Origin of the sequence: Amycolatopsis sp. CA-126428 (genome assembly GCF_002904335.1) — a bacterium.
GTDB lineage: Bacteria > Actinomycetota > Actinomycetes > Mycobacteriales > Pseudonocardiaceae > Amycolatopsis.
On sequence record NZ_PPHF01000037.1, the window covers coordinates 1 to 113,862 of the forward strand.

Here is a 113,862-nt window from a genome sequence, read left to right on the forward strand (position 1 = left end):
CGGGTCGCGGCCGGAGGTGCTGGCGCACAACGTGGAGACCGTGCCGCGGATCTTCAAGCGCATCCGTCCCGGGTTCCGGTACGCGCGTTCCCTGGAGGTCATCACCAAGGCACGTGAGTTCGGCCTGGTGACGAAGTCCAATCTGATCCTGGGCATGGGCGAGACGCCGGACGAGGTCGCGCCCGCGATGCAGGACCTGGTCGACGCGGGCTGCGAGATCCTGACGATCACGCAGTACCTGCGTCCCTCGGCCCGGCACCACCCGGTGGACCGGTGGGTCAAGCCGGAGGAGTTCGTCGAGCACTCGAAGGCCGCCGAGGCGATGGGCTTCGCCGGGGTGATGGCGGGGCCGCTGGTGCGGTCGTCCTACCGCTCGGGACGGCTCTACGCGCAGACCAAGGGCTACCGTGGGGAGGAGCTGCCGGAGAACCTGCGGCACCTCGCCGACCAGGGCCCGGCCGCGCAAGAAGCCAGCTCCCTGCTGGCCCGATAGGAAGGGGCGGATCAATGGCGATCAGCGTCTTCGACCTGTTTTCCATCGGCATCGGCCCGTCGAGCTCGCACACCGTCGGGCCGATGCGGGCGGCACTGACCTTTGTGGACGGACTCGGCGCCGACCTGGACCGCACGGCGCGCGTCCAAGTCGAGCTGTTCGGCTCGCTCGGCGCGACCGGCTTCGGCCACGGCAGTGACAAAGCCGTCCTGCTCGGGCTCTCGGGCGAGCGGCCCGAAGAGATCGACACCGACACCGTGCCGGTGCGCGTCACGGAGATCCGCGAGTCCGGCCGGCTGCTTTTGGCCGGGACGCACGAGATCGCGTTCGACGAGGACACCGACCTCACGATGCACCGGCGCAAGTCGTTGCCGGCGCACCCGAACGGCATGGTCTTCCGCGCGTTCGACGCGGCCGGCGAGCTGCTGCGCGAGCGGACGTACTACTCGGTCGGCGGCGGGTTCGTCCGCGACGAGTCCTACGAGACGGACGCGGTGTTCGTCGAGGACTCGACACCGGTGCCGTACCCGTTCCGCACGGGCGCGGACCTGCTCGGGCACTGCGCGTCGACCGGCCTGCCGATCAGCGAGATCATGCTGGCGAACGAACTGTCCTGGCGCACGCGCGAGAAGGTGCGGGACGGGCTGCTGGCGATCTGGGCGGTCATGGCGGAGTGCGTCCGCAACGGCTGCACGCACGAAGGCGTCCTGCCGGGCGGCTTGAAGGTGCCGCGCCGCGCGAAGGCGCTGCACGAAAAGCTGCTGGCCGAGGACGGCTTGGACGACCCGCTGTACGCGATGGACTGGGTCAGCCTCTACGCCCTCGCGGTCAACGAAGAGAACGCCGCGGGCGGCCGCGTGGTCACCGCGCCGACCAACGGCGCCGCCGGGATCATCCCGGCCGTGCTGCACTACTACCAGCGCTTCATCCGGCACTCGACCGACGACGGCATCGTCAAGTTCATGCTCACCGCGGGCGCGATCGGCTCGATCCTCAAGCAGACGGGCTCGATCTCCGGCGCCGAGGTCGGCTGCCAGGGCGAAGTCGGTTCGGCCTCGGCGATGGCGGCGGCGGGTCTCACGGAGGTGCTGGGCGGAAGCCCGGCCCAGGTGGAAAACGCGGCCGAGATCGGCGTGGAGCACCACCTCGGCCTGACCTGCGACCCGGTGGGCGGCCTGGTCCAGATCCCGTGCATCGAGCGCAACGCGGTGGGCGCCTCGAAGGCGATCCACGCGGCCCGCATGGCCATGCGCGGCGACGGCAGTCACGTGGTGACGCTGGACAAGGCGATCAAGACCATGCGCGAGACCGGCGCGGACATGAGCGTGAAGTACAAGGAGACGGCCCGCGGCGGCCTGGCGGTGAACGTCATCGAGTGCTGACCGCTCGCGGCGGCCGGCGGGCCCTCACTCCGGCCGGTCCTCCGGCTCCACCGCCAGCTTCAGCCCGACCTCCACGAGCGTCCAGCCGAACTGCTGTCTCCTCGTGCCCGTGCGGCGTCTCGGCGTCGCACGGCCGGGTGGGCGGTTGCGCGCACCGTGGCGCAACTCGTTCTCCCGTTCGTGGACCAGGTCCTCGGCCATCAGAAAGTGCACCGGATCGCCCCCTGCGTCGATGTTCGGTGTCGGTCGCTCCATCGTCGCTCACCGTGGCCGCCCGGATCCACCGGTTTTCCGCCCGGCGAACACCGGTGAGAACAGCCGGCAAGAACACAGTGTGACCGCCGCTTCCGCACGGCGCCTAGACTCGCGGGATGGAGTCGACCTCGGTGGTGAATGCCGGCGAAGCGCTGTTCCGGCCGGTCCGCACCGGCAACGCTTTCGAGGAGACCGTCGAGCGGCTGCTGCAGGCGATCCGGCTGGGCGTGGTCGGCGCGGGGGAGCGGCTCCCGTCCGAACGCGAACTCGCCGAACGGCTCGGCGTCAGCCGCGTCACGTTGCGCGAGGCCATCCGGGCGCTCTCCGACGCCGGTTACGTGGAGTCACGGCGGGGCCGCTACGGAGGCACGTTCGTGCACGACACGCTGCCCGCCCCGCCCGAGCCCGGCGGCAAGGTCGAGGCCGTCGCACTGGAAGACGCGCTGAGCCTCCGCTACGTCCTCGAGACCGGCGCCGCCGAGATGGCCGCCGCGCGGTCGCTGAGCCCGGCCGACCGGCAGCACCTCACCGGCACCCTCGCCGAGGCCGCCGGCGCGGAGCTCGGCGACTACCGCCGCAAGGACTCCCGGCTGCACCTGGCCATCGCCGAGGTGACCGCGTCCGGCTCGCTGACCACGGCGATGGCCGACGCCCGGACCCGTGTCAACCAGCTGCTCGACCGGATTCCGCTGCTCCCGCCCAACCTCGAGCACTCGAACGCCCAGCACGAAGCGATCGTGGACGCGATCCTGGCCGGCGACGCGCCCGCCGCGCGCCGGGCGATGGCGGAGCACATCGAAGGCACGGCCTCGCTGCTGCGCGCCTTCCTTTCCTGAGCTTCACAGGATTCGAACAACCTTGGCCGGGTTGTCCCCGAACTTTGTCACCCGTCCGGCCGTCATCCGTTCGTGACCTTGTCGACGGACGAAGAAGATGACGCAACCCCCGCGAAGCCGGCCGGCCGAAAGTGGCGCCGCGCCCGGCGGATCGCCGGCTGGACGTTCGGCGTCCTCGTCGGCGGCCCGCTGATCGCCTTCTGGGTCGTCTACCTCGTGCTCGACGTCCGCAGCCCCCAGGACGTCCTGGCCGGGCTCGGCAAGACCGTCGTCCTGAAGTACGCGGACGGGTCCGAGCTGCTCAAGGTGATCCCGGCCGACGGCGACCGGAGTTTCGTTCCCTACACGCAGGTGCCCGCGAAGCTGCGCGACGCCATCATCGCCACCGAGGACCCGACCTTCTGGGACAACCAGGGGTTCGACCCGACCGGCATCGGCCGCGCGTTCCTCACCGGCGTCGGCGGCGGTTCCGGGATCACCCAGCAGTACATCAAGAAGTCCACCGGCGAAGACGACGCGACGCTCGGGCGCAAGTTCGCCGAGCTCGTGCTGGCCACGAAGATCACCCAGGAGCAGGGCAAGGAACAGATCTTCGAGAGCTACGTCAACATCATCTCCTTCGGCCGCGGCACGTTCGGGCCCGCGGCGGCGATGAACGCCTACTTCGGCAAGAAGCTCGACGGCTCGATCACCTGGAGCGAAGCCGCCTTCCTCGCCGGGATGATCCAGTCGCCGTCGGTCCACGACCCCGCCGCCTCGGGCGACCTCCACGCCGCCCGGCGCTGGCAGTACGTGCGCGACAAGCTCGTGAGCCGGGGGTACGTCAAGGACGACGAACCGATGGCCTACCCCGGCGGCGAGATCCAGCCGCCGTCGGAGACCCGCGCCGGCCGCGTCACCTACGACGAGTTCCACGTCAAGCAGCAGGTCCTCGCCGAGCTGGAGCGGGACGGCTTCCCGCTCGGCCGGCTCCAGCAGGGGAACATGACCGTCGAGACGACGCTGGACCGCAGCCGGCAGGACGCGGCGAAGAAAGCCCTGCGGGAGCGGCTGGACGGCGAGCCGAAGGAGTTCCGCGGGGCCGTCGTCGCGATCGACCCGGCGAACGGGGCCGTGCGCGCCTACTACGGCGGCGACCAGGGTGTCCGCGACTACGCGGGCAGCCCGCACGCGCTCGGCACGGCGTTCCACCCGTTCACCTTCACCGCGGCGATGCTCCACGGCTTCGGCCCGGACCAGCCGATCCCGGCGTTTTCGAAGGTCGAATTCCTCGGCGAGAACTTCCAGTACCCGGAAGTCTGCGGCAAGAAGTGCACCCCGCGCCGGGCGGTGGAAACGCACGCCCACGGCACCGTCGTCGCGCTGGCCAAGAAACTCGGCCCGGAGGCGGTGAGCGAAGCCGCCCGGGAGGCCGGCGTCCCGGACGCCGTCGACGGTGTCCCGACGCTGCGCGAGAAGGACGGCTACCTGATCGGGGCGGGCATCGCCATCGGCCGGTACCCGCTGCGGCCGCTGGACGTGGCCGGCGCCTACGCCACCTTCGCCGCCGAAGGCCGGCGCAGCACCCCGCACCTGGTGGCGAAGGTCCGCGACGAAAGCGGCGCGGTCGTCTGGGAACACCAGGACACCTCGAGCCCGGCGTTCGGCGACGACGACACCAGCCGCCACGTCGCCGCGGAGGTCACCGCGACCCTGCGCGCCGACGGCGGCCCGGCGCTGTACACCGGCGAAGCCGAGCACGGCACCAGCGCCGATTACCAGGACGCCTGGGCCGTCGGCTACACCCCGCAGCTGGCCACGGCGGTCTGGATCGGCTCCGACGACGAACGGCGGCTCAAGGACGCGAGCGGCCGGAAACTGACCGGCGACGTCGTCCCGGCCGACGTCTGGCGCGCGTTCACCGCGGCGGCCGCGGGGCCGCCGCGGTGAATCAGCGGACCAGGGCGAGCACGAACCCGTCGTACCCCTTGCCGCCGACGGTCTGGACCGCGGTCGCGTCGATCCGGTCCTCGGTGGCCAGCAGGTCGAACATCTCGCGCGCGCCGCGGACGTTCGGGTCGTCGCTGCTCGCGTCGGCCACCCGGCCCTGCCGGACGACGTTGTCGACGACGATCGCGGTGCCCGGCCGCGCCAGCGCCAGCGAGGCGCGCACGTAGTTGGCGAGGTTGACCTTGTCGGCGTCGATGAACACGAAGTCGAACGGCCCGGTCAGCGTCGGCAGCGTGTCGAGCGCGGCGCCGACGCGGATGTCCACGACGTCCTCGCCGAAGCCCGCCCGCGCCAGGTTGGCCCGCGCGACCTCGGCGTGCTTCGGCTCGTACTCGCAGGTCACGAGCTTGCCGCCGGCCGGCAGCGCGCGGGCGAGCCAGACGGTGCTGTACCCGCCGAGCGTGCCGATCTCCAGGATCGTGCGCGCCCCGGCGAGCCGGGCCAGCAGGTGGAGCAGCTTTCCTTGGTTGGGCGCGACGGCGATGTGCGGCAGCCCGGCGGCGTCGGCGTCGGCCGAAGCGGCGTCGAGCACCGGGTCGGGGGCGAGCAGCGCGCCGGCGAGGTAGTCGTCGACTTCGGTCCAGATCTGGTCGGTCATGGCACCTCCACGGCCAATCTAGCCCGGGTGGGATCATGCTCGCCGACGGATTTCGGGCGGGAAGGTGACCATGGACGACTACCGCGTCGTCGCCGACGCCATCGCCGCCGACATCGAGGCCGGCCGCCTCCGGCCCGGCGACCGGCTCCCGCCCCAGCGCCGCTTCGCGCGGCAGCGGGGCATCGCCGGCTCGACCGCCGCGCGCGTCTACGGCGAGCTCGTCCGGCGCGGCCTGGCCATCGGCGAGGTCGGCCGCGGCACGTTCGTCCGCGCGGCGAAACCGCCGCCCGAACCCGCGCTCGCCGAGCCCGGCGGCGCCCGCGTCGACCTCGAACTCAACTTCGCCGTCCTGCCGGAGGAGTCGGCGAGGCTGGCCCGCGCACTGGAACCGTTGCTGCGCGCCGACGTCCTGACCGCGGCCCTGCACCCGATCGGCGCGGCCGGCACGCCGCCGGCCCGCGAGGCGGCAGCGAGGCTCCTCGCGCGCGGCGACTGGCGCCCGGACCCGGCGACGATCCTGTTCACCGGCAACGGCAGGCAGGCCCTGGCGGCCTCGATCGCCGGGTTCGTGCCGGTGGGGGAGCGGCTCGCCGTGGAGTCGCTGACGTACCCGGTGGTGAAGGCTCTCGCGTCGCGCCTCGGCGTGGAGCTCGTGCCGATCGAAAGCGACGAGTCCGGGCTGGTGCCGGCGGCACTCGCCGCGGCCGGGCCGGTGCGCGCGCTCTACGTCCAGCCGACACTGCACAACCCGCTCGGCACGACGATGCCGCCGCAGCGCCGCGCCGAGCTTGCCGACGTCGTGGGCCGCCTGGACCTGCCGGTGATCGAGGACGGCATCTACACGTTCCTGCGCAACGAGGTGCGCCCGTTCGCCGCGTACGCGCCGGAGCGCACGGTGTTCGTCGACAGCCTGTCCAAGCGGGTCGCGCCGGGCCTGACGGCGGGGTTCCTGGTGCCGCCCCCGGCCTGGGCGGCCCGGCTGGCGTCGTCGGTGCGCTCGGGGGCCTGGGCCGCTTCGCGCTTCGCCGTCGAGGCGGCGACGCAGTGGATCGTGACCGGCACCCTCGCGGAGATCGAGGCGGCGAAACGCCGTGACGCGGCCGCGCGCGCGTCCGTGGTGGCGGAGAAGCTGCCGGGCTTGCGCGGCGATCCGGCGTCGTACCACCGCTGGTGGGAGCTGCCGGACCGCTGGCGGGCGGAGACGTTCGCCGCGGCGGCGGCCCGCCGGGGGATCGCCCTGTCCCCGGCGGCGGCGTTCGCGGTCCTGCCGGGCCACGCGCCGAACGCGGTCCGGCTCGCGGTGTCGGCCCCGCCGGTGGCGACGCTCGCCTCGGCACTCGACGTCCTGGCGGAACTGGCGAGTGCCGGCCCGGACGACCTGCTGGCCGACTGACAGCGCCTGCCGGCGGGGGTCGCACCAACCCCGAAGGAGCACCCATGCACGTCACGACACCTGCGGCGGATGCTGCTCGACCCGCGCCCTCGGCGACGGCCGCCACGAGGTGACCTTCGCCGGCGGCCGCACCGCCGTGACGAGCCTGCTGGTGGGTGCGGAGGGCGCGTGGTCGCTCATCCGGCCGCTGGACTGGTTTGCCGCCATCGACTTCACCGACCCCGCCGCGGCCGCCGCGCGGATCGCGGCGTTCGGGGATGGCGAGATGCCCCGGGCGGTGTTCGACCTGCTGCGGGGCCGCGAGCGGGCTTCCTGAGTCAGGGGGCGTACTTGCCGACGAAGCTGCCGCAGGTCACGGCCCGGCCGGTGAGCCGGGCCTGGATCGCCTTTTCCAGGCCGAGGTAGTCGAACACCGGCGTGTCGGGCGGGATCGACTCCGGCACCGGGCCGCCCGTCGCGAGCATCCGGATCGAGTCCGTCTCGAACAGGACCAGGTAGCCGCCTTCGCGGTTCAGCTCGTCCGCCTTCGCGAGCATGCGCTCGGGCGCGGTGCCGACGACCTCCAGCGGCAGCGGCCATTCGAGGGGGAACGGGTTGCGCAGGCCGAACGCGGGGTAGGCGAACGGGCTGTCCGGCAGGATCGCCGTCCGCGCGGCCGGGAAGCGGTCCAGGCAGCCGCGGATCTGCCGGACGAAGGTGAACGTCGAGGGGTTGGTGCGGATGCCGGCCATGGCCGGGGTGACCGCCCCGAGGTCTTCGGTCAGCCGGTCGTGCCCGAGGTCGAGGTAGGCGGCCTGGTCGTGGCGGGCGACGACGACCCACCCGCAGACCGCCACCGCCACACACCCGGCGGTCGCCGTCACCGCCCGGGTCCAGCCCGGCCGCGGGCGCGGCGGGACCAGGTGGCCCAGCAGCAGCAACGCCGTCAGGGCCAGGGTGCCGGTGAGCAGCGTCGGGGTGTCGTTGCCCCAGGACAGGCTGGTCATGAACCCGGTGGCGAGCACGAGCAGGCCGGCCCAGGGCACCTTCCGCCGCACGGCCGCGTTCACCGGCACGCTGACCGCGACGATCCACCACAGGACGTCCGCCCAGCGCGAGGAACCGGTGAACCGGCCGTCGACGACGGTCCAGACCACCGCCGCGGCGCCCGCGAGCACCAGCACCCAGGACGCGATCCGCCCGGCCACGCCCAGCCGGTCACCCGGCAGCCGGACGGCCAGGAGCACGACGGCGATCGCGGCGAAGAAGGTCAGCTCCCGCACGGGTGCCCTGGTCAGCACCTCCGGGTCGTCGAGCCACAGCCCGAGCAGCCGCTCGCCGTAGGCGGGCACGCCGCCGGTGAGCTGCTCGACCATCTCCGCGAAGCCGCCGCCGAGGCTCACCCACGCCACGTACGCCAGCCCGGGCGCGCCGAGCGCGAGGAGGTCGAGGACCAGCCGGCGCCACCAGCTCGCCGTGCGCAGCGCGCCCGCCCGCGTGGCCGGGTGGAGCAGCAGCCACAGCACGCCGATCACGGCGGCCAGCGCGAAGCTCTGCTTGACGAACACCGCGCAGCCGAGCAGCACCAGCCCGCCGCGGCGGGCGAGCGCGCGGCCGCTGGTCAGTCCCGCGTCCAGGGCCCAGGCGCCGCACGCGGTGAGCGCGATGCCGTCCACGGTGTGCCACGCCATCAGCGGGAACGCGTTGAGGTTGATCAGCGACGCGGCCGCGACCAGCGCGGTCATCCCCGGGCCCCAGTCGAGCACCCGGCGCCGCGTGACCAGCGTGGCGAACGCGATCGTGGCCACGATGATCTCGATCATCGAAAGGAAGCTGGAGCCGAAGAACAGCGGCATCGGCAGCGCGAAATCGGCGACGTGCAGCACCGCGGACCCCAGCGGGCGGGCGGAGATGATGTCGGCGTGCGGGACTTCGCCGTGCAGCACGCGCCACGCCTGGGCGAGGATGAAGCCCTGGTCGGAGGGGTGGAAACCGAAGCGGCCGACGCGGAGTTCGGTGGCCAGCGCGAGCAGCACCACCCAGCCGGCGTGGACGCTCCAGCGCACCAGCGTTCGGCGCTGCCTGCCGGGCGCCGGCGTCGTGGCGATGTGCGCAGGACTCGCCACGGCCACGCCCCGCCCGCCTTCCGCTCCCGATCACACCCGGGAAGCGATGGTAGCGGCCGGTCCACCGCACCCGGCGGACCGCACCCGGATGCCCGCCGGAAGGCCGCGAATGACTCATTCGGGGCCTTCGCGTGCGGCGGAAACCGCCCGCGAAGGCCCCGAACCGGGGCCGGGCACGCGCCCGGCCCCGGCCGGACTCACCCGAGGGTGCGCCGCGCGGTGCCGATCACGGCCGTCTTGTCGGTCGCGGCGCTGCGTTGCCCTGAGCTGTCTACGCTGAATACCGGCATTTCGAACTCCCCAGTTGAAGCCCGCACGGGTGCACGGGACTCGCGCGAGGGTAGAAGTACCGTCGGTCGCGTGCCACCGTTTCGCCGGAATTCGCGGGAATCAGGCACGGCGGCGCCAGATGAGCCGGGTCACCGCGGCGGCGACCGACGCGGGTGCGGACCGCCGGGGGAGGTCGCGTGTCTCGGGCGCGGACTCCGGCATCGCCCGGTAGGCCAGGTGCGCGGCGAACCGGGCGAGCTTCGGCGCGGCGAGCGTCGCCAGTTCGGCGGCGCGGCCTTCGGGGAGGCTGAGGATCTCCGGCCGCTCCTCGCACGCCCGCACCACCAGCGCCGCGGCGCGTTCGGGGCTGCTGGACGGGATTCCGCGGTAGCCGGTCGGGGCGATCATCGGCGTCCGGACCAGCGGCATCCGCACCGACGTGAACGTGACGCCGTCCGAGAGCGTCTCGCGCCCGGCCGTCAGGCCGAACTCCTCCAGGGCCGCCTTCGACGCCAGGTAGGCCGAAAAGCGCGGGGTGTCGGTCTGCAGGCCCTGGGTCGTGACGTTGACGACGTGGCCGAACCGGCGCTCGGCCATCGACGGCAGGAAGCCGAGGATCAGCCGGACCGGGCCGAAGTAGTTGATCGCCATCGTGCGCTCGAAGTCGTGGAACCGCTGCGTGGACAGCGCGACCGAGCGCCGGATCGACCGGCCGGCGTTGTTCACCAGCACGTCCACCGCGCCGTGGTCGCCGAGCACGTCCTTGACCAGCGCGTCGACGGCGTCGCCGTCGGTGAGGTCGCACGGGTACGCCGCGGCCGTGCCGCCGGCCGCGAGGATTTCCGCGCGCACCTCTTCGAGCTCCGAAGCGCGGCGCGCCACGAGGATCACCTTCGCGCCCTTGCGGGCCACGGCGAGCGCGGACGCCCGACCGATCCCGGACGACGCGCCGGTGATCAGCACCGTCCGCCCGGCCAGTCCGGGGGTGCGGCGCGCGCGGTCGGGGTCGAGGTGGGCCTGCCAGTACCGGTAGAGCGGCGCCGCGTAGTCCCGCAGCTCGGGGAGCTCGAGGCCGCTGCCGAACAGCGCCGTCGTGGTACGCGCGGTGTCGAAGACGACGTCCATGGTCAGGTGCGGCAGCACGGCCAGGGGGACGCCGAGCTCTTCGAGGACGGCCGCGCGGGCGCCCCGGCCGCCGGGCACGCGGTCGAGCCCGGCCGCGGCCGCGTGCGCCAGGCGGCCGCCCGCGCGCCGCAGCGCGCCCGAGGGCCCGGCGGGCAGCACGGCCCGGATCACCGGGCCGCCCGCGGCGCGCGCGAAGGCGTTGTAGACGGAGTTGAGCGGCTGCGGGCGCGCGGCGGCGAGGTGGTAGGTCGTCCCCGAGGGGGCGTCCCGGTGCATCAGGAAGTCCATCGCCTCGACGACGTAGTCGACCGGCACCAGGTTCGTCGCGCCCAGGTCGGGGGCGGCCAGCGGGAGCCGCCGGGGCAGGGCGGCCAGCCGCGAAATCGCCGGGAGGAAGTAGTAGGGCCCGTCGACCTTGTCCATCTCGCCGGTGCGCGAGTCCCCGACGACGGCCGAGGGCCGGTAGACGCGGAAGGGCAGCGACTGCTCGCGGACGAGCTTTTCGGCCTGGAACTTCGTCGCGTGGTACGGGGAGCCGAAGCGCTGGCCGAGGTCGAAGTCGGTTTCGGTGAACCGCCCGGCGTGGTCGCCGGCGACGGCGATCGACGACACGTGGTGCACCAGCCCGTCCCGCGCCGCGGCGGCGAAGGCGAGCAGGTGGCGGGTGCCTTCGACGTTGGCGCGCCGGTTGGCGTCCTCGCCGGCGGTGAGGTCGTAGATCGCGCCGAGGTGGACGACGTGGTCGAGGTGGGGCAGCTCGGCGGGGTCGGCACCGAGCCGGGGTTCGGCGAGGTCGCCGAGCACCGGGTGCAGCTTGTCCGCGCCCGGCCAGTCGCGTGCCAAGGTGGCCAGGCGCTCGCGGGAGGTCTCCCGCACCAGCGCGTACACCGCGGACGTCTCCGGCCGCTTCAGCAGCCGCGCGACCAGGCGTTTTCCGATGAAGCCCGTCGCGCCCGTCACGAAGTAGGTCGTCATGGCCGGTCCCTTCAGTCGGGACGGACTCTAACCTACTGCAAAGTAGGAACGGTAGTTGTCAGTATTGCCGGGTCGAACCCCGGCTAGCTTTCTTCTTCGTCTGCCGTCGCGACGACGGCGTCCCGCAGGGCGGCCCGCAGCCGTCCGACGTCGAGCGGCCCGAGCACCGCCGCTTCGCCCGGCGGCGCGACCAGCACCACCTTGTCGTTGCTGACGAACACCGTCACATCCCTGCGCCGGCCGGCCAGATCCCGGCAGCCGATCGACCACTCGCCCCGACTCATGGTCGCCGCCCTCCGCTTCCCTTGTCGTGGTCGTGCTTCGTGCGAGGGTGGGAGCGGCCGCCGGCGGAGCTATGACGCGGGTTCACCCGATCTGCCTACTCGCGGGTTTTGTCTTGCGCTTCGCGGGTTTTCGGCGTAGCTCCGGTCGTGGCGCGGCCGGTTCGGGAGTAGCGTCCCGGGGCACGAGCCGTCCCCGGGAGGTCTGGATGTCGGAACCGCGGAAGATCGTCATCGTCGGTGCGGGCCTGGGTGGGGCGTCCGCGGCGGCCGCGGTGCGCGAACGCGGGTACACCGGCGAAATCCTGCTGATGGGCTCGGATCCGCACCGCCCGTACGAGCTGCCGCCGCTGTCGAAGGGCGTGCTGCTGGGCAACGCCGACGAGCCCGACTGGGTGCACGAAGAGAAGTTCTACGCCGAGAAGGACATCCGCTTCAGCGCCGGCGTCACGGCGACCCGGCTCGAGCTCGGCGCCCGGCTGGTGCTCGACGACGCGGGCGGCGAACACCGCTACGACCGGCTGGTGCTGGCGACCGGCTCCCGGCCGCGCCCGCTGCCGGTGCCCGGCGGCGACCTGCCCGGGCTGTCCACGCTGCGCACCCTCGACGACGCGCTCGAGCTGCGTTCGGCGTTCGCCGCGGCCGAGCGCGTGGTGATCGTCGGCGCCGGCTGGATCGGCTCCGAAGCGGCCGCGGCGGCCCGGAAGCACAACGCGGAGGTGACGGTCGTCGACCCGGCGCCGGTGCCCCTGGCGAACGTGGTCGGCGAGACGGTCGGCGGGGTGTTCCGCGACCTGCACGTCTCGAACGGCGTGCACTACCGCTTGGGTGAGCAGGTCGCGGAGATCACGGGCGGCCCGGACGGCGTCCGCGGCGTGCGCTTGAGCGGCGGCGAAGAGCTGACGGCGGACGTGGTCCTGATCGCGGTCGGCGCGGCCCCGAGGGTGGAGCTGGCCCACGCGGCGGGCTTGGAGCTGGCGGACGACGGCGGGGTGGCGGTGGACGCGGGCCTGCGCACGTCGGCACCGGACGTCTACGCGGTGGGCGACATCGCGGCCCACTTCCACCCGCGGTACGGGCGGCGCGTCCGCGTGGAGCACTGGGCGAACGCGAAGGACCAGGGCACGCACGTGGCGCGGAACCTGCTGGGCGAGAACGAGCCGTTCCTGGCCTCGCCGTACTTCTTCACCGACCAGTACGACCTGGGCTGCGAGTACCGCGGCCTGGCGGACCCGGCCTCGGACGAACTGGTGGTCCGCGGCGACCTGCCGTCCCGCGAGTTCACCGCGTTCTGGCTGCGCGAGGGCGAAGTGGCGGCGGCGATGAACGTGAACATGTGGGACGACGGGGATGCCTTGGGTGCATTGGTCGACGGCCACACGAAGGTGACGGCGGAACAGCTCAAGACGGCGGATCTGGCGTCGCTGACCTGAGACGTTCCCGCAGCAGCGCATCGAGCCGTCGCCAAGCGGGTGACGACGCGTTGACCGCACCCTGCACCAGCGCCGGGATCGCGGAACCCCGCTCGTACGCAGGCAGTTCCACGCCGTACCGGGCCCGGGTCGCGGCGACGAGCCGTGAAGCCAGCGCCTCGACGCGCGGGTCGTGCGGGTCGAGGTCGTGGATCCGGTCGTACTCGAGGACCAGGGAAAGCAACACCGGGTCGCCCAGCATCGCCGACTGGTCGCGGAAGTTCGTGCGGGCCGTCTCCGGGTGGGTGGCGAAGACCAGCAGCCACAAGTCGTTCTGCAGGGTCACCCAGCGCTCGCTGAACCCGAGGCCCGGCAGCCGCCCGAGGTAGGCCACCACCTCGTCCGGCAAGGGCGAAAGGTCGCCGCCGGCCAGGCGCCGCAGGCGGGAGCGGGTGGCCTGCAAGGCCTCGATGCGGGCGGCCAGGTCGTCGTCGATCTGCCGGAGCGCCGCGGCGAGCCCGTCGCCGGCGCGGAGTTCGCGGATGCGGGCCAGCGGGACGCCGGCCTCGGCGAGCGTGCGGACCTTGATCAGCTCGACCGCGTCGGACGCGCGGTACCGGCGGTACCCGGAACTGTCGCGCTCCGGCTCCGGGAGCAGGCCCTTCGCGTGGTAGACGCGGATCGTCTTGGCCGTCACCCCGACGTACCCGGCGAGCTGTCCGATCGTGAGCACCCGGCCATCCTCGCACTTGACCTTGCCCCAGGGGCAAGGTTGCATGCTGGCCGCATGACCGATCACGAAACCCTGCGCGCGCTGGCCGACGAGGGCAACGAGACCGCGCTCGACCGGCTGGCCGGCCTCGCCGACGCCCGCGGCGACGTCGAGGAGCTGAGCGAGCTGCTGGACGAAGGCTGCGAACACGCCGGCGAGCTGCTCACCCGCCGGGCGGTCGCCGCGAAAGACCTCTTGCAGCTGCAGCGGATCGCCGACGCCGGCCACGAACCGGCGGGCGACGAGCTCGAACGCCTCCTGTCCACCCCCTCGTGAGTGGTAAGGCGGGTTCTAACCCGCCTTACCACTCACGAGCACTGGAGCCGGGCGCGTCAAGGCCAGGTAGGCCACCAGGGCCAGCACCGCGAACCCGGCCATGGTCGCGGCCATCGGCACCGCCGTGCCCGGCCCGCCCAGGCCGACCAGCGGCGTCGCCACCGCGCCCACCACGAACTGCAGGACGCCCAGCAGCGCCGAAGCCGCCCCGGCCGTGCGTGCGTGCGAAGCCAGGGCCAGCGAACTCGCGTTCGGCATCACCAGGCCGATGCTCGACACCAGCAGGAACAGCGACACCAGGAGCAGCGCCAGCGGCGCCCGGAAGAGGACCGAAGCCAGCACCAGAGCGCCGCCGGTCACGCCGAGCAGCAGGCCGGACCGCAGCAGCGCCCGCTCCCGGATCCGGCCGACCAGGCGGCCGTTGAGCTGACCCGCCAGCACGATCCCGACGCCGTTCGCCCCGAACACCACGCTGTACGCCTGCGGGCTGAGCCCGTACACGCCCTGCAGCGCGAACGACGAGCCCGAGATGTAGGCGAACATCGACGCGAACAGCAGTCCCGACGCCAGCGCGTACCCGGCGAACGACCGGTCCAGCGCCAGCCGCCCGTACGTCCGCAGCACCGGGCCGAGCCGGAGCGGGGACCGCGCGGCCGACGGCTCCGGCAGGAAGAACACCACCACGGCCAGCAGCAGCGCGCCGAACGCGGTCAGCACGACGAACACCCCGCGCCACGACGTCCAGTTCAGCAGCTGGCCGCCGATCAGCGGCGCCAAGATCGGGGCCAGGCCGCTGACCAGCATCAACGTCGAGAAGAACTTCGTCATCGCGGTGCCTTCGAAGAGGTCCCGCACGGTGGCGCGGGCGATCACGATGCCCGCCGCGGCGCCGAGGGACTGCACGAACCGCGCCGCGACCAGCAGCCAGGCGTCCGGGCTCACCGCGCACAGCACCGAGCCCACGACGTACAGCGCCAGCCCCGCGAGCAGGGGGCGGCGGCGGCCCAGCGCGTCCGACAGCGGGCCGAGCACCAGCTGGCCCAGGGCGAGCCCGACGATGAACGCGCTGAGCGTCAGCTGCACCGTGCTGTCCGTCGCGTGCAGGTCGGCCGCCATCCGGGGCAGCGCGGGCAGGTACATGTCGATCGACAGGGGCCCGAACGCGGTGAGGCCACCCAGCACGAGGACGAACTTCAGCTGCGCCCGCCGGCTCGGCGCGGTACGTTCCGCCGTGGTGGCCATGCACGTCCCTTCGTTCCCTCTCCGGGACCAGCGGGGAGCGCGCCGGTGCTATTCCGGCTGTGACCGGTGACACCCCGTGCTCACCCGACCATGCCCCGACACTGATCCGATCAATTTTGCGACCGATTCGGCGACGGCTCTGGATTGACGGTCTCGACTGCGATATACATCGGATGTCTGGTCGGTGTGGGTGAAGGGAAACATCCGTGCAGCTGCTGCGTCTCGGGGAGCCGGGGAGTGAGCGTCCGTTCGTGCGCGCCGGCGACGGCACGACCTACGAACTGGGCGGCCTCACCGCCGACATCGACGGCGGCTTCCTCGCCGCGGACGGGATCGCGCGCGCCGCCGCCGCGCTCGCCGCGGGAGAGCTGCCGGCCGCTTCGGAGACCGGGCTGCGCGTCGGCTCGCCGATCGCCCAGCCCGGCAAGGTCGTCTGCATCGGCATGAACTACCGCCGCCACGCCGAGGAAACCGGCGCGACGCCGCCCACCGAGCCGGTCGTCTTCATGAAGGCGCCGGACGTCGTGGTCGGCCCCGGCGACGACGTCCTCATCCCGCGCGGGTCGGTCAGCACCGACTGGGAGGTCGAGCTCGGCGTCGTCATCGGCAAGACCGCGCGCTACCTCGAGAGCGTCGACGAAGCCCTCGAGCACGTCGCCGGTTATGTCGTCTCGAACGACGTCTCCGAGCGCGCGCTGCAGTTCCGCACCGCCCAGTGGGACAAGGGCAAGTCCTGCGAGAACTTCAACCCGCTCGGCCCGGCGCTGGTCCCCGCGAGCGAGGTGCCCGACCCGCAGGACCTCGGCCTGCGGCTGTGGGTCAACGGCGAGAAGAAGCAGGACTCGTCCACCAAGGACATGATCTTCAGCGTGGCCGAGATCGTCCACCACCTGAGCCAGGTGATGGTGCTGCGGCCGGGCGACCTGATCAACACCGGCACCCCGGAGGGCGTCGCGCTCGGGCAGCCCGACCCGAAGCCGTACCTGCGCGACGGCGACGTCGTCGAACTCGAGATCGACGGTCTCGGGCGGCAGCGCCAGACCGCGAGGCAGGCCTGACCATGGCGAAGATCATCGGCATGGAGGTCCTCGACGTCCGGTTCCCGACGTCGAAGGAGCTCGACGGCTCGGATGCGATGAACCCCGACCCGGACTACTCCGCCGCGTACGTCGTGCTGCACGCCGACGGCGGCCCGGACGGCTACGGCCTCGCGTTCACCATCGGCCGCGGCAACGACGTCCAGGCCGCCGCGATCCGCGCGCTCGCCCCGCACGTCGTCGGCCGGGACGTCCCGGAGGACGCGGCCGCGCTCGGCGACCTGTCCCGCACGCTCGTCGGCGACTCGCAGTTCCGCTGGCTGGGGCCGGAAAAGGGGGTCGCGCACATGGCCGTCGGGGCGGTGGTCAACGCCGCCTGGGACCTCGCCGCGCGCCGCGCCGGCTTGCCGGTCTGGCAGTTCGCCGCACGGATGACCGCCGAAGAACTCGTGTCCCTGGTGGACTTCCGGTACCTCACCGACGCGCTCACCGAAGCCGAGGCCCTGGACATCCTGCGCGCGGCCGAACCCGGCCGCGCCGACCGCACGAAGCAACTGGAGACCAGGGGCTACCGCGCCTACAGCACGTCCCCCGGCTGGCTCGGGTACGCCGACGCCAAGCTCGTGCGGCTGGCCGAGCAGGCCGTCGCCGACGGTTTCGAGATGATCAAGCTGAAGGTCGGCGGCAACCTCGAGGACGACGTCCGCCGGATGAAGCTGGCGCGCGAGACGGTCGGCGACGGCATCCGGATCGCCGTCGACGCCAACCAGCGCTGGGACGTCTCCGCCGCGGTCACCTGGATGACCGCGCTGGCGCCGTTCGACCCGTACTGGATCGAGGAGCCGACCTCGCCCGACGACGTCCTCGGGCACGCGGCGATCGCGAAGGCCCTCGCGCCGATCAAGGTCGCCACCGGCGAGCACGTCCAGAACCGCGTGGTGTTCAAGCAGCTGCTGCAGGCGGACGCCATTTCGGTGCTGCAGCTGGACGCCGCCCGCGTCGGCGGCTTCAACGAAAACCTCGCGATCCTGCTGCTGGCCGCCAAGTTCGGCGTCCCGGTGTGCCCGCACGCCGGTGGCGTCGGGCTCTGCGAGCTCGTGCGGCACCTGTCGATGTTCGACTTCGTGGCGGTGTCCGGCACCGACGCGGACCGCTCCATCGAGTGGGTCGACCACCTGCACGAGCACTTCACCGACCCGGCCGTCGTCGAGCGCGGCCACTACCTCGCCCCGACCGCCCCCGGGTTTTCCGCGCGCATGCACGACGCCACGCTGCGCCGGTTCCGCTTCCCGGACGGTCCCGAGTGGACGGAGACCGCAAGTGAGTGAATTCGAGGGCCTGGTGGCCGCCGTCACCGGAGGCGCCTCGGGCATCGGCAAGGCGGTCGCGACCTTGCTGGCCGACCGCGGTGCTCAGGTGGCGGCCCTCGACCTCAAACCGGGCGACGACGGCATCCGCTGCGACGTCTCCTCCGATGACGAAGTCCGCTCGGCGATCGACGCCGTCGTGGAACGCTTCGGGCGCCTCGACATCCTCGTCAACAACGCGGGCATCGGCGCGCAGGGCGACGTCACCGCCAACGACGACGACGAGTGGCACCGCGTGTTCGACGTCAACGTCGTCGGCATGGTCCGGCTCGCCCGGGCCGCGCTGCCGCACCTCAAGAACTCGCCGTCCGCGGCGATCGTCAACACCTGCTCCATCGCGGCCTGGGCCGGCCTGCCCAACCGCGCGCTCTACTCGGCCAGCAAGGGCGCGGTGCTCTCGCTGACCCTGGCCATGGCGACCGACCACCTGCCCGACCGGATCCGCGTCAACTGCGTGTGCCCCGGGACGGCGGACACCCCCTGGGTGGGCCGGCTGCTCGACGCCGCCGACGACCCGGCGGCCGAGCGCGCGGCCCTCGCGGCCCGCCAGCCGATGGGCCGGCTGGTCACCGCCGACGAGGTCGCGAACGCCGTCGTCTACCTCGCCAGTCCCCTCTCCGCCTCGACCACCGGCACCGCGCTCGCGGTCGACGGCGGCATGTACGGCCTGCGTCCTCGCGGTCCCGTTCACCACGACTAACAAGACTTGATTTCCGCTGTCATCAAGGAGGATGCGGTGCGCGCTGTGCTCTTTCACAACAGGGTGATCCAAGTGGCCGCCACGGCCGCCGTCTGCGGCCTGGTTCTGGCCGCTTGCGGGTCCACGAAGGACAATGCCGCGGCGCCCGCCCCGGGCGGCGGCGCCGGCGGCAAGGTCGGGGCCACGCTGCCCCTGCTGACCTCGCCGTTCTGGCAGGCCTACAACAACTACGTGCCCAAGATGGCCAAGGAAGAGGGCGTCGACGTCCTCCCGACGGTCAACGCCGACAGCGACCCCGCGAAGCTGATCACCGACATCGGCACCTTCCTCAACCAGGGCGTCAAGGGCCTGGTCGTGACGCCGCTGGACTCGGCCGCCATCGTCGCCGGGCTCAAGCAGGCGGAGAACAAGGGCGTGCCGGTCGTCGCGGTCGACGTCGCCCCCGAGAGCGGCAAGGTCGCCATGGTGGTGCGGGCCGACAACAAGGCCTACGGCACCAAGGCCTGCGAAGCGATCGGCGAGAAGGTCAAGTCCGGCAAGGTCGTGCAGATCATGGGCGACCTCGCGTCGGTCAACGGCCGCGACCGCTCGGAAGCCTTCCGCGACTGCATGAAGGCCAAGTACCCCGGCATCCAGGTGCTCGAAATCCCGGCCGAGTGGAAGGCCGACAAGGCGTCCTCCGGCCTGGACAGCCTGCTGACCGCGAACCCGGACATCAAGGGCGTCTACATGCAGGCCGGCGGCGTCTACCTGGCCCCGACCGAGCAGGCGCTCAAGCGCAAGAACCTGTACTTCCCGGTCGGCGACCCGAAGCACATCGTGCTCGTGTCCAACGACGGCATCCCGCAGGAGCTGGCCGCGATCCGCGCCGGCGAGCTGGACGCGACCGTGTCCCAGCCGGCCGACGCCTACGCGAAGTACGGCCTGTACTGGCTGAAGAAGGCCATGGCGGGCGAGACGTTCAAGCCGGGCCCGACCGACCACGACAGCACCATCGTCGAGATCAGCCCCGGCATCCTCGAGGACCAGCTGCCCGCGCCCGTCATCACCAAGGCCAACGTGGACGACAAGGCCCTCTGGGGGAACAACCTGTGACCGCGCTGCCCGCCGGCGAATCCGCCGTCCCGGTGGTCAGCGCCGTAGGAGTCGGAAAGCGCTACGGCCCGACCGTGGCGCTGCACGACGTCAGTCTCACCGTGCACCCCGGCGAGTCGCACGCGCTCGTCGGGCGCAACGGGGCCGGCAAGTCGACGCTCGTCACCATCCTCACCGGGCTGTCCGCCACGGACACCGGGCACGTCGAGTTCGGCGGCGCGCCGGCCCCGCCCCTGACCAGGCAGGACGACTGGAAAGCCCGCGTGGCCTGCGTGTACCAGCACGCGATGGTCGTCCCGCAGCTCACCGTCGCCGAAAACCTGTTCCTCAACCGGCAGGCGGGCGGCGGGTTCTCGATCGGCTGGAAGTCGTTGCGGCGCAAGGCCCGCGAGCTGCTCGACTCGTGGGACGTGCACGTCGACGTCGACACCCCGGCCGGGGACCTCTCGGTCGAGGACCGGCAGTTCGTCGAGATCGCCCGCGCGCTGTCCTACGGCGCCCGGTTCATCGTCCTCGACGAGCCGACCGCGCAGCTGGACAGCCAGGCCATCGAGCGGCTCTTCGAGCGGATGCGCCAGATGCAGGCCGGCGGGGTGACGTTCCTGTTCATCTCGCACCACCTGCACGAGGTCTACGAGGTCTGCCAGGCGGTGACCGTGCTGCGCGACGCGAAGCACGTCCTCACCGCCCCGGTGGCCGAGGTCGGCAAGGCCGAGCTGGTCGACGCGATGACCGGCGAGCCGGGCGGCCTGTCGGTGCGGGACGCGGCTTCCCGGGAGTCGCTGGAAGCGGACGCCGCGGAGATCCTGAGCGTCGACGGGCTCTCCGGCGACGGCTTCCGGGACGTCTCGTTCCGGCTGCGCCGCGGCGAGGTCGTCGGGCTCGCGGGCAGCAACGCCAGCGGGAAGCACCAGGTCGCCGAGACGGTCTACGGCCTGCGGACGCCGTCCGCGGGCACGATCCGCGTCGACGGCTCGCCGCTGCGGCCGGGCGACATCCCGGCGGCGCTGCGGGCCGGGATCGGGTGCGTGCCGCGCGACCGGCACCACGAAGGCCTGGTGCTGACGCACTCGATCGCCGACAACGCCACCATGTCCATCCTCGACAAGCTGGGCCGCGGCGGGATCGCGTCCCCGGCCACGCGGCACGCGAAGGCGTCGCAGGCCTTGAAGGACTACGACATCGTCGCCGCGGGTGCCGAACAGCCGGTCTCCGACCTGTCCGGCGGCAACCAGCAGAAGGTCGTGCTGGCGCGGGCGTTGCTGAGCGACCCGCGGGTGGTCGTGCTGATCAACCCGACCGCCGGGGTGGACGTGAAGTCGAAAGAGGCGCTGCTCGCGGTCGTCGACCGGGTGCGCGCCGAGGGCAAGGCGGTGCTGATCGTCAGCGACGAGCTCGACGACCTGCGCCTGAGCGACCGGGTTTTGGTGCTGCGCGCCGGGGCCGTGGTCGCCGAACACCAGGCCGGGTGGTCCGACGGCGACCTCGTGGCCGACATCGAAGGAGTCGAGCTTTCGTGACCGACGTGATGACCTCTCCGCAGACTTCGCTGCCGGCGCCCCCACGGCGGCGCAAAGCCGTCTGGCTGCGCGAACTCGCGCTCTTGCCCGCCCTGGTCGTGGTGTTCGTCATCGGCGGCCTGGTCGACGACACCTTCGTCGGCTGGAGCAACATCGTCAGCATCCTGACCGCGTCGGCCGCGCTGTCGCTGGTCGTGCTGGGCGAGTCGCTGGTGCTGATCACCGGGAAGTTCGACCTGTCGCTGGAATCCACGATGGGCCTGGCGCCCGCGCTGGGCGCGATGGTCGTGATCCCGGCGGCGTCGGCGGGCTTCGGCGTCGAACTGCCGGCCGCGATCGGGCTGTTGGTGATCCCGCTGTGCGGGGCGCTGGTCGGGTTCGTCAACGGCTTCCTGATCGTGAAGCTGAAGCTGAACGCCTTCATCGTCACGCTGGCCATGCTCACCGTGTTGCGCGGTGTGCAGGTCGGCTCGACCAAGGGCAAGACGCTGTTCAACCTGCCGGACTCGTTCACCGACCTGGCGACGACGACGTTCCTCGGGCTGCCGATGTCGGTGTGGCTGGCGGCGCTGCTCTTCGCGGTCGCCGGCTGGGTGCTGCGCTACCACCGCGTCGGCCGCGCGCTGTACGCGATCGGCGGCAACCGCGAAGCCGCGCGGGCGGCGGGCGTGCGCGTCGACCGGATCGCGTGGGCGGTGTTCGTCGTCGCCGGGATCCTCGCCGCGATCGGCGGCCTCGCCTACACCGGTTACGTCGGGGCCTTGGGCGCGAACCAGGGATCCGGCATGATCCTGCAGGTGTTCGCGGCGGCGGTGATCGGCGGCGTCTCCCTCGACGGCGGCAAGGGCACCCTGGTCGGTGCCCTCACCGGCGTCCTGCTGCTGTCGTCGGTGTCGAGCCTGCTCAACTACGCGCACGTCACGGCGGAGTGGCAGGGGGCGATCTACGGCGCCATCATCCTGGTCGCGCTGATCATCGCCCGGTACGCCGGTGGGAAGCCACAGACCTGACGCTCACCGGGTGAAGGTCCGACGTGTTCCGAGTCTGCCGCAGCTTGTCGTGAGTGGTAAGGCGGGTTAGAACCCGCCTTACCACTCACGACGGGCGGGGAGGTGAGTGTGCGGCTAGGAAGCTTCGGCGGCGGGTTCGTCGGGCGCCGTCGGGTCGTCCGCGGTGCCCAGGGCGTTGCGCAGCCACTGCTCGACGCCCGCGACGTGCACGGTCGCCCACGAGCGGGCCAGTTCCGGCTCGCGCGCGGCGATGGCCTCGTAGATCGCCGTGTGCTGCTCGCGGGTCTTCGCGACCGCGCCCTCCTGGGTGAGGCCGCGCCAGATCCGGGCCCGGGCGGTCGGCCCGGAGAGGCTGTCGAGGAGCGAGCAGAGCACGGGGTTGCCGGAGCCGTCGGCGATCTTGCGGTGGAACTGCAGGTCGTTGGCGACCAGCGCTTCCACGGTCGGCGAGTCCTCCAGCTCGCTGAGCAGGGTGCCCAGCTCCGCGATGTCGGCGTCGCTCATGTGCAGCGCGGCCAGCGCGGTCGCGGCGGGCTCCAGGATCCGGCGCACGGCCAGGAAGTCGAGCACGGTGTCGTCGCGGTGGAAGTCGACCACGAACGTCATGGCGTCGAGCAGCAGGTTGGGCTCGAGGCTGGTGACGTAAGTGCCGTCACCCTGGCGAACGTCGAGCACCCTGATCAGGCACAACGCCTTCACGGCCTCCCGCAGGGAGCTGCGCGACAGCCCGAGCCGCTGGGCCAGTTCGGCCTCCTTCGGCAGCCGGTCGCCCGGCGCCAGCTCGCCGGTGATGATCATGTCCTTGATCTTGTCGATCGCGACATCGGTGACGGGCATCGCGTCCGCCCTCCCTGCAACAGACCTCGGATGTTTCGGTGGTGCTCCCCAGCGTGCCATGTCCCGGCCGGGGAAGGGGCGATGACCCACCAGCGCACACCACAACGGGTGGCTCCGCGCCAAGCCGGTATCCCCTCCCGGCGGACCCGGCGTAACGGACTCGACCTGTTCCACGTCCTCGAAGACGACTGCTCCGGCGACGACGCCGGCCTCGGACCGGTCCGGAAACCGCCGGTGAAGGAGTGACCGCGTTGGAACTCTCCCTGTCCCCGCTGGGGCTCGGCTGCGCGCAGCTGGGCAACCTGTACCACGCGATCAGCGACGAGACGGCGGCCGCGACCGTCCGGCGCGCGTGGGACGAGGGTGTCCGCTACTTCGACACCGCGCCGCACTACGGACTCGGCCTGTCGGAGGCCCGGCTGGGCGCCGCGCTGAGCTCGTACCCGCGGGACGAGTACGTGCTCTCGACGAAGGTCGGCCGCGTGCTGGAGCCGAACCCCGGCGGCGCCGGCACCCAGGACGACCAGGGCTTCGCCGTGCCGGCGGCGTACCGGCGCCGGTGGGACTTCAGCCGCGACGGCGTCCTGCGCTCGATCGACGACAGCCTGACCCGGCTGGGGCTGGACCGCGTCGACATCGTCTACGTCCACGACCCCGACGACCACTTCGAGGACGCCCTGCGCGGTGCCTTCCCCGCGCTGCGGGCCCTGCGGGAGCAGGGCGTGATCGGGGCGTTCGGGGCCGGGATGAACCAGGCGCCGATGCTGGCCGAGTTCGTCCGCCGCACCGACCTGGACGTCCTGCTGGTGGCCGGCCGCTACACGCTGCTCGACCAGCCCGCGCTGGACGAGCTGTTCCCGCTGTGCGCGGACCGGGACGTCCGCGTGGTGGTCGGGGGCGCCTTCAACGGCGGCATCCTGGCGACCGCCGAACCGGGCCGGGTCTACGACTACGCCGAGGCGCCGGCTGAGCTGGTCGAGCGGGCCGGGCGGATCGCGGAGATCTGCGCGCGGCACGGCGTCGAGCTGCCGGAAGCGGCGCTGGCGCTGCCGATGGCGCATCCGGTGGTGGCGTCGGTGGTCGTCGGCGCGCATGATCCGGAGCAGGTCAGTGTCAACGCGCGGCGGGCGCGGGCGGTCGTGCCGCCGGCCCTGTGGACCGAGCTGGCCGACGCGGGACTGCTGCGCGCCGACGTCGTCATCGCCGAAGGAGTCTCATGATCGACGCGCACCACCACCTGTGGGACCCCTCGCGGCGCGAGTACCCGTGGATGGCGGGGGAGGCCATGGACCCGATCCGCCGCCCGTACACGGCCGAAGACCTGCGCGCGGTGACGAAGGCCGCGGGCGTGCACGCGACCGTCCTGGTCCAGACGGTGCCGTCGGAAGAGGAGACGGCGGAGTTCCTCGCGACCGCGGCGGCGGAGCCGGTGATCGCGGGCGTGGTCGGCTGGGTGGACCTCACGGCTCCGGACGTCGCCGACCGGCTGGCCGCCTTCGACGGCCCGCTGGCCGGGATCCGGCACCAGGTCGAGGGTGAGCCGGACGACGACTGGCTGCTGCGGCCGGAGGTGGTCGCCGGGCTGAGCACCGTGGCGGCGGCGGGGCTGGCGTTCGACCTGCTGGTGCGCCCCACGCAACTGCCGGCGGCGGCCGAGGTGGCGTTGCGCCTGCCCCAGCTTCGCTTGGTCCTCGACCACGCGGCGAAGCCCCCGATCGCGGCGGGCGACTGGGAGCCGTGGGCGTCCGGCGTGGCCGCGCTGGCGGCGCGCGAGAACGTCGTGTGCAAGCTGTCCGGCCTGGTCACCGAGGCCGACTGGTCCGGCTGGGAGGTCGGGCACCTGCGCCGGTACGTCGACCACGTCCTCGACGTGTTCGGCCCGGAGCGCCTGCTGTTCGGCTCGGACTGGCCGGTGTGCGAACTGGCGGCGTCCTACGAGCTGGTCCTCGACGCGGCGATCGCCCTGACGGGCTCGCTGTCGGACGCCGAGCGCCTGGCCGTGTTCGAGCACAACGCCCGCACGGCGTACGGGCTGGATGCGGGCGGGGAAACCTCCTCCAGGGGGTAACCGAAGTCTCCCCGCCCGCCGCGGGAAAGCGGGCTTGTCAGAACTCTTCGTCGCGGATCATGCCGCGCAGCCGGGTCAGGGCCCGGTGCTGCGTCACGCGGACGTTGCCCGCGGAGATCCCGAGGGCTTCGGCGGTTTCGGTCGCCGAGAAACCGACGGCGATGCGCAGGGTCAGGATCTCCTGCTGCACGCGGGGCAGGGAGGCGAGCAGCCGGCCGAGGCGGGCGCCCAGGTCGAGGTGCAGCGCGTGGCTCTCGGGCTCGTTGCCGGCGACCAGCGGGCGCTCCGGGAGTTCGGGGACGGGCTCGGAGCGGTCCCGGGCGACGGCACGGTAGGCGTCGGCGACCTTGTTGGCCGCGATCGCGTGGACCAGGTAGAGGAAGGAGCCGCCGCGGTCCTGGTAGTCGGGCAGGGCCTTGAGCACGGCGAGGCAGACCTCCTGGGCGACGTCGTCGGCCGACAGGTAGGAGAGGTCGCGGCCGCCCATGCGCGCGCGGCAGTAGCGGACCACCACCGGCTCGATCATCTGCAGCAGCGAGTGGATCGCGGCCGGGTTGCCCTCGCCCGCGTCCTTGACGAGGGGGTCGAGGTCTTCCTTGGTGAGCCGTCCGCCCGGGCGGGGCAAAGTCTCCGGGTTGCGATAATCGCGAAGGCTCGAAGCGGATTGTTCGGTGGTCCTCGGCGGTGCTGTCATGGTCGTCTCCCCGGCCGACCCTCGACCGTCGCTGCCGGGGGTTCAACACTCCGTAACTGATCCATCGCAGATGCTCCGGATGATCGAGGCCCATCTGCGGTCCGTGCGACGCAGGGTAATCGTAAGCACCTCCAGGCGGGTCAGTCCAGATTTCAACGACCAATACCCCGTTAGCAGTATCGACCGTGATGTTCCCGCGACCCTGTCGCGCACATTGCGATTAATCGGTTTCAGGATGTGCCGAGTTCACTCGTCAGTGGAAGACGACCACGGAAGCGGCGGTGACGGTCACGGCCAGCGACGCGATCGCGGGCAGCAGGCGGCTCGGCGGCCCCGGTTCGGCGGAGCGCAAAGCTCGTTCGCGGTGCATCCCGACGGCCGCGAGCAGGGCGGATGTCCCGGCAGCCAGCAACGCGGGGACCAGGGAGCCACCCCAATGGTGCTGGGCGGCGGCGTGCAGGAGCAGTACCGTGCAGGCGGCGGACGAGAGTGCGGTCCGCCGCCAGGCGAGCCCGGTGCGCTCGGCCTGGGCGCCGGCCGGGGTGGTCACGGCCGGCCCTCGAGCCGCTTGTCGGCATTTCTGACGTCACGATAATCGCGAACCGGCGGTATTCGCTTCCGTCGAGGCCCTTCGTCCGGGCCGGGGCACCCGGCTCGGCGGGAAGACCGGGTGGCCGGACCGGTTTTCGGGGCCGTCACCGTCCGCAGCTTTCCGTGTCACTCACGAGACCACCAGCAGCACGGCCGCGGCGGCGATGAGGGCCAGCAGGCCGCCCGTCAGCCCCAGGATCATCCGGCTGGGCGGCAGCGGCTCCCTGGCCCGCATCGCGATCTGCACCCGCCGCCACCGCGGGTACGCAGTCGCGGCGAGGACGGCGGCCAGCACGACGCACAGCCCGGCGAGCACCGCGCTCGCCGCGGCCGGCGACGGCACCAGCTGGTGCACGGCCACCCCGCCCGCGAGCAGGCCCAGGGCCGTGCGGAGCCAGGCGAGGAAGGTGCGTTCGTTGGCCAGCGTGAAGCGGTAATCCGGTTCGGTGCCGCCCGAGTGGGGCTTGATGTCGTCCGACGCCACGCCCGCAGACGCTAGCCGGTGTGGGCCGCCGCGGCCGGTCCGGTGCGGTGCGCGAAGACCCACCAGCGCAGCACGGCGAACCGCACGAAGCCGCCGACCAGGCTGGCCAGCAGCAGGGTGCCGGTTTCCTCCCACGACGTCGGCCGGTCGACGAAGGCGTCGAGGAGGGCCAGCACGGCCGAGCCGTACAGGGCGTAGAAGGCGAAGGTGAGCACGTCCTGCAGGTGCCGCTTCCCGGCGTTGCTGGGGCGGCCGGCGAAGGTGACGCGGCGGTGGAACTCGGTGTTCCCGACCGTGGTGAGCGCGATCGCGACCAGGTTCGCCACCTGGGAGCCGAGCTCGTCGCGCAGCAGGAGGAACAGGGCGGCCTGCAGGCCGGTGGTCACCACGCCGGCCACGACGTACCACGCCGCGTGCGTGCCGAGCTCGTGGTGGCGGTCCGGATCGGTGGCGAGCAGCCGGTGCTCCGGTGCGCACCTGGTGGTGGCCATGATCCCAACCTACCCGGCGTTCACAAACTTGTGAATGTGTTAAACCGGTTGAAGAAATGTGATCCCGGCGACACCGCGGGGTTTCGCCGCCCCGCCGGCCGGGGTAGGTCACCCGGCGACGGGAAATTTCCGACGCGCCAGGAGGGCCAGTGAGTGACCGTGACTCGGCCGAACCGCAGAGCTTGAGCCCCAGCGAGGCGCTGGACGAGGACGAACTGCGCGTCGACTCGCTCGAAGAGGGCATCGAGCCGCCCGAGCACTGGAGTGCCGCGAACCGCTACGGCACCACGCCCCGGGAGATGCGCGAAGGCGAGCCGATGGACCAGCGCCTGGCCGAAGAGGTGCCGGACGCCGAGCCGGAGCCGGTCCCGGAGCGCCCGCTGGCGGCGACGCCGGCGGCGGAACTCGACGAGACGATCGAGGACGCGCCGCCGGACTTCGAGCCGGTGGCCCCGGAAGAAACCGTGGCGCGCCGCCATTCCAGCCCGGGGGTCGACGCCCGGCCGGATTACGCCGGCGAGTCGGTGGCGGACGCCATTCGCGCCGCCCGCCAGGGCTGATCCGCTCAGACTGCACGTCCGTTCGGGCGCCCCTAGCGTGGGGCACCAGTGCATCGGACCGCGACGAAGGGAAGGCCGAAGATGCTGACCGTGACCGAAGCCGCCGCCGAGGCGATCACCGCCCTGACGAGCCAGGGGGAGGGTGACGCCGGGCTCCGCCTGGCGGTCCAGAACGCCGACGGCGAAAGCGCCCAGCTGGCGCTGTCGGTGGCCCCCGAGCCGGCAGAAGGCGACAGCGTGCTGGGGGAGGACCAGGGACCGAAGGTGTTCCTGGAGCCCCAGGCGGCCGCGCTGCTGGACGACAAGGTGCTCGACGTCCAAGAGGACGAAGCGGGCGGCGTGGCGTTCGCCGTGCTGCCCCAGCACACGAGCTGACCGCGGCGGACGGGCCTTCCGCTCCTCGGGTGCGGGAGGTCCGTCCGCGCGCGCGTTTCCTACCGGGCTCGCCAAGCGCGAACCAGCTCCGCCGCCCGGACCCGCAGCAGTTCCGCCGCATGACGGCGAGCGTGGTCCAGCGAAGGCGCGTGATCGATCAACGCGCTGCTCCCCACCACACCCAGCCGCGCCAGTCCCGCCGCGTCGAGCTGGATCCGGCCCGCCAGCGCCAGCAGCGGCACCCCGCGCGGCCGCGCCCGGTCGGCGATGCCCGCCGGGGCCTTGCCGTTCAAGCTCTGCTCGTCCAGCGAGCCCTCGCCGGTGATCACGAGGTCCGCGCCGTCCAGCGCCTGGTCGACCCCGGTCAGCCCGGCGATGAGAGCGAACCCGGACTCGGCACTCGCCCCGAGCGCGATCGCCGCCGCCGCCACTCCGCCCCCGGCGCCCGAGCCCGGCACCCGCGAGACGTCCGGCGCGCCGCCCACCTGCAGCGCGTGGGCCCACCGGCCCAGCCCCTCGTCGAGCAGCGCCACCTCCGAAGGTCCGGCGCCCTTCTGCGGCCCGAACACCGCCGCCGCGCCGTCCGGGCCCAGCAGCGGGTTCGTCACGTCGGTCGCGACCGCCACGCGCACGCCCGCCAGCCGCCCCCGCACCGGCGTCAGCTCCGTCGACGCCACTCGCGTCAGCGTCCCGCCGCCCAGGCCGACCGGCGCACCGAACGCGTCGAGCACGCCGGCGCCCAGCGCTCCCAGCATCCCGGCGCCGCCGTCGGTGCTGGCCGTGCCGCCGACCGTGAGCACGAGCCGCCGCGCGCCGTGGATCAGCGCGTCCGCCAGCAGCTCGCCGACGCCCCAGGTGTGCGCGGCCAGGGCCGTCGCCGGCGAGGGTTCGACGAATTCGATGCCGCACGCGCGCGCGGATTCGATGTACGCCGTGCCGTCCAGCACCGCGTACCGCGCCCGCACCGGCTCCTCGAGCGGCCCGCGGACCGCCATCCGCACGATCCGCGCGCCCGCGGCTTCCAGGACGTCCAGGGTGCCTTCGCCGCCGTCGGCGACCGGGCAGGTGACGATTTCCGCGTCCGGCAAGGCATCGCGCACGCCGAGCGCGATCGCCTCCGCGGCCTCGACCGCGGTGAGACTGCCCTTGAACTTGTCGGGCGCGATGACGACACGGGTCACGGCTTCACCTCCGTCAGCGGGGGACGCCCGGCGAGCACCGCCGCGACGTTGCGCGCGGCCAGCACGGCCATCGCGGTGCGGGTCTCGACCGTCGCCGAGCCCAGGTGCGGGCTGAGCACGACGTCGTCGCGGCCGAGCAGCCGCGGTTCGACCTCGGGTTCCTTTTCGAACACGTCGAGCGCGGCGCCGGCGATCTCCCCGGCCTCCAGCGCGTCGGCCAGCGCGGCTTCGTCGACGACCGGGCCGCGGGTCGTGTTCACCAGGTACGCGCCGGGTTTCATGGCCCGCAACGCGGCGGCGTCGATGAGGTGCCGCGTCCCGGGCGTCAGCGGGCAGTGCAGTGAAACGACGTCCGAGCGCGCCAGCAGCTCCCCGAACGACACGAATTCGGCATCGGTGTCCTTTTTGGACCGTCCGGAGTAGACGACGGACATCCCGAACGCCGACGCCCGGTTCGCCATCGCCCGCCCGATCTGCCCGAACCCGACGATGCCGAGCGTCTTGCCCTGCAGCCCGGAGCCGAGCAGGAAGCCGAGGTGGAACGACCACGGCGTGCGGGAGCGCAGCAGCCGTTCGCCTTCGCCGAGGCGCCGCGTGACGGCGAGCAGCAGCCCGAAGGCGAGGTCGGCGGTGGCGTCGGTGAGCACGCCCGGCGTGTTGGTGACGACGACCCCACGGGAAGCCAGCGCCGGGACGTCGACGTTGTCGTACCCGACGGCGACGTTCGCGACCACCTTCAGCCCGGGACCGGCGGCGTCGGCCAGCGCGCCGTCGAGCCGGTCGTGCAGCATCCCGACCACGGCCGACGCGCCGCCGGCGAACTCGTGCAGCTCGGCAGGCGTCAGTGGACGATCGGCGGGGGAGACTTCCACCTCGCCTGCCTCGGCGAGGAGCTTCACCGCGTCGTCGGGAATCCATCGGGTCACCGCGATCTTGGCCACTCCGACAGCCTAGGTCACGGCACCGACAATTCAGGCGACGCGCGTCAGCCGCACCACCGCGCTCGCGTATCCGCTGCCGGGAAGATCGACGTCCAAGCCGTGGCTCAGCAACACCGCGCCGTGGTGCACGGCGCCGTCCTGATCGCGGTACAACCCGGCCGGCTCCAGCCCCGCGAGCCGCGGCGGGGTGAACGGCCGCGCGAACTCCGCCGGCCGCCGCCAGGAGAAGACGACCACGTCGTTGCCGAGCACGTACTGCACCGCCGTCAGCGCCGAGACCGCCGGATCCGCCAGCCGGTACAACGCGCCGTGCTGCACGACGGGCCGGATCTCCTTGTACAGCGCCACGAGGGACGCCGCTTCGGCGAGTTCGTCCGGCGTCCAGCGCGGCAGGTCGCCGCCCAGGCCGAGCACGCCCGCCATCGCCACGTGGAACCGGAAGCTCAGCGGCGCTTCCCGCTTCGTGGCCGGGTTCGGGCTGTCGGTCACCCAGGCCGACATCGTGCCCGCGGGGTAGATCTGGCCGTAGCCGTGCTGGATGGTGATCCGGTCGGCGGCGTCGGTGTTGTCCGACGCCCAGATCTCGTCGGTGCGTGCGAGGATCCCCAGGTCGGTGCGGCCGCCGCCGCCCGCGCAGCCCTGGATCCGCAGGTCCGGGTGGTCGGCGCGCAGCCGGTCGAGGATGGTGTACACCGCCCGCACGTGGCCGACCCACAGCCGCTGCGCGTCCGGACCCGCCTCCGGCCAGCCCGCCTCGGTGAACGCGCGGTTCATGTCCCACTTGAGGTAGTCGATGCCGTGCTCGCCGACCAGGCGGTCGAGCCACTTGTGGGCCCAGTCCGCGACGTCCGGCCGCGCGAAGTTCAGCACGAGCTGGTTGCGCAACGTCGTGCGCTCGCGGTGGGCCATGTGCAGCACCCAGTCCGGGTGCGCGCGGTAGAGGTCGCTGTCCGGGTTGACCATCTCCGGCTCGACCCACAGCCCGAACCGCATGCCGTGCGCGTGGACCGCCTCGACCAGCGGCCCCAGTCCGTCCGGGAAGCGTTGTTCGTTGGCGATCCAGTCGCCGAGCCCGGCCGAGTCGCCGGTGCGGGCGCCGAACCAGCCGTCGTCCATGACGAACAGCTCGGCTCCGACGCGAGCCGCCGCGGCCGCCAGCTCGGTTTCGGTTCGCTCGTCGACGTCCCAGCCGGTGGCCTCCCAGGAGTTGTAGACGACCGGCCGCAGCTCGCCGGGGTGCGGCTGGACGAACTCGCGGACGTAGGCGTGCCACCGCCGGCTGGTCCCGCCGAAGCCGTCGGCCGCGTAGAGCCCGGCGAACACCGGCGTCTCCCACGTTTCGCCCGGCCGCAGCCGCCAGCTGACGTGCTCGTGCCCGAACCCGCCGGTCCACGTGACGCGGCCGGTGTGCGTGCGCTCCACGGTGATCCGCCAGCTCCCGCTCCACGCCAGCGCACTGCTCCACACCTCGCCGGCGGTCTCCGTCGCGTCGCCCGCGTCGAGCATCACCCACGGGTTGACCTGGTGGCTGGAGGCGCCGCGCCGGCTGGTGAGCGTGGTCTCGCCGACCGGCAGGGGTTCCCGCAGCAGGCCGTACTCGGCGCTCCACGCGCCGGAGGTCCGGCTCAGCCGCACGCCGTCGCGCCGGGGGAGGGTCCACGACGCGGAATCCGTGCGCAGCAACGTGATCGGTTCTGCCGAACCGGTGTGCCGCAGCGACGTCCAGCGCTCGACGACATCGCCGCGGAGGCGGTAGTGCAGGGAGAGCTCCAGCGGGTAGTGCCGGTCGGTGAGCCGCACGACGAGCGTGTCGTCTTCGAGCGCGAAGCCGTCGTAGCGCCACTCGAGCGCCGACGTGCCGTCGGCGTACCGGACGGCCAACGCCGCGACGCCGAAGAACGCGCCGCCCTCGGCCGGGAGCTCCTGCCGCTCGTCGCCGGGCTCGTCGAAGCTGCTGTCGGCCGGGTTGCGGCGCGCGGCGACCTGCGTGGCCTGGGCCAGCGTCAGCGGCGGGCCCCAGTGGACGTGCCGCGGGCGGTCGTCGGCGTCCAGCCGGAAGGCGTACGAGCTCTCGGGGGTGCGCAGCAGCCAGAGCCGGTGGGCGGGGTCGTGTTCGACGAGCGACATGCCCGACAGCGTAGAGCTGACCAGCGCAGAAATAAATTCTTGACGAAGTTAATTAAATCTCTCTACCCTTCCGGCCATGCCTCGCAGTGCACCGGCAAGGGCGCCGATCACCAGTCCCGCGGCCGCGACCGTGTTCACCACGGTCCTGACCGAGGGGCCGGTTTCGCGCGTCGACGTCGCCCGCCGCACCGGGCTCTCCTCCGCCGCGGTCACCAAGGCCGCCCGGCCCTTCATCGAAGCCGGCTACCTCGAAGAACTCGCCTCCGGAGGCCGCACCGCCCCCGGGGCCGGCCGCCCCGCGAATCCCCTCGCCATCCGCCCGGACCGCGAGTACTTCGTCGGCGTCAAGATCACCGGTGACGACCTCATCGGCGTGGTCACCGACCTGCGCGCCGACGTCCGGGCCAGCGCCCACCACGCGCTGAGCGGCCAGGACGTCGATCACGTCGTCCGCGCTCTGGCCGATCTCGTCGGGGAGCTGCTGTCCGGCGACCTCCGCGAGCGCGCCTACTGCCTGGGCGTCGCGGTGTCCGGCGACGTCGACCGAGCGTCCGGCGTCGTCCGGTACTCCCCGTTCCTCGGCTGGCGGGACGTCCCCCTGGCCGGACTCCTCGAGGACGCGACCGGGCTGACCGTGACCCTCGAAAACGACGTCAAGGCCCTCGCCGTCGCCGAGCAGTGGTTCGGGGAAGGGGTCGGGACGTCGTCGTTCGCGCTGGTCACCGTGGGCGCCGGCATCGGCAGCGCGCTCGTGGTGAACGGTGACCTGGTCCGCGGGGCGCACGGCGTCGCCGGGGAGATCGGGCACGTCCCGGTCGCCGACGGCGGCCCGTCCTGCCACTGCGGCGGGCGGGGCTGCGTCGAGGCGATCGCGTCCACCGAAGCGATCCTGACGCGCGCCCGCGACGTCTCCGGAGAACCCGCCCTGACCATGGAAGACGCCGTGGCGCGCGCTCGCGGCGGCGACGAGCCGCTGCGCGAGGTGTTCGCCGGGGCCGGGCACGCGATCGGGCTCGGCCTGGCCGCGCTGGTCAACCTGTTCGGCCCGGAACGGGTCGTCGTCTCCGGGGAAGGCGTCGCCACCTACGACCTGTTCGAGGAACAGATCCGCCGGACCTTCGCGGTCCAGGCGTTCGGCAGTGCCGCCCGGTGTGGCCTGGTCATCCGGCCGCTGCCGTTCGAGGAGTGGGCCCGGGGCGCCGCCGCCGTCGCCGTCCAGAGCCTTTTCGTGTCCGACAGCGCTGTCTAAAGGAGACACCCGTGAGCCCTGAGACATTCAGGCTGAATCGTCGAAGCTTCCTGGTCGGTTCCGTCCTCTTCGCCGGTGGCGCCGCCCTCGCGGGCTGCACGAGCGACCCGTTGAACAAGAACGCCGCACCGGGGGCGAAGACCACGCTGCAGCAGTGGTACCACGCGTACGGCGAATCCGGGACGCAGCAAGCGGTCCAGCGGTACGCCCAGGAGTTCACCAAGGCCAACCCGGACATCGCGGTCAGCGTCAGCTGGATCGCCGGCGACTACGAGACCAAGCTGAACTCGGCGATGCTCACCGCGCAGGCGCCGGACCTGTTCGAGCTGGGGGACTTCCGCTACCAGAACGTCAAGAACGGCCTGCTCGCGCCGCTCGACGACGTTGTCGGCCCGGTGAAAGGCGACTTCAGCCCGGCCGCGCTGGACACCGCGACCGTCGAGGGCAAGGTCTACGGCGTCAAGATGATCGACGACGTCATGATGCTGTACTACCGCAAGAGCGCCCTGCAGGCGGCGGGAATCCAGCCGCCGCAGACGTTCGCCGAGCTCCTCGAAGCGACGCGGAAGCTGACCACCGGCAAGCAGAAGGGCCTGTACGTCGGCACCGACGGCGTCGGCGAAGCGGCGACGCTCCTGCTCTGGTCGTCCGGCGGCGACTTCTTCGACTCGAGCGGCAAGAAGGTCGCGTTCGCCTCGCCCGAGGCGATCGCCGCGATCGGCGGCCTCAAGCAGCTGCACGACACCGGCGGCCTGCTCCAGGGCTACCCGACCGACTGGTCCGACCCGGGCGCGTTCACCGGAGGGGCCACCGCCATGCAGTGGGGCGGCCTGTGGTCACTGCCGGACATCAAGAAGGCGCTGGGTGACGACTTCGGCGTCGTCGCGTGGCCGAAGTTCGGGGACACCGGCAAGCAGGTCGCGCGGGTCGGCGGCTGGTACCAGCTGGCGAACGCGAAGTCGCCCAACTTGGACGCCGTCAAGAAGTACATCGACTGGCTGTGGATCAAGAACGCCGATCTGCAGAAGGACTGGTGCGTCAAGTACGGCTTCCACATCCCGGCCCGCAAGGAGGTCGCGGCGCGGACGACCGAGTTCTCCGGCGGCTCCGCGAAGGACGCCGTGACGATCTCGCAGCAGTTCGGCAAGTCCTATTCGGGCCTGTGGAACAAGGCGTCGGCGACGCTGTTCCTGCAGGCCGCGACGAAGATCGCGAACGGGCAGGCCGACCCGGCCGCCGAGCTCGGTGACGCGGCGAAGAAGGCGCAGGCCGAAGTCGACAAGCAGCTGGCATGACGGCCGTGGTGGAGGCGCCGGCGGCCCCGGTGACGCCGGCGAAGAAGCGGCGCCCCCGCCGCGACTGGCGCGCGATCGGCGCGTTCGCGGTGCTCACCGGCCCGGTCGTGCTCGGGCTGGGGCTGTTCAAGTACGTCGCCATCGGCTGGAGCTTCCTGCTCAGCTTCAACGACGCCCGCGGCACCATCACGCTCGGGCACTGGATCGGCTTCGGCAACTACGCGTTCCTGCTCGGCGACGACGCCTTCCTGACGTCGCTGTCGACGATCGCGATCTTCACCGTCTTCATCGTGCCGATCACCTTCGTCGCGTCGCTCGGTCTCGCGGTGCTGATCAACAGCATCCGCCGCGGCAGGGCGTTCTTCCGGACGGTGTTCCTCATCCCGGCGGCGGTGTCCTACGTCGTCGCGGCGCTGGTCTGGAAGATGGCGCTGTTCAACGGGCTGCCGTCCGGCGTCGCGAACGTCGTCGGCGGCCTGTTCGGCGCCGATCCCGTGCCGTGGCTGTCGACGACGAGCCCGCCGGTGTACTGGGTCGCGGTCGTGACGCTGCGGCTGTGGCTGCAGGTCGGGCTGTACATGATCCTCTTCATGGCCGGGCTGCAGGCGATCCCGCCGTCGCTGTACGAAGCCGGTGAGCTGGACGGCACGACGAAGTGGCAGGCGTTCCGGTACATCACGCTGCCGCAGCTGCGGAACACGTCCGTGGCGGTGCTGCTGCTGATCCTGATCGCGGCGTTCCAGGCGTTCGACGAGTTCTACAACCTGTTCGGCACCGGGCTTTCCGGCACGGCGACCGCGCCGGTGAAGCCGCCGTTGGTCTACCTCTACGACTCCGCCCTCGGTGACCAGAACTACGGCGTCGGCTCGGCGGGGGCGTTCCTGCTCACCGTGCTCATCATTGTGATCACCCTGCTGCAGGGCCGGTTCGCCGGCTTCGGGAAGAAGGATTGATGGCCGTCCTCCCGGTTTACCGGAAGGCGCCGAAGTACGTTTTCGCGTCGGTGCTTTCGGTGATCTTCCTGCTGCCGTTCTTTGTCATGCTGCGCAACGCGCTGATGACGCGGCAGCAGGTCGGCTCGCCGGACTGGTCGTGGCTGCCGGACCCGCTGTCGTGGGCCGGCTTCGGCGACCTGTTCGCCGACACCTCGGTGCCCATGGCGCACTCGTTGGGGAACTCGTTCCTGATCGCCGTGGTGACCGCACCCGTCGGCACGCTCTTCGGGTCGATGGCCGGGTACGCGCTGGCCAGGATCACCGTGCCGGGGCGTCGTGCCGTGTTCACCTACGTGCTGGTCACACTGATGATCCCGCAGTCGGTGACGTTCGTGCCGACGTTCGTCGTCGTCGGCTCGATGGGCGGGGTCAACACCGAGTGGGGCATCATCGCGCCGAACCTGTTCAGCGCGTTCACGGTGATCCTCTTCCGCAACTTCTACCTGCGGTTCCCCGCCGAGCTCGAGGAGGCCGGACGGCTCGACGGGCTCGGCCACCTCGGCGTCTACCGGCGCCTGGTCCTGCCGAACTCGGGGAGCATGCTCGCGTCCCTCGGCGCGCTGATGTTCATCGAAAGCTGGAACGCGTTCCTGTGGCCCCTCGTCATCGGGCAGGACCCGTCGTCGTGGACCGCGCAGATCGCGCTTTCGACGTTCCTGACCGCGCAATCGGTCAACCTGCCGGCGCTGTTCGCCGGCGCGCTCGTCACCATCGCGCCGCTGGTCGCGATGTTCCTGGTCGCCCAGCGGTTCATCGTCCGCGGAATCGCGGCGAGCGGGCTCAAGGAGTAGGTCCCCCCAATCGAGGAGTGTCCGATGAAGCGCCTCCTTTCCGTTTTCCTCGCCGTACTGGGTGTTTCGGCCTTCCTGGTGCCGCCGGCTGATGCGCGGACGCCGTTCGTCACGCCGTTCATGGGCTGGAGCAGCTGGAGCCTCGAGTCGTCGACCCGCGCGGGTTACGGCACTTCGTGGCTGAACGAGTCGCACGTCCGCGACGCGGCGGCCGCTCTCGCGGGCAAGCTCAAGGCCGCGGGCTACACCTACGTCAACATCGACTCGGGCTGGAACGCCTCGCTGTCCTGGGTCTTCCACACCGACGTCAACGGCATCCCTGACCCCGATCCGGCACGGTTCCCAGCCGGCATTCCGGCGCTGGCTTCGTCTGTGCACTCGCTCGGGTTGAAGCTGGGCCTGTACGCGGTGACCGGCCTCGAGAAGGAGGTCTACGACAAGAACGCGCCGATCCTCGGCACGTCGTGCCACGCGCGGGACATCGCGTACCGGCCGCTGACGCCGTCGAACGGCTGGGGCGGCAACTGGAAGGTCGACTTCACGAACCCGTGCGCGCAGAAGTACTACGACTCCATCGTGGCCCGCTTCGCGTCCTGGGGCGTCGACTTCGTCAAGGTCGACGGGACGACCGCGGACAACGTCGCCGACATCCGGGCCTGGTCAGCGGCGATCGACCACACGCGGCGGCCGATGTGGCTGACCGCGAGCGCGTGGCCGGTACCGCGGTCCGTCGGGTCCGCGCTGGCTCCCCACGCCAACGGCGTGCGCGTCGACACCGACGTCGAGTGCTACTGCGAGACGGTGTCCACCTGGGACAGCTCGGTGAAGGCGCGGTGGGCGGACCTGCCGGGCTGGCTGGGCGTGTTCGGGCCGCAGTACCGGCCGGACCTGGACTCGATGCCGATCAGCAACAACACGGGCAGCGGCATCCAGGACGGGATCTCCGACGTCGAGCGGCAAAGCGTCATGACGTTCTGGTCGATGGCGTCCTCGCCGCTGTACGCCGGGGAGACATCTACTTCCTCGACGCGTCCGCCGTGTCGATCCTGACGAATCCCGAGGTCATCCGGGTCGACCAGGCCGGCACCTACCCGACTCGGGTGACCGGCGGCGACCATCAGGTGTGGACGAAGCGCGCGCCGGACGGCCGGACGTACGCCGCGGTCTACAACCTGGGCTCCGCGCCCGCGGACATCACGGTGGACTTCGACGGGGCGCGGCCGGTGCGTGACCTCGTCGCGCGCCGGGACCTCGGCCGGTTCCGCGGCTCGTGGACGGCTTCTTCGGTGCCGCCGCACGGCTCGCGCCTGGTCCGGATCGGCTGACAGCTTTCTCCTTCTCCGTACGTGCGTCATCCATTGGGTGGAAGACGTCTGGTCGGGCCACCGGTCGCCGTGCTAAGTTCGGTGGCAGAACGAGTGTGCGTGATGCGAACACTCCGGACGGTGTGGAGGGTGTGATGGCGGAGCTGCTGTCGCTGGAGGAGGCCGTGGCCCGGCTGGTGCACGACGGCGACACCGTCGCGCTCGAAGGGTTCACGCACCTCATCCCGGTCGCGGCCGGGCAGGAGATCATCCGGCAGCGCCGCCGGGATCTCACGCTGGTGCGGATGACCCCCGACATCGTGTACGACCAGCTCATCGGCGCGGGCTGCGCGCGCAAGCTGATCTTCTCGTGGGGCGGCAACCCGGGCGTCGGCTCGCTGCACCGCTTCCGCGACGCCGTCCAGCACGAGTGGCCGGTCCCGCTGGAGATCGAGGAACACAGCCACGCGGGCATGGCGAACCGGTACGTCGCCGGCGCGTCCGGCCTGCCGTTCGCGGTGCTGCGCGGCTACACGGGCACCGACCTCCCGGCGCAGACGGCCACGATCAAGCCGATCACGTGCCCGTTCACCGGCGAGAAGCTGACGGCGGTCCCGGCGCTGAACCCCGACGTCTCGATCGTCCACGCCCAGCGCGCCGACCGCGCCGGCAACGTCCAGATGTGGGGCATCACCGGTGTCCAGAAGGAGGCGGTACTGGCGGCGAAGCGGTCCCTGGTGACGGTCGAGGAGATCGTCGACGAGCTGGAACCCCGCCCGGGCGCGGTCGTGCTCCCGGCGTGGGTGGTCACCGCGGTGGCCGAGGTCCCGGGCGGCGCGAAGCCGTCGTACGCGGCGGGGTACTACGAGCGGGACAACGCGGCGTACCAGGCGTGGGACAAGATCGGGCGTGACCGCGAGGAGTTCACGAAGTGGCTGAACGAGCTGACCGGGGTGAAGGCATGAGCGCCGGGTACTCCGCCGACGAGATGATGAGCGTCGCGGCCGCCCGCGCCCTCGGCGACGGCATGTCCTGCTTCGTCGGGATCGGCCTGCCGAGCAAGGCGGCGAACCTCGCCCGCCGCGCGCACGCGCCGAACCTGACGCTGATCTACGAATCCGGGTGCCTGGGCGCCAAGCCGTCCCGGCTGCCGCTGTCCATCGGCGACGGCGAGCTGGCCGACACGGCGGACGCGGTGATCAGCGTGCCGGAGGTGTTCAACTACTGGCTCCAGCCCGGCCGCATCGACGTGGGCTTCCTGGGCGCGGCCCAGCTGGACAAGTTCGGCAACATCAACACGACGGTGATCGGCTCGGACTACCACGACCCGAAGGTCCGGTTGCCGGGAGCGGGCGGCGCCCCGGAGATCGCGGCGTCGTGCGGCGAGGTGTTCATCGTCCTGCGCCAGAACCCGCGTGCCTTCGTGGAGAAGGTCGACTTCGTGACGTCGTTCGGCCACGGAACCGGCAAGGGCGACCGCGAAAAGCTGGGCCTGCCCGGCCAAGGCCCGACCCTGGTGGTGACGGACCTGGGCCTCCTGCGTCCCGACCCGGAGACGGCGGAGCTGACGCTGACGCAGCTCCACCCCGGCGTGGACCTCGACAGCGCCATCGCGGCCACGGGGTGGAAACTGAAGGTGTCCGACGACCTCGAGACCACCCCGGCCCCCACGGAGCAGGAGCTGACCCTCCTGCGAGACCTGGAGAAGGCAAGCGCATGACCGACGTCTACATCCTCGACGCGATCCGCACCCCGTTCGGCCGCTACGGCGGCGCGCTGGCCGGCGTCCGCCCGGACGACCTCGCCGCCGGGGTCCTGCGTGCTCTGCAGCGGCGGAACGATCTCGATCCGTCCACAGTGGACGAGGTCACCCTCGGCGACGCGAACGGCGCGGGCGAGGACAACCGCAACGTCGCCCGCATGGCCGCCCTCCTCGCCGGCTGGCCCACCACCGTCCCGGGCAGCACGGTCAACCGCCTCTGCGGCTCCGGACTCGACGCGGCCATCCAGGCCAGCCGCGCGATCCAGGTCGGTGACGCCTCCCTCGTCGTCGCCGGCGGCGTCGAGTCCATGACCCGTTCGCCGTTGGTCATGCCGAAGCCGGAAAAGGCCTTCCCGACGGGCAACCACACCCTCTACAACACCGCGCTCGGCTGGCGCATGGTGAACCCGGCGATGCCCGCGCAGTGGACGATCTCCCTCGGCGAGTCCACCGAACAGCTCGCCGAGCGCTACGGCATCGGCCGCGACGAGCAGGACGCCTTCGCCGCCCGCAGCCACGTCAACGCGGCCAAGGCGTGGGACGAGGGCTTCTACGACGACTTGGTCGTCCCGGTCGAGGGCGTCGAGTTGGCCCGCGACGAAGGCATCCGCCCGGACTCCAGCCCCGAGAAGCTCGCCAAGCTGAAGCCCGTCTTCCGCAAGGAGAACGGCACCGTCACGGCGGGCAACGCTTCCCCTCTCAACGACGGCGCCTCGGCCCTCCTGCTCGGCGACGAAGCCGCCGCCGGCCGGCTGGGCAAGGCCCCGCTCGCCCGGATCGCCGGCCGCGGCGCGGCGGGCGTCGACCCGGACGTCTTCGGCATCGGCCCGGTGCGCGCGGCGGAGATCGCCCTCGAACGCGCCGGCATCGGCTGGGACGACCTGGCCGCGGTCGAACTCAACGAGGCGTTCGCCGCGCAGTCGCTGGCCTGCCTGCGCGACTGGAAGGACCTCGACCCGGAGATCGTGAACACCCACGGCGGCGCGATCGCCATCGGGCACCCGCTCGGCGCGTCCGGCGGCCGGATCCTCGGCACCCTGGCCCACGACCTGCACCGCCGCGGCGGGGGCTGGGGCCTCGCCGCCATCTGCATCGGCGTCGGCCAGGGGCTGGCCGTCGTCCTCGAAGGCCGGTAAGGGAGAACAGCAATGGCCACTCCGACCGATTTCAGGCTGCCGCGCTACGGGGAAGACCCCGAAGGCACCCACCCGCCCCTCGACTCCAGCGGCTACCGCTCCACGGCGCTGCGGTACCCGAAGCAGGACCTCGTCCTGCTCCCGCAGATGCTGACCGAGGTCACCGGCCCGCTGCTCGGTCCCGGCCGGCTCGGCGAGCACGACAACGACCTGACCCGGCAGCACGACGGCGAACCGCAGGGCCAGCGCATCATCGTCACCGGGCGCCTCCTCGACGGCGAAGGCCGCCCGGTGCGCGACTCGCTCGTCGAGATCTGGCAGGCGAACGCGGGCGGCCGCTACCGGCACACCGGCGACCGCTGGCCCTCCCCGCTGGACCCGAACTTCGACGGCGTCGGCCGCACCCTGACCGACAGCGACGGCCGCTACACCTTCACCACCATCAAGCCCGGCGCGTACCCGTGGAAGAACCACGACAACGCCTGGCGCCCGGCGCACATCCACTTCTCGGTGTTCGGCTCGGCGTTCACCCAGCGGCTGGTCACCCAGATGTACTTCCCGGACGACCCGCTGTTCTCGCAGGACCCGATCTTCAACTCGATCCCGGACGAAAAAGCCCGGCAGCGGATGGTCTCGCGCTACGACCACGACATCACGCAAGCCGAGTGGGCCCTCGGGTTCCAGTTCGACATCGTGCTGCGCGGGCGCGACGCGTCGGTGTTCGAAGAGGAAGAGGAGGACGAAGACTGATGACCAGGCTGCTGCCCACCCCTTCGCAGACCGTCGGCCCGTACCTGTCGATCGGGCTGCCCTGGCCCGACGGCCCGCACGTCGTGCCCGAGGGCACGCCGGGCGCGTTCTGGATCCGCGGGACCGTCCGCGACGGCCACGGTGACCCGGTCCCGGACGCCATGATCGAGACGTGGCAAGCGGACCCGGACGGCGGCTTCCGCCACCCGGACGACCCGCGCGGCGCGGCGAACGGCGAGTTCCGCGGCTTCGGCCGCTGCCCGACGGAAACCGACGGCACCTACGGGATCTTCACGCTGCTCCCGGGTGTCGTGCCGGGTGAGGGCGGCACCACGCAGGCCCGGCACATCGACGTCTCGGTGTTCGCGCGCGGCCTGCTCCACCGGGTCGTCACGCGGATCTACTTCGAAGACCAGGACAACTCCGGCGACCCGGTGCTGGCGACGGTGCCGGAGGAGCGGCGCGGCACGTTGATCGCGGCGAAGACCGACGACGGCTACCGCTTCGACGTGCGGCTGCAGGGAGACGGCGAGACCGTCTTCTTCCGGGTGTGACGGCCGTGAGCGCCGTGAAGCTGCATCGGGTCGTGGAAGGCCCCGGGGACGGGCCGGTGGTCGTGTTCGGCGGGTCGCTCGGCAGCGACGTGCGGATGTGGGAGCCCCAGGTCGCGCCGCTGGTGGAGCGCGGGTTCCGGGTGGTCCGCTACGACGCGAGAGGGCACGGCGGGTCGCCGGTGCCGCCGGGTCCCTACGAGATCGAAGACCTGGGCGCCGACGTCCTGGCGCTCCTCGACGAGCTCGGCGCCGAGCGGGCGCACCACGTGGGCCTGTCGCTCGGCGGCATGACGGGGATGTGGCTCGGCGTCCACGCGCCGGACCGGGTCGCGAGCCTGGTGCTGTGCTGCACGTCGGCGAAGCTCGGGCCGCCGTCGATGTGGGCGGAGCGGGCCCGCACGGTCCGCGCCGAGGGCACCGCGGCGGTGGCCGAGGCGGGCGTGCGCCGCTGGCTGACCCCGGGGTACGTCGAGCGCCACCCGGACCGCGCGGAGTTCCTCCGCGCGATGATCGCGGCGGTCCCGGCCGAGGGCTACGCGGCCTGCTGCGGCGCCATCGAGCGGATGGACCAGCTCGGCTCCCTGCCGAAGATCTCCGTGCCGACGTTGGTGATCGCGGGTGCGGAGGACCCGGCCACGTCCCCGGACGAGCACGCGCGGCCGATCGCCGAGGGCATCCCGGGCGCGCGGCTGGAGGTCGTGGCGAGCGCCGCGCACCTGGGAAACTACGAGCAGCCGGCGGAGTTCACCCGGCTCATCCTGGACCACTTGGAGCGAGCGTGACGGACCGCCACGAGCAGGGCATGAAGGTGCGCCGCGAGGTGCTCGGCGACGAGCACGTCGACCGCGCGGTCGCGGGCACCACGGACTTCAGCCGCCCGTTCCAGGACTACATCACCGAGGGTGCGTGGGGGTCGGTGTGGGCCCGCGACGGCCTGGACCGCCGCACGCGCAGCTGCGTGACGCTGGCGGCGCTGACGGCGCTGCAGGCGCACAACGAGCTGGCGATGCACGTCCGGGCGGCGGTCCGCAACGGCCTGACGGCGGCGGAGATCGGCGAGGTCCTGCTGCACACGGCGGTCTACGCCGGAGCGCCGGCGGCGAACGCGGCGTTCGCCATCGCCCAGCGCACCCTGGCCGAGCTCGGCGAGCCGAGCGCCCTGCCGAGGGACGCCGGATAGGGTGCCGGGCATGGACGTGACGAGGCCGCCGTTCAACGTCCGGCTGGACAGCGAACCGGCGCACCGCGGTGCCCACCACGTGCAGTCGCTGGAGCGCGGGCTGGCCGTGATCAAGGCGTTCCACGCGGGCGCGTCCGAGCTGACGTTGAGCGACGTGGCCCGCTCGACGGGCCTCACCCGCGCGGCGGCGAGGAGGTTCCTCCTGACCCTGGCCGACCTGGGCTACGTCCGCACCGACGGCAAGTACTTCTCGCTGACGGCCCGGGTGCTGGAGCTGGGCTACGCGTACTTGTCGAGCATGACGCTGCCGGAGGTGGCCCAGCCCCACCTGGAGCACCTGTCCGCGGGCGTCCACGAGTCGAGCTCGGTCTCGGTGCTCGAAGGCACCGACATCGTGTACGTGGCGCGGGTGGCGGTCTCCCGGATCATGACGGTGAGCATCAACGTGGGCACCCGCTTCCCGGCGTACGCGACCTCGATGGGCCACGTCCTGCTGGCGGGGCTCAGCGAGGCGGAGCTGGCGGAGTACTTCCTGGTGGCCAGCCTGGACAGGCTGACGGACCACACGGTGACGGCCCCCGCCCACCTGCGTGCGGAGCTGGCCAAGGTGGCCGGCCAGGGCTGGGCGATGGTGGACCAGGAGCTGGAGGAAGGCCTCCGGTCGGTGGCCGCCCCGATCCGCGGCCGCACGGGCCGGGTGGTGGCCGCGGTCAACCTGTCCACCCACGCGAGCCGCACCACGGCGGAGTCGGTGCAGAGGGACTTGGTCCCGCCCCTGCTGGAGACGGCCCGGGCCATCGAAGCGGACCTGGCGGTCGGCGCCCCGGACCACGCCCGTGGCTGAGCCGGTTGCCGGGCTGCTGCTCGCCGCCGGTGCCGGTCGTCGCTTCGGTGGTCCGAAAGCTCTCGTCCAGCTGGACGGCGAACCCCTCGTCCTCCGTGCCCTTCGCACGCTGACCGCCGCCGGGTGTGCGCCGGTGCGGGTCGTCGTCGGGGCCTCCGCCGAGCAAGTCCGGGCCCTGCTGCCCGATCCCGCCCAAGCCGTCGAAGCCGAGGACTGGGCGACCGGCATGGGCGCTTCCCTGCGCGCGGGCCTGGCCTCCCTCGAACGGACCGAAGGCACCGGTCAACCCGCCGCCGCGCTCGTCCACCTCGTCGATCTCCCGTGGGTCGGCCCCGACATCATCGCCCGCGTCACGGCCCACGTCTCCGCCGAAGCCGTCGCCCGGGCGGCCTACGACGGCGTGCCCGGCCACCCCGTGCTGCTCGGCCGCCGCTGGTGGGGGGAGATCGCCGGCGCCGCCCGGGGGGATCGCGGGGCCCGGGACTGGCTCGCCACCCGCGCCGACCTCACCCTGATCGAGTGCGGCGACCTCGGCAGCGGCCGGGACGTCGATCGCCCCGCTGATCTGGCGGGGCCCGCGTGAAGACCTACGATCGACAGCGTGACGGACTCGCCCGAAGAACTCGCCGCCGCCCTCGACGCGACCGGTTACCTCGCCGATGACGGGCTCGCGACCGCCGGCTTCCTAGCCCTGCGGATGGGGCGCCCGCTCTTCTGCGAGGGCGAGCCCGGCACCGGCAAGACGTCACTGGCCCTCGCCCTGGCCACCGCGCTGGAGCGGCCGCTCATCCGCCTCCAGTGCCACGAAGGCATCGACGCCGCCCAAGCCCTCTACGAATGGGACTTCCCGCGCCAGCTCCTGCACCTGCGCGCGCTCGAGGCGGCCGGGGAGGGGCACCTCGACGTCGAGGCCGCGGAGCGCTCGCTCTACACCGAGCGGTTCCTCCTGGCCCGGCCCCTGCTGCAGGCCCTGATCACCACCCCGTGCGTCCTGCTGATCGACGAGATCGACCGCGCCGACGACGAATTCGAAGCCTTTCTCCTGCAACTGCTCGACGAACACGCCGTGACCATTCCCGAATACGGCGAAGTCCGTGCCGAGCAGCCGCCGCTGGTGATCCTCACCTCCAACCGGACCCGCGAGGTGCACGACGCATTGAAACGCCGCTGCCTCTACCACTGGCTGGAACACCCGGACCTGGTGCGGGAGGTCGAAATCCTGCGTCGTAGAATTCCGCGGGTAAGTGAGGCTCTGGCTCGGCAAATCGCTGAAGCGGTGCATCGGCTCCGTGAAATGGATCTCCTGAAACCACCGGGAGTGGCGGAGTCACTCGATTGGGCGCGTGCTTTATTCACTCTTCAGCGTGACGAGTTGGACGCGGCAACGGCGGCGCGAACGCTCGGAGCCGTTTTGAAATACAGCGAAGACCTCGACCGGGTCCGGGCGAAACTCGACGCCTTGTTCGCCTGACCGCCCGGGTCGGGGACCGGGCGTGGCCGAAGCGAGGGAGAACCTGCGGATGAGCGTGGCGGAGACGACGGAGACCAGGCCGCCGTCGGAAACCGAGCCCGAGCGGCCGGGGCCGGCGATCACCGGGCGGAGCCGGCGCGGCAAGCTCGCCGCGGTGGCCGCGGTCCTCGGCGGCACCGCGCTGATCGCCGTGCACGCCTCCTTCTACGGTCACTGGCTGATCGACGACTCGGCCATCACGTTCGCCTACTCGCGCAACGTCGCCGACGGCTTCGGGCCGGTGCTCCGGCCCGGCGCCGCGCCGGTCGAGGGGTACTCCAACCCGACCTGGATGGTCCTGCTCGCCCTCGGCAAGCTCGCCGGCCTGTTCGACCACGGCACGCTCTTCGGCGTCTCCGACCAGATCCTCTTCCCGAAGGCGCTCGCGCTGGCCTGCTGCGCGGGCATCCTCGTGCTGTTCTACGCCGGGGCGAAGGTGCTCAGCCGCCGCCCGGCCCTGATCACCTTCGTCGCCGGGGCCGCGCTCGCCGCGATCCCGTCGTTCGTCATCTGGTGCTTCTCCGGGCTGGAGAACTCCTTCTACGCGCTCACGGTCGCCGCCCTCGCGGTGCTGATCCTGCGCGCGGTCCACGGCGGCCGGCTCCTCGACACCCAGGTCGCCGTCGGCACCGGGCTGATCGCCGTGCTCGCCGCCCTGACCCGGCCCGACGGGATCATCTACGCCGGCGCGTACCCGATCGTCGTCCTGCTGTTCCTCAAGCGGGAACTGCTCGGCCGCAGCGTCCGCGCGGTCGTGCTCTCGGTCGCCGGCTTCGCCGTCCCGTACGGCGCCTACCTGGTCTTCCGCTGGTTCGAGTTCGGCCGCCTGGTCCCGAACACCGCCGTCGCGAAGGGCCAGGAGCCGCCGACGGTCGAGGACCTCGCCCGCCCCGGCGAAATCGTCTCGTACGTGGGCTGGCTGATCGTCGCGGTCGCCGTCGCGTGCCTGGTGCTGCTGATGGTCCGGCCGTCGCGGCTGCGCACCGGGCTGGTCGCCCTGCTGGTGCCGTTCGGGCTCACCGTGGCCGCCTACATCGTGCTCGAGTTCGACTGGATGGGGCAGCTGCGGTTCGCCACGCCGGTCTGGACGCTCGGCGCGTTCGGCGGCGCGATCGTGGTCGTCGAGGCGCTGGCGGCGGCCCGCCTGCGCGGCCGGATCGTGCTCGCCTGCCTGCTGGTGGTGGCGCTGGTCAGCTCGGTGAGCGGGCTCTACGACCAGGGCATCTCCTACCGCGCCAACGTCAAGACGGCGATGTGCATCGTCGCCGAGCGCGACGCCCGGACCATCAACGGCCTCGCGGACATCCTCAAGCTGCCCGACTCCGCCCAGGTCGGCCTGATCGACCTCGGCGGGACGTCGCTGGGCAGCCGCCTCCGGGTGCTCGACCTGGCCGGCCTCGGCGACAAGCAGGTCGCCGACTACCTCCACGAGTCCGATGTGACCGGCGTCCGCAATTACGTGTTCGGCCAGGCCAAGCCCGAGCTGGTCACGTTCATCGGTTCGTGGATCAGCACGCTGGGCTTCGACCAGGACCCGCGGTTCGAGCGCGAATACGCGACGATCTTCGTGAACCCGCCGATCGGCAACCTGACCATCGACTCGCGCAACTGGGTCAGCTACCACGTCCGGCGTGACCTGGTCGACGACGCGAAGCTGGCGGAACTCAAGGCCTACACCCAAAAGACGTTGCCGCCGCTCCTGGAGCTGAACAAGGGAGCGGGGCTGCGCGGCTGCGCGAACATCCAGCCCGGCTTCAAGGCCGCCGCCTGACCGCAGTACCGGGCGCCCGCCTCGATGGTCCACAAAGGACCATCGAGGCGGGCGTTCTTAATTGCGTTGCCGCTCCCGGCGGACTCGGGCATCCTTCTTTTCACCAGCACAGCACGCCCCACCGAGAGGAGGAGATCGTGACCCGACGGCAAGACCGGAACTCCCGCGGCGCGATCTCCCGCGTCGTTCGCTGAAATTCCCGATTCTTTCCGAAGAGCTCTTCGCGCCCACCCGCCGCTACCTTGGGTCGGCCGCGGCGAAGAGCGCGGTCTGCGCGCCTGCCCGGGGAGGGGCGCGTGCGCAGACCGCCCTTGTCCCGGTAGCTCAGCAGGACAGAGCGCGGCATTGCCACGGGGGTCCAGGGGGCTTGCCCCCTGGCCGGGGTCTGGGGCTGGGCCCCAGCCAGACGAGCACGCCGAGGTCCGAGGTTCGAGTCCTCGCCGGGACACCGACAAGGCGCGATCGAGCGCACAATGGACGTGTGACCACTGCCGCCGATCCCGTCGCCGGGTACGCCGGGTTCGCCGCCGCGTTGCGCGAAGCCGGTGTCGCCTGCGACGCGCACCGCGTGCAGGCCTACCTCACCGCCGTCGCCGAGATCGACGTCGCCGAGCCCACCCAGCTCTACTGGGCCGGGCGGCTGACGCTCTGCTCCAGCCCCGACGACCTCCCGTACTACGAAGAAGCCTTCAGCCAGTGGTTTTCCATCGAGACCAACACTCCGAAGCGTGCGGCGTCGGCCGCGCCCAAGAAGGCCAGGATCGCCCCGCTGGCCGCCGAAGGCGCGGACGCCCAGGGCGGCGAAGGCTCTGACCAGCTGAAAGTCGCCGCCAGCGCCCAGGAAGTCCTGCGCCATCGCGACCTCGCCGAGCTGACGACCGCCGAACGCGAACACCTCCGCGAGCTGCTGGCCACCCTGAAGCCGGCGCTCCCGCGGCGCCCGGCCGCCCGGCGGACCCCGGCGCGGCGTGGCCGCCTCGACCCGTCGCGCACGCTGCGCGCCATGCTGGCCAGCGGCGGCGAACCGCTCAAGCTCGTGCACGCCCGGCGCGGCAGCCGGCCGCGGCGGGTGGTGCTGCTCATCGACGTCTCCGGCTCGATGAGCCCGTACGCCGACGCCCTGCTGCGGTTCGCCCACGTCCTGACGCGGGCCGCGCCGCCGTCCGTCGAGGTGTTCACGCTCGGCACGCGGCTGACCCGGGTGTCGCGGCAGCTGCGGCAGCGCGATCCGGAACGCGCGATGCTCGCGGCGGGCTCGGCCGTGCCGGACTTCGCCGGCGGGACCCGGCTCGGCGAGACGCTCCAGGCGTTCCTCGACCGCTGGGGCCGGCGCGGGGTGGCGCGCCGCGCCGTGGTCACGGTGTTCTCCGACGGCTGGGAACGCGGCGACACCGGCCTGCTCGGCGAGCAGCTCGCGCAGCTGCGCCGGCTCGCGCACGCCGTATTCTGGGTGAATCCGCACGCCGGCCGCGCGGGGTACGCTCCGGTCCAGTCGGGCATCGTGGCCGCGCTGCCCCACATCGACCGGCTCCTGGCCGGGCACAGCCTGGCCACCTTGGAACGACTGCTCGGGGAGATTTCCGATGCGTGACGTACTGGACGACGTGTTCCGCCGCTGGTCCGCGGGGGAGACCGTGGGGCTCGGCACCGTGGTCGCCACCTTCTCGTCGGCTCCGCGCGCGCCGGGCGCCGCGATGGTCGTCGCGCCGGACGGCACGGTCGCCGGCAGCGTGTCCGGCGGCTGCGTCGAAGGCGCGGTCTACGAGCTCGCGCAGGAGGTGGTCGCCGAGCGCAAGCCGGTGCTGCAGCGCTACGGCGTCACCGACGACGACGCGTTCGCCGTCGGCCTCACCTGCGGCGGGATCATCGACATCTACGTCGAGCACGTCGACCGCGACTCGATGCCGGAGCTCGGCGACGTCGTCGCGTCGGTGCGCGGCGGCGAGCCGGTCGCGGTCGTCACGATCATCGAGCACGAACGCGAAGGCCTGGTCGGCGAGCACATGATCGTCTGGCCGGACCGCACCGCGGGCTCGCTCGGCTCGTCGCGGATGGACGACGCCGTGGCCGACGACGCGCGCGGCCTGCTGGCCAGCGGCCGCACCGGCACCCTGCACTACGGCCCGGACGGGCAGCGCCGCGGCGAGGGGATGGCAGTGTTCGTCAACTCCTTCGAGCCGCCGCCCCGGCTCCTGGTCTTCGGCGCGATCGACTTCGCCGCCGCGATGGCGCGCATGGGCGCCTACCTCGGCTACCAGGTCACGGTGTGCGACGCGCGGCCGGTGTTCGCCACCACCAGCCGGTTCCCGGACGCGCACGACGTCGTCGTCGACTGGCCACACCGCTACCTCCAGGCCGAGGCGGACGCCGGCCGGATCGACCGGCGCACGGCGGTCGCGGTGCTGACCCACGACCCGAAGTTCGACGTGCCGCTGCTGGAGGTCGCGCTGCGCCTGGACGTCGGGTACGTCGGCGCGATGGGGTCCCGCAAGACCCACGACGACCGCTTCGCGCGGCTGCGGGAAGCGGGGATCACCGAGGCGGAGCTGGAGAGGCTGTCGTCGCCGATCGGTCTCGACCTGGGCGCGCGCACGCCGGAGGAGACGGCCGTGTCGATCGCGGCGGAGATCATCGCGCTGCGGTGGGGCGGCGGCGGCAAACGCCTCGCCGAGCTCTCGGGACGCATTCACGGCTGAGTACCCCGATCGGGTGCATAAAGTTCACCCATCCGGACTTCCGCACATACGGAGCCGTGCCGTCCTTCGGCCTGCATCTGCGGAACAAGTAGTTGAACGTGTGACATCAGGGCTTGTCGACGCGAAGGTCGCGTAGCACGCTCGGGGTTTGTGAGCCCGATCACTCCTCGGGCGGGCCGTTCCCGAACCGGCTTTTGGAGGCCTGATGCGCATCACCGTCACCGTCGACGGGACGAAGTACACCGACGAAGTCGAACCCCGCACCCTCCTCGTGCACCACCTGCGAGAGCGGCTCGGCAAGGTCGGCACCGTCGTCGGCTGCGACACCAGCAACTGCGGCGCCTGCACCGTCCACCTCGACGGGCACAGCGTGAAGTCCTGCTCCGTGCTGGCCGTCCAGGCCGACGGCTGCGAGGTCACCACCGTCGAAGGGCTCGCCCGCGACGGCCGGCTGCACCCGGTGCAGCAGGCTTTTCACGACAACCACGCCCTGCAGTGCGGGTTCTGCACGCCGGGGATGATCATGCAGTCGATCGACCTGCTGGCCGACAACCCCGACCCGGACGAGCAAGCCGTCCGCGAGGGCCTCGAGGGCAACCTCTGCCGCTGCACCGGCTACCAGAACATCGTCCGCGCGGTCCGTGACGCCGCGCAGCACATGAGCCCCGGCGCCGGGCCCGAAGCCGAGCGGATCGCCGAGAACAAGCACGTCGGCGTGGGTGGTGACTGATGACCGCCACGATCGAACCGGAGGTCGGGAAGTCCCGCCGCCGCAAGGAGGACGAGCGGCTGATCACCGGCCGCACCCGCTGGACCGACAACATCACGCTGCCCGGCCTGCTGCACATGGCGGTCCTGCGCAGCCCGTTCGCGCACGCCAAGATTGTCTCGATCGACACGTCGGCGGCGAAGAGCGCCCCGGGCGTCATCGCCGTCTACACCGCGAAGGACCTCGACCCGGACGGCTCCGTCGGCATGCCGTGCGCGTGGCCGATCACGCCGGACATGAAGGCGCCGCGCCGTCCGGTGCTCGCCTCCGACACGGTCAACTTCGCCGGTGAGGGCGTCGCGGTCGTCGTCGCCCGGTCGTCCGCCGAAGCGCACGACGCGCTCGAGGAGATCGACGTCGAATACGACGAGCTGCCGGTCGTCCTCGACATGGAAGCCGCGATCGCCGACGGTGCCCCGCTGGTCCACGAGGACCTCGGCACCAACACGAGCGCGGTCTGGAAGTTCGACTCCGCCGAGGCCGGCACCGGCGGCAACGTCGAGGACGCGATCAGCTCGTCGGAGGTCGTGCTCAAGCGCCGCTTCCGCCAGCAGCGCCTGGTCCCGGCGTTCATGGAGCCACGCGCCTGCGTCGTCGACCCGACCAGCACGCAGATCACCATGTGGTCGGCCACGCAGGTGCCGCACATCCTGCGCGTGATGTCGGCGCTGACGCTCGGCATCCCCGAGCACAAGCTGCGCGTGATCGCGCCGGACGTCGGCGGCGGCTTCGGCGGCAAGATCGGCGTCCTGCCGGAAGAGATGATGTCGCTGCTCGTCGCGCAGAAGCTCGGCAAGCCGGTCAAGTGGAACGAGACGCGGTCGGAGACGATGCTCGCCGCGCACCACGGCCGCGACCAGATCCAGGACATCACCATTTCGGCGACCCGCGACGGTCAGGTCACCGGCCTCAAGGTCGAGCTGCTCGCCAACCTCGGCGCGTACAACGGCCTGGTCGGGCCGGGCGTGCCGATCCTCGGCGCGTTCATGTTCAACGCGATCTACAAGATCCCGGCGTACCACTTCGCGTGCACCAACGTGTACACGACGACGACGCTGACCGACGCCTACCGCGGCGCCGGCCGCCCGGAGGCGACGTTCGCGATCGAGCGGATCATGGACGAGCTCGCCGTCGAGCTCGGCATGGACCCGCTGGAACTGCGCGAGAAGAACTGGATCAAGCACGAGGAGTTCCCGTTCACGACCGTGTGCGGGCTGACCTACGACTCCGGCAACTACGAGGCCGCGACCGAGAAGGCGAAGCAGCTCTTCGACTACGACGGCCTGCGCGCGGAGCAGGAGCGACGCCGGGCGGCGAAGGACAAGGTGCAGCTCGGCATCGGCATCTCGACGTTCACCGAGATGTGCGGGCTCGCGCCGTCCCGGGTGCTCGGTTCGCTGGACTACGGCGCCGGCGGCTGGGAGTACGCGTCCATCCGGATGCTGCCGACCGGCAAGGTCGAGGTCACGACGGGCGCGTCCGCGCACGGCCAGGGCCACGAGACGGCGTGGAGCCAGATCGTCGCCGACCAGCTGGGTGTCGCGTTCGAGGACGTCGAAATCCTGCACGGCGACACGCAGTCGTCGCACAAGGGCATGGACACCTACGGCTCGCGGTCGCTGGTCGTCGGCGGGATCGCCGTCATCAAGGCCGCGGAGAAGGTGATCGCCAAGGCCAAGCCGATCGCGGCGCACCTGCTCGAATGCGCCGAGGACGACCTCGAGTTCGCCGGCGGCAAGTTCACCGTCAGGGGCACCGACACGGCCACGACCATGGGTGATGTCGCGCTCGCGGTGTTCGCGGCGCACAACCTGCCCGACGGGGTCGAGCCGTCGCTCGACTCGGACGCGACGTTCGACCCGGAGAACTTCTCGTTCCCGCACGGCACGCACCTGTGCGCCGCCGAAGTGGACACCGAGACGGGCCGGATCAAGCTGCGCTCGTACGTCTGCGTCGACGACGTCGGCGTCGCGGTGAACCCGCTGATCGTCGAGGGCCAGGTGCACGGCGGGCTCGCGCAGGGCATCGCGCAGGCGCTGTTCGAGGGCACCGAGCACGACGAAAGCGGCACCCTCACCACCGGCACGTTCGCCGACTACCTGCTGCCGTCGGCGGCGGACCTGCCGTCGTTCACCACCGACCGCACGGAAACCCCGTCGACGACGAACCCGCTCGGCGCCAAGGGCGTCGGCGAGGCGGGCACCATCGCGTCCACCCCGGCGGTGGTCAACGCGGTGATCGACGCCGTCCGGCCCTTCGGCGTCGACGACATCGAGATGCCGTTGACCCCGATGCGGGTCTGGCACGCCATCCAGCACGGCACCACCGACGCGGGCGGCCCCGGCCGCGGCGAAGCGGGTGGCGGCCTCGGTTCGATCGACGCCACCGGAGGTGCGCAGTGATCCCGGCTCCCTTCGACTACGTCCGCCCGTCCACAGTGGACGAAGCGGTGCAGGCCCTGGCGTCGGCGGGCGAGGACGCCAAGGTGCTGGCCGGCGGGCAGAGCCTGCTGCCGGTGCTGCGGATGCGGCTCGCCGCGCCGACCACGCTGATCGACCTCGGGCGCGTCGCCGAGCTGCGCGGCGTCCGCGAGGACGGCTCCGACCTGGTGATCGGCGCGATGACCACGCACTACGACGTCCAGCGGGACGCGTTGGTGGCTTCGCACGCGGCGTTGCTCAAAGAGGCGACGGACACGGTGGCCGACCCGCAGATCCGCCACCGCGGCACCCTCGGCGGCGCGATCGCCCACGCCGACCCGGCCGGCGACCTGCTGGCGCCGGTGCTCGCCCTGGACGCTTCGCTGGTGGTGGCCGGGCCGTCGGGGCGCCGGACGGTCCCGGCCGCGGACTTCTTCCGCGACCTGTTCACCACCGCGCTGGCCCCGGACGAGCTGCTGGTCGAGATCCGCGTCCCCCAGCACACGGGGTGGCGGGCGCACTACGAGAAGTTCAACCGCGTCGCCCAGGCGTGGTCGATGGTCGCGGTCGCGGTCACCGTCCGCACCGAGGCCGGCGTCATCGAGGAGGCGCGTGTCGCGCTGACGAACATGGGTTCGACCCCGGTCCGCGCCTCGGGAGTCGAGGCGGCCCTGGTCGGCGTCCAGGCCTCGGCGGATTCGATCGCCGCGGCGGCATCGCACGCGGCGGAGGGCACGAATCCGCCGGTCGACAGCAACGCCGACGTCGAATACCGCCGTCACCTCGCGCAGGTGCTGACGGGCCGCGCGATCGCGGCGGCGGCCGGAGCCTGACGCGCGCCCCGGGGGCCGCCGCTCGCCCGGCGAGCCGCGGCCCCCGGGGCGGCTAGGGTGGGGTGCGAACACCCCAGGTTCGGCAGAAAGGAGGTCGGCCCGTGCGGCTCGACCACGAATTCACCGTCCCGGCTCCGATCGGCGAGGTCTGGCAGGCGGTCGTCGACCCCGAGCGCGTCGCCCCGTGCATGCCGGGCGCGACGCTGACCAAGGTCGAGGGCGACAAGTTCAGCGGAACGGTGAAGGTCAAGCTGGGACCGATTTCTCTGCTGTACAAGGGGAACGGTGAGTTCCTCGAGAAGGACGAAGCCGCCCGCAAGGTGACGATCAAGGCCTCGGGCAAGGATTCCCGCGGAGCGGGCACGGCGGCGGCAACGGTGACGCTGACGTTGACGGAGACGGACGGCGGAACCCACGGAACGGTGGCCACCGACCTGGCGATCACGGGCAAGCCCGCCCAGTTCGGCCGCGGGTTGATCAGCGAGGTCGGCGGCAAGATCCTCGACACGTTCGCGGGCTGCCTGTCGGGCAAGCTGGGTCCGGCGAAGGAAGCAGCGGCCGAGAAGCCCGCAGCTGCCCCGGCGGCGGCGGCCCCGGCGGCGGCTGGTTCTGCGGCGGCTGGTTCTGCGGCGGCCGGGGATGCACCGGCGCAGAGTGCCCAGGCCGGAAAAGCCCCAGCACAGGGGACCGCTCCGACCGCGGCGGCAGCCGCCCAGCCGGTGGCCGAACGGGCCGTGAAGCCGGTACCGGAGCAGGACACCCCGGCGGCCAAGTCCGAGCCGGTGGCCAAGCCGCAGCCGGCGGTCAAGCCGGCACCGACCACCCCGGAGATCAACACGGAGCCGAAGCCCAAGCCGGCGGACCGCCCGGCGCTGCACAGCGTCCCGGCACCCCCGGAGACCGAGGCGATCGACCTGCTCGACTACGCGGGCGCTTCGGTGCTCAAGCGAGTGGCCCCGGTGCTGGCCGCCGTCGCCGCGGTGGTGGGTTTGGTGGCGATCGTCCGCGCGCTTCGCAAGTGAGCCGGCCCGCGTTGGCGGGTGTGTGCGGGGTGCTCGGCCGCTGAGTTGTGCCGGTCTGCTTCGCGCACTCCGCAGGTGAGTTGGCCTGGCTTGGTGGGTGCGGGGTGCCGAGCCACCGAGCTGTGCCGGTTTGCTCCGCGCGCGGTCGTTGGGCTGGGCGTGGGGCGCAATTTGCCGAGGTGCCGGTGCCGCGGCGGTCCGTCTGGTGGCGCACTGGGCGAATGAGCTGGCTGGGGCGGGTGCCCCCGATGGTGATCTGTTGCCGAGGCGCTGACCTGCGTTGATCTACTTTGGGCGGGCCTTAGCGCCAGTGCGTTGCCGGCAATTCCCCCGGACTGGCGACGCGCGTCGCCGGAACGGCTACGCTGGGCTACCTGGTCGGCCGAACTTCGCGCAAGGGGTACGTCACGATGCCGGTTCGTCGCGTCTGTGGCCTCGGCTCTTGAGAGCCCAGGCCGCCGGGCGCCGGGAAGCGCTTTCCACCTGGCCGGGCTGGCCCGCGCGATGGGCGATGTGGGGTGGTGCCAAGACCCGCTGGATCGCCTACGCCCTCGGCTGTGAGCTGCTCGCCGTCGGTGCGACCGGGACGGCGCTGGCCACCGGGTTCGGCGGCGCCGTACGGCCGGGGTGGTTTGCCGTGCTCGTCGCCCTCGGCGTTGCTCAGGCCGAGATGTCACGCCGCATCGAGCGGTTGCGCCGGTGGATGAGCGGGCAAATGCACATCAACGTCACCTCCGTCTGGTACCTCGCCGGTGTCGTCCTGCTGCCGCCGGCGTGGGTGGCGCTGCTGGCCGTCGTGCTCTACACGCACCTGTGGGTGCGAGTGTGGCGACAGGTCCGTACGCGGCCCGCGCACCGCTTCGTGGCGAGCACGGCTTGGGCGATGCTTTCCTGTTTCGCTGCGTCCTCCGTTCTCGCCGTGTCGGGATTGCACGGGACGCCGTTGCAGACGCCGCGCGGGTTGTTCGCGCTCTGCTTGGCGGCCGCGGTGTTCGAGCTGGTGAACGTCGGCCTGGTGGCGGCCGGCATCTACCTGTACACCAGCCAGCGCTCGGCGGCCGACCTGATCGGCACGTGGGAGGACAACGCCTTCGAGCTGGCGACCCTCTGCCTCGGCGGGCTCGCCGCGCTCGCGCTGGTCGAGCAGCCGGTGCTGGTGGTGTTCGTCGTGGCGCCGTTGCTGCTGCTGCACCGGTATCTGCTGTTGAAGCAACAGCTGCAGGTCGCGGCCGTCACGGACGAGAAGACCGGGCTGCTCAACACCGCGGGCTGGCACGAATCCGCGACGCGCGAGCACGCCCGTGTGCAACGCCGCGGCGCCGTCGGGGGCTTCGCGGTGCTGATGATCGACCTCGACCACTTCAAGCGCATCAACGACACCTACGGCCACCTGACCGGCGACGACGTGCTGGCGGCGGTCGCGGTGGCGATCTCCGGTTCGGTGCGCCAGGGCGACACGGTGGGCCGGTTCGGTGGTGAGGAGTTCGTGGTGCTGCTGCCGGGCATCGGCCGCGCGGACGTGCTGGCGATCGCCGAGCGGGTGCGGGTGGCGGTGGGTGAGCTGAACGTGGTGATCTCGACGGGCAGCGGGACGGTCCGGGTGAGTGGCCTTTCGGTGTCGATCGGGGTCGCGCGGCACCCGGACGCCGGACCGACTCTCGATGACGTGCTCCGCACTGCTGATGCGGCGCTGTATCGGGCCAAAGAGGCCGGTCGGAACCGGGTTGCGGTCTGACGCGTGCCCGGCCCGGGAAGCGCCGGAGGGCGGCTTCCGCTGGTGGGTTGGAGGTCGTGGTGCTTTGCGGGGCGGAGGGCTGGCGCCGCTCGGGTTAGTGCGGCTCAGTTGAGGCGTGGCTCGGGTGGGCTCGGCCGGAGGGCGGCTTCCGCTGGTGGGGTTGGTGGGCGTCGTGCTGCGGCAGGGTGGAGGGCTGGCGCCACCCGGGGTTAGTGCGGCTCGGCTGAAGAGTGGCTCGGGTGGGCTCGGCTGAGGAGCGGCTCGTGGCGGGAGTGGCGAGAAACCCGTCCTAGCTGTGCCGCTGCTGTGATTCAGTTGGTGGGGTTGGCGGTCGTGGTGCTTGCGGGCCAGAGGCCCGGTGTCACCCGGGGGTGAGTGCGGCTCGGTTGAGGCGTGGCTCGGGTGGGCTCGGCCGAGGAGCGGCTCGTGACGGTGGGGAAGAGGAACCCTCCCAGCTGTGCCGCCGCTGTGATTCAGCACGCGAAATACCTCTTCGCGCGCGGTGTTGCACCTCATATGAGCGGCGCGGATCACGAGACGGACGTGGTGGTCATCGGGGCCGGGCAAGCCGGGTTGTCCGCCGCCTATCACCTGCGGCGGGCCGGGTTCGCCAACCGGAGCGGGTTTGTGGTGCTCGATCACGGGAAGCGCGCCGGGGGTGCGTGGCAGTACCGTTGGCCTTCTCTCGTCCTCGGGAAGGTGCACGGCATCCACGACCTTCCCGGCATGGCCTTCGGCACTCCGGACGTGACGCGGCCCGCCTCCGAGGTCGTCTCCGAATACTTCGCGCGCTTCGAAAGCGTTTACGATCTCCCCGTTCTCCGGCCTGTCGACGTCCAGTCCGTGATGCGGGCAGGGGAGCGGCTGGTCGTCTCGAGCCCCGCCGAGTCCTGGGCCGCGCGAGCCGTCATCAGTGCCACCGGGACCTGGGACCGTCCCTTCTGGCCGCGCTATCCCGGCCAGGAAACCTTCGCCGGGCGGCAGCTGCACACCGCCGACTACACCGGACCCGAAGACTTCCGGGGCCGGCGGGTGGTCGTGGTCGGTGGGGGGTCGTCCGCCGTCCAGCTGCTCATGGAGTTCGCGCCGCTCGCCCGCGCCACGGCGTGGGTCACCCGCCGGCCGCCCGTGTGGCGGGACGAGCCCTTCAGCGAGGACTGGGGACGCAACGCCGTCGCCAAGGTCGACGAGCGGGTGCGCGCGGGCCTGCCGCCCGAAAGCGTCGTCAGCGTGACCGACCTGGCCGTGACGCCGGAGGTGCGGGCCGCCCGCGCCGCCGGAATCCTCGACCGGCGGCCGATGTTCGAGCGCATCACGCCCGGGGGTGTCGCCTGGGTGGACGGCTCGCACTTCGACGCCGACGTGATCCTCTGGGCCACCGGCTTCCGCGCGGCGATCGACCACCTCGCGCCACTGCACGTCCGCGAACCCGGCGGCGGCATCCGGATGGACGGCACGCGGGTGGTGCCGGAACCCCGCCTGCACCTGGTGGGGTACGGGCCGTCGGCGAGCACAGTCGGGGCCAACCGGGCCGGCCGGGCCGCCGTGACGGAGATCCGGAAACTGCTGGAGCGGTGAGGGTCTTCGCCGGGAGCGGGAGGCGAAGGTGCGGGTTGCAGGAGCCATAAACCCAAGCTACCGAACATCCGTTCGAATGCCATCGCTGAATCGGGTGATCTTCCGGAAGGGAACATTTCCGTTGTGGGACAACGGAACGATGCCGGTGTCACGCCAGCGCCATCCCCGGAACCCGAGCCCGGATCGCCGCCATGGTCGCCTCGTCCGAAACGCCCTGCCAGTCGTACCGCGGCGTGTACGGCGCCGTAAGAGCGCGCACGTCCTCGTCGGTCAATTCGACGTCCAGCGAGGCGATCGCGTCGTCGATCTGCTGAATCGAACCGGCGCCGACCAGCGGAGCCGTGACGACCGGCTGCCGGTGCAGCCAAGCGAGGGCGATGGCCGCGCGGCTCACGCCGTGGGCCGCCGCCACCTTCCCGACCGCCTCGACGATCGCGCGGTTCGACGCCTCTTCCGCGGGCGAGTACAGCAGGTCCGCGTACGCCCCGTCGGTGCCGGACCGCGCCGTCGACTTCGCGTCGTCCCAGGTGCGGGCCAGCCGCCCGCGGGCCAGCGGGCTCCAGGCGATCGTGCCGACGCCCTCGTCCAGGCACAGCGGGAGCATCTCGCGTTCTTCCTCGCGGGCCAGCAGGTTGTAGTGGTCCTGCATGGACACGAACCGCGCCCAGCCGTGCTGCTTCTGCAGGTGCAGGGCCTTGGCGAACTCCCAGGCGAACATCGAAGACGCACCGAGGTACCGCACCTTGCCGGCCCGCACCAGGTCGCTGAGGGCTTCGAGGGTCTCCTCCAGCGGTGTCGCGTGGTCGTTGCGGTGGATCTGGTAGAGGTCGACGTAGTCGGTGCCGAGCCGCCGGAGGCTGTGGTCGATCTCGGTCATGATCGCCTTGCGGGACAACCCTTTCCCGTTCGGCCCGGGGCGCATGGGGTGGCGCAGCTTGGTGGCGATCACGACGTCGTCGCGGTCGGCGAAGTCCTTGAGCGCGCGGCCGAGGATCTCCTCGCTGGACCCGTTCGAGTACATGTTCGCGGTGTCGAAGAAGTTGATGCCCGCCTCGAGCGCGTGCCTGATCAACGGCCGGGCCTGTTCCTCGCCGAGGGACCAGACGGGGTGGCCGCGGTCGGGTTCGCCGTAGCTCATCGCGCCGATCGCGACGGGCGAGACGTCCAGGCCGGTGGCGCCGAGCTTCACGTAACGCATGGGGGTTCTCCTGACGGGTAACTCGCGGAGGATTCTCCGGATCTGACGACGAAACTAGCGGAGGATTCTCCGCATGTCAAAGATGAGGCATGATCGGGGCATGACCGACGGCACGTACGGCACCCAGCGCAAGGCCGCCGCGCGCAACCGGATCGCGATCATCGAGGCCGCTCACGAGCTGTTCGCGCAGAACCCGCTGGTCCCGCTGAGCGAGGTCGCGAAGCGCGCCGGCGTCGGCGCCGGCACCCTCTACCGCCACTTCCCGACCCGCGAAGACCTCATCCTCGGCGCCTACCAGCACGACATCGAACGCCTGACGACCACCGCCGACGAGGTGCTGGCCCGGCATTCGTCCGCGAAGGCCGCCTTCGTCGAGTGGTTCGAGACGCTGTCGGCCTACATCCGGATCAAGCACGGGCTCGGGGACGCGCTGCACGGCGCGGCCGCTCAGGAGCTGGTCAGCGCTTCGTGGGCGCCGACCACCGCGGCGGTCAAGAAGCTCGTCGACGCCTGTGTGGCCGAGGGCACCATCGCGCCCGGGCATGACCCCGCCGACATCATCATGCTCATGAGCTTCCTGTGGCGGGTCGCGGACAACGAAGACGGCGCGGCCCAGGGGCGACGGTTGATCGCGGCCGTCTTCGAAGGCCTGCAGGCGCCGCCCTGGTCCGGCTGAGCCGGGGAGCCCGTCCCGGGACACGGAGCAGTGGACCGCTCACCGGCACACGCCGTGAGCTGCGGAAATCGTGAAAAACTCACCCTCTTGACCGATTCAAGGACAAGACAAGCCTTGTCAGCCGGAACGCCGCCTCGTTACAGTCCGAGGCGTCCGCTTAGTTAGGAAACTTTCCTAACAGTTTCGCTTCCGTTAACCCGACGCCGCAGCCCGCCCGCCACCGCCAGGCCCGTAAGGAGCGCGACGTGCCGTCCACCCGACTACGTCCCTTTGCCCGACTCACCCCGGTGCTCGCCGCCGTGGTGCTGTTGCCGTCCGCGATCGCCGCGGCCGCCACCACCCAGGCCGCCGATGTCCTGCTGTCGCAGGGAAAGCCCGTGGTCACCTCGACGACCGAAAGCTCGTCGTACACCGGTGCCAAGGCCGTCGACGGCAGCACCACCACCCGCTGGGCCAGCGCCGAAGGCGCCGACCCGCAGTGGCTGCGGATCGACCTCGGCCAGTCCGCGAGCATCCACCGCGTCGTCCTCAACTGGGAAGCCGCCTACGCGAAGAAGTACCGGATCGAGGTCTCCGACGACGGCACGTCGTTCACCACGGCCGCCACCGTCGACACCGGTGACGGCAAGATCGACGACCTCGGCGGCCTGACCGCCCGCGGCCGCTTCGTGCGCTTCGTCGGCCTCACCCGTGCCACGAGCTACGGCTACTCCTTCTGGGAGATGCAGGTCTTCGGCACCACGGACTCCTCCGGCGACACGCAGGCCCCGACCACTCCGGCCGGCCTCGCCGCGGGCACGGCGACCGCCACGAGCGTCCCCCTGACCTGGGGTGCCGCCACCGACAACGTCGGCGTCACCGGCTACGACGTCCTCCGCAACGGCACGGCGGTCGCCACCAGCGCGACGACGTCCTACACCGACACCGGGCTCAGCCCGGCCACGAGCTACACCTACGCCGTCCGCGCCCGTGACGCGGCCGGGAACGCTTCAGCCGCGAGCACGCCGATCACGGTCAAGACCGCGGCCGGCAGCGCCGGATTCGTCCTCGCCGCGGCCGGCGACATCGCCGAAAAGTGCACCTCGAGCAGCTCCGGCTGCGTCCACCCCAAGACCGCGAAACTCGTCGAGAACATGGGTCCCGCGGCCGTGATCACCATGGGCGACAACCAGTACGACGAGCCCACCCTGTCGGACTTCAAGAACCACTACGACAAGAGCTGGGGCAAGTTCAAGAACATCACCCACCCGAGCCCGGGCAACCACGAGTCCTACAGCGGGTTCACGGGCTACGACCAGTACTTCGGTGCCATCGCCAAGCCGCAGGGCCAGCGCTACTACAGCTGGGAAATGGGCAACTGGCACTTCATCGCCCTCGACTCCAACGACTTCACCACGCACGACGACTTCGCCGAGCCGCCCCAGATCACCTGGCTGAAGCAGGACCTGGCGAGCAACACGAAGGGCTGCGTCGCCGCGTACTACCACCACCCGCGGTGGAGCTCCGGTGACCACGGGGACAACATCGACAGCATCGCGCTGTGGAACCTGATGGTGGCCGACAAGGTCGACCTGGTCCTCAACGGACACGACCACGACTACGAGCGGTTCGTGCCGCAGAACGCCGACGGCAAGGCCGACGCGAACGGCCCGGTCGAGATCGTCGGCGGCAGTGGCGGCGCCAACCTCTACGACCTGAGCCCGGCGCACCCGACGACCGCCAAGCTGCTGAAGACCTTCGGCGTCCTGAAGCTGTCGATGACGGACACCTCGTTCCAGACGCAGCTCATCGGCGTCGACGGGAAGGTCCTCGACAGCAGCCCGACCTACCCCTGCCACCAGTAGGCGCGGACATGTACATCGCGGCAAGCCGTACCTCGGACCTGGCGTCGGAGACCGACCGCAAACCGGCGCTCAAGCGGGTGTCCGCCAACGTGGTGGCGCTGGGGATGGTCAGCCTGGTCACCGACGTCTCGTCGGAGATGGTCACCGCCGTCCTCCCGCTCTACCTGGTGCTCGGCCTCGGCCTGAACCCGCTGCAGTTCGGGCTGCTCGACGGGCTCTACGCGGGCGCCACCGCGGTCGTGCGGGTGCTCGGCGGGCACCTCGCCGACCGGTGGCGGCGGCTGAAGGCCGTCGCCGGGTTCGGGTACGGCTTGTCCGCGGTGTGCAAGCTCGGCCTGGTCGCGGCCGGTTCATCGGTCGCGGCCATCGGCCTGGTCCTCGCCGCCGACCGCACCGGCAAGGGACTGCGCACCGGCCCGCGTGACGCGCTGATCTCGCTCAGCAGCGAGCCGGCGGCCCTCGGCCGGTCGTTCGGGGTGCACCGGGCGATGGACACCGCCGGCGCGTTCCTCGGCCCGCTGGTGGCGATGGCGGTGCTCGCCGTGAGCCTCGGCAGCTACCCGAGCGTGTTCGTCACCAGCTTCTGCATCGCGGCCATCGCCGTGCTGCTGCTGGCCCTGTTCGTCCGCGACCGGCCCGGTGGCGTCGACCGCGCGGCGGTGTCCGCCCGCGCCGCGCTCGGCCTCCTCAAGCAGCAGGACTTCCGGCGCGTGACGCTCTGGGCGGCGCTGCTGGGCCTGGTGACGGTCGGCGACTCGTTCGTCTACCTCGTCCTGCAGCGGCGCTGGGAGATCGCGGCGACGTACTTCCCGCTGCTGCCGCTGGGCACCGCCGGGGTCTACCTGCTGCTGGCCGTGCCGCTCGGCAAGCTCGCCGACCGCGTCGGCCGCTGGCCGGTGTTCCTCGGCGGGCACGCGGCCCTGTGCCTGGCTCTGGTCCTGCTCTGCGGCCCGCGGGCGGGGCTGTGGCTCGCCGTGGTCGCGCTCGGCCTGCACGGGGTGTTCTACGCGGCCACCGACGGCGTCCTGATGGCCGCGGCCGGTCCGCTCATCCCGGCCGGCCTGCGCGCCACCGGGCTGGCCGTGGTGCAGACGGGCCAGGCCGTGGCCCGGATGCTCTCCTCCGTCCTCTTCGGACTGGCGTGGACGCTGTGGGACCTGCGCCCCGCGGTGCTCGTCGCCGCGGTCTGCCTGGCCGCCGTCGCCATCGCCGCCGCCTTTGCGAAACCGGTGCGCCCGTGAAGAAACTCGTTCTCGCCCTGGCCGGCACGGCCCTCCTGATCGCTGCGGCCGTCACGTACACGGTCAGCGCGCGGCAGGACACCGCCTCCGCCGAACCCGCCGCCGCGGTGACCCTGGCCCCCGGGCAGCTGCTGTTCCGCGACACCGCCACCGGCCGCGTCGGCGCCGTCCCGCTCGGCGAGACCGCGGCGAAACCGCAGCTCAGCGGCCTGAAGTGCGACCGGTTCGCGGTGGCGAAGCAGACCGCGGTGTGCCTGGCCGTCCGGCCCGGCACGCTCCCGGCGATCACGGACGTCCTCGTCCTCGACGACCGCCTCGCCGTCCGCCACACCGAAACCGTGCCCGGGACGCCGAGCCGCGCGCAAGTCTCCCCGGACGGCAAGCGCGTCGACTGGACCCTGTTCGTCACCGGCGATTCCTACGCGCAGACCGGCTTCTCGACCCGCGCCGGGCTCTACGAGGTCGACACCGGCCGGCTGGTCAAGACGATCGAGGAGCTGCCGGTCTTCAAGGGCGACGACCGCTACTTCGCCGCTGACGTCAACTACTGGGGCATCACCTTCGCCGCCGACGGCAACCGCTTCTACGCCACCCTCGGCAGCAAGGGCAAGACGTACCTCGTCGAAGCCGACTACCGGCGTTACCGCGGGAAGACCCTGCGCGAGAACGTCGAATGCCCCTCGCTGTCCCCGGACGGCAAGCGGATCGCGTTCAAGAAGAAGGTCGGCGACGGCGTCTGGCGGCTGTCCGTCCTGGACCTCGCGAGCATGCGGGAGACCGAGCTCGCCGAGGCCGGCAGCGTCGACGACCAGGCCCTCTGGCAGGACGACCGCACGATCCTCTACGGGCTGGACAACGCCGTCTGGGCGGTCCCGGCGGACGGCTCCGGCGCGCCGCGGCGCCTCCTGGGCGGGGCCGCGTCGCCGGCCGTCACTCAGGACCCGAGGTAGCGCACCTGCCCGCCCTTCCCGCGCTCGTACTCGTCGCGCCCGGCCAGGTGCTCGGGCACGCCGACCTCCCACCAGGCCCCGGCTTCGGTCCAGGCCGACGGCTGCGTCTTCACCACGACCACCGCCGGGCGCCGCTCCGAGACGGCTGCTTCGCGGGCCGAGGCGTACGCCGCACGAAGGGAGTCCACAGTGGACGCCGTGAACACCACGCACCCCAGCGACTCCGCATGGCGCGCGAAGTCGACTCGCGGCGGCGAAGCGTGCGAAGTCGTGCAGTCGGCGTAGAAGTTGTTGAACGGCTTCCCGCCCTGACCCTCCTGCAGCCGCGCGATCACCGCGTACCCGTCGTTGTCGCAGACGACGGCGACGAACGGGTGACCGGCGAACGCGGCCGAGAACAGCTCCGAGTTCAGCATCAGGTACGAGCCGTCACCCAGCAGGGTCGTCACCAGGCCCGGATGGGCGATCGCGGCGCCCCACGCGCCGGACAGCTCGTAGCCCATGCAGGAGAACCCGTACTCGACGTCCATGGAGACCGAGCCGGACCCGCGCCAGCCGCCGATGAGCTCGCCCGGCAGCCCGCCCGACGCCGTCATGACGTAGTCCTGGGCCGCCGCAAGGTCGTTGACCACGCCGACGACCTGCGCGTACGACGGCAGCTCGGCCGGAGAAGACCGCAGCGAGTCGATGTGCGCGTCCCACGAACCCCGCTCGGCCGCCGCGCGGGAGGTCCATTCCGGATCCACGCGCCAGCTCTCCAGCTGGACGGCGAGATCCGCCAGCCCCGCGTCGGCGTCCCCGACGACCGACAGCGCGCCGTGCTTGACCGCGTCGAACCGGGCCGCGTTGAGCGACACCAGCCGGACGTCGGGGGAGAAGACCGTCCAGGACGCCGTGGTGAAGTCCTGCAGCCGCGTCCCCACCGCCAGCACGACGTCGGCCGAAGCCGCGAGGACGTTCGCCGACGTCGAGCCGGTGATGCCCAGCGGGCCCGCGTGCAGCGGATGCCCGTGCGGCACCAGCGTCCGGCCCGCGGTGGTCTCCACGAGCGGGATCCCGTGCCGCTCGGCGAAGTCGAGCGCGCGCTGCCCGGCCCCGGAGTACCGGACGCCCCCGCCGAGCACCATCAGCGGGCGGCGGGCGGCACGCAGGACCCCGGCGGCCTCGGTCACCGAACGCCTGTCCGGGCGCGGGCGGAGCGGCCGGTGCGTCACCGGCTCGAACAGCGCGTCCGGGAAGTCGTACGTCTCGGCTTGGACGTCCTGCGGCAGCGCCAGGGTCACCGGCCCGGCGTCGGCCGGGTCCGTGAGCACCCGCGCGACCTGCGGCAACGTCGAGATCAGCTGCTCGGGCCTGCTGATCCGGTCGAAGTAGCGCGAGACCGCGCGGAAGGCGTCGTTCACCGTCGCGGTCGCGTCGCCGAACGGCTCGATCTGCTGCAGCACCGGGTCCGGGGCCCGGTTGGTGAACGTGTCGCCCGGCAGGAGCAGCACCGGCAGCCGGTTCGCGTGGGCGACGCCGGCCGCGGTCACCATGTTCAGCGCGCCCGGCCCGATCGACGACGTCACGACGCCGACCTGCCGCCGGTGCGTGGCCTTCGCGTACCCGACCGCGGCGAGCGCCATGCCCTGCTCGGTGTGCCCGCGCCAGACCGGGATGTCCCCGCGGTGTTCCTCCAGCGCGGTGCCGAGGCCCAGGACGTTGCCGTGCCCGAAGATCGCGAACACTCCCGGGAACAGCGGGACTTCCGCGCCGTCGAGGGTTTCCGAACGCTGGGCGAGGATCCACCGGACCAGCGCTTGAGCCGTCGTCAGCTTCACTGGACACGCCCTTCGTGACTCGTGACGGGGCACCGCGGATCGAGGTCCTGCGCCGCCCACGTGTCGCGGACCCAGCCGTGCGCGGGGTCGTCGCAGAACGCCATGGACCGCTCTTCGGCCGGGCCGGCGAGGACGTTCAGGTAGTACATCGGGTAACCCGGCGCGGCCACGCACGGGCCATGGAAGCCGCGCGGGATGAGGAAGACGTCGTGGTCGCGCACGGCGACGTCCTCGTCGAGCTCGCCGTCGGCGGTGTACGTCCGGTGCAGCCCGAAGCCCTCGCGGGATGGCGTGACGCCGTCGCGGCCGGCGATCCGGAAGTAGTAGATCTCCTCGTTGACGACCTCGCACTCGGTCGCTTCGTCGTGCTTGTGCGGCGGGTACGACGACCAGTTGCCGTCCGGCGTGATCAGCTCGCACGCGTTGAGCTTGTCGGCGTGGTCCCACACCCCGGGCACCCCGAAGTTGGTCACCTGCCGCGTCGCCTGCCCGGCGCCGCGGACCTCCACCGGCACGTCTTCGGCCGGTCCGTATTTCGGGGTGAGACGGCGGGTGCAGCGCGCCATCGGCAGCGCGACCTCGAGGCCGTCCGTTGTCGACAACTCGACTTCGGCGTCCCGGGGGATGTAGGCGAAGTCCGTCACCCGCGTGAAGACCGAGTCGCGGCCGCGGAGTTCGAAGACCTGCCCGTCGACGCGGACGGTCGCGGATCCGGAAAGGGGCAGGACGAAGGCCTCGAACTCGCCGGTGTGCAGGATGCGCACTTCGCCGGGGGCCAGCGAGAGCACCCGCAGCCCGGAGTACCGCCACCCCGCGGTGTCCGGGGTCAGCCGGACCGGGTCGGCGTCGTCGGACAGTGTCCCGAGTGGACGGTGCAGCTTGCTCACAGCAGCTCCTCGATTTCGGTCGCGGTCGGCATGGCGTCGGCGCAGGCCAGCCGGGACGCCACCAGCGCGCCCGCCGCGTTCGCGTACTCGGCGATCCGCACCGGGTCCCAGCCCGACAGGAGCCCGTGGATGAGCGCCCCGCCGAAGCCGTCGCCCGCACCCAGCCCGCAGACGACCTCGACACGCTGCGGCGACACCGTCCAGCGGCCGTCCGGAGTCGCCACCAGGACTCCTTCGGCGCCCTTCTTGATCACCGCAAGCCGAACACCCCGTGAAAGCATCCGGTCCGCGGCCGTGTCCGGGTCCGCGGTGCCGACGGCGACCTCCACCTCGGCGCGGTTGCCGACCGCGACCGTGACGTGGTCGAGCATCCAGCCGATCTCCTCGCGGGCCTGCTCCACCGATGGCCAGAACATCGGCCGGTAGTCCAGGTCCAGGACGGTGTGCTCTCGGCGGCCCCGGGCTTCGAGGATCTTCCGCTGGGTCGCCCGGGCCGGTTCCACGGACACACCGGTGCCGGTGACCCACAGCAGCGGGACCGACTCGACAACGTCCCACGGCACGTCGTCGTCGGTGAGCGTCAGGTCGGGCGCGATGGGGGAGCGGTAGAACAGCAGCGGCGGGTCCGCGGGCGGATTCAGTTCGCAGAACACCACCGGCGTCTGGAGACCTTCGGAAGTGCCCACGAAGTCCGGCGAGACGCCGAAGCCGTCGAGGGCCTGCCGCACGTAGTCACCGAAGCCGTCCGGACCGACCTTGGTGAGCACGGCCGTGCGCCGGCCGAGCCGCGCGGCGGCGACCGCGACGTTGGTCGCCGTCCCGCCGAGCGACTTGGCGAACGTGCTGACGCCGGCCAGCGGGACGCCGCTCTGCTCGGGGTAGAGGTCGACCCCCACCCGGCCGATCGTCAGCGCTTCGATAGCCATGCCGCCTCCGCGGGAAAGAGTGCGTCGGCGGAACTCACGCCTTTTCCACCTGCCGCAGCTCGTGTTCGAGGGCTTCCAGTTCGGCACCGCCCGCCATCTGCCGGGTCAGCTCGCCGATGTCGATCTCGGACTTCTCGTAGTGCCCGAGCGCGGCACCCCGCTTGAGCAGCAGGAACCGGTCGGCGACGGGGTAGGCGTGGTGCGGGTTGTGCGTGATCAGCACGACGCCGAGGCCGCGATCCCGCGCCTGGGCGACGTACTTCAGCACGACCCCGGCCTGCTTGACGCCGAGAGCCGCAGTCGGCTCGTCCAGGATCAGCACCTTCGCGCCGAAGTACACCGCTCGCGCGATCGCGACGCACTGGCGTTCACCACCGGAGAGCGTCCCGACCGGCTGCTCGACGTCCCGCAGGTCGATGCCCATGTCGGACAACGCCTTCTTCGTCGTCTCGCGGCCCTTCTTGCGGTCGAGCATCTTGAACGGGCCGAACCCGGTCGTCGGCTCGGAGCCGAGGAAGAAGTTGCGCCAGACGCTCATCAGCGGCACCACCGCGAGGTCCTGGTACACGGTCGCGATGCCGCGATCCAGGGCCTCGCGCGGCGAGGCGAACCGCACGGGCTCGCCCTCGACGAGGAACTCGCCCCGGTCGTGCTGGTGCACCCCGGCCAGGATCTTGATCAGCGTCGACTTCCCGGCGCCGTTGTCGCCGAGCACGCAGGTGACCTCGCCCGCGTTGACCACAGTGGACACATCGCGCAGCGCGATGACACTGCCGTACGTCTTCCCGATGTCCTTTACTTCCAGCAAGCTCATCGGCGTACCCTCTCCGCGCGGCGCCGGAAGGCGTTGTTGACCAGGACCGCGGCCAGCAGCATGACGCCGAGGAACAGCATGAACCAGTCGCTGTTCCACTGCGCGAACACGATGCCCTGGCGCGCCATGCCGAAGATCAGCGCGCCGATCGCCGCGCCCACCGCCGAGCCGAACCCGCCGGTGAGCAGGCAGCCGCCGATCACCGCGGCGATGATGTACTGGAACTCCAGCCCGATGCCCTGGTTCGCCTGCACGCTGGCGAACCGCAGGATGTTGATCGAGCCGACCAGCCACGCGCCGAGCGCGGTGCCCATGAACAGCAGGATCTTCGTGCGCACCACCGGCACGCCGACCGAGCGGGCCGACACCTGCGACCCGCCGACCGCGAAGATCCAGTTGCCGAACCGGGTCCGCACCAGCAGCCACGCGGCGATCGCCGTGACGACGACCCACCAGACGATCGAGGACTGGAACTCCGTGCCGCCGACGTCGAAGGTGGACGCGAACAGCCCGCCGGCCGACTCGTAGCCGCTGGTCGAGCGCATGCCCGACACCTGGACGGTGTTGGTGACCAGCCGGGTCACGCCGAGGTTGAGCCCCTGCAGGGCCAGGAACGACCCCAGCGTGACGATGAAGCTGGGCAGCCCGGTCTTCATCACCAGCCAGCCGTTGAACGCGCCGACGCCGAGCGCGAACACCAGTGACGCGGCCAGCGCGAGCCAGACGTTCCAGCCCGCCTGCGTCGCCAGGATCGCCGTGACCAGCGACGTCGACGCCGTCATCACCCCCGCGGACAGGTCGAACTCGCCGCCGACCATGAGCAGCGCGACCACGACGGCCATGATGCCCAGCGTCGAGGAGTCGTCGAGCCAGGTCGCCACGCCCAGCGGGCTGAGGAACTGGCCGGTGACGACGGAGAAGAAGACGAACACCAGCACGGCGCCGAGGAGCGCGCCGATCTCGGGGCGCACCACCAGGCGGTCGGTCAGGCTCTTCTTCGCGACGCGCTCGTCGGGCTGGGCCTGGATGGCTGCGGTCATCGCGTGCCGCGCTGCGCGTACGGGGCGATGGTGTCGATGTTGGTCTTGTCGACGAAGCCCGGGCCGGTCTGCACCGGCTTGCCGCCGCCGATGGTGTTGCCGTTCTCCTTGTACAGCTTCAGGAACACGACCGGCAGGTAACCCTGCTCGTACTGCTGCTGGTCGACGGCGAACAGGATGCTGCCGTCCTTGATGGCCGTGACGACGTCGGCGTTCAGGTCGAACGTGGCCACCTGCGCCTTGGAGCTCGCTTCCTTCGCCGCGGCGACAGCGCGGGCCGCGACCTGCGAGTTCAGCGCCAGCACGGCGTCGATCGACGGGTCGGACTGCAGTGCGCCGCGGATGCGGGCCTGCGCGTCGGTCGGGTTGGAGATGTCGACCTGCAGCGTCGTGACGTTGCCGAAGGTCTGCTTCGCACCGTCGCAGCGCTGGTTCTGGCCGATGTTGCCGGCCTCGTGGATGACGCACAGCAGCTTGGACTTGCCGGCCGCCTTGAGCCGCTGGCCGGCGCCCTGGCCCGCGAGGCCTTCGCTCTGCCCGACGTGCGCGATCGCGCCGAACTGGGCGCTGAAGTCCTCGCCGGAGTTGATGGTGACGACCGGGATGCCGGCCTTCACCGCGTTCTGGATCGACGTCTGCAGCGCCTGCGGGTTGGCCATCGAGACGACCAGGCCGCCGACCTTCTGCGCGACCGCGTTGTCGATCAGCCGGGCCTGGTTGCCCGGGTCGCCGTCGGAGAAGTAGTCGACGCCGACGCTCAGGTCCTTGCCCGCCTGCTCGGCGCCGTTCTTCACGACGTTCCAGAAGGCGTCCCCGGCGCTGCCGTGGGTGACCACGGCGACCTTCAGCGGGCCGCCCGAGCCGGGGGCCGCCGCCGAGGGGCTGCTGCTGGAGCTGCTCTTCGAGTTGTCGGCGCTGGGGCCGCTGCAGGCGGAGAGGATCAGCCCGGCGGCGGCGATCGCCGCCACGCCGGCCAGCTTCTTGAAGGTGAACACAGTCACTCCTTTGGGACCAGGTTTCAGAGGGAGTCGGTGATCTTCGCGAGGTGGGCCAGGCTGCGCCCGGTGTCCCGCCGGGGTAGGTCGTCGGGGCTCGCGTCGCCGAGGGCGGTGTCCTGTTCGAGGACGTACCAGCCGTCGTAGCCGGCGGCCTGGACGGAGCGCACCATCGCCGCCACGTCCACGTCACCCTCGCCGAGCGGGGTGTACATGCCCCGCCCGACCGCGTCGGTGTAGGCGAGCCGGCCCGCGCGGACCTCGGCCGCCAGGTCTTCCCGGACGTCCTTGAGATGCACGTGCCCCACCCGTTCGGGATACCGCTTCGCCAGCTCCACCGGATCCGTCCCGCCGATCATCAGGTGCCCGGTGTCGAGGCACAACCCGAGATCGGAATCGGCGAGGAAGCGCTCGACCTCGGCCTGCTGCTCCACGTGCGTCCCGACGTGCGGGTGCAGCACCGTGCGCAGGCCGAATGCACCTGCAACATGGCGGATCTTCCCGGCGGTCTCGACCAGCGTCGCCCATTCGGCGTCGCTGAGCCGCGGACGGTCGTCGTAGCCGTCGAGGCCGGTCGCGGCGGCGAGGACGAGGACGTCACCCCCGCAGGCGGCGAAGAGCGCGGCCGATTCTTCGGCTTCGCGCAGTGCTTGCCGCTGGTTTTCGTGCAGGACGACGGCGAGGAAGCCGCCGACGAGGGTCAGGTCGTAGCCGGCCAGCAGCTCGCGCAGCGCGGCGGGTTCGCGGGGGAGGTACCCGGGCGGCCCCAGCTCGGTGGCCTGGACGCCGAGCGCCGCCATCTCGCCGAGCACGGTCGCCGCGTCCAGCACCCGGCCCCAGCCCGGCACTTCGCAGACGCCCCACGAGATCGGGGCGGCGGCCACGCGGATCGTCGCTGTCACAAGGGGCCTCCGTTGGTCCGTTGGAGCGCTCTATTGATTAGAGCGCTCTAATCTTGTAGCGTCCGTCACAGCAAGTCAAGGCTGAGTTTTCCGAGATCAGGGGAGGTGCGCATGGTGCGTCCGACCATGGAGGACGTCGCCGGGCGGGCGGGAGTTTCCCGCGCACTGGTCTCCCTGGTGATGAACAATTCGCCGAAGGTGTCCGACGCGCGGCGTGCGGCGGTGCTGCGCGCGGCCGAGGAACTCGGCTACCAGCCGCACGTGATGGCGCGGTCGCTGGCCAGCCGGACGTCCACCGTGCTCGGCGTGATGGTCAACGACCTGCGCAACGCCTTCTTCGCCGACGTCGTCGAGGGGCTCGACGCGGCCGCCCAGGCGGCGGGCTTCGACCTGATCCTCAACACGGGCGGCCGCAGTCCCACCCGCGAGTGGAACGCCCTGCACAACCTGCTTTCCTTCCGCCCGGCGGGGATCATCCTGCTTTCGCCCGTCGTTCCGGCGGCGTCGATCCAGCTCGCGGCCAAGCAGTGCCCGGTCGTGCTGGTCTCGCGGACGATCCGCTCGTCCACGGTGGACACGGTGAACGACGACGGCGAGGCGGGGTCCGCGCTGGCCGTCGACCACCTCGTCGGCCTCGGGCACCGGCGCATCGCCCACCTGGACGGCGGGGGCGCGGCCGGGGCGGCCCAGCGGCGCCGCGGGTTCCAGTCGGCGATGCGGCGGCACGGGCTGGAGCCGATCGTCGTCCGCAGCGAGCACACCGACACCGGCGGCGAGAAGGCGGTGCGCGAACTGCTGGCCACGTACTCGCGGCTCGACCTGCCGACCGGCCTGGTGGCGGGCAACGACTTCAACGCCGTCGGGGCGATCTCGGCCCTGGAGGAAGCCGGGCTGCGCGTGCCGGAAGACGTGTCGGTCGTGGGTTACGACAACACGTCCCTGGCCGCGCTGCGGCACCTCTCACTGACCACAGTGGACCAGCCGCGCACCGAGATGGGGCGGCTGGCCTTCGAAGCGCTGATCGAGCGCGTCCGCGGGGAGCGCACGGAGCCGGTCCGGCACCTGCTGCACCCGTCCTTGGTGGTCCGCGCGACCACTGCCGAATTCGTTGCGACAGGAGGAACACCACGATGAGGTTGGGATTGGCGGGCACCGGCCGGATCGGCACCGCGCACGCGGAGACGCTGAAGGGCTTCGAGGAGGTCGAATCGGTCGTCGTGGCCGACGTCGACCCCGCGCGAGCCGGCTCGGCCGCCGCGAAGCTCGGCGTCGAATCGGTGTCCCTCGACGAGTTGTTCGCCGCGGGGCTCGACGGGCTGGTCGTCACGGCGGCGACGGACGCGCACCCCGGCCTGATCATCGCGGCGGTCGACGCGGGCCTCCCGGTGTTCTGCGAGAAGCCGGTGGCCGCGGACATCCCGGGCACGCTGGCGGTCATCGACCGCATCGGCGCCTCGGACGTCCCCGTCCAGATCGGCTTCCAGCGCCGCTTCGACGCGGGCTACGCGGCGGCCCGGGCGGCGGTCGCGTCCGGCGAACTGGGCTGGCTGCACACCTTGCGCGCGACGACGTTCGACCCGGCGCCCCCGCCGGCGGAGTACGTCGCCCATTCGGGTGGGTTGTTCCGCGACTGCGGCGTGCACGACTTCGACATCATCCGCTGGGTGAGCGGCCGCGAGGTCGACGAGGTGTACGCGATCGGCGCGAACCGCGGAGAGCAGTTCTTCCGCGACGCGGGCGACGTCGACACGGCGGCGGCGACACTCACCCTGGACGACGGCACGCTGGCGACGGTGTCGATGACCCGCTACAACGGCGCCGGGTACGACGTGCGCCTCGACGTGCTGGGTTCGGTGTCGGGCGTGGTGGTCGGCTTGGACGACCGGGCCCCGCTGCGGTCGGTGGAGCCGGGCGTGGCCCCGCTGCCCGGGCCGGCGTACCCGGGCTTCATGGAACGCTTCCGCCCGGCGTACACGACGGAGCTGCGAGCGTTCCTGGACGTCGTCGCGGGCCGGGCCCCTTCGCCCTGCGGGGCGGCGGACGCGTTGGAGGCGTTCTACATCGCCGAGGCTTGCGAGGTGTCGAGGCGGGAACGGCGGCCGGTGAAGCTGGCGGAGGTGAGGCGCTGAGGAGCTTGCGCCCCGCTGCCCGGCTGACCTGGTCGCCGTCCGTCGGCAGGCAGGTGACGGCATTGCTGTCAGCCGAAGCCCGGGCGAGCGGCGCGGCACTCACCACCGAAGGCCACGAGGTCACCGCGGCCCGGCGGCTCGGCCGGAGGAGCTGACCGGTCCGGCGCGGCGAACCGCGCCGGACCGGGCCCGACCGGGCCCGACCGGGCCCGACCGCAGCCTCAGTCGAGCTGCAGTTCCGGGGAGTACATCTCGATCCAGTGGTACAGGTCGAGCAGCCGGTCCAGGCCGATCCGGTCCGCCGGGGCCATGGTTGCCGAGTCCACTTCGGACACCCGGTGGGTCCAGGACTTGTCGACCAGGCCGAACACCGCGTGGCCCGGCTCGGCCAGGACCTCCTTGGCCTGCTGCTGCAGCGCCGCCGCGTAGCCCGGGTCCTGCGTCGACGGGTACGGGCTCTTCACCCGCTGCGCGACCGACGAAGGCAGCACGTGCTTGGTCGCGTGCCGCAGGAGGCTCTTCTCCCTGCCGTCGAACGTCTTCAGGGACCACGGCGTGTTGTAGACGTACTCCACCAGCCGGTGGTCGCAGAACGGGACCCGGACCTCCAGGCCCACCGCCATCGAGGCGCGGTCCTTGCGGTCCAGCAGCATCCGCACGAACCGGGTCAGGTGCAGGTGGCAGATCGTGCGCATCCGGGCCTCGGCCTCGGACTCGCCGTCCAGGTGCTCGACCTCGGAAACCGCGGACGAGTACTGGTCGCCCAGGTAGGATTCCAGATCCATCTTGCCCATCAGCTCGGGCGTGTAGATGGACGTCCGGTCGGTCATCATCGCGCTGCGGAAGGCGATCCACGGGAACGTCTTCGCGTTGACCGAAGCCTCGTCGAAGAACCAGCGGTAGCCGCCGAACACCTCGTCGGCCGACTCGCCCGACAGGGCCACCGTCGACTCGCCGCGGATGGCCTTGAACAGCAGGTACAGCGACGTGTCCATGTCGCCCAGGCCGGCCGGGATGTCCCGGGCCCGCAGGACGGCGCGCCGCACCTCCGGGTCGGTCAGCTCGGCCGGGTTCAGCACGACGTCCTGGTGCGCGGACCCCACCAGCGAGGCGACGTCACGCACGAACGGCGAGTCCGCGGTGTCGCGCATCTCGTCCGGCTTGAAGTTCTCTTCCTGGCCGAGGAAGTCGACGGAGAACGTCCGCAGCTGCTCACCTTGCGAAGCGAGCCGGGCCGCGGCCAGGCCGGTGACGGCGCTCGAGTCGAGGCCGCCCGACAGCAGGACGCAGCGGGGGACGTCGGCGACCAGCTGCCGGTTCACGATGTCGGTCATCAGCTCGCGCACGCGGGCGACCGTCGTCTCCTGGTCGTCGGTGTGCTGCTTCGCGTCCAGCTTCCAGTACGTGCGGGTCCGGACGCCTTCGCGGGACACCGTGACGATCGTGCCCGGCCGGACCTCCTCCATGCCCTTCCACAGCGACCAGCCGGGCTGCTTGGTGAACGCCATCAGCTCGCGCAGCCCGTCGGTGTCGACGACCTTCGCAGCCAGCGGGTTCGCCAAGATGGCCTTCGGCTCCGAACCGAAGAGCACGCCGTCGCGCGTCGGGTAGTAGTAGAACGGCTTGATGCCCATCCGGTCGCGGATCATCACGAGCCGGTCGTCGCGCTCGTCCCAGATCGCGAAGGCGTACATGCCGTTGAGGTGGTCGACGACCGCGTCGCCCCACTGCAGGTAGCCGTGCAGCACCACTTCGGTGTCGCTGTCGGTTTCCCAGGTGTGCCCGAGCTTCGTCAGCTCGTCCTTCAGCTCGGTGAAGTTGTAGGCCTCCCCGCTGTAGACCATTGCGATGTCGCCGTTCGGCGTCGAGACGGTCATCGGCTGCCGGCCGCCGGGCAGGTCGATGATGGCCAGCCGCCGGTGGCCGAGCGCGACGTGCCGGCGCACCCAGGTCCCCGAGTCGTCCGGTCCGCGGCAGGCCATCGTGCCCGTCATGGCGTCGACGACGTCTTGGCGGCGGGTGAGGTCGGCGTCGTAGGAAACCCAGCCGGCGATACCGCACATAGCGAAGCCCCTCCCAGAGATTGCTTAGCGGATACAACTATTGGTAACACAGGTGTAACACGACCCGAAGATCTTGTCTGCCCGAATTGCACGTTCCGCACCTGTTCGGTCACGCGTTGTGTCGCTTGTCACTGACCAACTACCTGCGGTGAGAACCGGGCAAACGCTTGCGTGACCGCCGCCACCGGCCATCAAGACGGCGTAAAGGCGCGTCAGGAAGGCGTCAAGGCGCCATCAGCCGGCCTTCGTGGCGGCCTCCCGGAGCCGCACAGTGACGTCGTCCCCGGTCACCGAACCCGGTGACCCGTCCTGAGAGGTGCCTGTGGCCGACTTGCTCTACGCCGTTCTCCTGATCGGCGTTTTCGTGGTGCTGGCGCTGGTGCTGCGCGGCTTGGAGAAGCTGTGAGCGGCGCCGGAACCGTGGCCGATGTCGTCGGCGGGCTGCTGGCGCTCGGCCTGCTCGTCTACCTGTTCGTCGCCTTGATCAGGCCGGAGAAGTTCTGATGACCGACACCGTGGCCGGGCTCATCCAGCTCGGCCTGCTCCTCGCCGCCCTCGCCGTGGTCTACAAACCGCTCGGCGACTACCTGGCGCGCGTCTTCTCCAGCGAGAAGCACCTCAAGCTCGAGAAGAGCCTCTACCGGCTCTTCCGGGTCAACCCCGACTCCGAGCAGCGCTGGCCGACCTACGCCGCGGGCGTGCTCGGCTTCTCGTTCGTCTCGGTCGTCCTGCTCTACCTGCTGCAGCGCCTGCAGCCGCTCCTGCCGTGGGACCTGGGCCGCGGCTCGGTCAGCCCCGGCGTCGCGTTCAACACGGCGATCTCGTTCGTCACCAACACGAACTGGCAGTCCTACGTCCCCGAGACGACGATGGGCCACTTCGTGCAGATGGCCGGGCTGACCGTGCAGAACTTCCTCTCGGCCGCCGTCGGCCTGGCCGTGGCGATCGCGGTGACGCGCGGCTTCGTCCGCGCGAAGACCGACCGGCTCGGCAACTTCTGGGTGGACCTCACCCGCGGCACGGTCCGCGTGCTGCTGCCGATGGCGTTCGTGTTCGCGCTCGTCCTGGTCGCGCTCGGTGTCGTGCAGAGCCTCAAGGCGGGGGTCGCCGTCACGAACCCCGACGGCAGTGGAAGCACCATCGCCCTGGCCCCGGCCGCGAGCCAGGAGGCGATCAAGGAACTGGGCACCAACGGCGGCGGCATCTTCAACGCCAACTCCGCGCACCCCTTCGAGAACCCGAACGCCTGGAGCAATCTCGTCCAGCTGTTCCTGATCCTGGTCATCCCGGTCAGCCTGACCCGCGCGTTCGGCACGCTGGTCGGCAACCGCCGGCAGGGGTACGTCCTGCTGAGCGTGATGGGCCTGCTGTGGGCCGCCTCGCTGGCGCTGATCTGGTTCTCCGAGGCCTACGCGAACAACCCGGCGGCGCGGGCCGCGGGCGCGAGCATGGAAGGCAAGGAGCAGCGCTTCGGCATCGGGTCGACGTCGTTGTTCGCCGACACGACCACCGGCACGTCGACCGGCGCGGTGAACGGCGCCCACGACAGCCTGTCCGGCCTCGGCGGCGGGGGCCCGCTGCTGAACATGCTCTACGGCGAGATCTCGCCCGGCGGCGTCGGCACCGGCCTCTACGGCATCCTCGTGCTGGCGATCATCGCGATGTTCCTGGCCGGGCTGATGGTCGGGCGCACGCCGGAGTACCTGGGCAAGAAGCTCGGCAAGCGCGAGGTCACCTGCGCGGCGATCGCGATGCTGGCGATGCCGACCGTGGTGCTCCTCGGCTCCGGGATCGCGCTGCTGCTGCCGGGCACGGCGGGCGCGCTCGGCAACGGCGGCGCGCACGGGCTGTCCGAGATCCTCTACGGCTATGCGTCCACCGGCAACAACAACGGCAGCGCGTTCGGCGGCCTGACCGCGACGAGCGACTGGTTCCAGTCGTCGTTCGCCGTCGCCATGGCGTTCGGCCGGTTCGTGCCGATCCTCGCCGTGCTCTGCCTGGCCGGTTCGCTGGCCGCCCAGCGCAAGGTGCCCGAAACCGCGGGCACCCTGCCCACCACCGGGCCGCTGTTCGCCACCCTGCTCACCGGCACGGTGGTGCTCGTCGCGGCCCTCACGTTCATCCCGTCGCTCGCGCTCGGGCCCATCGCGGAGGCACTCGCATGACCGTCACCGAAGAACGACCCCGGGTGGCTCCCGCCGAACCCCCGAGCCGGGTCGGCGCCGGCGTCTTCAGCCCCCGCCGGCTCTGGACGTCCTTGCCGGACGCGTTCCGGAAGCTGAACCCGAAGCACCAGCTCGGCAACCCGGTGATGTTCGTGGTGTGGGTGGGCTCCGCGCTCACCACGGTCTTCGCGGTCACCGATCCGAGCGTGTTCACCATCCTGATCGCCGTCTGGCTGTGGTTCACGGTCCTGTTCGCGAACCTCGCCGAGGCCGTCGCGGAAGGGCGCGGCAAGGCCCAAGCCGAGAGCCTGCGGCGGTCGAAGAAGGAGACCGTCGCCCGCCGGCTCACCGAAACCGGAGAAGAGCAGGTCCCCGGTGTCGAGCTGAAGATCGGCGACCTGGTCGTCGTCGAGGCGGGTCAGGTGATCCCGGGTGACGGCGACGTCGTCGAGGGCATCGCGACCGTCGACGAATCGGCCATCACCGGCGAGTCGGCCCCGGTCATCCGCGAGTCCGGCGGCGACCGCAGTGCCGTCACCGGCGGCACGACCGTGCTGAGCGACCGGATCGTCGTGAAGATCACCACCAAGCCGGGTGAGTCCTTCGTGGACCGCATGATCGCGTTGGTGGAAGGCGCTTCGCGACAGAAGACGCCGAACGAGATCGCGCTGACCATCCTGCTCTCGACGCTCACGATCATCTTCCTGCTCGCCGTCGTGGCGCTCCAGCCGATGGCCCGCTACTCCGGGTCCGAGCAGTCCGTGGTCGTGCTGACCGCGCTGCTCGTGTGCCTCATCCCGACGACGATCGGGGCGCTGCTGAGCGCGATCGGCATCGCGGGCATGGACCGCCTGGTGCAGCGCAACGTCCTGGCGACCAGCGGCCGCGCGGTGGAGGCCGCGGGCGACGTCTCGACGCTGCTGCTCGACAAGACCGGCACGATCACCTTCGGCAACCGCCGCGCCACCGAGCTGATCCCGGTCGGATCGTCCACACCGGACGAATTGGCCCGCGCGGCCCGGCTCGCCAGCCTCGCCGACGAGACGCCCGAGGGCCGCAGCGTCGTCGAGCTGACGTCGGAGCACGCGGGGCAGGACGAGCACGGCGAGTTCGTCCCCTTCACCGCGCAGACGCGGATGAGCGGGATCGACACCGGCACCCGGCGGATCCGCAAGGGGGCGGCGAGCGCCGTCCGCGCGTGGGTGCGCGAGAACGGCGGCGAGTTCCCCGACGAGACCGAGCGGGTGGTCGACGCGATCAGCGCCCAGGGTGGCACGCCGCTGGTGGTCGCCGAAGACACGGTGGTGCGTGGCGTGATCCGGTTGTCCGACGTGGTCAAGCCGGGCATGAAGGAACGCTTCGCCGAACTCCGCTCGATGGGCATCAAGACGGTGATGATCACCGGTGACAACCCGCTCACCGCGAAGGCCATCGCCGCGGACGCCGGCGTCGACGACTACCTCGCCGAGGCCAAGCCCGAAGACAAGATGGCGCTGATCAAGCAGGAGCAGGAGGGCGGCCGGCTGGTCGCGATGACCGGCGACGGCACCAACGACGCCCCCGCCCTGGCGCAGGCCGACGTCGGCGTCGCGATGAACACCGGCACCTCGGCCGCCAAGGAGGCCGGGAACATGGTCGACCTCGACAGCGATCCGACCAAGCTGATCGAGATCGTCGAGATCGGCAAGCAGCTGCTGATCACCCGCGGCGCGCTGACCACCTTCAGCGTCGCCAACGACCTGGCCAAGTACTTCGCGATCCTGCCCGCGATGTTCACCGGCATCTACGCCCAGCTGGGCGGGCTGAACATCATGCACCTGGCCACGCCGAAGTCGGCGATCCTGTCGGCGGTCATCTTCAACGCGCTGATCATCGTCGTGCTCATCCCGCTGGCCCTGCGCGGCGTGCGGTACAAGCCGTCGTCGGCCTCGGCCCTGCTGCGCCGCAACCTGCTCGTCTACGGCCTCGGCGGGATCGTCAGCCCCTTCCTCGGGATCTGGCTGATCGACCTGCTCGTGCGCCTCATTCCCGGAATCGGGTGAAACCGTGAACACTCTCGTCAAGCAGACCTGGGCCGGGCTGCGGGTCCTCCTCGTGCTGACCGTCCTGCTCGGCATCCTCTACCCCTTGGCGGTGTGGGCTGTCGCCCGCATCCCCGGCCTGGAGGGCAACGCCGAAGGCTCGATCGTCACGCGGAACGGCCAAGCCGCCGGGTCGTCGCTGATCGGCGTCGACCCGGTGCCCGCCGACCCGGCGCGCGACCCGTGGTTCCACACCCGGCCCTCGGTCGTGAGCCCCGATCTGCCCTCCGGCGCGTCCAACAAGGGCCCGGACAACGAGGACCTCGTGAAGACCATCGGGGAGCGCAAGGACGCCATCGCGAAGCGCGAAGGCGTGTCGCCCGATCAGGTGCCGCCGGACGCCGTGACGGCGTCGGGCTCCGGCCTCGACCCGGCGATCAGCGTGGCCTACGCCGATCTTCAGGCCCAGCGGGTCGCGCGCACCACCGGGCTGTCCCTCGACCGGGTGAAGCAGCTGATCGAGCAGAACACTTCGGGCCCAGGCATCGGCGTCTCCGGCGTGAATGTGCTCCCGCTCAACTTGGCCGTGCAAGCCGCGGCCGGAGGGGCACACTGACAGCGTGACCACGGAGAACGTACCCGCGAAGCCGCGCCGGGGAGAGCTGAGGATCTACCTCGGCGCGGCTCCGGGCGTCGGCAAGACCTTCGCCATGCTCGGCGAAGCGCGCCGCCGGCTCGACCGCGGGACCGACGTCGTCGTCGGGCTGGTGGAGACGCACGGCCGCGAGAAGACCGCGGTGCTCCTGGACGGCCTCGAGATCGTCCCGCGGCGGCACGCCGAGCACCGCGGCCGCGCGTTCGACGAAATGGACGTCGACGCCGTCCTGGCCCGCGCGCCCGAGGTCGCCGTCATCGACGAACTGGCGCACACCAACGTGCCGGGCTCCCGCAACGCCAAGCGCTGGCAGGACGTCGAAGAGCTGCTGGCCGCGGGCATCGACGTGCTGTCGACGGTCAACGTGCAGCACCTGCAGAGCCTCAACGACGTCGTCGAGCGGATCACCGGCGTCACCCAGCAGGAGACCGTCCCGGACGAGGTCGTCCGCCGCGCCGAACAGCTCGAGCTGGTCGACATCACGCCCGAGGCGCTGCGGCGGCGGCTCGCGCACGGCAACGTCTACCCGGCCGAGCGGATCGACGCCGCCCTCGGCAACTACTTCCGGCCCGGCAACCTCACCGCCCTCCGGGAACTGGCGCTGCTCTGGGTGGCCGACCAGGTCGACGTCGCCCTCCAGCGCTACCGCGCCGAGCAGCGGATCACCGACACCTGGGAGGCACGCGAACGCGTCGTCGCCTCGATCACCGGCGGCCCGGAGAGCGAGACGCTCATCCGCCGGGCCAGCCGGATCGCCACCCGGGCCGGCGCCGAGCTGCAGGTGGTGCACATTCTCAGTGGCGACGGCCTCGCCGGACGGTATCCCCAAAAAGCGAGCCCGGTCGCGATGGCCCGCTGCCGCAAGCTCGCCGAGGAGGTGGGGGCGACGTTCCACACCGTGGTCGGCGACGACGTCCCGGGCGCCCTGCTGGATTTCGCCCGCGGCGTCAACGCGACCCAGCTGATCATCGGGACCTCGCGGCGGTCCCGGGTGGCGCGGCTGTTCGACGAGGGCATCGGCGCTTCCGTGGTCCGGCGGTCGGGCCCGATCGACGTGCACATGGTCACCCACTCCGAGGCCGGCGGGCGCCTGCGGACCGGGCTGATCGCGAGCCCGCTGGGGTTCTCGCGGCTGGTGACGGGCTGGGTGCTGGGCGTCGTGCTGCCGGTGCTGGTCACCCTGGTCGGCGTCTTCGTGCCGAGCGGGCTCGACTTCGCCACCGACGTCATCGCCTACGTCCTGGTCACGGTCATCGTCGCCCTGGTCGGCGGCCTCGGCCCGGCGCTGGTCGCGGCCGTGCTCGGCGCGGGCCTGCTCAACTTCTTCTTCACGCCGCCGCTGTACACGCTCAACGTGCACACCCCGCAGAACCTGGTGACGCTGATCGCGATGGTCGTGGTCGCGGTGCTGGTCGCGCTGGTCGTCGACCAGGCCGCGCGCCGGGCCGCGCAGGCCGCGCGGGCCCGGACCGAAGCCGCGCTGCTGGCCTCCTACGCCCGGACCGTGCTCACCCACGCGAACCCGATCGAGCGGCTGCTGGCGAAGGTCCGCGAGAACTTCGCCTTGACGTCGGTGACCCTGCTGGAGAAGCAGGACGGCGTGTGGCAGTGCGTGGCGACCGTGGGGGACCACCCCTGCGCCGACCCGGACGAGGCCGACGTCGACATCGCCGTCACCGCCGACGTCCACCTGACCCTGCGCGGGCGGGCGCTGCCGGCGGCCGACCGGCGGGTGCTGGAAGCCGTGGCCGGCCAGGCGCTGCTGGCCCTGCGCCAGCAGCGGATGGCGGCCGCGGCGGCACGCGCCGAACGCAAGGCCGAGGCGACCGAGCTGCGCACGACGCTGCTGTCCGCGGTCGGGCACGACCTGCGGACGCCGCTGACGTCGATCAAGGCCTCGATCGGCAGCCTGCGTGCCGAGGATCTGGAGTTGTCCGAAGAGGACACCGCGGAGCTCATGGAGGCCATCGAGCTGTCGGCCGACCGGCTGGCGGGGCTGATCGACAACCTCCTGGACTCGTCGCGGCTGGCCACCGGGGCGGTCCGCCCGCACCTGCGGCCGGTGGGCTACGACGAGGTCGTCGCGCACGCGCTGTCCACTGTGGACGGCTCGGACGACGTCGTGGTCGCGGTCGACGACCAGCTCCCCTCGGTGCTGGCCGACCCCGGCCTGCTGGAACGGGTGGTGGCGAACGTGCTGGACAACGCGCTGCGCCACGGTGCCGGCGAAAGCGGTGGCGCACCGGTGTCGGCCCGGGCCAGTGCGCACTCCGGCCAGGTCGAGCTGCGGATCGTCGACCACGGCAAGGGACTGCGCAAGGGGGCCGCGGATTCGGCGTTCGCGCCGTTCCAACGGCTCGGCGGTGACCGCGATACGACGCCGGGCGTCGGGCTGGGGCTGTCGGTGGCGAGGGGGTTCACCGAGGCGATGGGCGGCACGATCCGCGCCGAGGACACCCCGGGCGGCGGGCTCACGGTCGTGGTTTCCCTGCCCGCGTTCAGTGTCGAGCTCGAAGAGAAGGGGGTGCGATGAGCGACCCGGGTGCCACCGTGCTGGTGGTGGACGACGAGCCGCAGATCGTGCGGGCCCTGCGGATCAACCTGACCGCCCGCGGTTACAAGGTGATCACCGCGCACGACGGGACGGCTGCGTTGAAAGCGGTGGCGGAGACCAAGCCCGACGTGGTGGTGCTGGACCTCGGCCTGCCCGACCTCGACGGCACCGAGGTGATCGCGGGCCTGCGCGGCTGGACGACGGTCCCGATCATCGTCCTTTCGGCGCGCGGCGACTCGGCGGACAAGGTCGAGGCCCTCGACGCGGGCGCCGACGACTACGTGACGAAGCCGTTCGGCATGGACGAGCTGCTGGCCCGGCTGCGCGCGGCGGTCCGCCGCTCGGCGGTGGCGGGCGCGGACGGCGCGGACGCGGTGGTGGACACGGCGTCGTTCAGCGTGGACCTGGCGGCGAAGAAGGTCCGCCGCCACGACGGCGTGGAGGTCCACCTGACGAAGACGGAGTGGGGCGTGCTGGAGCTGCTGGTCCGCAACCGCGGCCGGCTGGTGGCGCAGAAGCAGCTCCTGCACGAGGTGTGGGGCCCGTCGTACGAGACGGAGTCGCACTACCTGCGGGTGTACCTGGCCCAGCTGCGGCGCAAGCTCGAACGGGAGCCCTCCCGGCCCCGGCACCTGCTCACCGAACCGGGGATGGGGTACCGCTTCGAGGTTTAGCCGGTGCCCGGGCCGGGTTCTTCCCGGAGATGGACGGGTCGAAAACGTGGCTGCTCGGCGGTGAGCGCATCCCGCCGGTGATCGTGCTGACGCTGGCGGTGGGCGCGACCTTCGGCGCGCTCGGCTGGCTCTTCACCGCCTTCGAGGGCGGCGCCGGCTGGGCGACGTGGCTGCGCGTCGCGGCGGCCGGCGCCGGTGCCCTGCTGACGGTCTACCTGTGGGCGCTGGTCGCCCACCGGCTGCGGCGCCGCGTCTAGATCCAGCCGGTTCTAGAACCCGGCTCTAGAACCAGAAGGTCGGCTGCTCGATCCCGAACCGCAGCTTCGCGTACCGCTTGGACGCCGCGGCCGAGAAGTAGATGTGCTGCGCCGCCGCGTGGAGGTCCCGGAAGCAGCGCTGCATCGGCTGGTCCGCGTGCAGCGCGCCCGCGCCCGCGTAGCCGAATGCGAGGTCCACCGCGCTCAGCGAAGCCCGCATCGCCTGCTGGGTCGCCAGCAGGAACTGGCCGCGCTGCCGGACGTCCGGGACGTCACCCGCGCACGCGGTGTCCCACAGCTCGCCGAGGGCCTCGAAGACGAACGCGCGTGCCGAGCGCAGCCGCCCTTCCGCGCGGGTCAGGACGAGCTGGACGTCGCCGTCCTCGGCGATCGGGCCCGGGCCCGGCGGGCGGAACTTGGCCGGCGCGAACGCGGTGAACTCGTCCAGCGCGCGCCGGGCGATGCCGAGCGGCACGCCCGCGAACATCGTGCCGATCAGCGTGAAGAACGGGAACCGCCACAGCGGCCCGTCGTGGCGCGCCGGGTTCGTGAACGGCGAAATCGTGTGCTCCCCGGCCACGACCGTGTCGATCTCGACGTCGTGGCTGCCGGTGCCGCGCAGGCCGCTGACGTCCCAGTTCTCGACCACCAGCACCTCGGCGGCGGGCACCGCGGCGAGCCGCCAGTCCCGCGGGTCGCTGCCGGCGAAGCCGCCGTTGAAGAACAGGTCCGTGTGCGGGCTGCCGCTGCAGAACCCCCACCGGCCGGCGAGGGAGAACTTGCCGGCGCCGTCCGGGGTGAGGCGGCCCATCGGCGCGAACACACCGCCGCCGATCGGGTCGAGGGTGCCGGCCACGAGGTCCGCCGCGACGGCCGGGTCCAGCCAGGCGAGGAACGCCGAGCCGTTGCCGATGGTGATCGTCCAGCCCGCCGAGCCGTCCGCGCGCGAAAGCTCCTCGACCGTCTCGACGATCGTGGCGGGTGGCAGCTCCTGCCCGCCGAGGCCGCGCGGCGTCGCCAGGCGGAAGAGCCCGGCTTCGCGGGCCCGCTCGACGAGGTCGCGAGGCAGGGTCCGGAGCTGCTCGGCTTCGACGGCCCGCGCGCTCAGCTCGGGCGCGAGCTCCCGCGCGGCGGTCACGGCGTCGGTGGTGGCTTGTTCCATCATGGTCAGCGCCCCCTCAGGGTGTCATGATAGATGTTCATCTATTAGATAGAGGAGTCTCTACTCAAATGGACGGGCCTGTCAAGCGTCGTTACGACACGTCGCGGCGTCAGGAGCAGGCGCGCGAGAACCGCCGCCGGATCCTGGCGGCGGCGTCGGCGCTCTTCCGGGAGAAGGGGTACGCGGGGACCTCGATGCCCGAGGTGGCGAAGGCCGCCGGCGTCGCCGTGCAGACCGTCTACAAGGCGTTCGCCAACAAGGCGACGCTGCTCAAGGCCGTCTTCGACGTCACGGTCGCCGGCGACGACGAAGACATCCCCATCGCCGGCCGTGACTTCATCGCCGAGATCCGGGCCGAGCCGGACGCGGTGCGGAAGATCGAGTTGTACTTCGGCCACCTGGCGGGCACCGCGCCCGAGGTCTTCCCGGTGCAGCTCCTGGCCCGGGACGCGGCCGCCGCCGACCCCGCGGCCGACGAGGTGTGGGCGCAGATGCGCCGGGAGATGTTGACGGCGATGACGTACTTCTCGGCCGAGCTGCTGGGCACCGGGCAGGTCAAGCCGGGCCTGAGCGCCGACGACGTCCGCGACATCCTGTGGACCTACCACGGCCCCGAGCAGTACGAACTGCTCTGCCTCGAGCGCGAGTGGTCCCCGGAGCGCTACGGGCAGTTCCTGCGCGACGCGGTGGTCGCGGCTGTCCTGGCCTAGGCCTAAGTGCCTCAGCCTTGGGGCACTTAGGCCTAGGGTGTGGTTATCCCTACCCCGCGGTGCGGGGGCCGGTCGTGCTCGACGAGGGGGCACCGGCCGAGCTGGAACCGCCGCCGCTCGGCGACGGCGTCGTGGTCGGAGTGGTCGGGGTGGTCGGCGTCGTCGCCGGTGGCTTCGGGTCCGAGTCCGTCGGGGTTGGGGTCGTCGTCGCCGGCGGCGGCGGCGGGACCGGGGGCGGGTTGCCGCCGGTGTCGATGCGCGGCGGCGGGGGCGGCGACGGCTGGGTGACGACCGTGGTGGTCGTCTTGCCGTCCGGGCTCACGGACACGACCGTCGTCGGTGCGCTCGGCGACGTCGGGTTCGACGTGGCCGGGGCTCCGCTGGACGAGGTCGCCGGGTCGCTCGGCGACGGCGTGGCCGGCAGGGTCCGCACCCCGGCCGGGACGGTGCCCTGGCCGCCGGGGCCGCCCGTGCCGCCCGCGGTGGTGGCGGGGATCGGCCCGGCGAGCTCGGCCACGGCGGCGAACGCGGTCGCGACGACCAGCCCGGCCACGCCGAGCACGACGTACCCGGTGCGGTTCGGTTTGCTGCTCTTGGGCGGCGCGGTGTCGATCCTGGTGATCCGAGAGCTCGAATCCGACCCGGCGGGGCGGGGCATACGGGGCTCCTTGGGGAAGGGGAGGCGGCACAGCTTCGAGGCGGCACAGCTTTGAGGCGGCACAGCTTGAGATGGCACAGCTTTTAGGCGGCACAGCGATGACACGGCGAGGTCGTGAACGGGAGCGCTGGTGCTGATGGAGCAGTGCGCCCACGGCGGGGGAGTGACCTCGGCGGGGAGATTATCACCGGCGTGCGGGTATTCGCCCAGGTAGTGGCCTTGATCCGTTACTGTGCGCGGTCGGTTGACGCGGAAGGGAGGAATGGCGTGAGTGAGGAAGAAACCCACACCCGGCTGACGGCGTGGGTGCGGGGCCGGGTTCAGGGTGTCGGTTTCCGCTGGTGGACGCGCAGCCGTGCGCTGGAGCTCGGCCTGGTCGGGAGCGCGAGCAATCTGGGCGACGGCCGTGTCGAGGTGATAGCGGAGGGTAGTCGAGACCACTGTCAGCGGCTGTTAGCGGCGTTACGGTCGGGAGAATCACCCGGAAGTGTGGAGCACGTCGCCGAGCGCTGGTCCGACCCGAAAGGGGGACTCAGCGGCTTCGTCGAGCGGTAGCGCGGGCTTGGTCCGTCCGGGGGCGGTGGGGCTCGTGGTGTTGCTGAGGCCGGCGCGGATGTGCTAGGCGCGCCGAGGAGGGGGCGCGTCCGGCACCCCCCGGACGCCCCCGGGTAGCCTGGGACGATTGAACCGCCAGTACCGGCAGCCAGAGGGGTCAGCACCCAGTGCACCTGAAAAGCCTGACGCTCAAGGGCTTCAAGTCCTTCGCCTCGGCCACCACGCTGCGCTTCGAACCGGGCATCACCTGCGTGGTCGGCCCGAACGGCTCGGGCAAGTCCAACGTGCTGGACGCGCTGCGCTGGGTCATGGGCACCCAGGGCGCCAAGGACCTGCGCGGCGGCAAGATGGAGGACGTCATCTTCGCCGGCACCGCGGGCCGCGCCCCGCTCGGCCGCGCCGAGGTCACCCTCACCATCGACAACGCCGACGGCGCGCTCCCCATCGAGTACTCCGAGGTCTCGATCACCCGCCGGATGTTCCGCGACGGCGCGAGCGAGTACGAGATCAACGGCGACCGCTGCCGCCTGATGGACGTCCAGGAACTGCTGTCGGACTCCGGCATCGGCCGCGAGATGCACGTCATCGTCGGCCAGGGCCAGCTCTCGGCCATCCTCGAGTCCAAGCCCGAAGAGCGCCGCGCCTTCATCGAAGAGGCCGCCGGCGTCCTCAAGCACCGCAAGCGCAAGGAACAGACCCTGCGCAAGCTGGCCAACATGCAGGGCAACCTCGACCGCCTCGGTGACTTGACGACCGAGCTGCGCCGCCAGCTCAAGCCGCTGGGCAAGCAGGCCGAGATCGCCCGCAAGGCCCAGTCGGTGCAGTCCGAGCTGCGCGACTCCCGGCTGCGCCTGCTCGCCGACGACCTGGTCACCCAGCGCGACGCCCTCGCCCGCGAAGAGGCCGACGAGAAGACGGCCCGCGCGCGCCGCGCCGAAGTCGAACAGACCCTCGAGATCGTCTCGGCCGAAGAAGCCGAGCTGGAAGCCTCGCTCGCCGAGGATGCGCCGCTGCTGCAGACCGCCCAGGAGACCTGGTACAAGCTGTCCGCGCTGACCGAACGCCTGCGCGGCACCGTCCGCCTCGCGATCGAGCGCCAGCGGCACCTGTCGGCCGACGTGTCGACGTCGACCGGCGGCCGCGACCCCGAAGAGCTCCTCGAAGAGGCCGAGCGCGTCGCCGAGCAGGAAGAAGAGCTCAACGAGGCCGTCATGGAGGCCCGCGAGCTGCTCGCCCAGACGATTCTGCGCCGCGAAGACCTCGAACAGCGCGTCCAGGCCGCCGAGCGCGCGCACTGGGCCGCCGTCCGCGCGATCGCCGACCGCCGCGAGGGCATGGCCAAGCTGACCGGCCAGGTCGAGGCGCTGCGCAGCAAGAACGGCGCCACCTCCGACGAGATCGACCGCCTCAGCGTCTCCCTCGAAGAGGCCGCCGAGCGCGCCGAGATCGCGGTCGAAGAACTCGAGATGGCGAAGGCCGAGGGTGGCGTCGAGGAGTCCGACGACGCCGGCCTGATGGACCGCCACGACCGCGCGGTCGAGGCCAACAACGCGGCCAAGGCACGCGTCGAAGAGCTGGTCAAGGCCGAGCGCGCGGCCGAGCGCGAGATCGCGTCGGAGAAGGCGCGCGTCGAGGCGCTGTCCATGGGGCTCAAGCGCAAGGACGGCGCGGGCGCGCTGCTCGGCGCGTCCTACGAACTGCCGGGCCTGCTCGGCTCGGTCGCCGCGCTGCTCACCGTCGAGCCCGGCCACGAAGTCGCGCTGGCCGCGGCCCTCGGCCCGGTGGCCGACGCCGTCGCCGTGACCGGCGGCGAAGACGCCCTGCGGGCGCTGAAGTACCTGAAGGAAACGGACTCCGGCCGCGCGGGCATCCTGCTCGGCGGCCCCGAATCCACTGTGGACACGGCTGCGTGGCCGTCGCTGCCGGAAGGCGCGCGCTGGGCCCGCGAAGTCGTCACCGCGCCGCCGCAGCTGCGGCCCGCCGTCGAGCAGGCCCTAGACAGGCTGGCCCTGGTCCGCGACCTCGACGCGGCGCGTCACCTGGTGGCGGTGCACCCGGAGGTCCGGGCGGTCACCGCCGAGGGCGACGTCTTCGGTGCCCGCTGGGCGATCGGCGGCTCCGGCAAGCGCGAGAGCGTGATCGAGGTCCAGGCCGCCGTCGACGAGGCCGGGGAGCGGCTCCGCCTGGCCGAGCGCTCGCTGGAGCGGTACGCGGCCGAGCTGGAAGGCGCCCGCGCCGAGCAGCAGGCGCGTCGCGAAGAGGTCTCGCAGGCCAAGGACGCGCTCGGCGAGGCGAAGGTCCGCAAGGCGCGCTCGTCGGAGCGGCTCAACCGGATGCAGCAGGCCGCCCGCCAGGCCCAAGCCGAGGTCGAGCGGCTGTCCGGGCAGCGCGCGAAAGTCGAGCAGAGCCGCGTCCAGGCGCTGGCCCAGCTCGCCGAGCTGGAAGAGCGGCTCGCCGCCGTCGCGGAGCAGCCCGTCGAAGACGACCCGGACACCGCCGAACGCGACCAGGCCGTCGAAGAGCTGGCCGTCGTGCGGCAGGAGGAGATGGAAGCGCGGCTCGCGCAGCGCACCTCCGAAGAGCGCGCCCGCAGCATCGCGGGCAAGGCCGAAGGCCTCCGCCGGGCCGCGCACGCCGAGCAGCAGGCCCGCGAACGCGCCGAGCGCGCCGCCGCGGCCCGCAAGCGCGGCGCCGGGATCGCCAACGCCGTCGTCGACGCCGGCGAGCTCGCGCTGGAACGCATCGAGCACTCGGTCCAGCGCGCCGCCACCGAACGCGACCAGGTCCAGGCCCGCCGCCAGAGCCGCGAGCAGGCCCTGACCGGCGTCCGCGCCAAGGTCCGCGAGCTCACCGGCGAGCTGGAGAAGCTGACCGACGCCGTCCACCGCGACGAGGTGCTGCGCGCCGAGCAGCGGCTGCGGCTGGAGACCCTGGAAGCGAAGATCGCCGAGGACTTCGGCATGGGCCTCGAGGACCTCGTCCGCGAGTACGGCCCGGACGTCCCGGTGCCGCCGAGCGCGGGCGAGATGGCCGAGTACGAGGCGGCCAAGGATCGCGGCGAAGACGTCACCCCGCCGCCGCCGATGCCCTACGACCGCGACACCCAGGCCCGCCGCGCCAAGCGCGCCGAGAAGGACCTGTCGTTGCTGGGCAAGGTGAACCCGCTGGCCCTGGAGGAGTTCGCGGCGCTGGAGGAGCGGTACAAGTTCCTCTCCACGCAGCTGGAAGACCTCAAGGACACCCGCAAGGACCTCGAAGCCGTCATCAAGCAGGTCGACGAGAAGATCCTCGAGGTCTTCGCCGGCGCCTACGCCGATGTGGCCCGCGAGTTCGAGACGGTGTTCGGCGTGCTCTTCCCCGGCGGCGAGGGCCGGATGGTCCTCACTGAGCCGGACGACCTGCTGAGCACCGGCGTCGACGTCGAAGCCCGCCCGCCGGGCAAGAAGGTCAAGCGGCTTTCGCTGCTGTCGGGTGGCGAGAAGTCGCTGGTCGCGGTGGGGATGCTGGTCGCGATCTTCCGTGCCCGGCCGTCGCCCTTCTACGTCATGGACGAGGTCGAGGCGGCGCTCGACGACACCAACATGCGCCGGCTGATCGGGCTGCTGGAGCAGCTGCGCGACTCGTCGCAGCTGATCATCATCACCCACCAGAAGCCGACCATGGAGATCGCCGACGCGCTCTACGGCGTGAGCATGCAGGGCGACGGCATCACCAAGGTGATCTCGCAGCGCCTGCGCACGGCCGACGACGAACCGGTCCCGGTCGGCTGACCTGCTTGACGCACCGTCCGCCGAGCCGTCGTGAGTGGTAAGTCGGGTTCTAACCCGCCTTACCACTCACGACAAGCCGCGGCAGACCACTCATCGCCACATTGGGCGCTTGTCAGCCGGCGACCCAGAACGCGTAGTCCGCCGAGTACCGGACCGCGGTCTGCGCGCCCGCCGTGCACGTCCCCGCCGGAGCCACGCCGCCGCGGGTGTTCAGGCGCTGGATGTAGGTCACCTTGCCGAAGATGCCGTCGCCGGTGTTGAGGTTCGCCTTGAGCAGCAGCTCCGGGATCGCGCCGTCCCGCGGGGCGTTCGCCGCGGCTGCCGCACCGACCGTGCTGCCGTCCACTATGGACGTCCACACCGGGCCCTTGCTGTGCAGCGCCACCGGCTTCCCGTGCCGCGACAGGACCGCCGCGGGCTGGATCAGGGCCCACGCGCCGTTCGTGCAGCCGTAGATCTGCACGCCCTCGGCCGGGTAGCTGGCCAGGGCCCGGTTGCCCGCCGGGACCTTGATCGCGTCCGGCACCGTCGAGTGCGCCGGGGTGGCCGAAGCCGTCGCCGCGCCGCCGACCAGGAGGGCGCCGATCGCGAGCGCCACCGTCATCCGCTTCATGGAATCCACCTTCGAAATCCTCCCGCCGCTTCTCGGCGGGCTCCCGCAATGCGACACGGGCGCCCGCCGGGAACGGTTCAGAAGAATCAGGCGGCGGTGACCTCCGCGGTCTCCTCGGCGGCTTCGGCTTCGGCCGCCTTCGGGTCCGGCGTCCGGTGGCGCAGTGCCAGCAGACCACCCACGACCAGCGTGATGACCACGCCCATCAGCGTGTACCACGGGTAGGCGAGCGCCACCTTGTCCCCGCCCGCCTTGCCGAAGTCGACACCGATCAGGCCGCCGGTCTTCGCGTTGAACTTCACCCCGAGGATGACGAACGCCATCACCACGACCGTGACGACGAACGCGATGATCGCGTCCACCTGCCGCGCCTTCTTGATCAGCAGGCCCAGCAGGAACGAGCCCAGCAGCGCGCCGTAGGTGTACCCGGTGATGGCCAGGCCGAGCTCGATCACCGAGTTCTTCGTGGTGGAGAACAGCGAAGCGAACACGGCGAACACGACGGCCCAGATCAGTGTCCACATGCGACCGTGCCGCAGCAGCTTCGAGTCCTCCGGCGAGCGCTTGGTGAACCGCTGGTAGAGGTCGGACACGGTGGACGTCGACAGCGCGTTGAGCGCCGAGGCCAACGCACCCATGGTCGAGGCGAGCACCCCGGCGATGAGCAGGCCCGAGACGCCGACCGGCAGGTCGTCGATGATGAACCGCGAGAACACGTCGTCCGGGCTCTGCAGGCCCAGCTGCGCCACCGACTTCCGGCCGTTGAACACCCACAGCATCGCGCCGACCAGCAGGAACAGCGCGAACTGGATCGTGACGATGATGCCGCTGCCGATGAGCGCCTTCTGGCCGTCGCGGAGGCTGCGCGTGGCCAGCAGCCGCTGTGCGATCAGCTGGTCGGCGCCGTGCGACGCCATCGACAGCGCCGCGCCGCCGAGCACCGCCGTCACGAAGGCGTACGGGCTGGTCAGCAGGTGCTTGGTGAAGTCGACGAGCGCGAACTTGCCGTCCGCGGACGCCTGCGAGACCCAGTCGGCCGGCAGCTTGTTCAGCAGCACGATCGCGGCCACCGCGGCGCCGCCCAGGTACAGCGACAGCTGGATGACGTCGACCCAGACGACGGCCTTGATCCCGCCGATGTAGGCGTACACCAGCGTCAGGGCGGTGAGGATGACGACGATCACCCAGTAGTCCAGGTGGATGTTGTAGTGCGCCAGGATCACCTTGATCGGGATCGCGCCGGCGAACAGGCGCACGCCTTCGGCGAGCAGCCGGGTGACCACGAACGTCACCGACGCGGTGCCCTGCAGCCCGGAGCCGAACCGCTTCCCGAGGAACGCGTACGCGCTGACGAGGTTGCCCCGGAAGTACCGCGGCAGCAGCACGAACGCGGCGATCGTCCGGCCGATGATGTAGCCGAAGGCCAGCTGCAGGAACAGGAACGCGTTGCCGAAGACCAGCCCGGGCGTGCTGATCACGGTGAGCGTCGAGGTCTCCGTGGCCACCACGGACAGCATCACCGCTCCCCACGGCAGACTGCGTTCGCCGACGAAGTAGTCGGCCGCCGACCGTTGCTTCCGGCCGACGAGCACGCCGATCAGCGGCATCGCCGCCAGGTAGATCACGATGATGGCGAGGTCAACACCGCGCATGGATCACTCCTACCGTCATCCGGCCTTCTCCGCGACTCGCAACCGCGCCACGGTGCCCCCCAGCGGGGCGGGAAGGATCAAGGGGCCGGCGCCAGGAACGAGCGCGCCCAGCACGCGCGGGCCGCGGGCACCGGTCGCCGACGGCACCGTACCGGGCACGCCGCACCAGGTGAGCCAGCCCAGCAACGCGGTGAGGTACGCCTCTTTGCCGGCGCCGGGCAGGCCGAGGTCGTCGCTGGTCTTGAGCACGGCCGAGTACAGAGTGCGGGCCAGCGCCGCCATCAGTGCCGGATTCGCCACCCCGCCACCGGAGGCGATGACCGTCGTGACGCCGTGGCGGCGGCACTGGTCGGCCACGGTGACGGCGGTCAGCTCGGTCAGCGTCGCGAGCAGGTCGCCGGGGGCGACCGGGTCCAGCCCGGCCGCGGCCGTGTCGAGGTAGCCGGCGTTGAAGTGCTCCTTGCCGGTGGACTTCGGCGGCGCGGCGGCGAAGTACGGGTCGGCGAGCAGCCGGAGGAGCAGGTCGGCGCGCACCGACCCACCGAGGGCGAGCCGGCCGCCGACGTCGCTGCGCTGCCCGGCGACGCGGTGGGCCGCGAGGTCGAGCAGGGCGTTGGCGGGCCCGGTGTCGTAGGCGATCACCGGTTCGCCGTCGGCGACGACGGTGATGTTCGCGATGCCGCCGAGGTTCAGCGCGGCGACCGGCCGGCCGGTGTCCTCGGCGAGGCCGCGCAGCCACAGCTGGTCGAGCGTGCTCGCCAGGGGCGCGCCGTGCCCGCCCGCGGCGACGTCGCGGGCGCGCAGGTCGGCGCACACCGGCAGCCCGGTGGCTTCGGCGATCCAGGCGGGCTGGCCGAGCTGGAGGGTGCCGCGGACGTGGCCGTCTTCGACCCAGTGGAACACCGTCTGGCCCAGCGAGGCGACCAGGTCCGCGCGGCCATCGGCCAGCTCCGCGGCCCCGCGCCGGGCCGCGTCGGCGAACGCCTGGCCGACGCCGGTGTCCAGCCGCGTCAGCTCGCCGGCGGTGCACGGGTTCGGCGGCAACGCCGCGAGCAGGCCCTCGCGCAGCGGCTCGGGGTAGGGGACGTCGAGCTCGCCCAGCGGCGTCAGCACGACCGTGCCGGCTTCGGCGTGCAGGTCGGCGGCGGCCACGTCGATCCCGTCGATCGACGTGCCCGAAATCAGGCCAATCACCCGGAAGCCGTGGCTCGCGCTTTTCCCCATCCGGAGGGGTTTAGTGGAGCCTCCCGTGTGACGCAACCCACGTGGTGAAGTCTTGGCCCAATCGGGACCGAGGTGGTGATGAATTGCCTGTGCGGGGCGGGGTCCGGCGCGCGGGGAGCGCGGATGAAAGGATGGGTGCGTGTCGAGCACCTGGTTCCTGTTCGTAGTCGTCGCCGTCGTCGTCCTGGTCGCCCTGCTGGTGACCGGCCTGCTGATCGCGCGCAGGCGGCGGATCAGCCTGGACGCCCAGCGCGAGGTCGAGGAGAAACCGAAGGGCGGTTCGTACGCGGCGAGCGGGGGCATCGCCCTCGCGCCCGGCGGCACGGCGGCCCCGGTGGAAGCCCCCGCTGACGAGCACCCGGCCGAGCACCCGGTCGAGGACCGGCCGGAGGTCGACGGCCAGCCCGCGGTGGGCGACGACGCGGCGGTGCCGCGCGACTCGGCGCAGCGCACGGTCCGCGACGTCAAGCTGCCGGACGCCGAGGTCGTCGAGCCGGCCCCGGTCGCCGAGCAGATCGAGCCGGCGGCGGGTCGCATGGAGCGGCTGCGCGGCCGCCTGACGAAGTCGCGCTCGATGTTCGGCACGAGCCTGCTGGGCCTGCTCGGCGCCGGTGACCTCGACGAGGACTCCTGGCAGGACGTCGAAGACACGCTGCTGATGGCCGACCTGGGCGCGGCCACCACGAACCAGATCGTCGAGCGCCTGCGTGACGAGCTCTCCCGGCGTGCGGTGCGGTCGTCGGCCGAGGCGCGCGAAGTGCTGCACGAGGTGCTGACGGCGCAGCTGTCCACCGACGGCCACCGCGCGGTCCGGGCGCTGCCGCACACCGTCGACGGCAAGAAGCAGCCCGCGGTGGTGCTGGTCGCGGGGGTCAACGGCACGGGCAAGACGACGACCACGGGCAAGCTCGCCCGCGTCCTGGTGGCCCAGGGCGGAACGGTGCTGCTGGGCGCGGCGGACACGTTCCGCGCCGCGGCGGCCGACCAGCTGCAGACGTGGGCCGAGCGCGTGGGCGCGGAGGTCGTCCGCGGCAAGGAGGGCGCGGACCCGGCGGCGGTGGCGTTCGACGCGGTCAAGCGCGGCGTGGACACGGGCGTGGACGCGGTCCTGGTCGACACGGCGGGCCGCCTGCACACGAAGACGGGCCTGATGGACGAGCTGGGCAAGGTCAAGCGCGTCGTGGAGAAGCAGGCGAAGGTCGACGAGGTGCTGCTGGTCCTCGACGCGACCACGGGCCAGAACGGGCTCATGCAGGCGCGGGTGTTCGCCGAGGTCATCGACGTGACGGGCATCGTCCTGACGAAGCTGGACGGCACGGCGAAGGGCGGCATCGTGTTCCAGGTCCAGAAGGAGCTGGGCGTCCCGGTCAAGCTGGTCGGCCTCGGCGAGGGCCCGGACGACCTGGCACCGTTCGAGCCCGGCGCGTTCGTGGACGCCCTGCTCGGCTAGATCCGGAACAGCGGCGTCCCGTCGGGCCGGCGCAGGCCCAGCTGCAGCATCACCGGCGCCGACGGCCGTCCGGCCGGGATGAGGCACGGGAATGTGCCGTGGGCCGCCACCGTGAGCCGGGACCAGCCGATGCCCTGGAGCGTGCGCCGGGCCGGGTCCACCACCATCGCCGCGCCGAAGTAGCGGCCGCTCGGGACGGCGATGCGGGCCGTGTGGCCCAGCACCACCGAGAACGCCGTGCCCGTCCGGCTGCCGTCTTCCTGCAGCGTCAGGATCACCGGCGTCCGCACCTTCGCGGCGGTGTGGTGGCGAACCGTGATTTCGACCGTTCCCGGCGCGGTCTTCGCCGGCCGCGGCCACGTGGGTGGTTGCGGCGAGCCGTCGAGCGCGCGGTCCACGAGCCGGTCCAGCAGGTTCGAAGCGGCGCCCTGAGCGAGCCAGTTCAGTGCGCCGCCGGTGTACGGGTCCATGCGGCCCTCCGGCGATATTCGGATGACGGGCGGCCGTGCGCCGGCGCAGAATCCGGGGATGCCCGGTTGACGCACTTCCGCTCGTGCCCCTCCTCGTGACAGACGCCCCGAAGCCGTCATTCGCTACGAGAGAGGACCCATCATGACCGCCATTCACGGCAATCGGGTGCTGCTGCGCCCGATCGGCCCAGCGGACCGCCCCCGGGTGCGCGAAATCCTGGCCACTCCGGAGGTCGCCCGTTGGTGGGGCGACCCCGATCGCGAGACCGAAGGCCTGTACGAGGTCGAAGAGGGCTACACCGTCTACGTCATCGAACTCGGCGGTGAAGTCGTCGGCCTGATCCAGAGCTGCGAGGAGCTGGACCCGCAGTACCACCACGCGGGCATCGACATCTCGGTGCACCCGGGCTTCCACGGCCGCGGCGTCGGTACGGACGCCATCCGCGCCCTGGCCGCGCACCTGTTCGCCCAGGGCCACCACCGGCTGACGATCGACCCGGCCGCGTCGAACGAGACGGCGATCCGGGTGTACACGAAGGTGGGCTTCCGCCCGGTCGGAGTGTTGCGGAACTACGAACGCGCCCCGGACGGCAGCTGGCACGACGGGTTGCTGATGGACCTGCTGGCGGGTGAGCTGACTTGAGCGGTCAGCTCTTGTCGATGACCTGCTGAAGCAGTCGGCTCATCTGCTCCATGCCGATGTTCACCTTGGTGAACCCGCTGTCGACCTTGGCGTCGAGCTGATCGAACCTCGACTCGAGCCTGTCGAGCCGCTGACCGTGCTCGATTTGCGTTTCGCGCACGGCGTTCAGCACCCTGGTGTGCCCGTTCAGGGTCTGCTTGAAGTCGGAGACGTCGCGGTCGGCCGTTCCGGCGAGCACGCGGGCGGCCGCGGCGTCCTGCCGGGTGTGCTGCACCTGCTCCTCCAGCGCGGTCACGCGGGCTTCGAGATCTTCGAGGCTGGCCATGCCGCGTACTTTACCGGCGGCCGCCGAGTCCTCCGCACCAGGGTCACTTTCAGTCATCGACTATCACTTTAAGTCACACTGATAGCGGGGTCTGGGAAAGGCTGGCCCCCAGGGCGTCCGCCACCCGCTGCACCGCCGGGGCGATGTGCGCCACCGCCTCGGCGGTCAGCCGCCCGGACGGCCCGGACACCGACACCGCCGCCGGGACCGGCGCCCCCGGCACCGCCACCGCGACACACCTGACGCCCAGCTCCTGCTCCGCCTCGTCCAGCGCATAACCCTGCGAAGCAATCCGCGACAGCTCCACCGCCAGCGCGTCCGGATCGGTGAACGTGTGCTCCGTATACGCGGGCATCCCGGTCCGCTCCAGCAGCGAACGCACGTCGGAAGCGGGCAGGTGCGCCAGCATCGCCTTGCCCACGCCCGTCCCGTGCGGCAGCAACCGCCGCCCGACCTCCGTGAACATCCGCATCGAGTGCTTCGAAGGCACCTGGGCCACGTACACGACTTCGTCACGCTCCAAGACGGCGAGGTTCGCCGTCTCGCCGACCTCCTCCACCAGCTCCGCCAGCAGTGGACGCGCCCACGCGCCGAACTGCATGCTCGCGTTCTCGCCCAGCCGGATCAGCCGCGCGCCCAGCGCGTAGCGGCGGTTGGTGTTCTGGCGGACGTACCCCAGGTCGACCAGGGTGCGGATCAGCCGGTGGATCGTCGGCATCGGCAGCCCGGACAGCGTCGCCAGCTCGGACAGGCTGGCCTCGCCGCCGGTGTCCGCGAGGTGTTCCAGCAGCTCGAAGGCACGCTGCAGGGACTGGACGCCGCCGTCGCGACCGTTCTTCTCCGCCGGCACGGTGGCCCTCCTTACGTCGGCGTTGAGCTTCCGCTATGCAGAAACTATAGTCCGGCTGGTAGAAAACCGTAGGGCCGTTATCCAAAGATCCGAACCCTCGAGGTGTTTCCCCATGTCTTCTGAAGTCCAGGTGCTGGGCGACCCGGTCGAGCGCGGCGACGAGATCCTCACGCCGGAGGCGCTCGCCTTCCTCGCCGGCCTCCACGACGCCTTCGCCGGCCGCCGCGACGAGCTGCTCAAGGCGCGTGGCAAGCGCCGCGAAGAGGCCCGGACCACCGGCCGGCTCGACTTCCTGCCGGAGACCAAGGAGATCCGCGAAGGCGACTGGCAGGTCGCCGGCGCGCCGCCCGCGCTGCGGGACCGCCGCGTCGAGATCACCGGGCCGACCGACCGCAAGATGACCATCAACGCGCTCAACTCCGGCGCGAAGGTGTGGCTCGCCGATCTCGAAGACGCCAACACGCCGCACTGGCGGAACGTGGTCTCCGGCCAGGTCAACCTCTACGACGCCACCCGCGAGACGATCACCCTGGAGAGCGGCGGCAAGAGCTACGCGCTGAAGGACGACGTCGAGCACGCCACGATCGTGGTCCGGCCCCGCGGCTGGCACCTGCCCGAGAGCCACCTCACCTTCGGTGGCCGCGAGGGTGTCGGCGCGCTCGTCGACTTCGGCCTGCACTTCTTCCACAACGCGGCCGAGCTGCTCAAGCGCGGCAAGGGCCCGTACTACTACCTGCCGAAGATGGAGAGCCATCTCGAAGCGCGGCTCTGGAACGACGTCTTCACCCACGCCGAGAAGGCCCTCGGCATCGAGCACGGCACCGTCCGCGCCACCGTGCTGATCGAGACCATCCCGGCCGCGTTCGAGATGGAGGAAATCCTCTACGAGCTGCGCGAGCACGCGTCGGGCCTCAACGCGGGCCGCTGGGACTACCTGTTCAGCGTCATCAAGTACTTCCGCGACGCCGGCGAGAAGTTCGTGCTGCCGGACCGCAACTCGGTCACCATGACCGCGCCGTTCATGCGCGCCTACACCGAGCTGCTGGTGCGCACCTGCCACAAGCGCGGCGCCTTCGCGATCGGCGGCATGGCCGCGTTCATCCCGAGCAAGGACCCCGAGACCAACAAGGGTGCTTTCGAGAAGGTTCACGCGGACAAGTCGCGCGAGGCCGGCGACGGCTTCGACGGCTCCTGGGTCGCGCACCCGGGCATGGTCGAGCTCTGCAAGGAGGAGTTCGACAAGGTCCTCGGCGACCAGCCGAACCAGCTCGGGCGCACCCGTGACGAGGTGAGCGTCACCGCCGACCAGCTGCTGGACGTCGCTTCGACGCCGGGCGGGGCGACGGCGGCCGGCCTGCGCGCCGCGGTCGACGTCGGTGTCCGCTACATCGCGTCCTGGCTGGCCGGCAACGGCGCGGCGGCCATCCACAACCTGATGGAGGACGCCGCCACCGCCGAGATCTCGCGCTCGCAGATCTGGCAGTGGGTCAAGAACGGGACCACTTTGGACAGTGGCGACGTCGTCACGGCGGAGCTGGTGCGCGGCGTGCTGGCCGACGTCCGCGGCGAGCTGGCCGGCGAGCTCAAGCCCGAGCAGCTGGAGCCCGCGGTGGAGCTGTTCGAGCAGGTCGCGCTGGCCGACGAGTTCCCGGACTTCCTGACGCTGCCCGCGTACGAGCGGATCAAGTAGTGCGGCTGCCCGAGGACGTCTACGACGCCGCCGACGCGCGCCTGGCTGCGGCCGACGCGCGCGTCGCGGCGTCGTACCCGGGGGAGCGACCGGGACGGCAGCCCGTGCACACGGTCTACGTCCCCGCGTCGCGGTACAAGACCCGCCTGGTGGCCGACTGGGGCAAGCAGGCGATGCGGGTCTTCATCGAGCACGGCGACCTCCTCGGCGCCGACGCGGAGGTGTACGAACGCGTCCGCGCGAAGCTGCTGACCGAGCCGATCGAGGACCTGCGGATCGACTTCGAGGACGGCTACGGCCGGGTCGCCGACGACGTCGAGGACGCGGCCGCCCTGGCGGCCGGGCAGACCCTGGCGACCACCGGCGGCACGCCGTTCTGCGGAATCCGTTTCAAGAGCTTCGAGGCGGCGACGCGCCGGCGCGGCATCCGCACCTTGGACCTGTTCCTGGGTTCGCTGCTGGACAACGGGCCGCTGCCGCCCGGGTTCGTCGTCACGCTGCCGAAGGTGACGGCCGTGGAGCAGGTCTCGGTCGCTGCGGAAGTCTTGTCCCGGTTGGAATCCGCGTACGACCTACCCGAGAACACCCTGCGCTTCGAGGTGCAGATCGAGACATCTCAGTCCATTGTGGACCTCGACGGGACGTTGTCGGTGGCGCGGATCGTGCACGCCGCTTCGGGTCGCTGTTCGGGACTGCATTACGGCACGTACGACTACAGCGCGGGCCTCGGCATCGCGGCGGCGTACCAGAGCATGGAGCACCCGGCGGCGGACCTGGCCAAGGGCCTGATGCAGGTTTCGGCGGCGGGAACCGGCGTTCGCCTCTCGGACGGCTCGACGAACAAGCTCCCGATCGGCGACGCGCTGCCGATGGCGTGGGCGGAGCACCTCCGGCTGGTCCGCCGGTCGTTGGAGCGGGGCTTCTACCAGGGCTGGGACCTGCACCCGCATCAGCTGCCGACCCGCTTCGCGGCGACGTACACGTTTTATCGTGCGGAGTTCCCGGAGGCGGTGGAGCGGTTGCGCGCGTACGCGGAGAAGACGTCGGGGGGCGTGCTGGACGAACCGGCGACCGCGCAGGCGCTGGCGGTGTACCTGCTGCGAGGTTTGGACTGCGGGGCTCTGGACGAGGGCGAGCTGCCGTTCGGGCGTCCGGAGCTGGAGAAGTACGCGCTGCGGCTCGCGTGAGCAGCCGGCGGGTCTGGCTCGATGGCACCGCCATTTCCGCCTTGACCTCCGACGTCTCGATCCGGACGTGCGCGAACCGGCTCGGGGTATCGTCCCGGTCCGGCTCTCCAACCGGGCGTTGCTGGAGTTACTCACCGAGCCGGGCGCGGTCGGCCGCGGCCCGGCCCGCGCCCCAGCCTTCGTGGCTGCGCACCGTCACTGACTTGTTCACCACTTCAGGAAAAAGCGTCGTGAACGCCGCGGCCACATTCCTCTCGTGCGAAGCCAGCACCGGCAGCAGCTCCGGCGCCTGGGCGATCGTCGCTTCCGCCGCCCGTTCGAGCCGCTCGCCGATCCGGGTGGCGTAGGAGACGAGGAACGACTTGCGGAACGGACGCGAGCGGCCGGCGGGGTCGGCGATCATCGCCCGGGTCGCCTGGATCAGCAGGGACGTCGTCAGCAGCGCGACCGAGTCGAGGTCGTCCTCGTCGCCGATGACGGTGACGAACTCCCAGCGCGGGTCGAAGACCGCGTGGCAGCGGTTGGCCGTCGCGACCACGTGGACCAGCAGCGACTTCGCGTCCGTGTACGGCGTGTCGAGCCAGATCCGGCGGGCCGCCGGCCGATCGGGTGCGGCCTCGGCGCTCTCGACCAGCACGCGGTCGAGGGCGTGGCGGGTCATCAGTTCCTGCGCCTTCGCCGAAAGCGCCTCCGCCTCCTCCGGGAACGAGCTCGACTCGGCCTTGGCGAGCAGCGCGCGGACCCGGCTCAGCTTCTTCTCGTCGACGTGCTGCCGGACCGGACGCTCCAGCGGGGTCCCCGGCGCGGGCAGCACGACGGTCAGCGCCGGCAGCGTCTTCAGCAGGCCGAAGGCTTCGATGACCGCCGCCACCGCCTCGGACGGCGTCAGGATGTGCTTCGCTGCCCACTGCGGGAGGTGCGGCTCGGTCTCCGTCCACCAGCGGACGGCGCCCGCCGCCTCGAGCTGCTCCCGCCACGCCGGGTGCACGGCGGAGAACTGCCCGGCGTAGGCGGCGAGCGTGTCGAGCAGGTACGAGCCGGCGAATTCGTCCAGGCGCCGCCGGGCCGCCTGGTGGAGGTCCTCGGGCAGCCAGCCACCCCGGCACGCCCGGTCGATCAGCTGCTGCCCGGTCCGGTCCGCGGCCTCGGCGAGTTCGGCGGGCAGGGTGAAGCCCGGCGCCAGCAGGTCGGCGTCCCCCGGTGCGGCGGCGAGCAGCGCGTCGCCGAATTCCTCGGCCGTCGCCGGCGGCGGGCCGACGCGGACCTGCTTGCGCTTGCCCACGCGGCTCAGTCTGCCGCAGTGACTTTCCGGGGCGTCGGGTACGTCACTGCGAGCGTTAACACCGCCGGAACATCCGACGCTCAGGGTCCCGCCATGGCGGAGAACAAGAAGCGCTGGTGGACGTCGGTGTTCGTGCAGCTGCTCGTGGCGGTGGTCGCGGGCGTGCTGGTCGGGCACTTCTGGCCGGTGCTCGGCGCCCAGCTCAAGCCGGTCGGCGACGGCTTCATCCGGCTGATCAAGATGATCATCGCGCCGCTGATCTTCGGTGTCGTGGTGACCGGGATCGCGGCCGTCGGAGACGTCAAAGCGGTCGGACGAATCGGGCTCAAGGCCATCGTCTACTTCGAGGTCGTCACGACGTTCGCGTTGCTGTTCGGCCTGGTCGTGGCGAACGTCTTCCGGCCCGGCGCCGGGCCGGACATCAACCCGGCGACGCTCGACCCGCACGCCGTCACCGCCCAGACCAAGGGCGGGCAGCTGCCGTCGGCCGGGGATTTCCTGCTGCACACCATCCCCGACAGCGTGGTGAACGCGTTCGCGCAGAACCAGCTGCTGCAGGTGCTCGTGTTCGCGGTGTTCTTCGGGGTCGCGCTCGCCGCGATCGGGCGGGAGCGGGCGCCACTGGTGCTGGACTTCGTGGACCAGGTGCAGCAGATCGTCTTCAAGGTGATGGGCTGGATCATGCGGGTCGCGCCGCTGGGCGCGTTCGGCGCGATGGCGTTCATCATCGGCCAGTACGGTCTGTCCACATTGGGCACCTACGCGAAGCTGATCGCCGCCTGCTACGGCGCGGCCGTGCTCTTCACGCTCGTCCTCGCCGCCATTTCCCGGTTTTACGCCGGGGTTTCGGTCTGGAAGTTCCTCCGCTACGCGCGGCGACCGGGCTGGTGGTGCCGACCGGGTACTCGTTCAACCTCGACGGCGCGACCATCTACCTCTCGATCAGCACGGTGTTCCTGGCCCAGGCGTTCGGCGTGGAGATGACGCTCGGCCAGCAGCTGCTGGCGGTGCTGATCCTGATGCTGACGTCGAAGGGCATGGCGGGCGTCCCCGGCTCCAGCTTCCTGGCCCTGTCGGCGACGGCCGCGGCGATCGGCGCGTTCCCGGTGGCGGGCGTGGCCCTGCTGCTGGGCGCGGACCGCCTGATGGACTCGATGCGCGTGTTCGTCAACCTGCTCGGCAACTGCGTGGCGACGTTCGTGGTGGCCAAGTCCGAGGGCCGGCTGGACCGGGACAAGCTGCGGGAGACCCTCGAAGGAGCGACGCCGGTCGCGGCCTGACCGTCACCTTCCGGGCGGCGGGCCCGTCGGGAAGGCATGCACCCTGCCACGGTTCTCGTCACGATCGCGCTCAACGCGGGCATCGGCCTCGCGGACCTGCTGAAGGCGCGGTTCGTCCTCGCCACCTCGGCCGCCGTCGACGTTCCGCCGAGCTGGCTTCCCGCTCTCGGCACACTGAAGCTCGCCGGTGCGGCCGGGCTGCTCCTCGGCCTGCTCGGCGTTCCGGTCCTCGGCGTGGCGGCGGCGATCGGCCTGACCTTGTACTACCTCGGGGCGATCGCCGCCCACGTCCGCGCCCGCCGGTTCGCCACCGGCGCGGTGCCGGCGGTCTTCCTCGGGCTCGCGGTGGCGACGGTGGTCTGACGCAGCGGTCTGACGCAGTGGCTTAGCGCAGCCGCGGGAGCGCGTCCCGGGCGAAGTGGCTCAACGTCCGCAGGTCGGCGGCCAACCGCTCCCGGTGGTCCTCGGGCAGCGGCCCGAAGAAGAACTGCTCGACGTTCTCGACGTGCACGCGGCTGGCCCGCACGGTCGTCTCCTCGCCGAGCGCGGTCAGCCGGACGAGCTGGACCCGCCGGTCGCTCGGGGAAGCGGTGCGGGTCACCAGCCCGATCGCGACCATCCGGTCGACCAGCCGGGTCGCCCCGCCGGTGGTGAGCACCTGCTCCTGTGCGATCGAGCGCATGGTCAGCCCGTCTTCACCGGTGCGGCCCACGAGCAGCAGGACCTCGTACATCAGGTGCGTGATCCCGCATTCGCGCTCCAGCGCCCGCCCGAGCAGGTACCCGAGCCGGTGCGCCGCGCCCTGCAGCCACCCGAAGGCCAGCACGCGGACGTCGTCCGCCGCCTGCCGGGCCGAAGCGATGTCGGGGTCCACGCCCTCATCCTCCCCCCGGACCCCGGCCACGCAACGCGCAACGGCGGCCGATGGGGTGCGAGGCACGCCCCCTGCGCCGAGCGGGCGAGCGGGCGTTCGGCAGCTCTAGTCGCCGGCGCGCAACGCGAGGTACACGTCGAGCTGATCGGTGAACTCCGTCAGGTCCGTTCCCAGCAGCTCGCCGGCCCGCCCGATCCGGTACCGCAGCGTGTTGACGTGGACGTGCAACGCCTTCGCCGCCCGGGTCGGCGAGCCCGAGCACTCCAGGAACACCCGGACCGTGTGCACGAGATCCGTGTGCTGCTCCGCGTCGTAAGCCAGCAACGGCCCGAGCACCCGGCGGCGCAGGGCCGCGCGCACCCCCGCCGGCGCCCCGGCGAGCAGCAGCTCGTGCGCATCCACTTCACCGGCCCGGATCACCGCCACCCGGCCCGGCCGCCGGGCCGCCACCTCCACCGCGTACCGCGCGCTCTCCGCCGCCTCGTCGCGCGGGCCCGCATCGCTGACGCCGCAGACGATCCGCTTCGCCCGGAGCAATGGTTCTACAATGGACAACTCGGCCGGTGCGGGCCGCAGCGCGGTCGCCGCGTACGACGTTTCCCCGGCGGATTCGAGCAGCAGCGCGCCCGGCAGCCATTCGCCCAGGACGTCCCGGCTCTCGTCGCTGCCTTCGGTCCGCAACCCGACGACGCACACCTCGCCGGGCAGCTCGGCGGCCGAAGGAACCGCCCGTGCCCGCGTGACCCCGACGAGCCCCGCCACCTCCTCGGCCAGCTCGGCCTGCGCGGTGCTCAGCGGCCCGCCCACGGCGATCAGCCACGGCACCGCGTGCCGCCCCTCGACCGGGACCAGCGTCAGCGGCCCCGGCTCGCGGGCCGCGTACCGGCGGACGACGTCCTCGGGCGGCATCGGCAGCGCGGCCGTCCCCGCGATCAGCCGGCCGAAGCCCGACAGCACCCAGCAGGGCAGCCCGAGTTCCGCCGCCGCGCGGTCCAGCAGCGTCTCGACCGGCGCCTCCGCGGCCGCCTGCAAACGTTTGCGCGCGCTGTCGGACGCGGCGGCCAGCGCCAGCACGACCTGCTCGGTGATCACCGAGAACGACAGGTCGGGCGGCACTTCCAGCAGCGGGATCCGGTGCCGGACGCAGGCGTCGACGACGTCGTCCGGGATGCCGCCCGAGTCGGCGCCGGACGCCGCCAGCGCCGCCGCGCCCGCGCGGGCCAGCGCGGCCACGAACGGCTCGGCGTCACCCGGGGCGTGCCACCACAGCAGGCCGGAAAGCACCAGCTCACCGGCCGACAGGTACCGTCCGGGGTCGGACAGTTCCGTGACGTAGATGCGCGTCACCGGCCGGTCGAGCAGGTCGGTCCCGGCCCGGGGGCGCAGCCGCAGCCCGGGCAGGCCCAGCAGTGTTTTCACGGTCGTCATGAGGCTTGTAGGAAAGCACAAACGCACCCCGGTCCGCTGCTGCGCGTTTCATGCGTGGCGCCGTTGCCGCCCGGCGGTGATCCGTCGTCTACTGGTCTATCGTCCTCACGAAGGAGCAGCCAGTGGAGTTCCTGCGTCCCACGACGCTCGCCGAGGCCCTCGCCGTGAAGGCCGAGCGGCCGGACGCCGTGCCGATCGCCGGCGGCACCGACGTCATGGTCGAGCTGAACTTCGACCACCGGCGCCCGGAGGCCCTGCTCGACCTGACCCGGGTCGGCGAGCTGGCGGAGTGGTCCACTGTGGACCACTCGGACGGCACGGTCCGGCTCGGCGCCGGTGTCCCGTACTCCCGGGTCATCACCGAACTGGGTGAATCCGTGCCGGCCCTGGCCATGGCCTCGCGCACGGTCGGGTCCCCGCAGATCCGCAACCGCGGCACGGTCGGCGGCAACCTCGGCGCCGCGTCCCCCGCCGGGGACACCCACCCGGTGCTGCTCGCCCTGGACGCGCGGGTCGAGGTGGCCTCGGTGCGGGGGAGCCGCCTGCTGGACGCGGCGGAGTTCTACGTCGGCGTGAAACGGCACGCACTGGCTCCGGACGAGCTGATCACCGCCGTCCACCTGCCCGCGCACGCCGGGCCGCAGCAGTTCGCCAAGGTCGGCACGCGCAACGCGATGGTCATCGCGGTCTGCTCGTTCGCGATCTCGCTCCGGCAAGGCAAGGTGGGCGCCGCCATCGGCTCGGCCGCGCCGACCCCGCGCCACGCCCGGGACGCCGAGGATTTCCTGGCCGCCGAGCTGCCGTGGACGTCGTCCGAGCCGCTGCCGGACTCCCTGAAACGCCGCTTCGGCGACCTGGTCGCCGCGGCCGCCGAGCCGATCGACGACGTCCGGGGCAGCGCCGCGTATCGGAAGCACGCGCTCGGGGTACTAGCGCGGCGTACGTTGACTTGGGCCTGGGAAGAACACCGGACGGGAGTGCGCGCATGCGCCTGAATGTCACGATCAACGGCGAGCCGCGGCAGGCGGACGACGTCTGGGAAGGCGAAAGCCTGCTCTACGTACTGCGCGAACGACTCGGCCTGCCGGGTTCGAAAAACGCCTGCGAACAGGGCGAATGCGGGTCGTGCACGGTCTACCTCGACGACGTCCCGGTGTGCGCCTGCCTGGTCGCGGCCGGGCAGGCCGAGGGCCGCGTGGTGCGCACGGTGGAGGGACTGGCCGACGGCGACACCCTCGACCCGGTCCAGCAGTCCTTTGTGGACGCCGGCGCGGTCCAGTGCGGGTTCTGCACGCCGGGGCTGGTCGTCGCGGCGCACGACCTGCTGAACCGCGTCCCCGACCCGTCCGACGAGGAGATCCGCGAAGCCCTGGCGGGCAACCTCTGCCGCTGCACCGGCTACGAGAAGATCCTCGACGCGGTGCGCGCGGCGGCGAAGGAGGGGGTCGCGTGAGGACGCTCATCGCGAACGCGGCCATCGCCACCGTCACCGGCGAGGAGTACGCGAGCGGGCACGTCGTCGTCGAGAACGACCGGATCGCCGCGGTCGGCGAAGGCGTGTACACCGGCGAGTTCGACGAACGCGTCGAGGCCGGAGGCTGCCTGATCACGCCGGGGCTGATCAACACCCACCACCACCTCTACCAGTGGGCGACCCGCGGGATGGCCGCCGACCACACGCTCTTCGAGTGGCTGGTCGCGCTCTACCCGGTCTGGAGCCGTCTCGACGCCGAGATCACGCACGCCGCGGGCACCGCCGGGATGGCGCGGCTGGCGCTGACCGGCTGCACCACCGTCGCCGACCACCACTACGTCTTCCCGCGCGACGGCGGTGACCAGGTCGCGGCGCTGGCCGCGGCCCGCCAGCGCATCGGCGTCCGGCTGCACGTGGTGCGCGGGTCGATGGACCGCGGCGAGTCCGACGGCGGCCTGCCGCCGGACAACCTGGTCGAGTCGACCGAGGACGCGCTGACCGGGACCGAAGCGGCGATCGACCGCTTCCACGACGACTCCGCGGGGGCCCACCTGCAGATCGCCGCCGGCCCGTGTTCGCCGTTCTCGGTCACCGAGCGGCTGATGTCCGGCGCGGCCGAGCTGGCCCGCCGCAAGGGCGTCCGGCTCCACACCCATCTGGCCGAGACGCTCGACGAGGAGAAGCAGTGCCTCGCCGAAGTCGGCTGCACCCCCGCCGAGTACGCCGACAAGCTCGGCTGGCTCGCCGACGACGTCTGGCTCGCGCACACTATCCACCTCGCGCCCGAGGCGATCCGCCGCTTCGGCGCCACCGGCACCGGGTCGGCGCACTGCCCGACGTCCAACGGCCGCATCGGCGCCGGCATCGCGCCCGTCCGGGACCTGCTGGACGCCGGGGTGCCGGTCGGCCTGGGGGCCGACGGCGCCGCGTCCAACGAATCCGGCGGTCTCGGCGAAGAGCTGCACCAGTCGCTGCTGCAGGCCCGCCAGCGCGGCGGCCCGCGCGGGCTGACCACGCGCGAAGCGCTGTGGATGGGCACGATGGGCGGCGCCCGCTGCCTCGGCCGCGCGGACGACCTGGGCTCCCTGGAACCCGGGAAGCTCGCCGACCTGGCCGTCTGGGACCTGACCGGGCTGAACCACGCCGGCATCACCGACCCGGTCGCCGCGCTGGTGCTCGGCACCACGCCGCCGCTGCGCCGGCTGTTCGTCGGCGGCAAGGCCGTCGTCGAGGACGGCACCCTGCGCGAAGCCGACGAGTCCGCCGTCGCCCGCGAGCTGGCCGCCGCGAGCGCCCGGTTGCGGGAGGGCAGATGACCAGCACCACGTCGGTCACGACGACGACCGCGAACGGCGTCGGCACGTCGCCGCGGCGGCCCGACGGCACGGTGAAGGTCCGCGGCGAGTTCGCCTACTCCTCGGACCTCTGGCACGAGGACATGGTGTGGGGCGTGACGCTGCGCAGCCCGCATCCGTACGCGCGCATCACCGGCATCGACATCGCGGCCGCCCTCGCCGTGCCCGGCGTCTACGCGGTGCTGACGCACGAGGACGTCCCCGGCGTGAACCGCTACGGCCTCGAGCACACCGACCAGCCGGTGCTCGCGTCCGACGTCGTGCGGTACCAGGGCGAGCCGGTGGCGCTGGTCGCCGCCGACCACCCGGAGACCGCGCGCCGCGCGATGAAGCGGATCGTCGTCACCTACGAAGAGCTCGAGCCGGTGACGGACTCCGAAGCGGCTGTGGCGGGCGAAGGGCCTTCGCTGCACGAAGGCGGCAACGTCGTCCGGCACGTCAAGATCCGCCGCGGGCCGCAGGAGCCCACCGCCGACGTCGTCGTCTCCGGCGTCTACGAGGTCGGCATGCAGGACCAGGCCTTCCTCGGCCCGGAGTCCGGGCTCGCCGTGCCGGACACCGAAGGCGGTGTCGATCTTTATGTCGCGACGCAGTGGCTGCACGTCGACCAGCAGCAGATCGTCGCCGCGCTGGGGCTGCCGATCGAGAAGGTGCGGCTGACGCTCGGCGGCGTCGGCGGGGCGTTCGGCGGCCGGGAAGACCTGTCGATGCAGGTGCACGCGTGCCTGCTCGCCCTGCACACCGGCAAGCCGGTGAAGATGGTCTACAACCGCGAAGAGTCCTTCTACGGGCACGTGCACCGGCACCCCGCGAAGATGTACTACGAGCACGGCGCCACCCGCGACGGCCGTCTCGTGTACGTGCGCACGCGCCTGTACCTCGACGGCGGCGCGTACGCGTCCTCGACGGGGGCGGTGGTCGCGAACGCGGCCACGCTCGGCGTCGGGCCGTACAAAGTGGACAGCGTGGCGGTGGACTGCTGGGGCACGTACACGAACAACCCGCCGTGCGGCGCGATGCGCGGCTTCGGCGCGGTGCAGGCGGCGTTCGGCTACGAGTCCCAGATGGACAAGCTCGCGGACGCCTGTGGTCTCGACCCGGTGGAGATCCGCGTCCGCAACGCGATGAGCGAGGGCGATCTGATGCCGACCGGCCAGGTCGTCGACGCGGAAGCGCCGGTCGCGGAGCTGCTGTCCCGCGTGCGGGAGATGCCGATGCCGCCGGAGCGGCCGTTCGACCTGCGGCACATGCCGGGCGGGGTGTCGAACACGACGCACGGCGAAGGCGTCGTCCGCGGCGTCGGGTATGCCGTCGGCATCAAGAACGTCTGCTTCTCCGAAGGCTTCGACGACTACTCGACGGCTCGCGTGCGCCTGCAGCTGGTCGGCGGCGAACCGGCCGCGACCGTGCACACCGCGGCCTGCGAGGTCGGCCAGGGCCTGGTGACGATCATGCAGCAGATCGTGCGCACCGAACTCGGCGTCGACCAGGTGACGGTCCTGCCGATGGACACCTCGATCGGCAACGGCGGCTCGACGTCGGCGTCGCGCCAGACCTACGTCACCGGCGGCGCCGTGCAGGCCGCCTGCGCGGCGGTGCGGGCGCGGCTGCTGTCCCGGTTCGACCAGCGGGTGCGCGTCGTCGGCGGCAAGGTCGTCGCGGCCGACGGCCAGGTGCTCGCCGATCTGGTGGACGTCCTCGGCGACGACGTCCACGACGAAACCGTGGAGTGGCGGCACCGGCCGACGGCCGCGCTGGATCCGGAAACCGGGCAGGGGAGTGCCCACGTGCAGTACGCGTTCGCCGCGCACCGGGCGGTCGTCGACGTCGACACGGAACTGGGGCTGGTCAAGGTGGTCGCGCTGGACTGCGCCCAGGACGTCGGCAAGGCGCTGAACCCCCAGGCCGTGCTGGGCCAGATCCAGGGCGGTTCGGCGCAGGGGCTGGGGCTCGCGGTGATGGAGGAGATCCAGACCTCCGGCGGGAAGATCCGGAACCCCTCGTTCACCGACTACCTCATCCCGACGGTGCTGGACATGCCGCCGATGAGCATCGACGTCCTGGAGCGCCCGGACCCGCACGCGCCGTACGGCCTGCGCGGGGTCGGCGAGCCGCCGACGATCTCGTCGACCCCGGCGATCGTGGCCGCGATCCGGGCCGCGACCGGGCTCGCGCTCACCCGCGTCCCGGTGCGGCCGGAGCACCTCACCGGTACCTGAGCTACTTCAGGGTCCAGTTCTGGTTGGCGTCGTCGTTGCAGTTCCACAGTTCGAGCTGCGTGCCGTTGACGTTGCCGGCGGGCTTGTCGCCGCCGGTGACGTCGATGCACAGCCCGGCCTGGGTGATCGAGCCGTCGGCCGCGAGCTTGAACTTCTGGTTCGCGCCGCCGTGACAGGTCCAGGCGACGAGCTTCGTCCCGGCCGCGCTGGTGCCGCCACTGGCGTCCAGGCAGAGCCCGTTCGCCTTGAGCTCGCCGGCACTGGTGAACGTCCAGGCCTGGTTGCCGCCGCCGTCGCAGTCCCAGACGTCGACCTGGGGACCGGGCGTGGGGGCGGTGCCGTTGATGTCGATGCAGCGGGCCGAGGACGCCCCCTGGATCGGCTGGGTGGTGCCCACGCTGGTGCCGGACGCGTTCGCCTTCACGCGGTAGATCACCGTGCTGTGCGACGGCACGTCCGCGCTGATCGCGCCGCTGCTGGTGGTCAGCTCCTTCGACCACAGGTTGGTCAGCCGGTAGCTCGACGCGGCGGGCAGCCCGGCCGCGGCGGCCGTCGTCGAGACGGTCTTCGTGGTGCCGTTCTCGTTGAACAGCACCACGGCGACGTCGCCGTTTTGGAGGGGCTTCGCGAGGACGTCGAGGCCGTTCCCGGTCGCGATGCGCCGCGCCTGCTTGCCGAGCGGGTCCTGGTCGACGGCGATGACGTCGGAGTTTAAGTACGTCGAGAAGGTGGCGACACTGGCGCTGCGCAGGTCGGCCCCCGCGATCAGCGGCGCGGCCATCGCCGCCCACAGCGTGAAGTGCGCGCGGTCTTCCTGGAAGTCCATGCCGTCGCCGACTTCGAGCATGTCCGGGTCGTTCCAGGCGCCCGGCTTCGCGGCGGAGGCGAGTCCGACGTTCTGGCGGTAGATCGAGTCGATGCTGCCCCAGTTGTTCGTGATGTCGCCGGTGGTGCGCCACAGGTTGCCGACGTCCGCGGCCCAGGTCGCCGGGGCGAAGTCACCCCATTCGCAGATGCTGTAGGCGATCGGGCGCCCGGTGGCCTTCAGCGCGTCGCGCATCGCCGAGTAGCGCCGGATGTAGTCCTGCTGGCTGTTGCTGCCGTTGTTGAAGCAGTTGTCGTACTTGAGGTAGTCGACGCCCCAGCTCGCGAAGAGGGTGGCGTCGGCCTGTTCGTGGCCGAGGCTGCCGGGGTAGCTCTGGCACGTCATGGTGCCGGCGCTTTCGTAGATGCCGAACTTCATGCCGCGGGCGTGGATGTAGTCGCCGAGCGCCTTGAGGCCACTGGGGAACTTCGCGGGATCGGCGACCAGGTTGCCGGCGCTGTCGCGGGACTTCGTCATCCAGCAGTCGTCGAGGTTGACGTAGGTGTAGCCGCGGTCGCGCATGCCGGAGCTGACCATGAGGTCGGTGGTCTGCTTGACGAGGGTTTCGTTGATGTTGCACTCGAAGGTGTTCCAGGTGTTCCAGCCCATCGGCGGGGTGCGGGCGAGGCCGTTTTCGAGGGCTTGGGCCGGGCTCGTGATCGAGACGGCGGCGGCGACGGTGACGGTGGCGGCGACGGCGAGGATTCGGCGCATGGCGGCTCCAACCGGACGGCGGTGTGAGGCAGGAGGACTAGACCATTCTTGACCAGCACTGAGCAGCTTCCGTGTCGGTTGCTGCGCGGTCAAGCGCCACTTTGGTGATTTGTGTTGGATTACCGACTAAAGTTGTGTGCGCTCCTGGAGGAGTCGCCGGGCGACGTCGACGGTCGCGGCCCCGGCGACGGCCATGGCTTCGGTGTCCCGCAGCGAGCGGCAGAGGACGAAGGCGCCTTCGAGGTTGTTGACGGCGGTGATGGTCAGCGTCCGGGCGGCTTCTTGGCTGAGCCCGAAGCGCGCGAACTTCTCGGTCCCGGCGTCGATCCAGGCGGTGAAGACGTCGGCGGTGGCTTTCCGCAGCGGTTCGTTGGTGGCGGCGACCTCGAGCGCGACGGTCGCGATCGGGCAGCCCTCGACGTAATCGGTGGTTTCGAGGGTCGCGATCCCGGCGGCGAAGAAGGCTTCGATCCCGCTGACGAGGTCCGCGGCGGGCGCGATGAAGAGGTCGAAGAGCGCGATGTAGGCGAGGCCCGAGGTGCGGATGACCTCCTCGCCGAGCTGCTCCTTGCCGCCGGGGAAGAAGTGGTAGAGGGACCCGAACGGGGCACTGGCTTCGGAGACGATCTGCTTCAGCCCGGTGCCGGCGTAGCCGTTGCGCCGGAAGAGCTCGGCGCCGGCGGCCATGATGCGTTCCTTGGTCCCTGCCACCCCTCGATGATAGAGCGTTCTATCAACTCAGTGGAGGTCCCAGGCCGGCCCCGGGTCCTCGGCGTCGTCGCGCAGGATCGTGCCCTCGATCAGCCCGTACGGCCGGTCCGCCGCGTAGAACACCTCGTTGTCGTTCTTCAGCCCGAACGGGCTCAGGTCCACCAGGAAGTGGTGCTTGTTCGGCAGCGACAACCGCACCTCGGCCACCTCCGGG

General features: G+C 71.7%; 107 protein-coding genes, 1 tRNA gene and 2 pseudogenes (1 of these 110 only partly in view). 73 read left to right on the forward strand and 37 right to left on the reverse strand.

The genetic code is table 11. The features are described from left to right. A pseudogene (locus C2L58_RS10685) lies at positions 1–493 on the forward strand (lipoyl synthase); the annotation flags it as partial. A 14-nt stretch (positions 494–507) separates the two neighbouring features. Continuing rightward, a complete protein-coding gene (locus tag C2L58_RS10690) occupies positions 508–1,875 on the forward strand; it encodes an L-serine ammonia-lyase (RefSeq protein WP_103337402.1) in 1,368 nt (455 codons plus the stop codon). A 24-nt stretch (positions 1,876–1,899) separates the two neighbouring features. Here the strand turns inward: C2L58_RS10690 and C2L58_RS10695 are convergent, their stop codons facing one another. Then, positions 1,900–2,130, reverse strand: a complete 231-nt coding sequence (locus C2L58_RS10695) for a hypothetical protein (RefSeq protein WP_103337403.1) — start codon at positions 2,128–2,130, stop codon at positions 1,900–1,902. A gap of 116 nt (positions 2,131–2,246) precedes the next feature. On the opposite strand from C2L58_RS10695, the gene C2L58_RS10700 reads away from it, so the two are divergent. Next, positions 2,247–2,966: a FadR/GntR family transcriptional regulator gene (locus tag C2L58_RS10700; protein WP_199191215.1), complete on the forward strand. Its 720-nt coding sequence runs from the start codon at positions 2,247–2,249 to the stop codon at positions 2,964–2,966. A 78-nt stretch (positions 2,967–3,044) separates the two neighbouring features. Next, the gene (locus C2L58_RS10705; RefSeq protein WP_369904176.1) at positions 3,045–4,895 is read left to right on the forward strand and encodes a transglycosylase domain-containing protein; all 1,851 of its coding nucleotides are present in this window, start codon (positions 3,045–3,047) and stop codon (positions 4,893–4,895) included. 1 nt (position 4,896) lies between these two features. Here C2L58_RS10705 and C2L58_RS10710 read toward each other — a convergent pair whose 3' ends face one another. Continuing rightward, positions 4,897–5,553: an O-methyltransferase gene (locus C2L58_RS10710; RefSeq protein WP_103337405.1), complete on the reverse strand. Its 657-nt coding sequence runs from the start codon at positions 5,551–5,553 to the stop codon at positions 4,897–4,899. Between the two features lie 70 nt (positions 5,554–5,623). Here C2L58_RS10710 and C2L58_RS10715 point away from each other — a divergent pair, with 70 nt between their 5' ends. After that, the gene (locus C2L58_RS10715) at positions 5,624–6,946 is read left to right on the forward strand and encodes an aminotransferase-like domain-containing protein (RefSeq protein ID WP_199191216.1); all 1,323 of its coding nucleotides are present in this window, start codon (positions 5,624–5,626) and stop codon (positions 6,944–6,946) included. Between the two features lie 109 nt (positions 6,947–7,055). After that, positions 7,056–7,262 (forward strand): hypothetical protein, encoded by a 207-nt coding sequence (locus tag C2L58_RS49795; RefSeq protein WP_369904174.1) that lies wholly within the window; start codon positions 7,056–7,058, stop codon positions 7,260–7,262. 1 nt (position 7,263) lies between these two features. Here the strand turns inward: C2L58_RS49795 and C2L58_RS10725 are convergent, their stop codons facing one another. The 3 genes from C2L58_RS10725 to C2L58_RS10735 all read right to left on the reverse strand — a co-directional run bounded on the left by C2L58_RS10725 (position 7,264) and on the right by C2L58_RS10735 (position 11,705). Further along, positions 7,264–9,057: a hypothetical protein gene (locus C2L58_RS10725; protein WP_103337408.1), complete on the reverse strand. Its 1,794-nt coding sequence runs from the start codon at positions 9,055–9,057 to the stop codon at positions 7,264–7,266. A gap of 384 nt (positions 9,058–9,441) precedes the next feature. Beyond that, positions 9,442–11,421 carry an SDR family oxidoreductase gene (locus tag C2L58_RS10730; RefSeq protein WP_103337409.1) on the reverse strand — a complete coding sequence of 660 codons (1,980 nt, stop codon included), beginning with the start codon at positions 11,419–11,421 and terminating at the stop codon, positions 9,442–9,444. Between the two features lie 83 nt (positions 11,422–11,504). Continuing rightward, positions 11,505–11,705, reverse strand: a complete 201-nt coding sequence (locus tag C2L58_RS10735; RefSeq protein ID WP_013223722.1) for a hypothetical protein — start codon at positions 11,703–11,705, stop codon at positions 11,505–11,507. Between the two features lie 206 nt (positions 11,706–11,911). On the opposite strand from C2L58_RS10735, the gene C2L58_RS10740 reads away from it, so the two are divergent. After that, positions 11,912–13,135 carry an NAD(P)/FAD-dependent oxidoreductase gene (locus C2L58_RS10740; RefSeq protein WP_103337410.1) on the forward strand — a complete coding sequence of 408 codons (1,224 nt, stop codon included), beginning with the start codon at positions 11,912–11,914 and terminating at the stop codon, positions 13,133–13,135. Here the strand turns inward: C2L58_RS10740 and C2L58_RS10745 are convergent. Beyond that, the gene (locus tag C2L58_RS10745) at positions 13,104–13,847 is read right to left on the reverse strand and encodes a MerR family transcriptional regulator (protein WP_103337411.1); all 744 of its coding nucleotides are present in this window, start codon (positions 13,845–13,847) and stop codon (positions 13,104–13,106) included. The genes C2L58_RS10740 and C2L58_RS10745 overlap by 32 nt on opposite strands. Positions 13,848–13,901: 54 nt before the next feature. On the opposite strand from C2L58_RS10745, the gene C2L58_RS10750 reads away from it, so the two are divergent. Then, on the forward strand, positions 13,902–14,162 hold the full coding sequence (locus C2L58_RS10750) for a hypothetical protein (protein WP_103337412.1): 261 nt from the start codon (positions 13,902–13,904) through the stop codon (positions 14,160–14,162). A gap of 15 nt (positions 14,163–14,177) precedes the next feature. Here C2L58_RS10750 and C2L58_RS10755 read toward each other — a convergent pair whose 3' ends face one another. After that, positions 14,178–15,404, reverse strand: coding sequence for a multidrug effflux MFS transporter (locus C2L58_RS10755; RefSeq protein ID WP_103337413.1), 1,227 nt, complete (start codon positions 15,402–15,404; stop codon positions 14,178–14,180). A gap of 206 nt (positions 15,405–15,610) precedes the next feature. Here C2L58_RS10755 and C2L58_RS10760 point away from each other — a divergent pair, with 206 nt between their 5' ends. From C2L58_RS10760 to C2L58_RS10785, 6 genes are all read left to right on the forward strand, one after another. Further along, positions 15,611–16,462: a fumarylacetoacetate hydrolase family protein gene (locus C2L58_RS10760; RefSeq protein WP_103337414.1), complete on the forward strand. Its 852-nt coding sequence runs from the start codon at positions 15,611–15,613 to the stop codon at positions 16,460–16,462. 2 nt (positions 16,463–16,464) lie between these two features. After that, the gene (locus C2L58_RS10765) at positions 16,465–17,769 is read left to right on the forward strand and encodes an enolase C-terminal domain-like protein (RefSeq protein WP_103337415.1); all 1,305 of its coding nucleotides are present in this window, start codon (positions 16,465–16,467) and stop codon (positions 17,767–17,769) included. Next, entirely contained in the window at positions 17,762–18,508 is a 747-nt protein-coding gene (locus C2L58_RS10770; protein WP_103337416.1) for an SDR family NAD(P)-dependent oxidoreductase, read from the forward strand. Before C2L58_RS10765 ends, C2L58_RS10770 begins: the two co-directional genes overlap by 8 nt. A gap of 63 nt (positions 18,509–18,571) precedes the next feature. Beyond that, positions 18,572–19,603, forward strand: coding sequence for a sugar ABC transporter substrate-binding protein (locus C2L58_RS10775; RefSeq protein WP_103337417.1), 1,032 nt, complete (start codon positions 18,572–18,574; stop codon positions 19,601–19,603). Continuing rightward, positions 19,600–21,123 (forward strand): sugar ABC transporter ATP-binding protein, encoded by a 1,524-nt coding sequence (locus tag C2L58_RS10780; protein WP_103337418.1) that lies wholly within the window; start codon positions 19,600–19,602, stop codon positions 21,121–21,123. The genes C2L58_RS10775 and C2L58_RS10780 overlap by 4 nt, the downstream gene beginning before the upstream one ends. Continuing rightward, positions 21,120–22,133, forward strand: coding sequence for an ABC transporter permease (locus tag C2L58_RS10785; RefSeq protein WP_103337419.1), 1,014 nt, complete (start codon positions 21,120–21,122; stop codon positions 22,131–22,133). The genes C2L58_RS10780 and C2L58_RS10785 overlap by 4 nt, the downstream gene beginning before the upstream one ends. 114 nt (positions 22,134–22,247) lie before the next feature. On the opposite strand, the gene C2L58_RS10790 is transcribed toward C2L58_RS10785, so the two are convergent. After that, a complete protein-coding gene (locus C2L58_RS10790) occupies positions 22,248–22,970 on the reverse strand; it encodes a FadR/GntR family transcriptional regulator (RefSeq protein ID WP_103337420.1) in 723 nt (240 codons plus the stop codon). A gap of 81 nt (positions 22,971–23,051) precedes the next feature. On the opposite strand from C2L58_RS10790, the gene C2L58_RS49180 reads away from it, so the two are divergent. From C2L58_RS49180 to C2L58_RS10800, 3 genes are read left to right on the forward strand one after another with little or no spacing between them, the layout of a single operon-like run. Beyond that, the gene (locus tag C2L58_RS49180; RefSeq protein WP_158264101.1) at positions 23,052–23,216 is read left to right on the forward strand and encodes a hypothetical protein; all 165 of its coding nucleotides are present in this window, start codon (positions 23,052–23,054) and stop codon (positions 23,214–23,216) included. Positions 23,217–23,221: 5 nt separating this feature from the next. After that, positions 23,222–24,190 carry an aldo/keto reductase gene (locus C2L58_RS10795; RefSeq protein WP_103337513.1) on the forward strand — a complete coding sequence of 323 codons (969 nt, stop codon included), beginning with the start codon at positions 23,222–23,224 and terminating at the stop codon, positions 24,188–24,190. After that, positions 24,187–25,038 (forward strand): amidohydrolase family protein, encoded by an 852-nt coding sequence (locus C2L58_RS10800; RefSeq protein ID WP_103337421.1) that lies wholly within the window; start codon positions 24,187–24,189, stop codon positions 25,036–25,038. Before C2L58_RS10795 ends, C2L58_RS10800 begins: the two co-directional genes overlap by 4 nt. A 37-nt stretch (positions 25,039–25,075) precedes the next feature. On the opposite strand, the gene shbA is transcribed toward C2L58_RS10800, so the two are convergent. From shbA to C2L58_RS10820, 4 genes are all read right to left on the reverse strand, one after another. Next, entirely contained in the window at positions 25,076–25,732 is a 657-nt protein-coding gene (gene shbA, locus C2L58_RS10805) for an RNA polymerase sigma factor ShbA (RefSeq protein WP_233225667.1), read from the reverse strand. 253 nt (positions 25,733–25,985) lie between these two features. Further along, the gene (locus C2L58_RS10810; RefSeq protein WP_103337422.1) at positions 25,986–26,282 is read right to left on the reverse strand and encodes a DUF202 domain-containing protein; all 297 of its coding nucleotides are present in this window, start codon (positions 26,280–26,282) and stop codon (positions 25,986–25,988) included. A 171-nt stretch (positions 26,283–26,453) separates the two neighbouring features. Continuing rightward, a complete protein-coding gene (locus tag C2L58_RS10815) occupies positions 26,454–26,807 on the reverse strand; it encodes a YidH family protein (RefSeq protein ID WP_103337423.1) in 354 nt (117 codons plus the stop codon). An 11-nt stretch (positions 26,808–26,818) separates the two neighbouring features. Next, on the reverse strand, positions 26,819–27,298 hold the full coding sequence (locus C2L58_RS10820; RefSeq protein ID WP_103337424.1) for a GtrA family protein: 480 nt from the start codon (positions 27,296–27,298) through the stop codon (positions 26,819–26,821). Between the two features lie 149 nt (positions 27,299–27,447). Between C2L58_RS10820 and C2L58_RS10825 the strand changes: the two genes are divergently transcribed. After that, positions 27,448–27,858, forward strand: coding sequence for a hypothetical protein (locus C2L58_RS10825; protein ID WP_103337425.1), 411 nt, complete (start codon positions 27,448–27,450; stop codon positions 27,856–27,858). A gap of 81 nt (positions 27,859–27,939) precedes the next feature. Further along, positions 27,940–28,233 (forward strand): iron-sulfur cluster biosynthesis family protein, encoded by a 294-nt coding sequence (locus C2L58_RS10830; RefSeq protein WP_103337426.1) that lies wholly within the window; start codon positions 27,940–27,942, stop codon positions 28,231–28,233. 59 nt (positions 28,234–28,292) lie between these two features. On the opposite strand, the gene C2L58_RS10835 is transcribed toward C2L58_RS10830, so the two are convergent. Genes C2L58_RS10835 through C2L58_RS10845 form a run of 3 tightly spaced genes read right to left on the reverse strand, consistent with a single transcriptional unit; the run spans position 28,293 to position 32,482 of the window. Beyond that, a complete protein-coding gene (locus tag C2L58_RS10835) occupies positions 28,293–29,414 on the reverse strand; it encodes a glycerate kinase (RefSeq protein ID WP_103337427.1) in 1,122 nt (373 codons plus the stop codon). Beyond that, positions 29,411–30,355 carry a 2-hydroxyacid dehydrogenase gene (locus C2L58_RS10840; RefSeq protein WP_103337428.1) on the reverse strand — a complete coding sequence of 315 codons (945 nt, stop codon included), beginning with the start codon at positions 30,353–30,355 and terminating at the stop codon, positions 29,411–29,413. The genes C2L58_RS10835 and C2L58_RS10840 overlap by 4 nt, the downstream gene beginning before the upstream one ends. Positions 30,356–30,385: 30 nt before the next feature. Then, positions 30,386–32,482 carry an alpha-galactosidase gene (locus C2L58_RS10845; protein ID WP_103337429.1) on the reverse strand — a complete coding sequence of 699 codons (2,097 nt, stop codon included), beginning with the start codon at positions 32,480–32,482 and terminating at the stop codon, positions 30,386–30,388. A gap of 76 nt (positions 32,483–32,558) precedes the next feature. On the opposite strand from C2L58_RS10845, the gene C2L58_RS10850 reads away from it, so the two are divergent. The 26 genes from C2L58_RS10850 (at position 32,559) to C2L58_RS10965 (ending at position 58,676) form a co-directional block, all read left to right on the forward strand. Then, entirely contained in the window at positions 32,559–33,731 is a 1,173-nt protein-coding gene (locus C2L58_RS10850) for an ROK family protein (protein WP_233225668.1), read from the forward strand. A gap of 11 nt (positions 33,732–33,742) precedes the next feature. After that, a complete protein-coding gene (locus tag C2L58_RS10855) occupies positions 33,743–35,026 on the forward strand; it encodes an ABC transporter substrate-binding protein (RefSeq protein WP_233225669.1) in 1,284 nt (427 codons plus the stop codon). Next, positions 35,023–35,979 carry a carbohydrate ABC transporter permease gene (locus C2L58_RS10860; RefSeq protein WP_103337431.1) on the forward strand — a complete coding sequence of 319 codons (957 nt, stop codon included), beginning with the start codon at positions 35,023–35,025 and terminating at the stop codon, positions 35,977–35,979. Before C2L58_RS10855 ends, C2L58_RS10860 begins: the two co-directional genes overlap by 4 nt. Beyond that, positions 35,979–36,812, forward strand: a complete 834-nt coding sequence (locus tag C2L58_RS10865) for a carbohydrate ABC transporter permease (protein WP_103337432.1) — start codon at positions 35,979–35,981, stop codon at positions 36,810–36,812. The genes C2L58_RS10860 and C2L58_RS10865 overlap by 1 nt, the downstream gene beginning before the upstream one ends. A 24-nt stretch (positions 36,813–36,836) precedes the next feature. Then, positions 36,837–37,862, forward strand: coding sequence for a glycoside hydrolase family 27 protein (locus C2L58_RS10870; RefSeq protein WP_233225670.1), 1,026 nt, complete (start codon positions 36,837–36,839; stop codon positions 37,860–37,862). After that, a complete protein-coding gene (locus C2L58_RS50365; protein ID WP_233225671.1) occupies positions 37,850–38,137 on the forward strand; it encodes a hypothetical protein in 288 nt (95 codons plus the stop codon). Before C2L58_RS10870 ends, C2L58_RS50365 begins: the two co-directional genes overlap by 13 nt. Before the next feature lie 134 nt (positions 38,138–38,271). Continuing rightward, positions 38,272–39,081, forward strand: coding sequence for a CoA transferase subunit A (locus tag C2L58_RS10875; RefSeq protein WP_103337433.1), 810 nt, complete (start codon positions 38,272–38,274; stop codon positions 39,079–39,081). Continuing rightward, the gene (locus tag C2L58_RS10880) at positions 39,078–39,836 is read left to right on the forward strand and encodes a CoA-transferase subunit beta (RefSeq protein ID WP_103337434.1); all 759 of its coding nucleotides are present in this window, start codon (positions 39,078–39,080) and stop codon (positions 39,834–39,836) included. Before C2L58_RS10875 ends, C2L58_RS10880 begins: the two co-directional genes overlap by 4 nt. Then, complete coding sequence (locus C2L58_RS10885; protein ID WP_103337435.1) at positions 39,833–41,014, forward strand: thiolase family protein; 1,182 nt, start codon at positions 39,833–39,835, stop codon at positions 41,012–41,014. Before C2L58_RS10880 ends, C2L58_RS10885 begins: the two co-directional genes overlap by 4 nt. Positions 41,015–41,026: 12 nt before the next feature. After that, positions 41,027–41,764, forward strand: coding sequence for a protocatechuate 3,4-dioxygenase subunit beta (gene pcaH / locus C2L58_RS10890; protein ID WP_103337436.1), 738 nt, complete (start codon positions 41,027–41,029; stop codon positions 41,762–41,764). Continuing rightward, positions 41,764–42,318: a protocatechuate 3,4-dioxygenase subunit alpha gene (gene pcaG / locus C2L58_RS10895; protein ID WP_103337437.1), complete on the forward strand. Its 555-nt coding sequence runs from the start codon at positions 41,764–41,766 to the stop codon at positions 42,316–42,318. The genes pcaH and pcaG overlap by 1 nt, the downstream gene beginning before the upstream one ends. Positions 42,319–42,323: 5 nt before the next feature. Beyond that, complete coding sequence (gene pcaD, locus C2L58_RS10900) at positions 42,324–43,100, forward strand: 3-oxoadipate enol-lactonase (protein ID WP_103337515.1); 777 nt, start codon at positions 42,324–42,326, stop codon at positions 43,098–43,100. After that, positions 43,097–43,498 carry a 4-carboxymuconolactone decarboxylase gene (gene pcaC / locus C2L58_RS10905; RefSeq protein WP_103337438.1) on the forward strand — a complete coding sequence of 134 codons (402 nt, stop codon included), beginning with the start codon at positions 43,097–43,099 and terminating at the stop codon, positions 43,496–43,498. Before pcaD ends, pcaC begins: the two co-directional genes overlap by 4 nt. Positions 43,499–43,508: 10 nt before the next feature. Further along, positions 43,509–44,342 carry an IclR family transcriptional regulator domain-containing protein gene (locus C2L58_RS10910; RefSeq protein ID WP_103337439.1) on the forward strand — a complete coding sequence of 278 codons (834 nt, stop codon included), beginning with the start codon at positions 43,509–43,511 and terminating at the stop codon, positions 44,340–44,342. Then, entirely contained in the window at positions 44,335–44,925 is a 591-nt protein-coding gene (locus C2L58_RS10915) for a nucleotidyltransferase family protein (protein ID WP_103337440.1), read from the forward strand. Before C2L58_RS10910 ends, C2L58_RS10915 begins: the two co-directional genes overlap by 8 nt. 18 nt (positions 44,926–44,943) lie before the next feature. Beyond that, complete coding sequence (locus tag C2L58_RS10920; protein WP_103337441.1) at positions 44,944–45,813, forward strand: AAA family ATPase; 870 nt, start codon at positions 44,944–44,946, stop codon at positions 45,811–45,813. Positions 45,814–45,862: 49 nt separating this feature from the next. Further along, positions 45,863–47,623 carry a hypothetical protein gene (locus C2L58_RS10925; protein WP_103337516.1) on the forward strand — a complete coding sequence of 587 codons (1,761 nt, stop codon included), beginning with the start codon at positions 45,863–45,865 and terminating at the stop codon, positions 47,621–47,623. A 313-nt stretch (positions 47,624–47,936) separates the two neighbouring features. Next, positions 47,937–48,071, forward strand: a tRNA-OTHER gene (locus C2L58_RS49185). A 33-nt stretch (positions 48,072–48,104) separates the two neighbouring features. Continuing rightward, positions 48,105–49,214 (forward strand): vWA domain-containing protein, encoded by a 1,110-nt coding sequence (locus C2L58_RS10930; RefSeq protein WP_103337442.1) that lies wholly within the window; start codon positions 48,105–48,107, stop codon positions 49,212–49,214. Further along, entirely contained in the window at positions 49,207–50,319 is a 1,113-nt protein-coding gene (locus C2L58_RS10935) for an XdhC family protein (protein WP_103337443.1), read from the forward strand. Before C2L58_RS10930 ends, C2L58_RS10935 begins: the two co-directional genes overlap by 8 nt. A gap of 205 nt (positions 50,320–50,524) precedes the next feature. Next, positions 50,525–51,049 (forward strand): (2Fe-2S)-binding protein, encoded by a 525-nt coding sequence (locus C2L58_RS10940; protein WP_103337444.1) that lies wholly within the window; start codon positions 50,525–50,527, stop codon positions 51,047–51,049. Continuing rightward, positions 51,049–53,490: a xanthine dehydrogenase family protein molybdopterin-binding subunit gene (locus C2L58_RS10945; RefSeq protein WP_103337445.1), complete on the forward strand. Its 2,442-nt coding sequence runs from the start codon at positions 51,049–51,051 to the stop codon at positions 53,488–53,490. The genes C2L58_RS10940 and C2L58_RS10945 overlap by 1 nt, the downstream gene beginning before the upstream one ends. Beyond that, positions 53,487–54,341 (forward strand): FAD binding domain-containing protein, encoded by an 855-nt coding sequence (locus C2L58_RS10950; RefSeq protein WP_103337446.1) that lies wholly within the window; start codon positions 53,487–53,489, stop codon positions 54,339–54,341. Before C2L58_RS10945 ends, C2L58_RS10950 begins: the two co-directional genes overlap by 4 nt. Before the next feature lie 101 nt (positions 54,342–54,442). Continuing rightward, positions 54,443–55,363: an SRPBCC family protein gene (locus tag C2L58_RS10955; RefSeq protein WP_103337447.1), complete on the forward strand. Its 921-nt coding sequence runs from the start codon at positions 54,443–54,445 to the stop codon at positions 55,361–55,363. 511 nt (positions 55,364–55,874) lie between these two features. After that, a complete protein-coding gene (locus tag C2L58_RS10960; protein WP_103337448.1) occupies positions 55,875–57,098 on the forward strand; it encodes a GGDEF domain-containing protein in 1,224 nt (407 codons plus the stop codon). A 516-nt stretch (positions 57,099–57,614) separates the two neighbouring features. Beyond that, the gene (locus tag C2L58_RS10965; protein ID WP_103337449.1) at positions 57,615–58,676 is read left to right on the forward strand and encodes an NAD(P)-binding domain-containing protein; all 1,062 of its coding nucleotides are present in this window, start codon (positions 57,615–57,617) and stop codon (positions 58,674–58,676) included. Between the two features lie 148 nt (positions 58,677–58,824). Here C2L58_RS10965 and C2L58_RS10970 read toward each other — a convergent pair whose 3' ends face one another. Continuing rightward, positions 58,825–59,874, reverse strand: a complete 1,050-nt coding sequence (locus C2L58_RS10970) for an aldo/keto reductase (protein WP_103337450.1) — start codon at positions 59,872–59,874, stop codon at positions 58,825–58,827. A 100-nt stretch (positions 59,875–59,974) separates the two neighbouring features. On the opposite strand from C2L58_RS10970, the gene C2L58_RS10975 reads away from it, so the two are divergent. The 4 genes from C2L58_RS10975 (at position 59,975) to C2L58_RS10990 (ending at position 64,585) form a co-directional block, all read left to right on the forward strand. Then, positions 59,975–60,550 (forward strand): TetR/AcrR family transcriptional regulator, encoded by a 576-nt coding sequence (locus C2L58_RS10975; RefSeq protein WP_103337451.1) that lies wholly within the window; start codon positions 59,975–59,977, stop codon positions 60,548–60,550. Positions 60,551–60,837: 287 nt separating this feature from the next. Next, positions 60,838–62,394 carry a discoidin domain-containing protein gene (locus C2L58_RS10980; protein WP_103337452.1) on the forward strand — a complete coding sequence of 519 codons (1,557 nt, stop codon included), beginning with the start codon at positions 60,838–60,840 and terminating at the stop codon, positions 62,392–62,394. Between the two features lie 8 nt (positions 62,395–62,402). Further along, positions 62,403–63,635: an MFS transporter gene (locus tag C2L58_RS10985; RefSeq protein WP_103337453.1), complete on the forward strand. Its 1,233-nt coding sequence runs from the start codon at positions 62,403–62,405 to the stop codon at positions 63,633–63,635. Next, on the forward strand, positions 63,632–64,585 hold the full coding sequence (locus C2L58_RS10990; RefSeq protein WP_103337454.1) for a PD40 domain-containing protein: 954 nt from the start codon (positions 63,632–63,634) through the stop codon (positions 64,583–64,585). The genes C2L58_RS10985 and C2L58_RS10990 overlap by 4 nt, the downstream gene beginning before the upstream one ends. Here the strand turns inward: C2L58_RS10990 and iolD are convergent. Genes iolD through C2L58_RS11025 form a run of 7 tightly spaced genes read right to left on the reverse strand, consistent with a single transcriptional unit; the run spans position 64,570 to position 71,969 of the window. Then, positions 64,570–66,405, reverse strand: a complete 1,836-nt coding sequence (gene iolD / locus C2L58_RS10995) for a 3D-(3,5/4)-trihydroxycyclohexane-1,2-dione acylhydrolase (decyclizing) (RefSeq protein ID WP_103337455.1) — start codon at positions 66,403–66,405, stop codon at positions 64,570–64,572. The genes C2L58_RS10990 and iolD overlap by 16 nt on opposite strands. Further along, the gene (gene iolB / locus C2L58_RS11000) at positions 66,402–67,292 is read right to left on the reverse strand and encodes a 5-deoxy-glucuronate isomerase (RefSeq protein WP_103337456.1); all 891 of its coding nucleotides are present in this window, start codon (positions 67,290–67,292) and stop codon (positions 66,402–66,404) included. The genes iolD and iolB overlap by 4 nt, the downstream gene beginning before the upstream one ends. Further along, a complete protein-coding gene (gene iolC, locus C2L58_RS11005; RefSeq protein ID WP_103337457.1) occupies positions 67,289–68,218 on the reverse strand; it encodes a 5-dehydro-2-deoxygluconokinase in 930 nt (309 codons plus the stop codon). The genes iolB and iolC overlap by 4 nt, the downstream gene beginning before the upstream one ends. A 34-nt stretch (positions 68,219–68,252) precedes the next feature. Continuing rightward, the gene (locus tag C2L58_RS11010) at positions 68,253–69,032 is read right to left on the reverse strand and encodes an ATP-binding cassette domain-containing protein (RefSeq protein WP_103337458.1); all 780 of its coding nucleotides are present in this window, start codon (positions 69,030–69,032) and stop codon (positions 68,253–68,255) included. Then, a complete protein-coding gene (locus C2L58_RS11015) occupies positions 69,029–70,072 on the reverse strand; it encodes an ABC transporter permease (RefSeq protein WP_103337459.1) in 1,044 nt (347 codons plus the stop codon). The genes C2L58_RS11010 and C2L58_RS11015 overlap by 4 nt, the downstream gene beginning before the upstream one ends. Continuing rightward, complete coding sequence (locus C2L58_RS11020; protein ID WP_103337460.1) at positions 70,069–71,067, reverse strand: sugar ABC transporter substrate-binding protein; 999 nt, start codon at positions 71,065–71,067, stop codon at positions 70,069–70,071. The genes C2L58_RS11015 and C2L58_RS11020 overlap by 4 nt, the downstream gene beginning before the upstream one ends. 23 nt (positions 71,068–71,090) lie before the next feature. Next, positions 71,091–71,969, reverse strand: a complete 879-nt coding sequence (locus C2L58_RS11025; RefSeq protein ID WP_103337461.1) for a TIM barrel protein — start codon at positions 71,967–71,969, stop codon at positions 71,091–71,093. Positions 71,970–72,080: 111 nt separating this feature from the next. Here C2L58_RS11025 and C2L58_RS11030 point away from each other — a divergent pair, with 111 nt between their 5' ends. The 3 genes from C2L58_RS11030 to C2L58_RS49190 are packed head-to-tail and all read left to right on the forward strand — an operon-like array spanning position 72,081 to position 74,253. Continuing rightward, positions 72,081–73,103, forward strand: coding sequence for a LacI family DNA-binding transcriptional regulator (locus C2L58_RS11030; protein ID WP_103337462.1), 1,023 nt, complete (start codon positions 72,081–72,083; stop codon positions 73,101–73,103). Continuing rightward, the gene (locus tag C2L58_RS11035) at positions 73,100–74,098 is read left to right on the forward strand and encodes a Gfo/Idh/MocA family protein (protein ID WP_199191217.1); all 999 of its coding nucleotides are present in this window, start codon (positions 73,100–73,102) and stop codon (positions 74,096–74,098) included. The genes C2L58_RS11030 and C2L58_RS11035 overlap by 4 nt, the downstream gene beginning before the upstream one ends. 5 nt (positions 74,099–74,103) lie before the next feature. Further along, positions 74,104–74,253, forward strand: a complete 150-nt coding sequence (locus C2L58_RS49190) for a hypothetical protein (protein WP_158264102.1) — start codon at positions 74,104–74,106, stop codon at positions 74,251–74,253. Between the two features lie 66 nt (positions 74,254–74,319). Here C2L58_RS49190 and asnB read toward each other — a convergent pair whose 3' ends face one another. Further along, positions 74,320–76,161: an asparagine synthase (glutamine-hydrolyzing) gene (gene asnB, locus C2L58_RS11040; protein ID WP_103337464.1), complete on the reverse strand. Its 1,842-nt coding sequence runs from the start codon at positions 76,159–76,161 to the stop codon at positions 74,320–74,322. A gap of 402 nt (positions 76,162–76,563) precedes the next feature. Between asnB and kdpF the strand changes: the two genes are divergently transcribed. From kdpF to C2L58_RS11075, 7 genes are read left to right on the forward strand one after another with little or no spacing between them, the layout of a single operon-like run. Then, positions 76,564–76,665 (forward strand): K(+)-transporting ATPase subunit F, encoded by a 102-nt coding sequence (kdpF, locus tag C2L58_RS11045; RefSeq protein ID WP_103337465.1) that lies wholly within the window; start codon positions 76,564–76,566, stop codon positions 76,663–76,665. Then, on the forward strand, positions 76,665–78,326 hold the full coding sequence (gene kdpA, locus C2L58_RS11050; RefSeq protein WP_103337466.1) for a potassium-transporting ATPase subunit KdpA: 1,662 nt from the start codon (positions 76,665–76,667) through the stop codon (positions 78,324–78,326). Before kdpF ends, kdpA begins: the two co-directional genes overlap by 1 nt. Further along, on the forward strand, positions 78,323–80,368 hold the full coding sequence (gene kdpB, locus C2L58_RS11055) for a potassium-transporting ATPase subunit KdpB (protein WP_103337467.1): 2,046 nt from the start codon (positions 78,323–78,325) through the stop codon (positions 80,366–80,368). The genes kdpA and kdpB overlap by 4 nt, the downstream gene beginning before the upstream one ends. A gap of 4 nt (positions 80,369–80,372) precedes the next feature. Further along, positions 80,373–80,963 carry a potassium-transporting ATPase subunit C gene (locus C2L58_RS11060; protein ID WP_103337468.1) on the forward strand — a complete coding sequence of 197 codons (591 nt, stop codon included), beginning with the start codon at positions 80,373–80,375 and terminating at the stop codon, positions 80,961–80,963. A 4-nt stretch (positions 80,964–80,967) separates the two neighbouring features. After that, a complete protein-coding gene (locus C2L58_RS11065; protein ID WP_103337469.1) occupies positions 80,968–83,535 on the forward strand; it encodes a sensor histidine kinase in 2,568 nt (855 codons plus the stop codon). Then, the gene (locus C2L58_RS11070) at positions 83,532–84,230 is read left to right on the forward strand and encodes a response regulator (RefSeq protein WP_086837952.1); all 699 of its coding nucleotides are present in this window, start codon (positions 83,532–83,534) and stop codon (positions 84,228–84,230) included. The genes C2L58_RS11065 and C2L58_RS11070 overlap by 4 nt, the downstream gene beginning before the upstream one ends. Before the next feature lie 29 nt (positions 84,231–84,259). Further along, positions 84,260–84,487 (forward strand): hypothetical protein, encoded by a 228-nt coding sequence (locus C2L58_RS11075; RefSeq protein ID WP_103337470.1) that lies wholly within the window; start codon positions 84,260–84,262, stop codon positions 84,485–84,487. A gap of 25 nt (positions 84,488–84,512) precedes the next feature. Here the strand turns inward: C2L58_RS11075 and C2L58_RS11080 are convergent, their stop codons facing one another. Beyond that, a complete protein-coding gene (locus tag C2L58_RS11080) occupies positions 84,513–85,652 on the reverse strand; it encodes an acyl-CoA dehydrogenase family protein (protein WP_103337471.1) in 1,140 nt (379 codons plus the stop codon). A gap of 65 nt (positions 85,653–85,717) precedes the next feature. On the opposite strand from C2L58_RS11080, the gene C2L58_RS11085 reads away from it, so the two are divergent. The 4 genes from C2L58_RS11085 (at position 85,718) to smc (ending at position 91,342) form a co-directional block, all read left to right on the forward strand. Then, complete coding sequence (locus tag C2L58_RS11085) at positions 85,718–86,359, forward strand: TetR/AcrR family transcriptional regulator (RefSeq protein ID WP_103337472.1); 642 nt, start codon at positions 85,718–85,720, stop codon at positions 86,357–86,359. 74 nt (positions 86,360–86,433) lie between these two features. Next, a complete protein-coding gene (locus tag C2L58_RS11090; RefSeq protein WP_103337517.1) occupies positions 86,434–87,072 on the forward strand; it encodes a hypothetical protein in 639 nt (212 codons plus the stop codon). A 212-nt stretch (positions 87,073–87,284) separates the two neighbouring features. Further along, a complete protein-coding gene (locus C2L58_RS11095; protein ID WP_103337518.1) occupies positions 87,285–87,572 on the forward strand; it encodes an acylphosphatase in 288 nt (95 codons plus the stop codon). Between the two features lie 167 nt (positions 87,573–87,739). Then, a complete protein-coding gene (gene smc / locus C2L58_RS11100; RefSeq protein WP_103337473.1) occupies positions 87,740–91,342 on the forward strand; it encodes a chromosome segregation protein SMC in 3,603 nt (1,200 codons plus the stop codon). Between the two features lie 112 nt (positions 91,343–91,454). On the opposite strand, the gene C2L58_RS11105 is transcribed toward smc, so the two are convergent. The 3 genes from C2L58_RS11105 to C2L58_RS11115 form a co-directional block, all read right to left on the reverse strand. Beyond that, positions 91,455–91,955, reverse strand: a complete 501-nt coding sequence (locus C2L58_RS11105) for a DUF3455 domain-containing protein (protein ID WP_103337474.1) — start codon at positions 91,953–91,955, stop codon at positions 91,455–91,457. Positions 91,956–92,041: 86 nt separating this feature from the next. Further along, entirely contained in the window at positions 92,042–93,607 is a 1,566-nt protein-coding gene (locus C2L58_RS11110) for a sodium:solute symporter (RefSeq protein ID WP_103337475.1), read from the reverse strand. 15 nt (positions 93,608–93,622) lie between these two features. Continuing rightward, positions 93,623–94,831 (reverse strand): anhydro-N-acetylmuramic acid kinase, encoded by a 1,209-nt coding sequence (locus C2L58_RS11115; protein ID WP_103337476.1) that lies wholly within the window; start codon positions 94,829–94,831, stop codon positions 93,623–93,625. 139 nt (positions 94,832–94,970) lie between these two features. Here C2L58_RS11115 and ftsY point away from each other — a divergent pair, with 139 nt between their 5' ends. Further along, positions 94,971–96,281, forward strand: coding sequence for a signal recognition particle-docking protein FtsY (ftsY, locus tag C2L58_RS11120; protein ID WP_103337477.1), 1,311 nt, complete (start codon positions 94,971–94,973; stop codon positions 96,279–96,281). On the opposite strand, the gene C2L58_RS11125 is transcribed toward ftsY, so the two are convergent. Continuing rightward, entirely contained in the window at positions 96,278–96,751 is a 474-nt protein-coding gene (locus C2L58_RS11125; protein ID WP_103337478.1) for a hypothetical protein, read from the reverse strand. The two genes, ftsY and C2L58_RS11125, sit on opposite strands and share 4 nt — an antisense overlap. Positions 96,752–96,893: 142 nt before the next feature. On the opposite strand from C2L58_RS11125, the gene C2L58_RS11130 reads away from it, so the two are divergent. Continuing rightward, positions 96,894–97,394, forward strand: a complete 501-nt coding sequence (locus tag C2L58_RS11130) for a GNAT family N-acetyltransferase (RefSeq protein ID WP_103337479.1) — start codon at positions 96,894–96,896, stop codon at positions 97,392–97,394. A gap of 4 nt (positions 97,395–97,398) precedes the next feature. Here the strand turns inward: C2L58_RS11130 and C2L58_RS11135 are convergent, their stop codons facing one another. Both C2L58_RS11135 and C2L58_RS11140 read right to left on the reverse strand, forming a co-directional pair. Further along, the gene (locus tag C2L58_RS11135) at positions 97,399–97,719 is read right to left on the reverse strand and encodes a hypothetical protein (RefSeq protein ID WP_103337480.1); all 321 of its coding nucleotides are present in this window, start codon (positions 97,717–97,719) and stop codon (positions 97,399–97,401) included. A gap of 73 nt (positions 97,720–97,792) precedes the next feature. Further along, positions 97,793–98,569, reverse strand: a complete 777-nt coding sequence (locus tag C2L58_RS11140; RefSeq protein ID WP_103337481.1) for an IclR family transcriptional regulator — start codon at positions 98,567–98,569, stop codon at positions 97,793–97,795. A 112-nt stretch (positions 98,570–98,681) separates the two neighbouring features. Between C2L58_RS11140 and aceB the strand changes: the two genes are divergently transcribed. Both aceB and C2L58_RS11150 read left to right on the forward strand, forming a co-directional pair. Beyond that, a complete protein-coding gene (gene aceB, locus C2L58_RS11145; protein ID WP_103337482.1) occupies positions 98,682–100,259 on the forward strand; it encodes a malate synthase A in 1,578 nt (525 codons plus the stop codon). Continuing rightward, the gene (locus tag C2L58_RS11150) at positions 100,259–101,446 is read left to right on the forward strand and encodes a DUF6986 family protein (protein WP_103337483.1); all 1,188 of its coding nucleotides are present in this window, start codon (positions 100,259–100,261) and stop codon (positions 101,444–101,446) included. The genes aceB and C2L58_RS11150 overlap by 1 nt, the downstream gene beginning before the upstream one ends. A 127-nt stretch (positions 101,447–101,573) precedes the next feature. Here the strand turns inward: C2L58_RS11150 and C2L58_RS11155 are convergent, their stop codons facing one another. After that, entirely contained in the window at positions 101,574–102,728 is a 1,155-nt protein-coding gene (locus C2L58_RS11155) for a DUF2786 domain-containing protein (protein ID WP_103337484.1), read from the reverse strand. 93 nt (positions 102,729–102,821) lie between these two features. Here C2L58_RS11155 and C2L58_RS11160 point away from each other — a divergent pair. Both C2L58_RS11160 and C2L58_RS11165 read left to right on the forward strand, forming a co-directional pair. Next, positions 102,822–104,008, forward strand: a pseudogene (locus C2L58_RS11160) (cation:dicarboxylate symporter family transporter). Positions 104,009–104,044: 36 nt separating this feature from the next. Further along, the gene (locus C2L58_RS11165) at positions 104,045–104,371 is read left to right on the forward strand and encodes a DoxX family protein (protein ID WP_103337485.1); all 327 of its coding nucleotides are present in this window, start codon (positions 104,045–104,047) and stop codon (positions 104,369–104,371) included. A gap of 22 nt (positions 104,372–104,393) precedes the next feature. Here the strand turns inward: C2L58_RS11165 and C2L58_RS11170 are convergent, their stop codons facing one another. Then, entirely contained in the window at positions 104,394–104,882 is a 489-nt protein-coding gene (locus C2L58_RS11170) for a MarR family winged helix-turn-helix transcriptional regulator (RefSeq protein ID WP_103337486.1), read from the reverse strand. A 105-nt stretch (positions 104,883–104,987) separates the two neighbouring features. After that, entirely contained in the window at positions 104,988–106,310 is a 1,323-nt protein-coding gene (locus C2L58_RS11175) for a helix-turn-helix domain-containing protein (protein WP_103337487.1), read from the reverse strand. Between the two features lie 122 nt (positions 106,311–106,432). On the opposite strand from C2L58_RS11175, the gene C2L58_RS11180 reads away from it, so the two are divergent. The 4 genes from C2L58_RS11180 to pucD are packed head-to-tail and all read left to right on the forward strand — an operon-like array spanning position 106,433 to position 111,358. Further along, on the forward strand, positions 106,433–107,305 hold the full coding sequence (locus C2L58_RS11180) for an FAD binding domain-containing protein (RefSeq protein WP_103337488.1): 873 nt from the start codon (positions 106,433–106,435) through the stop codon (positions 107,303–107,305). After that, positions 107,296–107,763, forward strand: a complete 468-nt coding sequence (locus C2L58_RS11185) for a (2Fe-2S)-binding protein (RefSeq protein ID WP_103337489.1) — start codon at positions 107,296–107,298, stop codon at positions 107,761–107,763. Before C2L58_RS11180 ends, C2L58_RS11185 begins: the two co-directional genes overlap by 10 nt. Next, complete coding sequence (locus tag C2L58_RS11190; RefSeq protein ID WP_103337490.1) at positions 107,760–109,100, forward strand: 8-oxoguanine deaminase; 1,341 nt, start codon at positions 107,760–107,762, stop codon at positions 109,098–109,100. The genes C2L58_RS11185 and C2L58_RS11190 overlap by 4 nt, the downstream gene beginning before the upstream one ends. Then, positions 109,097–111,358 (forward strand): xanthine dehydrogenase subunit D, encoded by a 2,262-nt coding sequence (pucD, locus tag C2L58_RS11195; protein WP_103337491.1) that lies wholly within the window; start codon positions 109,097–109,099, stop codon positions 111,356–111,358. Before C2L58_RS11190 ends, pucD begins: the two co-directional genes overlap by 4 nt. Position 111,359: 1 nt before the next feature. Here pucD and C2L58_RS11200 read toward each other — a convergent pair whose 3' ends face one another. The 3 genes from C2L58_RS11200 to pucL form a co-directional block, all read right to left on the reverse strand. Then, complete coding sequence (locus tag C2L58_RS11200; RefSeq protein WP_103337492.1) at positions 111,360–112,937, reverse strand: glycoside hydrolase family 27 protein; 1,578 nt, start codon at positions 112,935–112,937, stop codon at positions 111,360–111,362. A 126-nt stretch (positions 112,938–113,063) separates the two neighbouring features. Next, a complete protein-coding gene (locus C2L58_RS11205; RefSeq protein WP_441296300.1) occupies positions 113,064–113,648 on the reverse strand; it encodes a TetR/AcrR family transcriptional regulator in 585 nt (194 codons plus the stop codon). A gap of 27 nt (positions 113,649–113,675) precedes the next feature. Then, a protein-coding gene (gene pucL, locus C2L58_RS11210) for a factor-independent urate hydroxylase (protein WP_103337494.1) crosses the window boundary here: on the reverse strand, positions 113,676–113,862 show its end. Its footprint extends 695 nt past the window's final position; 187 of the gene's 882 nt are visible here — the last part of the coding sequence; its start codon lies beyond the right edge, outside the window — the gene reads right to left on this strand; the stop codon is at positions 113,676–113,678.

Coding starts and splice junctions, on each gene's coding strand:
- C2L58_RS10690 (WP_103337402.1), top strand. CDS start 508: ATGGCGATCAGCGTCTTCGACCTGTTTTCCATCGGCATCGGCCCGTCG.
- C2L58_RS10695 (WP_103337403.1), bottom strand. CDS start 2,130: ATGGAGCGACCGACACCGAACATCGACGCAGGGGGCGATCCGGTGCAC.
- C2L58_RS10700 (WP_199191215.1), top strand. CDS start 2,247: ATGGAGTCGACCTCGGTGGTGAATGCCGGCGAAGCGCTGTTCCGGCCG.
- C2L58_RS10710 (WP_103337405.1), bottom strand. CDS start 5,553: ATGACCGACCAGATCTGGACCGAAGTCGACGACTACCTCGCCGGCGCG.
- C2L58_RS10715 (WP_199191216.1), top strand. CDS start 5,624: ATGGACGACTACCGCGTCGTCGCCGACGCCATCGCCGCCGACATCGAG.
- C2L58_RS10730 (WP_103337409.1), bottom strand. CDS start 11,421: ATGACGACCTACTTCGTGACGGGCGCGACGGGCTTCATCGGAAAACGC.
- C2L58_RS10735 (WP_013223722.1), bottom strand. CDS start 11,705: ATGAGTCGGGGCGAGTGGTCGATCGGCTGCCGGGATCTGGCCGGCCGG.
- C2L58_RS10740 (WP_103337410.1), top strand. CDS start 11,912: ATGTCGGAACCGCGGAAGATCGTCATCGTCGGTGCGGGCCTGGGTGGG.
- C2L58_RS10750 (WP_103337412.1), top strand. CDS start 13,902: ATGACCGATCACGAAACCCTGCGCGCGCTGGCCGACGAGGGCAACGAG.
- C2L58_RS10755 (WP_103337413.1), bottom strand. CDS start 15,404: ATGGCCACCACGGCGGAACGTACCGCGCCGAGCCGGCGGGCGCAGCTG.
- C2L58_RS10765 (WP_103337415.1), top strand. CDS start 16,465: ATGGCGAAGATCATCGGCATGGAGGTCCTCGACGTCCGGTTCCCGACG.
- C2L58_RS10790 (WP_103337420.1), bottom strand. CDS start 22,970: ATGCCCGTCACCGATGTCGCGATCGACAAGATCAAGGACATGATCATC.
- C2L58_RS49180 (WP_158264101.1), top strand. CDS start 23,052: ATGACCCACCAGCGCACACCACAACGGGTGGCTCCGCGCCAAGCCGGT.
- C2L58_RS10800 (WP_103337421.1), top strand. CDS start 24,187: ATGATCGACGCGCACCACCACCTGTGGGACCCCTCGCGGCGCGAGTAC.
- shbA (WP_233225667.1), bottom strand. CDS start 25,732: ATGACAGCACCGCCGAGGACCACCGAACAATCCGCTTCGAGCCTTCGC.
- C2L58_RS10820 (WP_103337424.1), bottom strand. CDS start 27,298: ATGGCCACCACCAGGTGCGCACCGGAGCACCGGCTGCTCGCCACCGAT.
- C2L58_RS10830 (WP_103337426.1), top strand. CDS start 27,940: ATGCTGACCGTGACCGAAGCCGCCGCCGAGGCGATCACCGCCCTGACG.
- C2L58_RS10845 (WP_103337429.1), bottom strand. CDS start 32,482: ATGTCGCTCGTCGAACACGACCCCGCCCACCGGCTCTGGCTGCTGCGC.
- C2L58_RS10850 (WP_233225668.1), top strand. CDS start 32,559: ATGCCTCGCAGTGCACCGGCAAGGGCGCCGATCACCAGTCCCGCGGCC.
- C2L58_RS10860 (WP_103337431.1), top strand. CDS start 35,023: ATGACGGCCGTGGTGGAGGCGCCGGCGGCCCCGGTGACGCCGGCGAAG.
- C2L58_RS10865 (WP_103337432.1), top strand. CDS start 35,979: ATGGCCGTCCTCCCGGTTTACCGGAAGGCGCCGAAGTACGTTTTCGCG.
- C2L58_RS10870 (WP_233225670.1), top strand. CDS start 36,837: ATGAAGCGCCTCCTTTCCGTTTTCCTCGCCGTACTGGGTGTTTCGGCC.
- C2L58_RS10875 (WP_103337433.1), top strand. CDS start 38,272: ATGGCGGAGCTGCTGTCGCTGGAGGAGGCCGTGGCCCGGCTGGTGCAC.
- C2L58_RS10880 (WP_103337434.1), top strand. CDS start 39,078: ATGAGCGCCGGGTACTCCGCCGACGAGATGATGAGCGTCGCGGCCGCC.
- C2L58_RS10885 (WP_103337435.1), top strand. CDS start 39,833: ATGACCGACGTCTACATCCTCGACGCGATCCGCACCCCGTTCGGCCGC.
- pcaH (WP_103337436.1), top strand. CDS start 41,027: ATGGCCACTCCGACCGATTTCAGGCTGCCGCGCTACGGGGAAGACCCC.
- pcaG (WP_103337437.1), top strand. CDS start 41,764: ATGACCAGGCTGCTGCCCACCCCTTCGCAGACCGTCGGCCCGTACCTG.
- C2L58_RS10910 (WP_103337439.1), top strand. CDS start 43,509: ATGGACGTGACGAGGCCGCCGTTCAACGTCCGGCTGGACAGCGAACCG.
- C2L58_RS10925 (WP_103337516.1), top strand. CDS start 45,863: ATGAGCGTGGCGGAGACGACGGAGACCAGGCCGCCGTCGGAAACCGAG.
- C2L58_RS10935 (WP_103337443.1), top strand. CDS start 49,207: ATGCGTGACGTACTGGACGACGTGTTCCGCCGCTGGTCCGCGGGGGAG.
- C2L58_RS10940 (WP_103337444.1), top strand. CDS start 50,525: ATGCGCATCACCGTCACCGTCGACGGGACGAAGTACACCGACGAAGTC.
- C2L58_RS10945 (WP_103337445.1), top strand. CDS start 51,049: ATGACCGCCACGATCGAACCGGAGGTCGGGAAGTCCCGCCGCCGCAAG.
- C2L58_RS10960 (WP_103337448.1), top strand. CDS start 55,875: ATGTGGGGTGGTGCCAAGACCCGCTGGATCGCCTACGCCCTCGGCTGT.
- C2L58_RS10965 (WP_103337449.1), top strand. CDS start 57,615: ATGAGCGGCGCGGATCACGAGACGGACGTGGTGGTCATCGGGGCCGGG.
- C2L58_RS10970 (WP_103337450.1), bottom strand. CDS start 59,874: ATGCGTTACGTGAAGCTCGGCGCCACCGGCCTGGACGTCTCGCCCGTC.
- C2L58_RS10975 (WP_103337451.1), top strand. CDS start 59,975: ATGACCGACGGCACGTACGGCACCCAGCGCAAGGCCGCCGCGCGCAAC.
- C2L58_RS10985 (WP_103337453.1), top strand. CDS start 62,403: ATGTACATCGCGGCAAGCCGTACCTCGGACCTGGCGTCGGAGACCGAC.
- iolC (WP_103337457.1), bottom strand. CDS start 68,218: ATGGCTATCGAAGCGCTGACGATCGGCCGGGTGGGGGTCGACCTCTAC.
- C2L58_RS11010 (WP_103337458.1), bottom strand. CDS start 69,032: ATGAGCTTGCTGGAAGTAAAGGACATCGGGAAGACGTACGGCAGTGTC.
- C2L58_RS11015 (WP_103337459.1), bottom strand. CDS start 70,072: ATGACCGCAGCCATCCAGGCCCAGCCCGACGAGCGCGTCGCGAAGAAG.
- C2L58_RS11030 (WP_103337462.1), top strand. CDS start 72,081: ATGGTGCGTCCGACCATGGAGGACGTCGCCGGGCGGGCGGGAGTTTCC.
- C2L58_RS11035 (WP_199191217.1), top strand. CDS start 73,100: ATGAGGTTGGGATTGGCGGGCACCGGCCGGATCGGCACCGCGCACGCG.
- asnB (WP_103337464.1), bottom strand. CDS start 76,161: ATGTGCGGTATCGCCGGCTGGGTTTCCTACGACGCCGACCTCACCCGC.
- kdpA (WP_103337466.1), top strand. CDS start 76,665: ATGACCGACACCGTGGCCGGGCTCATCCAGCTCGGCCTGCTCCTCGCC.
- kdpB (WP_103337467.1), top strand. CDS start 78,323: ATGACCGTCACCGAAGAACGACCCCGGGTGGCTCCCGCCGAACCCCCG.
- C2L58_RS11070 (WP_086837952.1), top strand. CDS start 83,532: ATGAGCGACCCGGGTGCCACCGTGCTGGTGGTGGACGACGAGCCGCAG.
- C2L58_RS11075 (WP_103337470.1), top strand. CDS start 84,260: ATGGACGGGTCGAAAACGTGGCTGCTCGGCGGTGAGCGCATCCCGCCG.
- C2L58_RS11080 (WP_103337471.1), bottom strand. CDS start 85,652: ATGATGGAACAAGCCACCACCGACGCCGTGACCGCCGCGCGGGAGCTC.
- C2L58_RS11085 (WP_103337472.1), top strand. CDS start 85,718: ATGGACGGGCCTGTCAAGCGTCGTTACGACACGTCGCGGCGTCAGGAG.
- C2L58_RS11105 (WP_103337474.1), bottom strand. CDS start 91,955: ATGAAGCGGATGACGGTGGCGCTCGCGATCGGCGCCCTCCTGGTCGGC.
- C2L58_RS11110 (WP_103337475.1), bottom strand. CDS start 93,607: ATGCGCGGTGTTGACCTCGCCATCATCGTGATCTACCTGGCGGCGATG.
- C2L58_RS11115 (WP_103337476.1), bottom strand. CDS start 94,831: ATGGGGAAAAGCGCGAGCCACGGCTTCCGGGTGATTGGCCTGATTTCG.
- C2L58_RS11125 (WP_103337478.1), bottom strand. CDS start 96,751: ATGGACCCGTACACCGGCGGCGCACTGAACTGGCTCGCTCAGGGCGCC.
- C2L58_RS11130 (WP_103337479.1), top strand. CDS start 96,894: ATGACCGCCATTCACGGCAATCGGGTGCTGCTGCGCCCGATCGGCCCA.
- C2L58_RS11135 (WP_103337480.1), bottom strand. CDS start 97,719: ATGGCCAGCCTCGAAGATCTCGAAGCCCGCGTGACCGCGCTGGAGGAG.
- aceB (WP_103337482.1), top strand. CDS start 98,682: ATGTCTTCTGAAGTCCAGGTGCTGGGCGACCCGGTCGAGCGCGGCGAC.
- C2L58_RS11165 (WP_103337485.1), top strand. CDS start 104,045: ATGCACCCTGCCACGGTTCTCGTCACGATCGCGCTCAACGCGGGCATC.
- C2L58_RS11175 (WP_103337487.1), bottom strand. CDS start 106,310: ATGACGACCGTGAAAACACTGCTGGGCCTGCCCGGGCTGCGGCTGCGC.
- C2L58_RS11185 (WP_103337489.1), top strand. CDS start 107,296: ATGCGCCTGAATGTCACGATCAACGGCGAGCCGCGGCAGGCGGACGAC.
- pucD (WP_103337491.1), top strand. CDS start 109,097: ATGACCAGCACCACGTCGGTCACGACGACGACCGCGAACGGCGTCGGC.
- C2L58_RS11200 (WP_103337492.1), bottom strand. CDS start 112,937: ATGCGCCGAATCCTCGCCGTCGCCGCCACCGTCACCGTCGCCGCCGCC.